Annotated in this window: 96 protein-coding genes and 1 riboswitch (1 of these 97 only partly in view); of the genes, 49 read left to right on the forward strand and 47 right to left on the reverse strand. The window is 70.7% G+C overall.

Going from position 1 to position 115,343, the window contains the following annotated elements:
• Positions 1-72 precede the first annotated feature (72 nt).
• On the reverse strand, positions 73-645 hold the full coding sequence (locus tag ACIRL2_RS06815) for a cob(I)yrinic acid a,c-diamide adenosyltransferase (protein WP_395865974.1): 573 nt from the start codon (positions 643-645) through the stop codon (positions 73-75).
• 113 nt (positions 646-758) lie between these two features.
• Between ACIRL2_RS06815 and murA the strand changes: the two genes are divergently transcribed.
• The 4 genes from murA to ACIRL2_RS06835 all read left to right on the forward strand — a co-directional run bounded on the left by murA (position 759) and on the right by ACIRL2_RS06835 (position 5,945).
• A complete protein-coding gene (murA, locus tag ACIRL2_RS06820) occupies positions 759-2,039 on the forward strand; it encodes a UDP-N-acetylglucosamine 1-carboxyvinyltransferase (protein WP_395865972.1) in 1,281 nt (426 codons plus the stop codon).
• Between the two features lie 112 nt (positions 2,040-2,151).
• Entirely contained in the window at positions 2,152-3,000 is an 849-nt protein-coding gene (locus ACIRL2_RS06825; protein WP_395865970.1) for a 3-hydroxyacyl-CoA dehydrogenase family protein, read from the forward strand.
• A 303-nt stretch (positions 3,001-3,303) separates the two neighbouring features.
• On the forward strand, positions 3,304-3,609 hold the full coding sequence (locus ACIRL2_RS06830) for an STAS domain-containing protein (RefSeq protein ID WP_395865968.1): 306 nt from the start codon (positions 3,304-3,306) through the stop codon (positions 3,607-3,609).
• 350 nt (positions 3,610-3,959) lie between these two features.
• Positions 3,960-5,945: a protein meaA gene (locus ACIRL2_RS06835; RefSeq protein ID WP_402230616.1), complete on the forward strand. Its 1,986-nt coding sequence runs from the start codon at positions 3,960-3,962 to the stop codon at positions 5,943-5,945.
• A gap of 336 nt (positions 5,946-6,281) precedes the next feature.
• Here ACIRL2_RS06835 and ACIRL2_RS06840 read toward each other — a convergent pair whose 3' ends face one another.
• Positions 6,282-9,245 (reverse strand): LamG-like jellyroll fold domain-containing protein, encoded by a 2,964-nt coding sequence (locus ACIRL2_RS06840; RefSeq protein ID WP_402230618.1) that lies wholly within the window; start codon positions 9,243-9,245, stop codon positions 6,282-6,284.
• A 617-nt stretch (positions 9,246-9,862) separates the two neighbouring features.
• Here ACIRL2_RS06840 and ACIRL2_RS06845 point away from each other — a divergent pair.
• Positions 9,863-12,223, forward strand: a complete 2,361-nt coding sequence (locus ACIRL2_RS06845; protein WP_402230621.1) for a hypothetical protein — start codon at positions 9,863-9,865, stop codon at positions 12,221-12,223.
• A gap of 66 nt (positions 12,224-12,289) precedes the next feature.
• Here ACIRL2_RS06845 and ACIRL2_RS06850 read toward each other — a convergent pair whose 3' ends face one another.
• Positions 12,290-13,297, reverse strand: coding sequence for an LLM class flavin-dependent oxidoreductase (locus tag ACIRL2_RS06850; RefSeq protein ID WP_395865963.1), 1,008 nt, complete (start codon positions 13,295-13,297; stop codon positions 12,290-12,292).
• 376 nt (positions 13,298-13,673) lie between these two features.
• Here ACIRL2_RS06850 and ACIRL2_RS06855 point away from each other — a divergent pair, with 376 nt between their 5' ends.
• Positions 13,674-15,449, forward strand: coding sequence for a 3-hydroxyacyl-CoA dehydrogenase family protein (locus tag ACIRL2_RS06855; protein WP_402230624.1), 1,776 nt, complete (start codon positions 13,674-13,676; stop codon positions 15,447-15,449).
• 118 nt (positions 15,450-15,567) lie between these two features.
• Positions 15,568-15,867: a hypothetical protein gene (locus ACIRL2_RS06860; protein WP_395865960.1), complete on the forward strand. Its 300-nt coding sequence runs from the start codon at positions 15,568-15,570 to the stop codon at positions 15,865-15,867.
• Here the strand turns inward: ACIRL2_RS06860 and ACIRL2_RS06865 are convergent.
• From ACIRL2_RS06865 to ACIRL2_RS06875, 3 genes are all read right to left on the reverse strand, one after another.
• Complete coding sequence (locus ACIRL2_RS06865; RefSeq protein WP_395865958.1) at positions 15,851-16,303, reverse strand: hypothetical protein; 453 nt, start codon at positions 16,301-16,303, stop codon at positions 15,851-15,853. The genes ACIRL2_RS06860 and ACIRL2_RS06865 overlap by 17 nt on opposite strands.
• A 176-nt stretch (positions 16,304-16,479) precedes the next feature.
• On the reverse strand, positions 16,480-18,021 hold the full coding sequence (locus tag ACIRL2_RS06870) for a long-chain-fatty-acid--CoA ligase (protein WP_395865956.1): 1,542 nt from the start codon (positions 18,019-18,021) through the stop codon (positions 16,480-16,482).
• Positions 18,022-18,260: 239 nt separating this feature from the next.
• Positions 18,261-18,653, reverse strand: a complete 393-nt coding sequence (locus ACIRL2_RS06875) for an SCO5389 family protein (RefSeq protein WP_395865954.1) — start codon at positions 18,651-18,653, stop codon at positions 18,261-18,263.
• 395 nt (positions 18,654-19,048) lie between these two features.
• On the opposite strand from ACIRL2_RS06875, the gene nucS reads away from it, so the two are divergent.
• Positions 19,049-19,708, forward strand: a complete 660-nt coding sequence (gene nucS, locus ACIRL2_RS06880) for an endonuclease NucS (RefSeq protein ID WP_395865952.1) — start codon at positions 19,049-19,051, stop codon at positions 19,706-19,708.
• Positions 19,709-19,862: 154 nt separating this feature from the next.
• On the opposite strand, the gene ACIRL2_RS06885 is transcribed toward nucS, so the two are convergent.
• The 12 genes from ACIRL2_RS06885 to mce form a co-directional block, all read right to left on the reverse strand.
• Entirely contained in the window at positions 19,863-20,048 is a 186-nt protein-coding gene (locus tag ACIRL2_RS06885) for a hypothetical protein (protein ID WP_402230629.1), read from the reverse strand.
• 447 nt (positions 20,049-20,495) lie between these two features.
• Positions 20,496-21,089: a GTP-binding protein gene (locus ACIRL2_RS06890; RefSeq protein WP_395866498.1), complete on the reverse strand. Its 594-nt coding sequence runs from the start codon at positions 21,087-21,089 to the stop codon at positions 20,496-20,498.
• A 40-nt stretch (positions 21,090-21,129) separates the two neighbouring features.
• Positions 21,130-21,534, reverse strand: a complete 405-nt coding sequence (locus ACIRL2_RS06895) for a DUF742 domain-containing protein (RefSeq protein WP_395865948.1) — start codon at positions 21,532-21,534, stop codon at positions 21,130-21,132.
• Positions 21,524-21,979, reverse strand: coding sequence for a roadblock/LC7 domain-containing protein (locus tag ACIRL2_RS06900; protein ID WP_395865946.1), 456 nt, complete (start codon positions 21,977-21,979; stop codon positions 21,524-21,526). Before ACIRL2_RS06900 ends, ACIRL2_RS06895 begins: the two co-directional genes overlap by 11 nt.
• Positions 21,976-23,958, reverse strand: coding sequence for an ATP-binding protein (locus ACIRL2_RS06905; protein ID WP_402230632.1), 1,983 nt, complete (start codon positions 23,956-23,958; stop codon positions 21,976-21,978). The genes ACIRL2_RS06900 and ACIRL2_RS06905 overlap by 4 nt, the downstream gene beginning before the upstream one ends.
• A 218-nt stretch (positions 23,959-24,176) precedes the next feature.
• Positions 24,177-25,121: an ABC transporter permease gene (locus ACIRL2_RS06910; protein WP_395865942.1), complete on the reverse strand. Its 945-nt coding sequence runs from the start codon at positions 25,119-25,121 to the stop codon at positions 24,177-24,179.
• A 3-nt stretch (positions 25,122-25,124) separates the two neighbouring features.
• On the reverse strand, positions 25,125-26,240 hold the full coding sequence (locus tag ACIRL2_RS06915; protein ID WP_395865940.1) for an ABC transporter ATP-binding protein: 1,116 nt from the start codon (positions 26,238-26,240) through the stop codon (positions 25,125-25,127).
• Between the two features lie 160 nt (positions 26,241-26,400).
• On the reverse strand, positions 26,401-27,891 hold the full coding sequence (locus ACIRL2_RS06920; RefSeq protein ID WP_402230635.1) for an AI-2E family transporter: 1,491 nt from the start codon (positions 27,889-27,891) through the stop codon (positions 26,401-26,403).
• A gap of 165 nt (positions 27,892-28,056) precedes the next feature.
• Positions 28,057-28,998, reverse strand: a complete 942-nt coding sequence (locus tag ACIRL2_RS06925; protein ID WP_020555437.1) for a cellulose-binding protein — start codon at positions 28,996-28,998, stop codon at positions 28,057-28,059.
• A 109-nt stretch (positions 28,999-29,107) separates the two neighbouring features.
• Positions 29,108-33,715: a hypothetical protein gene (locus ACIRL2_RS06930; protein WP_402230638.1), complete on the reverse strand. Its 4,608-nt coding sequence runs from the start codon at positions 33,713-33,715 to the stop codon at positions 29,108-29,110.
• Positions 33,716-33,872: 157 nt separating this feature from the next.
• Positions 33,873-35,210: a crotonyl-CoA carboxylase/reductase gene (ccrA, locus tag ACIRL2_RS06935; RefSeq protein ID WP_402230641.1), complete on the reverse strand. Its 1,338-nt coding sequence runs from the start codon at positions 35,208-35,210 to the stop codon at positions 33,873-33,875.
• Between the two features lie 252 nt (positions 35,211-35,462).
• Complete coding sequence (gene mce / locus ACIRL2_RS06940) at positions 35,463-35,903, reverse strand: methylmalonyl-CoA epimerase (RefSeq protein ID WP_395873469.1); 441 nt, start codon at positions 35,901-35,903, stop codon at positions 35,463-35,465.
• Between the two features lie 261 nt (positions 35,904-36,164).
• Between mce and ACIRL2_RS06945 the strand changes: the two genes are divergently transcribed.
• Positions 36,165-37,352 (forward strand): acetyl-CoA C-acetyltransferase, encoded by a 1,188-nt coding sequence (locus ACIRL2_RS06945; RefSeq protein WP_395873458.1) that lies wholly within the window; start codon positions 36,165-36,167, stop codon positions 37,350-37,352.
• 188 nt (positions 37,353-37,540) lie between these two features.
• On the forward strand, positions 37,541-38,491 hold the full coding sequence (gene meaB / locus ACIRL2_RS06950; RefSeq protein ID WP_402230643.1) for a methylmalonyl Co-A mutase-associated GTPase MeaB: 951 nt from the start codon (positions 37,541-37,543) through the stop codon (positions 38,489-38,491).
• A 174-nt stretch (positions 38,492-38,665) separates the two neighbouring features.
• Here the strand turns inward: meaB and ACIRL2_RS06955 are convergent, their stop codons facing one another.
• Complete coding sequence (locus ACIRL2_RS06955) at positions 38,666-39,166, reverse strand: MarR family winged helix-turn-helix transcriptional regulator (RefSeq protein ID WP_395873456.1); 501 nt, start codon at positions 39,164-39,166, stop codon at positions 38,666-38,668.
• A gap of 172 nt (positions 39,167-39,338) precedes the next feature.
• On the opposite strand from ACIRL2_RS06955, the gene ACIRL2_RS06960 reads away from it, so the two are divergent.
• The 4 genes from ACIRL2_RS06960 to ACIRL2_RS06975 all read left to right on the forward strand — a co-directional run bounded on the left by ACIRL2_RS06960 (position 39,339) and on the right by ACIRL2_RS06975 (position 42,630).
• Positions 39,339-39,920, forward strand: a complete 582-nt coding sequence (locus tag ACIRL2_RS06960; protein ID WP_402230646.1) for a MarR family winged helix-turn-helix transcriptional regulator — start codon at positions 39,339-39,341, stop codon at positions 39,918-39,920.
• A 124-nt stretch (positions 39,921-40,044) separates the two neighbouring features.
• Positions 40,045-40,365: a DUF3817 domain-containing protein gene (locus ACIRL2_RS06965; RefSeq protein ID WP_395873454.1), complete on the forward strand. Its 321-nt coding sequence runs from the start codon at positions 40,045-40,047 to the stop codon at positions 40,363-40,365.
• An 86-nt stretch (positions 40,366-40,451) separates the two neighbouring features.
• Complete coding sequence (locus ACIRL2_RS06970) at positions 40,452-40,769, forward strand: DUF3817 domain-containing protein (RefSeq protein ID WP_395873453.1); 318 nt, start codon at positions 40,452-40,454, stop codon at positions 40,767-40,769.
• A 136-nt stretch (positions 40,770-40,905) separates the two neighbouring features.
• Complete coding sequence (locus ACIRL2_RS06975; RefSeq protein ID WP_402230649.1) at positions 40,906-42,630, forward strand: methylmalonyl-CoA mutase; 1,725 nt, start codon at positions 40,906-40,908, stop codon at positions 42,628-42,630.
• Positions 42,631-42,908: 278 nt separating this feature from the next.
• On the opposite strand, the gene ACIRL2_RS06980 is transcribed toward ACIRL2_RS06975, so the two are convergent.
• Positions 42,909-43,550 carry a TetR/AcrR family transcriptional regulator gene (locus tag ACIRL2_RS06980; RefSeq protein ID WP_402230652.1) on the reverse strand — a complete coding sequence of 214 codons (642 nt, stop codon included), beginning with the start codon at positions 43,548-43,550 and terminating at the stop codon, positions 42,909-42,911.
• Positions 43,551-43,842: 292 nt separating this feature from the next.
• On the opposite strand from ACIRL2_RS06980, the gene ACIRL2_RS06985 reads away from it, so the two are divergent.
• The 3 genes from ACIRL2_RS06985 to ACIRL2_RS06995 all read left to right on the forward strand — a co-directional run bounded on the left by ACIRL2_RS06985 (position 43,843) and on the right by ACIRL2_RS06995 (position 47,691).
• Entirely contained in the window at positions 43,843-44,796 is a 954-nt protein-coding gene (locus ACIRL2_RS06985) for a tetratricopeptide repeat protein (protein ID WP_402230654.1), read from the forward strand.
• A gap of 457 nt (positions 44,797-45,253) precedes the next feature.
• Entirely contained in the window at positions 45,254-45,889 is a 636-nt protein-coding gene (locus tag ACIRL2_RS06990; protein ID WP_395873450.1) for a DUF6230 family protein, read from the forward strand.
• Between the two features lie 77 nt (positions 45,890-45,966).
• On the forward strand, positions 45,967-47,691 hold the full coding sequence (locus ACIRL2_RS06995) for a DUF6114 domain-containing protein (protein ID WP_402230656.1): 1,725 nt from the start codon (positions 45,967-45,969) through the stop codon (positions 47,689-47,691).
• A 64-nt stretch (positions 47,692-47,755) separates the two neighbouring features.
• On the opposite strand, the gene glgB is transcribed toward ACIRL2_RS06995, so the two are convergent.
• From glgB to ACIRL2_RS07015, 4 genes are read right to left on the reverse strand one after another with little or no spacing between them, the layout of a single operon-like run.
• Complete coding sequence (gene glgB, locus ACIRL2_RS07000) at positions 47,756-50,035, reverse strand: 1,4-alpha-glucan branching protein GlgB (protein WP_395873448.1); 2,280 nt, start codon at positions 50,033-50,035, stop codon at positions 47,756-47,758.
• A 48-nt stretch (positions 50,036-50,083) separates the two neighbouring features.
• On the reverse strand, positions 50,084-51,535 hold the full coding sequence (locus tag ACIRL2_RS07005; RefSeq protein WP_395873447.1) for a maltokinase N-terminal cap-like domain-containing protein: 1,452 nt from the start codon (positions 51,533-51,535) through the stop codon (positions 50,084-50,086).
• Positions 51,532-53,226 carry a maltose alpha-D-glucosyltransferase gene (gene treS, locus ACIRL2_RS07010; protein ID WP_355532028.1) on the reverse strand — a complete coding sequence of 565 codons (1,695 nt, stop codon included), beginning with the start codon at positions 53,224-53,226 and terminating at the stop codon, positions 51,532-51,534. The genes ACIRL2_RS07005 and treS overlap by 4 nt, the downstream gene beginning before the upstream one ends.
• Positions 53,223-55,520: a maltotransferase domain-containing protein gene (locus ACIRL2_RS07015; RefSeq protein ID WP_402230660.1), complete on the reverse strand. Its 2,298-nt coding sequence runs from the start codon at positions 55,518-55,520 to the stop codon at positions 53,223-53,225. The genes treS and ACIRL2_RS07015 overlap by 4 nt, the downstream gene beginning before the upstream one ends.
• 419 nt (positions 55,521-55,939) lie before the next feature.
• On the opposite strand from ACIRL2_RS07015, the gene glgP reads away from it, so the two are divergent.
• Positions 55,940-58,552 carry an alpha-glucan family phosphorylase gene (gene glgP, locus ACIRL2_RS07020; RefSeq protein ID WP_395873445.1) on the forward strand — a complete coding sequence of 871 codons (2,613 nt, stop codon included), beginning with the start codon at positions 55,940-55,942 and terminating at the stop codon, positions 58,550-58,552.
• Between the two features lie 84 nt (positions 58,553-58,636).
• Here the strand turns inward: glgP and ACIRL2_RS07025 are convergent, their stop codons facing one another.
• Positions 58,637-60,949, reverse strand: a complete 2,313-nt coding sequence (locus ACIRL2_RS07025; RefSeq protein WP_395873444.1) for an MMPL family transporter — start codon at positions 60,947-60,949, stop codon at positions 58,637-58,639.
• 262 nt (positions 60,950-61,211) lie between these two features.
• Here ACIRL2_RS07025 and ACIRL2_RS07030 point away from each other — a divergent pair, with 262 nt between their 5' ends.
• Positions 61,212-62,501: a sensor histidine kinase gene (locus ACIRL2_RS07030; RefSeq protein WP_402230664.1), complete on the forward strand. Its 1,290-nt coding sequence runs from the start codon at positions 61,212-61,214 to the stop codon at positions 62,499-62,501.
• Entirely contained in the window at positions 62,458-63,138 is a 681-nt protein-coding gene (locus tag ACIRL2_RS07035; RefSeq protein WP_402230666.1) for a response regulator, read from the forward strand. Before ACIRL2_RS07030 ends, ACIRL2_RS07035 begins: the two co-directional genes overlap by 44 nt.
• A gap of 79 nt (positions 63,139-63,217) precedes the next feature.
• Here the strand turns inward: ACIRL2_RS07035 and ACIRL2_RS07040 are convergent, their stop codons facing one another.
• The 3 genes from ACIRL2_RS07040 to ACIRL2_RS07050 all read right to left on the reverse strand — a co-directional run bounded on the left by ACIRL2_RS07040 (position 63,218) and on the right by ACIRL2_RS07050 (position 66,068).
• A complete protein-coding gene (locus ACIRL2_RS07040; protein WP_402230667.1) occupies positions 63,218-63,991 on the reverse strand; it encodes an enoyl-CoA hydratase/isomerase family protein in 774 nt (257 codons plus the stop codon).
• Between the two features lie 153 nt (positions 63,992-64,144).
• On the reverse strand, positions 64,145-65,362 hold the full coding sequence (locus tag ACIRL2_RS07045) for an Ig-like domain-containing protein (RefSeq protein WP_395873440.1): 1,218 nt from the start codon (positions 65,360-65,362) through the stop codon (positions 64,145-64,147).
• 253 nt (positions 65,363-65,615) lie between these two features.
• Positions 65,616-66,068 carry an NAD(P)H-binding protein gene (locus tag ACIRL2_RS07050; RefSeq protein WP_395873439.1) on the reverse strand — a complete coding sequence of 151 codons (453 nt, stop codon included), beginning with the start codon at positions 66,066-66,068 and terminating at the stop codon, positions 65,616-65,618.
• A 446-nt stretch (positions 66,069-66,514) separates the two neighbouring features.
• Between ACIRL2_RS07050 and ACIRL2_RS07055 the strand changes: the two genes are divergently transcribed.
• From ACIRL2_RS07055 to ACIRL2_RS07065, 3 genes are all read left to right on the forward strand, one after another.
• Positions 66,515-66,862, forward strand: coding sequence for a hypothetical protein (locus tag ACIRL2_RS07055; RefSeq protein ID WP_395873438.1), 348 nt, complete (start codon positions 66,515-66,517; stop codon positions 66,860-66,862).
• A gap of 144 nt (positions 66,863-67,006) precedes the next feature.
• Positions 67,007-69,253 carry a glycogen debranching protein GlgX gene (gene glgX / locus ACIRL2_RS07060; RefSeq protein WP_402230670.1) on the forward strand — a complete coding sequence of 749 codons (2,247 nt, stop codon included), beginning with the start codon at positions 67,007-67,009 and terminating at the stop codon, positions 69,251-69,253.
• A 144-nt stretch (positions 69,254-69,397) separates the two neighbouring features.
• Positions 69,398-70,177, forward strand: coding sequence for a tyrosine-protein phosphatase (locus ACIRL2_RS07065; RefSeq protein WP_395873436.1), 780 nt, complete (start codon positions 69,398-69,400; stop codon positions 70,175-70,177).
• Positions 70,178-70,255: 78 nt separating this feature from the next.
• Here ACIRL2_RS07065 and ACIRL2_RS07070 read toward each other — a convergent pair whose 3' ends face one another.
• From ACIRL2_RS07070 to gcvT, 6 genes are all read right to left on the reverse strand, one after another.
• A complete protein-coding gene (locus ACIRL2_RS07070; RefSeq protein WP_402230673.1) occupies positions 70,256-71,209 on the reverse strand; it encodes a hypothetical protein in 954 nt (317 codons plus the stop codon).
• 300 nt (positions 71,210-71,509) lie between these two features.
• Positions 71,510-72,121 (reverse strand): hypothetical protein, encoded by a 612-nt coding sequence (locus tag ACIRL2_RS07075; RefSeq protein ID WP_402230675.1) that lies wholly within the window; start codon positions 72,119-72,121, stop codon positions 71,510-71,512.
• A 281-nt stretch (positions 72,122-72,402) separates the two neighbouring features.
• Positions 72,403-72,816 (reverse strand): hypothetical protein, encoded by a 414-nt coding sequence (locus tag ACIRL2_RS07080; RefSeq protein ID WP_402230677.1) that lies wholly within the window; start codon positions 72,814-72,816, stop codon positions 72,403-72,405.
• Between the two features lie 240 nt (positions 72,817-73,056).
• Entirely contained in the window at positions 73,057-74,361 is a 1,305-nt protein-coding gene (gene glyA, locus ACIRL2_RS07085; protein WP_402230679.1) for a serine hydroxymethyltransferase, read from the reverse strand.
• On the reverse strand, positions 74,358-74,732 hold the full coding sequence (gene gcvH, locus ACIRL2_RS07090) for a glycine cleavage system protein GcvH (RefSeq protein ID WP_395873430.1): 375 nt from the start codon (positions 74,730-74,732) through the stop codon (positions 74,358-74,360). Before gcvH ends, glyA begins: the two co-directional genes overlap by 4 nt.
• Before the next feature lie 84 nt (positions 74,733-74,816).
• Entirely contained in the window at positions 74,817-75,917 is a 1,101-nt protein-coding gene (gcvT, locus tag ACIRL2_RS07095) for a glycine cleavage system aminomethyltransferase GcvT (protein WP_402230683.1), read from the reverse strand.
• A gap of 292 nt (positions 75,918-76,209) precedes the next feature.
• Positions 76,210-76,303, reverse strand: a riboswitch (glycine riboswitch).
• 147 nt (positions 76,304-76,450) lie between these two features.
• Between gcvT and ACIRL2_RS07100 the strand changes: the two genes are divergently transcribed.
• The 13 genes from ACIRL2_RS07100 (at position 76,451) to ACIRL2_RS07160 (ending at position 90,802) form a co-directional block, all read left to right on the forward strand.
• Positions 76,451-77,209 (forward strand): AAA family ATPase, encoded by a 759-nt coding sequence (locus ACIRL2_RS07100; protein WP_402230686.1) that lies wholly within the window; start codon positions 76,451-76,453, stop codon positions 77,207-77,209.
• 29 nt (positions 77,210-77,238) lie between these two features.
• Positions 77,239-77,955, forward strand: a complete 717-nt coding sequence (locus ACIRL2_RS07105; protein ID WP_395873427.1) for an enhanced serine sensitivity protein SseB — start codon at positions 77,239-77,241, stop codon at positions 77,953-77,955.
• Positions 77,956-78,026: 71 nt separating this feature from the next.
• Positions 78,027-78,755, forward strand: coding sequence for an enhanced serine sensitivity protein SseB C-terminal domain-containing protein (locus ACIRL2_RS07110; RefSeq protein ID WP_402230689.1), 729 nt, complete (start codon positions 78,027-78,029; stop codon positions 78,753-78,755).
• 308 nt (positions 78,756-79,063) lie between these two features.
• Positions 79,064-80,059 (forward strand): ABC transporter permease, encoded by a 996-nt coding sequence (locus ACIRL2_RS07115; RefSeq protein ID WP_395873425.1) that lies wholly within the window; start codon positions 79,064-79,066, stop codon positions 80,057-80,059.
• A gap of 37 nt (positions 80,060-80,096) precedes the next feature.
• Positions 80,097-81,863, forward strand: coding sequence for an ABC transporter substrate-binding protein (locus ACIRL2_RS07120; protein WP_395873424.1), 1,767 nt, complete (start codon positions 80,097-80,099; stop codon positions 81,861-81,863).
• A gap of 102 nt (positions 81,864-81,965) precedes the next feature.
• Positions 81,966-82,973, forward strand: coding sequence for an ABC transporter permease (locus ACIRL2_RS07125; protein ID WP_395873423.1), 1,008 nt, complete (start codon positions 81,966-81,968; stop codon positions 82,971-82,973).
• Positions 82,973-84,073 (forward strand): ABC transporter ATP-binding protein, encoded by a 1,101-nt coding sequence (locus ACIRL2_RS07130; RefSeq protein WP_402230694.1) that lies wholly within the window; start codon positions 82,973-82,975, stop codon positions 84,071-84,073. The genes ACIRL2_RS07125 and ACIRL2_RS07130 overlap by 1 nt, the downstream gene beginning before the upstream one ends.
• A gap of 44 nt (positions 84,074-84,117) precedes the next feature.
• On the forward strand, positions 84,118-85,497 hold the full coding sequence (locus tag ACIRL2_RS07135) for an ABC transporter ATP-binding protein (protein WP_402230696.1): 1,380 nt from the start codon (positions 84,118-84,120) through the stop codon (positions 85,495-85,497).
• Positions 85,498-85,533: 36 nt separating this feature from the next.
• A complete protein-coding gene (locus ACIRL2_RS07140) occupies positions 85,534-86,208 on the forward strand; it encodes a trimeric intracellular cation channel family protein (protein WP_395873420.1) in 675 nt (224 codons plus the stop codon).
• Between the two features lie 231 nt (positions 86,209-86,439).
• On the forward strand, positions 86,440-86,682 hold the full coding sequence (locus ACIRL2_RS07145; RefSeq protein WP_395873419.1) for a hypothetical protein: 243 nt from the start codon (positions 86,440-86,442) through the stop codon (positions 86,680-86,682).
• Between the two features lie 13 nt (positions 86,683-86,695).
• Entirely contained in the window at positions 86,696-87,883 is a 1,188-nt protein-coding gene (locus ACIRL2_RS07150; RefSeq protein ID WP_395873418.1) for a cysteine desulfurase family protein, read from the forward strand.
• Between the two features lie 208 nt (positions 87,884-88,091).
• Positions 88,092-89,204, forward strand: coding sequence for a tRNA 2-thiouridine(34) synthase MnmA (gene mnmA, locus ACIRL2_RS07155; RefSeq protein ID WP_395873417.1), 1,113 nt, complete (start codon positions 88,092-88,094; stop codon positions 89,202-89,204).
• A gap of 797 nt (positions 89,205-90,001) precedes the next feature.
• Positions 90,002-90,802 (forward strand): DUF6585 family protein, encoded by an 801-nt coding sequence (locus tag ACIRL2_RS07160; RefSeq protein ID WP_402230700.1) that lies wholly within the window; start codon positions 90,002-90,004, stop codon positions 90,800-90,802.
• 60 nt (positions 90,803-90,862) lie between these two features.
• On the opposite strand, the gene ACIRL2_RS07165 is transcribed toward ACIRL2_RS07160, so the two are convergent.
• Together ACIRL2_RS07165 and ACIRL2_RS07170 are read right to left on the reverse strand one after the other, a co-directional pair.
• Positions 90,863-92,053, reverse strand: coding sequence for an amidohydrolase family protein (locus tag ACIRL2_RS07165; RefSeq protein ID WP_402230703.1), 1,191 nt, complete (start codon positions 92,051-92,053; stop codon positions 90,863-90,865).
• 218 nt (positions 92,054-92,271) lie between these two features.
• The gene (locus ACIRL2_RS07170) at positions 92,272-92,496 is read right to left on the reverse strand and encodes a hypothetical protein (RefSeq protein WP_402230706.1); all 225 of its coding nucleotides are present in this window, start codon (positions 92,494-92,496) and stop codon (positions 92,272-92,274) included.
• A gap of 128 nt (positions 92,497-92,624) precedes the next feature.
• On the opposite strand from ACIRL2_RS07170, the gene ACIRL2_RS07175 reads away from it, so the two are divergent.
• The 4 genes from ACIRL2_RS07175 (at position 92,625) to ACIRL2_RS07190 (ending at position 94,910) form a co-directional block, all read left to right on the forward strand.
• A complete protein-coding gene (locus tag ACIRL2_RS07175) occupies positions 92,625-93,440 on the forward strand; it encodes a Scr1 family TA system antitoxin-like transcriptional regulator (protein WP_402230708.1) in 816 nt (271 codons plus the stop codon).
• 4 nt (positions 93,441-93,444) lie between these two features.
• Positions 93,445-93,639: a DUF397 domain-containing protein gene (locus ACIRL2_RS07180; RefSeq protein WP_402230711.1), complete on the forward strand. Its 195-nt coding sequence runs from the start codon at positions 93,445-93,447 to the stop codon at positions 93,637-93,639.
• A gap of 72 nt (positions 93,640-93,711) precedes the next feature.
• Positions 93,712-93,900 (forward strand): DUF397 domain-containing protein, encoded by a 189-nt coding sequence (locus tag ACIRL2_RS07185; protein ID WP_402230713.1) that lies wholly within the window; start codon positions 93,712-93,714, stop codon positions 93,898-93,900.
• A 587-nt stretch (positions 93,901-94,487) separates the two neighbouring features.
• Complete coding sequence (locus ACIRL2_RS07190; protein ID WP_402230716.1) at positions 94,488-94,910, forward strand: VOC family protein; 423 nt, start codon at positions 94,488-94,490, stop codon at positions 94,908-94,910.
• A gap of 95 nt (positions 94,911-95,005) precedes the next feature.
• Here the strand turns inward: ACIRL2_RS07190 and ACIRL2_RS07195 are convergent, their stop codons facing one another.
• The 8 genes from ACIRL2_RS07195 to ACIRL2_RS07230 form a co-directional block, all read right to left on the reverse strand.
• Positions 95,006-95,716, reverse strand: a complete 711-nt coding sequence (locus ACIRL2_RS07195; RefSeq protein WP_402230718.1) for a hypothetical protein — start codon at positions 95,714-95,716, stop codon at positions 95,006-95,008.
• Positions 95,713-96,246, reverse strand: coding sequence for a SigE family RNA polymerase sigma factor (locus ACIRL2_RS07200; RefSeq protein WP_395873409.1), 534 nt, complete (start codon positions 96,244-96,246; stop codon positions 95,713-95,715). Before ACIRL2_RS07200 ends, ACIRL2_RS07195 begins: the two co-directional genes overlap by 4 nt.
• Before the next feature lie 141 nt (positions 96,247-96,387).
• Positions 96,388-96,999, reverse strand: coding sequence for a hypothetical protein (locus ACIRL2_RS07205; protein ID WP_402230721.1), 612 nt, complete (start codon positions 96,997-96,999; stop codon positions 96,388-96,390).
• A 227-nt stretch (positions 97,000-97,226) separates the two neighbouring features.
• A complete protein-coding gene (locus ACIRL2_RS07210; RefSeq protein WP_402230723.1) occupies positions 97,227-99,335 on the reverse strand; it encodes a putative bifunctional diguanylate cyclase/phosphodiesterase in 2,109 nt (702 codons plus the stop codon).
• Between the two features lie 132 nt (positions 99,336-99,467).
• Positions 99,468-101,666, reverse strand: coding sequence for an NAD-dependent DNA ligase LigA (ligA, locus tag ACIRL2_RS07215; protein WP_402230726.1), 2,199 nt, complete (start codon positions 101,664-101,666; stop codon positions 99,468-99,470).
• Positions 101,667-101,748: 82 nt separating this feature from the next.
• Positions 101,749-102,753, reverse strand: coding sequence for a methionine synthase (locus ACIRL2_RS07220; RefSeq protein WP_402230861.1), 1,005 nt, complete (start codon positions 102,751-102,753; stop codon positions 101,749-101,751).
• A 70-nt stretch (positions 102,754-102,823) separates the two neighbouring features.
• Positions 102,824-104,380, reverse strand: a complete 1,557-nt coding sequence (locus tag ACIRL2_RS07225) for an MDR family MFS transporter (RefSeq protein WP_402230728.1) — start codon at positions 104,378-104,380, stop codon at positions 102,824-102,826.
• Positions 104,381-104,464: 84 nt separating this feature from the next.
• Positions 104,465-105,058, reverse strand: a complete 594-nt coding sequence (locus ACIRL2_RS07230) for an NADPH-dependent FMN reductase (protein WP_395873404.1) — start codon at positions 105,056-105,058, stop codon at positions 104,465-104,467.
• Between the two features lie 84 nt (positions 105,059-105,142).
• Between ACIRL2_RS07230 and ACIRL2_RS07235 the strand changes: the two genes are divergently transcribed.
• Genes ACIRL2_RS07235 through ACIRL2_RS07245 form a run of 3 tightly spaced genes read left to right on the forward strand, consistent with a single transcriptional unit; the run spans position 105,143 to position 106,632 of the window.
• Positions 105,143-106,012, forward strand: coding sequence for a TetR/AcrR family transcriptional regulator (locus tag ACIRL2_RS07235; protein WP_402230731.1), 870 nt, complete (start codon positions 105,143-105,145; stop codon positions 106,010-106,012).
• A gap of 53 nt (positions 106,013-106,065) precedes the next feature.
• A complete protein-coding gene (locus ACIRL2_RS07240) occupies positions 106,066-106,347 on the forward strand; it encodes a type II toxin-antitoxin system Phd/YefM family antitoxin (protein ID WP_395873402.1) in 282 nt (93 codons plus the stop codon).
• Between the two features lie 6 nt (positions 106,348-106,353).
• A complete protein-coding gene (locus tag ACIRL2_RS07245) occupies positions 106,354-106,632 on the forward strand; it encodes a type II toxin-antitoxin system RelE/ParE family toxin (RefSeq protein WP_402230734.1) in 279 nt (92 codons plus the stop codon).
• Positions 106,633-106,676: 44 nt separating this feature from the next.
• On the opposite strand, the gene ACIRL2_RS07250 is transcribed toward ACIRL2_RS07245, so the two are convergent.
• The 3 genes from ACIRL2_RS07250 to ACIRL2_RS07260 all read right to left on the reverse strand — a co-directional run bounded on the left by ACIRL2_RS07250 (position 106,677) and on the right by ACIRL2_RS07260 (position 109,696).
• Positions 106,677-107,546, reverse strand: coding sequence for a serine hydrolase (locus tag ACIRL2_RS07250; RefSeq protein WP_395873465.1), 870 nt, complete (start codon positions 107,544-107,546; stop codon positions 106,677-106,679).
• 68 nt (positions 107,547-107,614) lie between these two features.
• Positions 107,615-108,562 carry a LysR family transcriptional regulator gene (locus tag ACIRL2_RS07255; RefSeq protein ID WP_395873400.1) on the reverse strand — a complete coding sequence of 316 codons (948 nt, stop codon included), beginning with the start codon at positions 108,560-108,562 and terminating at the stop codon, positions 107,615-107,617.
• A 213-nt stretch (positions 108,563-108,775) separates the two neighbouring features.
• On the reverse strand, positions 108,776-109,696 hold the full coding sequence (locus tag ACIRL2_RS07260) for an alpha/beta fold hydrolase (protein ID WP_395873399.1): 921 nt from the start codon (positions 109,694-109,696) through the stop codon (positions 108,776-108,778).
• Between the two features lie 337 nt (positions 109,697-110,033).
• On the opposite strand from ACIRL2_RS07260, the gene gatC reads away from it, so the two are divergent.
• The 6 genes from gatC to ACIRL2_RS07290 all read left to right on the forward strand — a co-directional run.
• Positions 110,034-110,330 (forward strand): Asp-tRNA(Asn)/Glu-tRNA(Gln) amidotransferase subunit GatC, encoded by a 297-nt coding sequence (gene gatC / locus ACIRL2_RS07265; RefSeq protein WP_395873398.1) that lies wholly within the window; start codon positions 110,034-110,036, stop codon positions 110,328-110,330.
• Between the two features lie 5 nt (positions 110,331-110,335).
• On the forward strand, positions 110,336-111,829 hold the full coding sequence (gene gatA / locus ACIRL2_RS07270; RefSeq protein WP_395873397.1) for an Asp-tRNA(Asn)/Glu-tRNA(Gln) amidotransferase subunit GatA: 1,494 nt from the start codon (positions 110,336-110,338) through the stop codon (positions 111,827-111,829).
• A gap of 17 nt (positions 111,830-111,846) precedes the next feature.
• Positions 111,847-112,083, forward strand: coding sequence for a hypothetical protein (locus tag ACIRL2_RS07275; protein ID WP_395873396.1), 237 nt, complete (start codon positions 111,847-111,849; stop codon positions 112,081-112,083).
• A 14-nt stretch (positions 112,084-112,097) separates the two neighbouring features.
• Positions 112,098-113,582 (forward strand): Asp-tRNA(Asn)/Glu-tRNA(Gln) amidotransferase subunit GatB, encoded by a 1,485-nt coding sequence (gatB, locus tag ACIRL2_RS07280; protein ID WP_395873464.1) that lies wholly within the window; start codon positions 112,098-112,100, stop codon positions 113,580-113,582.
• A 315-nt stretch (positions 113,583-113,897) separates the two neighbouring features.
• Positions 113,898-114,200 carry a hypothetical protein gene (locus ACIRL2_RS07285; RefSeq protein ID WP_395873394.1) on the forward strand — a complete coding sequence of 101 codons (303 nt, stop codon included), beginning with the start codon at positions 113,898-113,900 and terminating at the stop codon, positions 114,198-114,200.
• A gap of 101 nt (positions 114,201-114,301) precedes the next feature.
• On the forward strand, positions 114,302-115,343 hold the 5' end (the start) of the coding sequence (locus tag ACIRL2_RS07290) for a helix-turn-helix transcriptional regulator (RefSeq protein ID WP_402230737.1). It continues 1,904 nt past the right edge of the window; only the first 1,042 of its 2,946 coding nucleotides appear in the window; it begins with the start codon at positions 114,302-114,304; the stop codon falls past the right edge of the window.

Below are 115,343 nucleotides of genomic sequence, written 5' to 3' on the forward strand. Positions count from 1 at the left end.
TCGCGTGCCGCGCCAAGATGCTGTGCCTGTTTCGGGGGCGACCCCCGGGCCCCACGCCGGGGTGTGTTCGCGTCAGCGGTTGGCGCCGGGCACCCACAACACGTCGCCCACCTCGCGGTTCGCGTGCCGCGCCAAGATGAACAGCAGGTCGGACAGGCGGTTGAGGTACTTCACCGTCAGCGGGTTCATCGAGTCGCCGTGTGCCTCCAGGGCGGCCCACGTGGTGCGCTCGGCGCGGCGGGCGACGGTACGGGCCTGGTGCAGCAGCGCGGCGCCGGGCGTGCCGCCGTTGAGGATGAAGCTGCGCAGCTTCTCCAGGTTCTCGTTGTACTCGTCGCAGGCCGTCTCCAGCGCGTCGATGTAGCTCTGCTCCACGCGCAGCGGCGGGTACTTCGGGTCCTCGACGACCGGGGTGGACAGATCGGCGCCCAGGTCGAACAGGTCGTTCTGGACGCGGGTCAGCAGCGCGACGACGTCCTCGTCCAGGTTGCCGAGGGACAGCGCGACGCCGATCACCGCGTTGGTCTCGTCCACGTCGGCGTACGCCGCGAGCCGAGGGTCGGTCTTGGACGTGCGCGACATGTCGCCCAGCGCGGTGGTGCCGTCGTCGCCGGTGCGGGTGTAGATCCGGGTGAGGTTGACCATGACCGAACCCTAGTGCCGGTCCGCCGCGGATCGTCCGAAGGGCTTCCTGGAGCGCGCTTCGTCCGTGCTTGGCGCGGTCCGTGGAGGGGTCCGGGAATCAGTACGATTCTCCGATGGACAGGTTCCGGGTGACAGGTGGTCAGCGACTCTTCGGCGAGGTGCGGATCACGGGCGCGAAGAACAGCGCGCTCAAATTGATGGCTGCCGCGTTGCTCGCGGAGGGCACCACGGTGCTCGAGGAGGCGCCCCGGATCCTCGACGTGGAGATCATGAGCGAGCTGCTCAGGCGGCTGGGCTGTGAGGTCGAGGGGGAGACCACCGGGACGGTGCGGATCGACGTACCGGCCGCGCCGCGCTTCGAGGCGGACTACGACCTGGTGCGCAGCATGCGCGCGTCGATCTGTGTGCTCGGGCCGCTGCTCGCGCGCTGCGGCGAGGTGCACGTGGCCTATCCGGGCGGGGACGCGATCGGCTCGCGCGGCCTGGACATGCACATCGAGGGGCTGGTCAAGCTCGGCGCGACCGTGGAGAACTCGCACGGCGTGCTGATCGCCAAGGCGCCGAACGGGTTGAAGGGCACCACGGTCTGGCTGGACTTCCCGAGCGTGGGCGCGACCGAGAACATCCTGATGGCCGCGGTGCTCGCACAGGGCCGGACGGTGATCGACAACGCGGCGCGTGAGCCGGAGATCGTGGACATCTGCGCGATGCTCACCGAGATGGGCGCGCGGATCGAGGGGGCGGGCTCCTCGACGATCGAGATCGAGGGTGTCGAGGGGCTCAAGCCGGTACGCCACCGCACCGTGCCGGACCGGATCGTGGCGTGCACGTTCGCGGTCGCCGCGGCGATGACGCTCGGCGACGTCACGGTGCGCAACGCGCACCCCGAGCACCTGGAGATCGCGCTCGACAAGCTGACCCTGGCCGGTGCCGAGGTGTCGCACGTACGGGACGGCTTCCGGGTGGTGATGGACCGGCGACCCAAGGCCGTGGATGTGGTCACGTTGCCTTATCCCGGGTTCGCGACCGACATGCAGCCGTTCTTCGCCGCGATGAACTCGATCGCGGAGGGCTCGGCGATGATCACCGAGAACCTCTTCGAGGCGCGGTTCGTCTTCCTGCAGGAACTGCTCCGGCTGGGCGCCTCGATTCGCACCGACGGGCACCACGCGATCGTGCGCGGGGTCGAACAGCTCTCCGGAGCACCGGTGTTGACTGCGGACATCCGGGCCGGGGCGGGTCTGGTGCTGGCCGGTCTGGTGGCCGACGGGGACACCACGGTGAGCGGGGTGCACCACATCGATCGCGGTTACACCGGACTGGAGGTGCAGCTCCAGTCGCTGGGCGCGAAGATCGTCCGGGAGCCGGAGCCGGAGAGTACCTCGCGTTTCTGACGGGCCGTCAGGTAGGGGTCCGTCGTCGGCGGCGACCGCTGCGGCTACGCTCCCGGGCGAAGGACGTTCGTGCGGACGTCGGCTCGGGATCGTGTACTGGAGAGGTAGCGCAGTGACCAACAAGATCGCCGTCATCGGGGCCGGGCTCATGGGGTCGGGCATCGCCCAGGTCGCCGCCCAGGCCGGCTACGACGTCGTGCTGCGCGATGTCACCGACGCCGCCGTGGAGCGTGGGCTGAGCGGGATCGCGGCCTCGTACGAGAAGTTCACCGCCAAGGGGCGGATGACCGCCGAGGACGCCTCGGCGGCGCTCGCCCGGATCACCACCACCACGGACCTCGACGCCGTCGCCGACGCGGACGTCGTGGTGGAGGCGGTGTTCGAGAAGGTCGAGGTCAAGCAGGACGTCTTCCGCGACCTGGACCGGATCTGCAAGCCCGGCGCGGTGCTCGCGAGCAACACGTCGGCGATCCCGATCACCGAGATCGCCGCCGTCACCGCTCGGCCGGAGTCGGTCGTGGGCATGCACTTCTTCTCCCCGGTGCCGTTGATGAGCCTGTGCGAGCTGGTCCGCGGGTTCAAGACCTCGGACGCGACGCTGGCCACCGCCCGCGAACTGGCCGAGGCGATGGGCAAGACCTGCATCGTGGTCAACCGCGACGTGGCCGGCTTCGTGACCACTCGGCTGATCACCGCGCTCACCGTCGAGGCGGTGAAGCTGTACGAGGCGGGCGTGGCCACCGCCGAGGACATCGACATCGCCTGCAAGCTCGGCTTCGGCCATGCGATGGGGCCGCTGGCCACCGCCGATCTCACCGGCGTGGACATCATGCGCAACGCGACGAGCAACATCTACGCCGAGAGCAAGGACGAGAAGTTCGCGCCGCCGGAGTTGCTCAACCGCATGGTCGCGGCGGGCGACCTGGGCCGCAAGACCGGCAAGGGTTTCTACGACTACTGAGTCGGTTCGGTGCCGCCGCCGATCCGGGTTGCCCCGCGGGCGCTCGGCGGGTGCTCGACGGCCGCTCCGGGGTTCGATTCCGGGACCTGGGCCGGGTTCGATTCCGGACTCGGTCCCGGCTCCGATCACCGGGGCCCGGGGCGGCCGTTGGCCCAAGGGCGGATGCGCAGTCGGCGCATCATCTGATGATTCGTCACCTGTATGAGTGAAGTCCGATGTGATGAGTGAGGATTATCGGGTTTTGGGTGTTCTTCTGGGAAGTCGAACCGTCATCGAACGGACGGACTCCCCCAGGAGGAGACGATGCGCGTTTGGGGCGACCCGCGCGAGTTGCACTTGGAAGGCGCGCTCGACGTGCGGGCCACCGCCGATGTCCGGTTGGCGCTGCACGAGGCGCTGGACAACGGTGAGGGCGACCTGATTCTCAACCTCACCCGAGTACCCGCCCTGGACACCACCGGCCTGGGCCTGATCGTGGGCGCGCATCGACGCGCGGGCCGGCGCGAGCGTCGGCTGGTTTTGACCGGCGTCAACCCGGATGTGCACCGGGTACTGGTGCTGACCCGATTGCACCGCATCCTCACGCTCCGCCAACCGGCAGCCGCCTGACCTGGGCGAATCGGTCGTCCGAGCCGACACAGTGTCAGGCCGGGCGGGCAACGGCTTGCGTGCTGTGGTCGAACACACCCTGTCCGGGACGGTTACCCGTCAGTACACTCCGTGGTAAGCAGGGCCGCACCAGGCGCGGTGACAGCGGACCAGCGGGATAGCCCAGGCCGGTAGTCGCCGAACCCCGGTCGGTCCGGAACCTCCGGAGGTATTCCGTGGCGAGCCAGACGCCCTCAGCTCAGCCCTCGCAGCCGGCCGCGCCCTCTTCGGCGGCCCCGCCCTCCCCTTCGGCCGAGCGAGCCGCTTCGGCCGAGCAGGCCGCACCGATCACGCGCGACCGTCCCTGGGTGATGCGCACGTACGCCGGCCACTCCTCGGCCACCGCGTCCAACGCGCTGTACCGGCGCAATCTCGCCAAGGGTCAGACCGGTCTGTCGGTGGCCTTCGACCTGCCGACCCAGACCGGCTACGACCCCGACCACGAACTCTCGCGCGGCGAGGTGGGCAAGGTCGGCGTACCGATCTCGCACATCGGCGACATGCGGCAACTCCTCGACGGGATCCCCGTCGAGGAGATGAACACCTCGATGACGATCAACGCGACCGCGCTGTGGATGCTCGCGCTCTACCAGGTCGTCGCCGAGGAGCAGGGCGCGGACATCGCCAAGCTCACCGGCACCACGCAGAACGACATCATCAAGGAGTACCTGTCGCGCGGGACCTACGTCTTCCCGCCCGGGCCCTCGCTGAAGCTGATCACCGACACCGTGGCGTATACGGTCTCGCACATTCCCAAGTGGAACCCGACCAACATCTGCAGCTACCACCTCCAGGAGGCGGGCGCGACCCCGGTGCAGGAGATCGCGTACGCGATGTGCACCGCGATCGCCGTGCTCGACGCGGTCCGCGACTCGGGCCAGGTGCCGGCGGACCGGATGGGCGACGTGGTCCAGCGGATCTCCTTCTTCGTCAACGCCGGCGTGCGGTTCGTCGAGGAGATGTGCAAGATGCGGGCGTTCGTCCAGCTCTGGGACGAGCTGACCCTGGAGCGCTACGGCGTACAGGACGCCAAGCAGCGCCGGTTCCGCTACGGCGTGCAGGTCAACTCGCTCGGCCTGACCGAGGCGCAGCCGGAGAACAACGTCCAGCGCATCGTGCTGGAGATGCTGGCCGTGACGCTGTCCAAGGACGCCCGCGCGAGGGCGGTGCAACTGCCGGCCTGGAACGAGGCGTTGGGTCTGCCGCGGCCGTGGGACCAGCAGTGGTCGTTGCGGATCCAGCAGGTCTTGGCGTACGAGTCGGACCTGCTCGAATACGGCGACATCTTCAACGGTTCGCATGTGATCGAGGCCAAGGTCGCCGACCTGGTGACGGGCGCCCGCGCGGAGATCGACCGGGTCCAGGCGATGGGCGGCGCGGTCGCGGCGATCGAGTCGGGCTACATGAAGTCGCAACTGGTCGGCTCGCACGCGGCTCGGCGGGCCCGGATCGAGGCGGGCGAGGAGGTGGTGGTCGGGGTCAACCGCTTCGAGACCACCGAGGAGAACCCGCTCACCGCGGACCTGGACGCGGCGATCATGAGCGCCGACCCGGACGCCGAGCGCTCGGCGATCGAGAAGGTCCAGGCGTGGCGCACGGCGCGGGACCCGGAGGCGGTGGACGCGGCGATGGCCCGGCTGCGCGAGGACGCGCGGTCGTGGAAGGCCGCGGCGGCGGTCAACCTGATGCCGGCCACTCTCGCGTGCGTCCGGGCGGGGGTGACCACGGGCGAGTGGTCGCAGGCGCTGCGCGAGGAGTTCGGCGAGTACCGGGCGCCGACCGGGGTGTCCGGCGTGGTCGGCGTGCAGGACGGCGCGGGGCTGGCCGAGGTGCGGGGCGCCGTGCGGCGGGCCGGGGAGGAACTGGGCGGCCGGTTGCGGCTGTTGGTCGGCAAGCCGGGGCTGGACGGGCACTCGAACGGGGCCGAGCAGATCGCGGTGCGGGCGCGCGATGTCGGGTTCGAGGTGGTCTACCAGGGGATTCGGCTGACTCCGGCGCAGATCGTCGCGGCGGCGGTGGAGGAGGACGTGCACTGTGTGGGGCTGTCCATCCTGTCCGGGTCGCACCTGGAGCTGATTCCGGACGTGCTCTCGCGTATGCGCTCCGCGGGGATCGGGGACGTGCCGGTGATCGTGGGCGGGATCATTCCTTCCGCCGACGCGGTCACGCTGCGCTCGCAGGGGGTGGCGGCGGTGTTCACGCCGAAGGACTTCGGGATCACGGACATCATGGGGCGGATCGTGGAGGTGATCCGCGAGGCGAATGGCCTTGCGACGGTGCCTTCGGGTTTGGTGTGAGGTTGTCCGGCCTGCGGCCGTGGCTTGTCCTCAAACGCCGGACGGGCTGGGATTGGTCCGGCTTCCGGGGGAGCGGCGGTTGGTGAGTGCCGGTGTCCTCAAACGCCGGACGGGCTGGAGTGGGGTTGGTCCGGCTTCCGGGGGAGCGGCGGTTGGTCAGTGCTCGGGTTTCGGGTGTCCTCAAACGCCGGACGGGCTGGATTGGGTGCCGGTCGGGCTGGAGTTTGTGCCGGCGGGCTGGGAGTGGTGCCGGGCGAGCTGGAGTTTGTCTCGGCGGGCGGGAGTTGGGGTGGGAGGGTGCCGGACGGGCCTGGGTGGCCCGTCCGGCGGGTGGAGTCAGGGGATGGGGCGGGCCATGTCGGCGGCTATCTCGGTGGGGGTGAGGGGGCGGTTGTAGATGCGGACGTCGTCGATGAGGCCGGTGAAGTATTCGCCCCAGACCGTGTTGCCGCCGATGCGGAGTGCGCCGCCGGCGTCGACGATCGGGCCGGTGTGCGCGGTGGACCGGACCTGGACACCGTTGACGTACAGGCGCAGCGTGGCGCCGTCGTAGGTGGCCGCGACGTGTGCCCAGGCGCCGGTGGCCAGGGGTGCGGTGCCGTCGGCGTAGGTGTCGTTGTTGGTGCCGGTGGTGTTGATGGACGTGTTGGGCGCGTTGGTGCCGTTCGCGTACAGCGCGTAGGACAGGCCGCCGCCGCGTTCCTTGAGCAGGATGGTGCGCCAGTTCGTGATCGCCGAGGGTTTGACCCAGGCCTCCAGGGTCATCCCCGTGGTGAGCGTGAGCCGGGCGCTGTGCGGCACCGTCACCATCGACGAAGTGCCGTTGAAGGAAAGCGCGTTGCCGGAATGGCCGGGGACCCAGGTGCCGCCCGTGACGGTGCCGTTGTTGCCCTGGCCGGTGTCGTCCGTGACGAGCGTGCCGCCGGCCGCGTTGAAGCCGTACTGGGCCATCAGCCCGGGCGTCGGCCCGTCGATCTCGCGATAGGTGGCGGTCAACGTGACCGGCGTCGCGGGCGCGGTGATGTTGTGTGCGGCGGCGCCGCCGTCCGACCAGGACACGAACTCGTAGTTCTTGCCGTTCAGGACCTGGGTCGAGGGTGCGGCGATGGAGGACGTGCCGCCGACGATCACCGTGCTGGTGAACGGCGCCGGGCGTTGCGAGGAGAACAGGCCCAGGGTCAGGCCCGGTGGGTTGGACGCGAGCGTGACGTTCACGGTCTTCGGGTCCAGCCGCACGCTGGTGGTCCCGGTCAGGCCGCCGGAATCGGTCGCGGTCAGCCGCAGTTCGAGCCAGGACGGGTACTCGTGGTCGACCGCAGTGAAGCTGCCCGAGGCGCCGCCCTGCCCGGTTATCTGGTGTTCGTGGCAGGTGCTGGGCGTCGTGCAGTGGTGCATGATGATCTGCCAGTTCAGACCGCTGCCGGGGATGGTGCCGTCCTGGGGGTCGGTCGCGTGTCCGCTGAACGCGATCGGGTCGCCCACCTTCCAGGTCAGTGACCCGGCCGGGGTGTCGATCACCGGGGTCGGCGGCGCGTTGCCCGCCGAGATGGTGATCGGTGCGGAGACGCTGGTCAGGCCGACCGGGTCGGTGACCCGCAGTCTGGCGGTGTACGTGCCGGACGCGGTGTAGGTGTACGAGGGGTTCGCCGCGGTCGAGTCGTCGAACGCTCCGTCGCCGTCCAGGTCCCACGCGTACGTGAGGGACTCGCCCGGGTCCGGGTCGGTCGACGCGGAGCCGGTGAACGCCACGGTCAGCGGGGTCGTGCCGGTGGTCGGGGTCGCCGAGGCGACCGCGTTCGGCGCGCTGCCGGTGTAGCGGACCCGGTGGATCGCGCCGTCCTCGAAGCCGACGTAGTACACGTCGCCCTCGGGGCCGGTGGTGAGCTGGACCGGGTTCGCGTTGGTCACGAACGCCTGGCGGGTGGCCGGGTCCGGGAGTCCGTCGGGGCCGGCCAGCATGCTCCACACGCAGCGCCGACTGTGGTCGGCGAAGAACATCGCGCCCCGGTACGCGGCCGGGTAACGCTGCCCCGAGTAGAAGGTCACGCCGGAGATCGCCGAGCCGCTGCCGGTCGGACAACCGTCACCCGGGGCCACCACGGCGCCGTGCTGGTAGGCGTAGTAGGGCGTCTTCACCGCCGCCGGACCCTCGGCGTAGAGGTTGGCGCACAGGTTCAGGCCGATCGACTCGTAGCCGCCCTGGCGGGACGAGCCCTCGTAGCAGGGCCAGCCGAAGTTGGCCACGGCGGCGCTCGACGGGGTGAGTCGGTCGATCTCCTCCCACGTGCTCCAACCGACGTCGCCCACCCACAGCTCGTTGGTGCCCGGCCGGAAGCCGAAGCGGAACGGGTTGCGCAGGCCGGCCGCCACCAGTCGGCGGGCGTTGGCGTCGGCGTTGCCCGCCAGCGGGTTGCCGGGCGCGCCGGCGCCGGTGGCCGGGTCGATCCGGATGATGCTGCCGTTGAGCGCGAACGGGTCGCCCGACGTACGGAAGTCCTGCGCGCGCAGGGCGCCGCCCTCGGCGGTGGGCGCGGCCAGCACGGTGCCCACCGGACTGGTGCCGTCGGCACACGGGTTCGCCGGAATCGGGTCCTTGCCCGGGATCGGGCCACTGGCCGTGGTCTGGCCGTAGTCCGCCCAGTCGAAGCTGGCACCGTCGCCGGCGGAGGCGTACAGGTAGCCGTCCGGGCCGAACCCCAGGCTGCCGGTGGCGTGTGACGGGAACTGCTGGCACCAGCCCTCGACCAGCACCTGTTCGGGGCCGGCCGTATTGCCCGTCGCGGTCAGTTTGGCGATCCGGCCGGTGACCAGGCAGCCCTTGGCCTGGGCGCCGGGCGGGTCCGGGCAGCCGTCGTCCAGGGCGCCGGCGGTGCCCCAGTAGGGCGCCGAGCCGCCGGGGCGCGCGTCGTGCGTGTACATCACGTACACCGACGGATCCGTCGGGAAGTTCGGGGCCAGGGCCAAGCCGAGCAGCCCTCGGTCCCAGAAGTTGTGCACCTTGGCCCGCAGGTCGGTGAACACCGTGGGCGTGGGGTCGGTGATCGAGTCGAACACCTTGACGACGCCGGTCTTCTCGGCGACGAAGACCCGACCGTCCTTGGCGAAGGCCACATCGACGGGTTGGGTCAGGCCGGTCAGTACCGCGTCGTCGGAGAACTTCGGCGGTACCGCCGCCGCCTGCGCGGACGCGGCGCGTGCGGTGGGCGCCGAGCCGAACAACTCGGGACCGGGTGGGCGGGACGGGGTGTCCGAGACACCCGCGGACGAGGCCGGCGACGCGCCGGCCGAGGGTATGGACAAGGCTAAGGAGGCGAGCAGTGCGACGGCGCACGCGAGCCGGGTCCCGTGCCGACTCACCCGCCGTCCCACGCGTCGCGTACGTATGGAACCGGACATGTGAGTCCCCCTGTTCCCCCTGTGCGCCGGACTGATGTGGCGCCCCTTGTGCACCATAGGGCGACTCCACGCGCATGCACCGACTTTTCGCCAAGCCCGCCGCGGTGGGCGCGCCTGGGCCGATCGGTGGGTGTGCGCCGGCGCCTCGGCGCGCTCGTACCGGCCGTTCGGCGGGCAACGGGGGGTCGGGACGCAGCCCGGCGCGATCGTCCCCGTGACCACTCGGGGGGCGCGCGCGTTGTTGTGAAGAGGGAGCGAAGGTCGGCCCGGACCCGGTCCACTCGACGGCGGGAGGTGGCAAGGTGGGACGCGGTACGGAGGGGACACGCGCAACCCATGCTCGGTCGCCCCGCCGCTCGACGCGTCGGTGCTCAACGATCTTGTCACGAACCCGGCACCGGGTATCGGTGTGCCGGCCGCGCCCGGCACACTGATCACCGGTTTCCGCCCCCCGGGGCCCGGACTTGTCCCCGGCCGCACCGGTGCGTCGAGAAACCACGACGGGGAGCACAGGGAGTGGCATGAACGGCGGCGGCAGGGAACGGCCGGAAGAAGACGGGGAAAAGCGCTTCGAGGACGACCCGCTCGAATTTCCCGCCGACGCCTCGGCACGCTCCGCGGCCGATTCGGGGAGCGGGTCGGCGAGCGGCTCCTGGGGCGACGACGCGTATCTGGACGAGTTGTTCGGGCCGCGCCCGGGTGCGGCCGAGGAGCGTGACGCCCGGGCGGCCGAGCCGCCCGGGCTCGCGTCCGGCTCGGCGCGCGCGTCCGGGTCCGCGCGGGCGTCCGCGCCGCGCATCGGTGGGGCCGAGCCGATCCGGCTCGACGACGACGACCGGTCGGGCCCGGTCCCGGGAGTGGACCGGGGCGGCGCCGACGAACCGGGGCCGGGCGCGCTGCAACTGATCGCGGGCGACCTGCTGTTGACCTTCGGCGGACCGGACGGCACCGACGCGAGTGCGATGCCCGCCGGAGCCCGGCCGCCACTGACCTCCAGGCTGCCCGGCTCGGTGCCCGCGAACGACCTGCCGCCGCTGGGCCGCGACGTGGAGATCGCCGAGCTCACCGGCCTGTTGCAGCGCGGGACGTCGGTGCGGATCGGCGGGTCCTCGTCGAGCGGTCGCACCACCGTGCTGCGGCACCTGGCCGCGCTCGACCCGGCGGAGGCGCCGGACGGGGTGGTCCTGCTCGACGGGCGCCGCCGCGGTCTGGACGACCTGCTGCAGCAGTTGCACGACGCGTGCTTCACCGGACCGGCGTACCGGCCGACCCGGCGGCAACTGGGCATCATCCTGGCCGGTGTGGCCGCGCTCGTGGTCGTGGACGACCTGGAGCTGGGCCAGGAGGACGTGCACGAGCTGCTGCGGATCGCCCCGGAATGCGCTTTCCTGGTGGCCGGTCCGGAGGTGGCGGATCCGATCGTGCGCCGGGACTCGCCGCTGCACGAGATCACCCTGGGCGGACTCCCGCAGGAGGCGTGCTTCGACCTGCTGCGGCGGATCGCCGGGCGTGAACTCGACGACGAGGAACTGGCCTGGGCCTCCGCGCTGTGGTTCCAGGTGGGCGGCCACCCGGGTCGGTTCGTGCAGGCCGGCGCGCTGCTGGGGCGGCGTGAGCGCGGGCGGTCCGGCTACGGGCTGCTCGACGACGGTACGGCGGACAGCTCGGGCGAGTTGCCCTCGCCCGGCGAGCCGAGGCAGTTCGTACCGCGCCTGGTGCCGCTGGTGTCCGCGTCGGCGCAACAGGTGCTGCGGCTGGCCTCCGCCTTGGACGGGGAACTGCCGGACCCGGTACACCTGCCGGCCCTGACCGGCGCGGTGGACGCGGTGGGCGCGGCCGACGAGCTGGTCGCGGCCGGGCTCGCGGTGCGCGAGTTCGGCCGGTATCGGCTCACCGGCGGCACCGCCGAGGCGATCGCCACGATCGTGCGCGGGCCGTCCTCGTGGGCGGTCGCGGCGATACAACACTTCACCTGGTGGGTCTCGCACCCCTCGGTCACTCCCGTGGAGATCGCGCGCGAGGCGGACACGATCCTGGCCTGCCTGCGTGAGTCGGAGCGGCTGGGCAAGGCCGGATCGGCGCGCGCGCTGGCCCGGTCCGCGGCGCCCGCGTTCGGCGCCTCGGCACGCTGGGACACGTGGGGCGAGGTGCTCGACCTGGGCCTGGCCTCGGCGCGCGAGGCGGGCGCCTCGGCGGCGTCCGACCACGCGTGGTTCCGGCACGAGCTGGCCGTCCTGGCGCTGTGCACCGGCGACACCCGGGGCGCGCGCGAGGAGGCGGTCGCGGCCACCCGGATGCGCGACGTCGGCTCGGACAAGCGCGGACTCGCGGCGGACCGCCGGGTGCTGGCGCTGGCGGGCGGCGACCGGGTCGCGGTCGCGGCGGCGGGCGGGGACGGGTCGGGCGGCGCGGCACGCGGCGGGATCGGTCGTCGCGGCGTGCTGATGACGGCGGGAGCGGCGGCGGTCCTGGTGCTGACCCTGGCCGCCGTGGTCGCGATGGGCTCGGATTCGCCGGACAAGATCGACCACCGCAATCCGGTCGGCTCGACCGGCTCGGCGGCCTTCGACCCGAACACGCCCAACCGGGGTCCGGAGGCGGATCCCAAGGCCGACCGGGACAAGCCGGCGTCCCCGACCGGCAGCCGCAAGCCGGGCTCCGGCAGCGCGACCTCGACGATCACCACGACGACCCGCGAGTCACCGCCCGCGACCACCGCCCCGGCGAGCACGGCGCGCTCGTCCAGCCCGGCCAACTCGGCGTCCCAGGGCAACAGTTCGCCCCCGACCACGACGTCGGCACCCCCACCGGCCTCGACCGCGCCACCCCAGCCGAGCACATCCGCCCCGGCCCAGCCCCCGGCGGCCGGCGACGGCATGTGAGGTCGACGAACGCGGCCTCGGCGCCGGATCCCGGGGCCGGGCGCCCGGCGTCCGGCCCCGGCGGCATCACCGCAGCGCCGGCAGTACTTCCTTCCCCAGGCGCTTCACGTTCTCCAATGTCGTCGATGCCGCGCCCCCGCCCTCGGTGAAGAGCAGGAAACGGGTGATGCCCGTGCGTTCCGCGGTGTGGGAGAGGCGGCGGACGCAGTCGGTCGGGGAGCCGACCGGGTGGATGCGGCACAGGAAGTCGGTGTATTCCGCCGGGTCGCGCATGCGGCGTTGCCGGTCGTCCACCGTCACGTGCGCCGACAGGCCCCGGCGCAGCCACCTCGGCATCGCGCCACGCAGGGTCTCGGTGGCCTCGCGGCGGGTGTCCGCGACGTAGGCGACGCTCGCGGCGGCGTGCTCGACCGCCTTGGGGTCGCGGCCGCACGCGGACGCGGCGCATTCGTAGGTGCGGACCATCGTGGCCTTCTCCTCGTCGTCGGCGTGCATGCCCAGGAGCATCGGCAGGCCGTGGCGGGCGGCGAGCGAGGCGCTCGCGGGCGAGGTGCAGGCGACGATCACCGGAGGGTGCGGGTAGGTGCGCGGACGCGGTACCACCGGCACCTTGCGGAACGCGAAATGTTCGCCCTCCGCGCCCACCCTCGGGTGGGTGAGCCAGCGCATCAGCAGGTCCAGCGACTCCGGGAAGGCATCGTCGTACCGGCGCAGGCCGGTGCCGAAGACCTCCAGGTCCACCCACGGGCCGCCGCGCCCGACTCCGAGGGTGAAGCGCCCCCCGGAGAGTTGGTCCAGCAGGGCGGCCTGCTCACCGAGAGCGACCGGGTGCTGGTCGGAAAGCACACTGATCGCCGTACCCACCCCGATTCGATGGGTACGCCCCAGTAGCATGGAGGCGAACGTGACCGCCGACGGGCACAACCCGTACGGCACGAAATGGTGTTCGGCGATCCACGCCTCGTCGAACCCGGCCTCCTCCGCGGCGATTCCCGCGTCCATGGCAGCGGTGAGCACGCCACCGTGATCGCCCGCGTCGAACTGTGCCGCCAGCAGGAAGATGCCCAACTTCATCGCGTCCTCCTTGTCGTGACCCCGTCGGCCCGGGCCGGGCGGGACCGGCGGTGGGCGGAGCGGGAGGTGGGGACAGGGCGCCCACAGACAAGACAACGCTCGAAGGCCTTCGGAGGTAATCCTTCACCTGTGATGGTTTTTCACCCGACCGGGCGGTTATCGGACCGGCGGCGCCATCGTGCGGTCGGCGACGGGGACGCTTGATCACCCATCCGAACACATATTCGGGACGGATCGAGGCGAACGGCACATCCCACCGGTCTGTGCCTGTCCGACAGGGGCTGCCATACTCCTGAAACCCCGCGGTACTACTTCGCAGTAACCAAGGCGTACTCCCGGTAGGGAGACGCCATTTCAGCAGCGAGGAGCACAGCAGATGACCCGTGACATCAGCACGGTCGGCGTGGTCGGCCTGGGCACCATGGGTGCCGGCATCGTCGAGGTCCTGGCCCGGGCGGGACTCACCGTCGTGGCCGTGGACGTCTCCGACGAGGCCATCGCGCGTGGCCGGGCCCGGATCGCCGAGTCGACCGCCCGCGCCGCGGCGCGCGGGAAGCTGACCGAGGACCAGCAGCGAGACATCTTCGATCGCATCACCCTCGGCACCGACCTGAACTCGGTCGCCGCGGCGGATCTCGTCCTGGAGGCGATACCCGAGCAGCTCGAGCAGAAGCAGGAGCTTTTCGCCCGGCTCGACAAGATCTGCGGCCCGGACACCATCCTGGCCACCAACACCTCCTCGCTGTCGGTCACCGAGCTCTCGGTGTCCACCACACGTTCCTCGCGCGTCGTGGGGCTGCACTTCTTCAACCCCGCGCCGGTGATGAAGCTGGTCGAGGTCGTCCGCACGGTGGTCACCGAACCCGAGGTGCTCGCCGACGTGGTCGCGCTCGCCGAGCGGCTGGGCAAGTCGCCGGTGGTCGCCGGCGACCGGGCCGGCTTCATCGCCAACGGGCTGCTGTTCGCGTACCTCAACCACGCGGCGTCGATGTACGAGCAGAAGTACGCCACGCGTGAGGACATCGACGCGGCGATGCGCTTCGGCTGCGGTCTGCCGATGGGCCCGCTCGCGGTGCTCGACCTGGTCGGGATCGACACCGCGTACGAGATCCTGGAGCAGATGTATCGCCAGTCGCGCGATCGCCTGCACGCGCCCGCGCCGATCCTCAAGCAGATGCGTACCGCGGGCCTGCTCGGGCGCAAGAGCGGTCGCGGCTTCTACACCTACGAGCAGGCGGGCTCGCCGGTCGTGGTGGCCGAGGCCGGCGAGACCGGCGCGGTCGCCGGCACGCCGCGCGACGTGCGCGCGGTGGGCGTGGTGGGCACCGGGACGATGGCCACGGGCATCGTCGAGGTGTTCGCCAAGTCCGGCTACGACGTGGTCTACGTCGCGCGCAGCGAGGAGAAGGTCGAGCGCGTGCGCACGGCGCTGATCCGCTCGCTGGACAAGCAGATCCAGCGCGGCCGGTTGACCGAGGAGGCCAAGGCCGACGCGCTGGCCCGGGTGACCGGCTCGACCCGGCTCGACGACCTCGCCTTCGCGGACCTGGTCGTGGAGGCGGTGGTCGAGGAACTGTCGGTCAAGCAGGCCCTGTTCGAGAACTTCGACGAGATCTGCAAGCCCGGCGCGATCCTGGCGACCACCACCTCCTCGCTGCCGGTGATCGACTGCGCGGTGGCCACCTCGCGCCCCGGCGACGTGGTCGGCATGCACTTCTTCAACCCCGCGCCGGTGATGAAGCTGGTCGAGGTGGTGCGTACGGTCGCCACCACGGACGACGTGGTGGCCACCATCCACGAGGTCTGTCGCCGCACGAGGAAGCACGCGGTGGACTGCGGCGACCGGGCCGGCTTCATCGTCAACGCGCTGCTGTTCCCGTACCTGAACGACGCGGTGCGCATGCTCCAGGCCAACTACGCCGCGGCCGAGGACATCGACACCGCGATCAAGCTGGGCGCGGGCTACCCGATGGGTCCGTTCGAACTGCTCGACGTGGTCGGGCTGGACGTCTCGCTGGCCATCCAGAAGGTGCTGTTCGCCGAGTTCCGCGAGCCCGGCTGGTCGCCGGTGCCGCTGCTGGAGCACCTGGTGACCGCGGGCTACCTCGGCCGCAAGACCGGACGCGGCTTCCGGGACTACGCGAAGCGGTAGCGCGGGCCGGAGCGCTGCGGGCCGGAGCGATGCGGCCGGACCGGTCGCGGTCGGACGGGAGTAAGTAGTACGAGAGGGGTACGGGTGCACGCGGCGCGTGCACCCGTACCCTTTTTGTGTGCCGCGTCGTAACAAGCCCACCAGCCGCTCCCGGTCCGTCGACCGGGACGAACCCCGCGACCCCAGCCTCGGCTTCGAGGAGCGCGAGTCGGGGATGGACGGGGATTGGCTGGTGCGACCGATCAGCGGTCAGGCCGCGACCAAGACCTACCGTTGCCCCGGATGCGACCACGAGATCGCGCCGGGCGTGCCGCACCTGGTCGCGTGGTCCGCGGACGGCCGGGTCGAGGAGCGCCGGCACTGGCATCGCCCGTGCTGGAACAGCCGCGGGCACCGGCGGATCACCCGGCGACGGTAGAGGCCCCGTCCCGACCCGTGGCCATCCGTCGACCGGTCGGGCGCCGGGGGCGGGTCGCCAGCGTCGCCGCGAGCAGCAGCGCCAGGGCCGGCAGGGTCACCGCGAGCACGATCGGGAAGATCAGCGCGACCGCCGAGCTCGCCACATGCAGACCGGCCGCGCCGATCAGGCCGACCCGGGAGGTCGATCCGGTGTGCAGCCGATCCCGCAGGTTGTTCACCGCCCAGACCGACCAGATCACGATCACCAGGCCGAGCAGCACGAAGAAGGCGGCCCCGAGGGCGCCGGCCGCGGTCCCCTTGCTCGCGTACCGGTCCGACAGCGCGTTCATGACCACGATCGGCGCGACCACGCCACAGCCGACGACCGCGGCCACCGCCTCGATGGTCAATGTCACGACCGCCGCGTACGTCACGATCCCCCGGGTCACCGTCATAAGCCGCGATCGTGCCCGCTGGGCGCGGGTTTGTCGAGAGTCCGTTCGAGTCCGGTGGGGGCGCCGGCCGGGCGTGAGGCGTCGCCCCGGCGCCGGTCCCGGGCGCCGGGGCGGTGGGTCCGCTCAGCCGCGTCGCCCGATGCGCAGCGAGACGTAGCGGTCGAGCATGGTCGGGTTCACGCCTGGGTCGTCCTCTCTCGCAGCACGGACTTGCGCACCTTGCCGGCCGCGGTCAACGGCAACGCGTCGACGAACTCGACGCTCCTGGGCGCCTTGTAGCCGGCGATCAACGTCTTGACGTGGGCGCGGACCTGCTCGGCGGTCAGCTCGCGATCCGGGTGCAGGACCACGACGGCGTGCACCCGCTCGCCCCACGTGGGATCGGGCAGACCGATCACCGCGCAGGCGGCGATGTCGGGGTGCGCGTTGACCGCGTTCTCCACCTCGGCGCTGTACACGTTCTCCGCGCCGGTGACGATCATGTCCTTGAGCCGGTCGACCACGGTGACGTAGCCGTCGGTGTCCATGAACCCCAGGTCGCCGGTGTGCATCCAGCCGTCGCGCAGCGCCTGTGCGCTCTCGTCGGGCCGGTTCCAGTAGCCGAGCATCACGTGGTCCCCGCGCGAGACGATCTCGCCGACGTCGCCGCGCGCCGCCTCGCGCCCGTCGGAGCCCAGGATCCGTACCTCGGCGTGGTGGCACGGCCGACCCGCCGAGCGCAGCCGCGTCGGGTCCGCGTCCAAGTGGTCCTGTGGCATCAACAGCGTTGCCAGCGGCGAGAGTTCGGTCTGGCCGTAGGCCTGGACCAGGGCGGTGCCGGGCAGCGCCTTGAGTACTCGCTCCAGCAGCGCGGCGGTGATCGGCGACGCACCGTAGGTGAGCAGCCGCAGCGAGGACACGTCGTACTCGGCGAACCTGGGGTGTTCCAGCACCATTTGCAGCATCGTCGGGGCCAGGAAGACCTCGGTGATCCGCTCCCGCCGGATGGTCGCGGCGACCTGCTCGGGCTCGAAGAACGGCAGTACCACCTGGGGGATCCCGACGATCGAGGTCATCAGCGACACCCCGAACCCGGCGATGTGGAACAGCGGCGCGGCGTGCAGCACGCGCGCGTCCGGCACGATCCGGAAGGCGGCGGTGGCGACCAGGCCGCCCATCGCGGACGCGAGCAGGTTGTCGTGGGAGAGCATCACGCCCTTGGGGAATCCGGTGGTCCCGCCGGTGTAGAAGACCCCGGCGAGGTCGTCGCCGCCGCGGTTCGCGTCCGGGATCGGCTCGGCCGCCGCCAGCAACTCCTCGTAGTCGTGCGTCCCGGGCCCGGTCGGCGCGATGCCCATGTGCACGACCTCGCGCACGCTCGACGAGGCGGCGCGCAGCGCGGGCACGAGCGGGGCGAACGTGTCGTCGACGAACAGTACGCAGGTCTGCGAGTCGTCCAGGGAGAAGGCGATCTCGGCCGCGCTCCAGCGGATGTTCACCGGGTTCAGCACGCCGCCGGCCCACGGGATCGCGCTCAGACACTCGAGGTAGCGGGACGAGTTCAGGGCCAGGATCGCGACCCGGTCGTCGGCACCGACGCCCAGATCGCGCAGCGCGCCGGCGACTTTGGCGACGCGCTCGCGCAGTTCGTGGAACGTGGTGCCCGCGCAGCCGTCGATCACGGCCGTGCGCTCCGGGGTCTGCTGGGCCCAACGGTGCAATGGCTGGGTGATGCCCATGGGCTGCTCCTCGCGTGGGAGGGGAGGGAGGGGTGCGCGGGTGCGGGCGGTGCGGCGTGACGTGCGTGTGGGCGACATGGCGCGACGGTGCGGTGCGCGCGGGGCGCGGGTGAGCGGCTGCGCGGGTATCCGCGGGCCGGATCGGGGGTCCGGGGCGCGCGTGCGCGGGGAGCCGGGTATGCGGAGGCGCGGGCACGCCGTCAGGCCCGCCCGCGCCGCCGAAGGGTTCCGAAGCGGTGTCAGCAGTCGCGCAGCGTCGGCGACTGGTTGAGCAGTTGGCCCCGGATCGAGGTGAACTTGGCGTACCGGTCCGCGTCCAGGCCCTCGACCGGGAAGACCGCGACCCGGTGGCAGTTCTGGAACGCGAGCTTGACCCCGAAATGCCGTTCCATCGAGCCGCGAATCGCGTCCGAGGCCAGCGCGCGAAGCAGTTGCCCGCGCTCGGTCTCGGTGGCGGGCGGCACCTGGTTGTCCGCGAACGGACCGCCATCCACTTGGAGTTGCGTCGCCAACGAGGAAACGAGATGCCAGGCGTAGGGCAGCGAGGTGCGCACGCAGTCGACGAACTCGGCCTCGTCCACGTCACCGCGTTCGGCCTGTTCCAACAACTTCGGAGGCACATCGAGCGACATCGGTGCTCCTTCCGGCCGGGACGTACGCAAGTTCGCCCGGCGGTACGGGTCGTGTCCGGTACGTAGCAGGTGGCGCCCATGCTCCGATCACGACACGCCCCGAACGCCCATCCGCGCGGCCCGCACCGTCTCCTGACTCACCGTAGGACATCGGGCACACGTTGCTCCATAGCGAACGGTCGGTGAACACGACCAGGAACGCGCGACCGCCCGTCCGTACTCCGGCCCGGTCCGGGGCCGTACCCAGCGGTCGTACGGACGGATCCGCGTGCCGAAGGCGGCCTCCGGTCCCGGCCGGACGGCCCCGGGGCGCCGCCATGACGTGCGTCACACGGGTCGAGGCGCCGATGAGGGGATGGCCGAGTCAGGGGTCGCGAAGGCGGTAGCGTCGGGGCATGCGTCTCGTCATCGCCCATTGCTCCGTGGACTACGTCGGGCGACTCACCGCCCACCTGCCGTCCGCCCCCAGGCTCATCCTCGTCAAGCGGGACGGGAGCGTGTCCATCCACGCCGACGACCGCGCGTACAAGCCGCTGAACTGGATGAGTCCGCCGTGCACCCTCAAGGAGGGCGACGGCGTGTGGACGGTGATCAACAAGGCCGGCGAGAAGCTGATCATCACGATCGAGGAAGTACTGCACGACACGTCGCACGAGCTGGGCGTGGACCCCGGCCTGGTCAAGGACGGCGTCGAGGCCCACCTCCAGGAGTTGCTGGCCGATCGACTGGACGCGCTGGGCGCCGGCTGGACCCTGATCCGCCGCGAGTACCCCACCCCGATCGGCCCGGTCGACATCCTGTGCCGAGACGCGGACGGCACCACCGTCGCGGTCGAGATCAAGCGCCGAGGCGAGATCGACGGCGTCGAACAACTCACCCGCTACCTCGAACTGCTCAACCGCGACACCCTGATCGCCCCGGTCAAGGGCGTCTTCGCCGCCCAGGAGATCAAGCCCCAGGCCCGTGTGCTCGCGGTCGACCGGGGCATCACCTGCGTCACCTTGGACTACAACGCCCTACGCGGCACCGAGGACGACAAACTGAAGCTGTTCTGACCGGTTCGGCGCCGGGACCGACCCTCGGGACCCGGGGACCGGTCCCGGCGCCGAACTTCCGCCAGGCGTGGAGCCGCCCGGGGTGGCTCGACCCGTGTGTCGGAGCCTGCCCGGCGCCGATTGCGGACGAGCGGTGGTGGTGGGGCTTCCCCGGTCATGGGCGTGGTGCTCGCTGCCGGCGCAGATCCCGTCGGGTGCCCGGTTGTTCGCGGGCTTCGGAGAGGGCGGTGCGCAGGACCGCCGCCCGGTTCACGCCCGGGCGGAGCAGGGTGCGGGCGAGAAGCTCGGCGAGGACTCCCGGGGTGAGGAGCTCGGAGGGCTTGCGGATTCCGGAGTACACGTCGAGAGGGGGCGGGAGCCTTCCGGACGGGCGGCCATGGAGCGCATGAGGGTTTCTTCGAGGGAAGTCACGGCGGTGGAGCGGGCCAGGGTGTAGGTCCAGTGGTAGGTCTAGCGGCATTCGTGGTCTCGGTGACGCTGCCAGGACGCGGTCGCGGCGCGTTGGGCGAAGATGCCGACGAGGGGCCGGTCCGGTTTGCCGCGTGGGCGGCGGGCGCCGGTCTCGATCGCCTCGTCCGGCACCCGGTGGAAGTGGAAGACCACCTCCGGGTGGGAGAACTCGTCCGGGCCGGCGAGCGCCTCCGGGCCCGAACCGCCCGGCGTCCAGGCGGATCACCGAGGACACGTTCCCCCGGTGGTCGTCCACGAGTTCCACGCGGGCCGGACACGTGCCCGATCGCACGCAGGGTGAGGTCGCCGTCCACGGGTTCCGAGGTGTCGTCCGTCCCTACGGGGTGAGGTCCAGCGCGTGCACGACCAATTCGGCCAGGGCGTCCACCGCGCTCTCCCGCACCCGCGCGTCGCATTCGGTCATCGGCGTGCGCGGGCTGATCGACAGCGCGTCGCGCAGGTCCTCCTCCGGATAGCGCGGCGCGTCGTCGAAGAGGTTGACCGCGACCACGAACGGAATGCCCGATCGCTCGAAGTAGTCCACCGCCGGGAAGCTGTCCTCCAGCCGCCGGGTGTCCACCAGGACGATCGCGCCCACCGCGCCGCGCACCAGGTCGTCCCACATGAACCAGAACCGGTTCTGCCCCGGGGTGCCGAACAGGTAGAGCACCAGGTCGCTTTCCAGGGTGATCCGGCCGAAGTCCATCGCGACCGTGGTGGTGCGCTTCTCCGGCAGGCCGGACAGGTCGTCGACGTCCTCGCTGAGCACCGTCATGACCGATTCGGTGGTCAGCGGCGGGATCTCCGAGACGGCCGCGACCAGGGTGGTCTTGCCGACCCCGAAGCCGCCCGCGACGACGATCTTCGTCGAGGTGATCGGCGGTCCCTCGCCGATCCGTCGACCACCGGCGCCGGCCGCGGGCAGCGGGATGGCCGGAACCTCGTCGCCGAGCCCGCCGGTCCCACCCAGATCAAATTTTGCGTAGTCCACCGAGCACCCTCTCCAGCAGCGCGCGATCGGGGCGGCCGGCCTCGTGCTCGGCCTGGTACACGCTGATTCGGCCCTGCGAGGCCAGGTCGCTGATCAGGACCCGGACCACGCCGAGCGGCATGTGCAGGATCGCGGCCACCTCGGCCACCGAGCGCACCCCTCGGCACAGGTGCACGATCCTGGCGACCTCGGGCATGTCGCCCGTGCCGTCCTGCGGACAGTCCAGGGTGGTGACCAGCGTCTCCACCAGCAGTACGTGGCCGTAACGGGTACGGCCTCGGGTCAGCGTGTAGGGGCGTACCCGCGAGGTGCGACCGCCCGGTTCGGGTCTGGTCGGATATCCCCGCTCGGTGTCGTAGTCGGAAAAACCGCCGTCAGGAGCCAACGCGACCACCTCCACGGTCCTGGTGCATCTGTGCGCGCAGGGCCGGCGTCAGGACGTGGCCGGCGCGCCGTACGAACGAGGTCATCTGATAGGCGATCACGCCGAGGTCGGCGGACCCGCCCGCGTGTACGCCCAGACAGGATCCGTCGCTGATCGACATCGCCACGACGTAGCCCTCGGCCATCGTGACGATCTCCTGGCGGACCGCGCCCATGTCGAGCACGCGCGAGGTGCCCTCGGCCAGGGCCACCAGGCCGCTGACGATCGCGCCGAGTTGTTCCTCGGCGTCCTCCGCCGCGGCGGCCGCGTCCGGGCCGCGCGCGCTGGCCAGCATCAGGCCGTCGGAGGAGACCAGGACGACCTCGCGGACCCCCGGGACATCCCCGGCGAGGCCGGCCACCAGCCAGTCGACATCGCGTGCCGTGGTGCCATTCGACCCGGTCACCGGTCTCCACCTCCTGTCTCCTCCCGCGCGTCCGGCGGGAAGGTGGGTTCTTCGTCGGACGACCCGACCGGATCGGTCGTGTCGCCCTCCCGGCGGGCCGCCTCCAGACCTTCCTGAAAGCCCGTCAGTTGCCTGCGCAGTTCGGCGGCGGAGAGCGTACCGGTGTCCCGGGACGCCTCCGCGGGGGGCACGATGCGCATCGCACCGCTGTTGTCGCCCGCCACGAGGCGCTTGGGCAGCCCGCGCCGGGTCCGGCCGACCGAGGAGACGGCGGGCCCCGTTCCGTCCCCGCTCGCGGCCGCCTGCGGCTTCGCGGGCGCGGCCGACCGCGCCCGCGGCTCGGCGGCCGCGGTACGGCGGGCGGGCGGCGCGACCCGCGGCACGTCCCGGGCATTCGCGGCGGCGGAAGCGGTCGAGGCAGCCGATGTGGTCGAAGCGGGCGACGTGGTCGAACCGTTCGAAGCCGCGGAGGGGTTCGAGGCATCCGAGCCGTGCGAGCCGTCGGAGGAGTTCGAAGCGGCCTTCGGGGTCGTCCCGGGCGGCGGGGCCTCGGCGCCGTCCTCGCCCATCAGCGCCTCGACCGCGGGGAACAGCGCACCCGGCGCGACCAGTTTGGCCGCCGCCTCGTCCGGTGCCGGCTCGGGGTTGGCCGCCGGCGTGCGCTTGGGCAGCCCCTTCGGCGTCCGGGCCGGCGGCGCGGCGTCCTCGCGCGGCACCACCGGACCGCGCGACGCGGGCGTGACCCGGGTCGCCGCGGCGGGCTCGATCGCGACGGCGGGCGCGGGGTTCGCACCGACCGGTCGGGCCGACGGCAGCGCCAGTCGGGCCGCGCCCGGCGGGATCGCCCGCGCGCCGGGAGCCACGCCCGGGATGGCCATCCGGTCCCGCTCGCGCTCCTGCTCCCGGTCGCGCTCGGCGGAGAACTCGGCGGGGGAGGGGCCCTGACCGTGGAAGGCCGCGGCGGGGATCACCACGACCGCGCTCAGGCCACCCTGCGGGCGCGGGCGCAGTTGCACCCTGATCCCGTGTCGGCGGGCCAGCCGGCCGACGACGAACACGCCCAGGCCGCCGCCACTGGCGGCCTCCTCCTCGGCGCTGTCCCGCTCGATCTGCGAGTTCAACTCGGTGAGCCGGTCCGCCGGTACGCCGATCCCGTTGTCGTCCACCGACAACACGACCTCGCCGTTCTCCAGCGTCCAACCGCCGATCTCCACCCGGGACTCGGGCGCCGAGTACGCGGCGGCGTTCTCCAGGAGTTCGGCGAGCAGGTGGCCGACGTCGTCGGCGGTGCGCCCGAGTACGTCGGCGCGCGGTACGTGGCCGACGTCGATCCGCTCGTAGCGCTCGATCTCGGAGACGCCGGCGCGGACCACGTCGAGCAGCGGGATCGGTGGGCGCCGGCCGCGCCGTTCGTCCGCGTCCGCGAGCACGAGCAGGTTCTCGCTGTTGCGGCGCATCCGGGTGGCGAGGTGGTCGAGCCGGAACAGGTCCTGGAGCCGCTGGGGTTCGTCCTCGCCGTGTTCGAGCTTCTCGATCAGGTCCAACTGCCGCTCGACCAGGGTCAGCGTGCGCATCGACAGGTTCACGAACACGTCGTGCACCCGGCCGCGCATCAGGGTCTCCTCGTCGGCGAGCGCCGCGCGGCCGCGCAACAGCTCGTCGTGTTCGGCTTCCAGCCGGGCGCGTTCGGCCTCCAGCCGGGCGCTCTCCGCGGCTTGACGCACGGTCAGCTCACGGAGTCGGGCGATCCGCCGCTCGGAGACCCGATGGCGCAACCACGCGGCGATCGAGGACAGGGCGACGGCGGTGGTGAGCAGCGTGCCCGCGAGCACCGACTCCCACACCGTCTCGGAGTTGCCCAGCAGGACGACGGCGGTGGCGATCCCCGCCAACGCGAAGACGGCCGCCGCGGAACCGAGCCCGGCCGCCAGTCCGCCCCCCGAGCGCCGGCTCTGGTGAACGGGAGCGGGGACGCGCACAGATGCCGCGTCCGCTGCGTTGGGTGTTCCTGGATCCCCCTGCCCATACATGGGACGTGAGCATATCGTCGGACTATCTCCGGATGTATCTTCCGTGGTTGCGCGAGTCGCCCCGAAAACGGCCGAAAGGCCCCGCCCGACGACTGTCGAGCGAGACCTTTTCGGTATGCGGACCAACATTTTTGACGAATGGTCAGGCAAACGCCGGACCGGACGGGTCACACGTCGCGCGAACGCATCCGTACCCCGCCCGCGATCAGCGCCAGCGCCGCGTACGCCGCGATCAGCAACAGCGAGGGCCACGGACCCGGACCGCCGTCGTCGCCACCACCGCCGATCAGCTTGCCCAGGGCGAACATCGGCGAGTACTCCATGACCTTCTCGCCGACCGACTGCGGCAGGAACGGGCCGATGATCATCGGCAGCAGGATGGCGCCCATCAGCGCGGTGATCGCGCCCGCCGAGTGCCGCAGCAGCACGCCCAGGCCCAGCCCGAACAGACCGATCACGGCCAGGTAGAGCGAACCGCCGACGACACTGCGGAACAGGTCCACCTCGGCGGTGGAGTCACCGATCCGCGAGGTGAGCATCGCCTTGCCGAGCACGGCGGTCAGGCCCATCGTGACCACGCCGACCACGAACATCAGGCCGGCGAAGACCACACCCTTGGCCACCAGCACCTGGAGCCGGCGCGGGTACGCGGTCAGCGTGGTGCGGATCATGCCCGTCGTGTACTCGGCGGAGATGGTCAGCACACCCAGCGTCGCGGCGGCGAGCTGCGCGACGATCACGCCGATCAGCGCGATGCTCACGTAGTCGTCGTCGGCATCCGGGCTGACCGTGCCGGCGAGCAGCACACCCAGGCCGAGGATGAGCAGCACCATCACGACCAGCGTCCACATGGTCGAGCGGACCGTGCGGATCTTGGTCCACTCGGACAGCAGCACCCGGCCGAAGCCCGCGTTGCCGCCGCCGACCTGCCCGCCGACCTGCAACTGCTGGACCGGCGGGTACGGCGCCTGCTGACCGGGCGGCGGGAACTGCTGTTGCGCCTGTTGCCCCGGCGGCGGGAACTGCTGGGTCTGCTGCGGCGCGGCCATCTGCGCCTGCGGCATCACGTGCGGTTGGCCCTGCGGCATGGGGGGCGGAGTGTTCTGCGCCATCGCTCAGCCCTCGCTTCCGTTGGACTGCGGCTTGGACAGGGACGGGGCACCGGCGGGCGGCGCCCCGGCGGGGGCTCCCCACGGTGCGCCGGGCGCACCCTGCTGCTGTGGATAACCGGCCGGGCCGGCGAACTGCGGAGCACCCTGCTGTGGATAACCGGGCGGCGGTGCCATCCCGGGCGGACCCCATCCGGGCGGCGGACCGCCCGGCAGCCCGGCGCGGTACTCCACGCTGTGCTGGGTCATTCGCATGTAGACCTCTTCGAGCGAGTCGAAGCGCGGCGACAACTCGTGCAGCGCGATGCCGTGCTCGGCGGCGAGGTCACCGATCACCGTCGGGGGCAGCTCGTGCACGCGGAACGAACCGGGCACCGCCTGGTCGGGAGTGATCGTCGCCCCCTTGCCCTGGAGCAGCGGCTTGAGCCGGTCCACCTGCGGCGAGCGCACCACGGTGAAGGACTGCGAGTTGGTCTCGATGAAGTCGCGCATCGAGGTGTCGGCGATCATCCGCCCCTGACCGATCACGATCAGGTGGTCGGCGGTCACCTCCATCTCGCTCATCAGGTGGCTGGAGACGAACACGGTGCGGCCCTCGGAAGCGAGCTGCTTCATCAGGTTCCGGATCCACAGGATGCCCTCGGGGTCGAGCCCGTTGACCGGCTCGTCGAACATCAGGATGCCGGGGTCGCCCAGCAGCGCCGAGGCGATGCCCAGCCGCTGGCCCATGCCGAGCGAGAAGCCGCCCGCGCGCTTCCTGGCGACCTGCGTCAGGCCGACCATCCCCAGCACCTCGTCCACCCGGCGATTGGGGATGCCGTTGCTCTGCGCGAGGCACAGCAGGTGGTTGTACGCGGTACGGCCGCCGTGCATCGCCTTGGCGTCCAGCAGCGCGCCCATCTCCCGCAGCGGGGCTTGGACGTGGTCGTACGGGCGGCCGTTGACCGTGACGTTGCCGCCGGTCGGCGCGTCCAGCCCGAGGATCATCCGCATGGTGGTCGATTTGCCGGCACCGTTGGGGCCGAGGAAGCCGGTCACCGAGCCCGGACGCACCTGGAAGGAAAGCTGATCCACCGCCAGCTTGTTTCCGTAGCGTTTGGTGAGCCCTCTCGCTTCGATCATCTGTTGCCGCACTCCCAGGATGGTTTCGGTGCATGAGTCTGTGAAGGGTTCGAGCTTAGGCCGAATCGCCGCCGAGCACGGCCGCCGCGCGTCGGGCCCGTGCTGGGTCACGAGTTCGAGGGAAGTCCCGCAGCATCATCCTCGAGGACGATTGACAGGCTCACGCCTGATCCTGTCGAGGTGTGACCACTTCGCGAAGTATGAGCAGTACGGCGGCCGCGATCGGAATCGCGAGCAATGCCCCGGTCACCCCGAGCAGCGCGCCCCCGACCAGCGCCGCTATCACCGTGATCGCCGGCGGTACGTTCACCGCGCGGTTCATCACCCGCGGATAGATCAGGTAGTTCTCGAACTGTTGATAGGCCAGGAAGAAGATCACGCAGGTGAGCGCCTTGCCGGGGGAGTCGAAGAAGACCACGAGCGACACCACCGCGGCGCCGATGGTGGCGCCGATCATCGGGATCAGGTCGGTGAACGCGATCACCAGGGCCAGCGGCAGCGCGTAGTCGTTGCCCAGGATCATCAGGAAGATGAACGAGGACAGACCCGCGCAACTGGCCACGATCAGCGCGCCGTTCACATATCCGCCGATGCCCGACAGGATCTCGTCGCCGAGCAGCCGCACCCGCGGTCGGCGCGACTTCGGGAACAGGTTGTACAGGTGCTCCTTGATGCTGGGCAGCGCGCCCAGGAAGTACAGCGTCAACACGATCACGGTGAGCGTGTCGAACACCGAGGTCAGCACCATCTTGCCGAAGCCCCAGAGCCCACCCGCCACGTTCTCCGCGGTCTTGGCGTTGGCCGCCCAGTCCTTGGCCCGGGTGACGATGTCGTACTTCTCGTCGAGCTTGCGGAATCTCTCGTTGTTGCGCAGCTCGGTGAGGCTGTCGGGGATCGAGTTGATCAGATTCGAGGTCTGCTCGACCAGGGGCTGGGCGATCGCGGTGACGAAGCCCGCGGCCACGATCACGAAGCCGAGCGCCACCGCGCACACCGCCCAGCGCCGGGGCAGGCCGCGACGCTCCAGCCGTTCGACGAACGGGTTCAGGCCCGCGGCGAGGAAGAACGAGATCAGGATGATGATCAGGACGTGCTGGATGCCCATCACGGCCTGGGCCAGGAACCACGCGGTGATCAGCCCGAGTCCGCCGATGAAGCCGATATAGAACGGCGACGACCGATGCAGCGGCCGGCCCGGATCGCCGAATCGCGAGCCGATCCCGGTCCACGGCTCGACCGTGGGCGAGTCCGAGTCCGAGCCCGAGTCCGAGGCGGGTGTCGAGGCCGATGTCGAAGCGGACGCCGGGGCCTTGGCGTCGGCCGGGACCGGTACGGAGGTCCCGGTGTCGTCGCCGGCCGGGGCCGCCGGGCCCGAGCCCGACGCGCCGGCCGCCGAGCCGGGCTGCGCCGACGCGACCTGGGCGGGCACCCGCGCGGGCGCCGGTTCGTCGGTCGAAGTCGTCGGCGCGGTCCCGGGCTTGCCCGGATCGGCAGGAGCCGCCGCGTCCGCACCGGCCGCGGGCGGTGCGTCGGGAGCGGCCCCGTCCACCCCCGCGCCCGGATCCGGGGCGGTACCGCCGGCGGGCGCCCCCGATCTGCGCCGCGGCCAGATGTTGCCCAGTCGACCCATGCCCCGTTGCTCCTCGTCCACCCGTTCGGATCCGCCGACTCGGCGCGGCGCGCGCGATCGGCGCGCGCCCCGAGATCGCGTCATGAAAATGCGGCCGGGCGGCGGGCGGGTCCTCGTGGAACCCGTCCGCCGCCCGGCCGCCGAAACCGGCCCCTACGGCCCGTACCGATGCCCCCCGAGAGAGGGTCAGCGGCTCTGCTGTGCCGGTACACCCGGCATCTTGTCGTCGTCGTCATCGATGCTCACACCCGCGGCGGCGACGGCCGCGCCGGTGAGGGTCGCCAGCATCTCGCGCACGTTGGTGAGCTGCGCGTTGATGCTGTCCCGACGGTGGGTCAGCGCGGCCAGCTCGCGCTCGGACTCCGAGCGGATCCGGTCGGCCTTGGCACGCGCGTCGGCGACGATGTCGTCGGCCTGGCGCTGCGCCGTCTCGATCGTCTGACGCGAACGACGCTCGGCGTCGGTGCGCAGCTTCTCCGCCTCCAGGCGCAGTTGCTCGGCCCGGTGCTCGACCTCGGACAGGCGCTTCTCGGCCTTGGCCTGACGGGCCGCCAGGTCGCGCTCGGACTGCTCGCGGCGCTTGGCCAGGTTGGTCTCGAAGTCCGCGGCGGCCTGGGCGGCCTTGGCCCGGGTCTCCTCGAAGAGGGCCTCGGCCTCCTCGCGCTTGGCCGACGCGTCCTTGGCCGCCTCGCCACGAAGCTGCGCGGCGTCGCTCTTGGCCTTGTCGAGGATCCGCGAACCCTCGTCCTCGGCCTTGGCCTTGCGCTCCTTGCCGTACTGCTCGGCGTCGGAACGCACCTGCTGCGCGGCGGCCTCGGCCAACTCGCGGTGCTGATCGGCGGCGCGGCGGGCTTCCTCGCGCAGGTCCTTGGCCTCTTCCTCGGCGAGGCGGAGGATCTTCTCCACCCGGGCGCCGAGACCGGCGTAGGAGGGTTCGGCGTCGGCGAGTTGAGCCTGCGCGTTCTGGCTTTCGAGGTGCAGTTCCTCGATCCGCTTCTCCAGCGCCGAGATCCTCGCGAGCGCGCTGTCACGGTCCGACACGAGCTTCGTGATGCGGTCGTCAACCTGCGAACGCTCGTACCCACGGCGGACGATGTCGAAGCCGTGCGGAGAGTTAGTGTCGCTCATGGGGTTCCTGTCGTATGACGGGTGCGGTGAATGAGGTGACGGGTGGAATCCTGGCACGAATCGGGCGGAGCATCGACCTGACCGGGGGATAAGAACCGGCCGGCATCGCTCAATCGGATGACGACGAACCGGCACCCTTCGCCGCGGGGCCCTTGCCCGACGAGGAGTTGCCCTTGCCGGAGGCGAGGCCCGCGGGAGCGGCGAGCGCGTCCAACACGCCCTGCACGCGCGACATCTCGGCGGTGATGTCCTTGCGCCTGCGGTTCAACTCGTCGAGTTTGCGCTGTCCGTCGGCGCGATGACGGTCGGCGTCCTTGCGCGCCTCGGTGCGCAGTCGCTCCGCCTCCTTCCGCGCCTCGTCGAGAACCTTCTCGGCATCCGCGGCGGTCTTGCGACGGACCGCCTGCGCCTCCCGCTGGGCGGCGGCCACCTGTTCGGCCACCTTCGCCCGCAGGTCGTCCGCGCCCTTCTGGGCGTCGGCGAGACGCTGTTCCGCTTCCGAGAGCAACGCCTCGGCCTTCTTCACCGCGGCAATCCGTACCCTATCCGCCTCGGAACCGGCCTTGTCACGAATCCGCTCGGCTTCCTCCGCCGCGACCACCTTCATCTTCTCGGCGTCCACGCGGGCCTCGCTCACCTGTTCCTCCGCTGCGGCGACCAGGTCGTCGACCCGCTTGCCGGCCTGCTTCAGGCCCTCCGCGGCCTGCCGGCGGGCACGTTCGACGACCTGCTCGGCCTCCTTGTCGGAACGCTCGCGGGTGGCGGTGGTGTCCCGGCGGGTCTCGCTGATCATCGCGTCCGAGTCCCCGCGCGCCTTCTCTATCACCGCGGTCGCCTCGGCGCGCAGGCGTTCGTCCTCGGCCTCGGCCTCGGCGATCAGGCGGTTCGCCGCCTCGTTCGCCTCGTTGACGCGCTGCTCGGCCTTGCGCTCGGCCGCGCCGACGATCTCGGTGGCCCGGCCCTTGGCCCGGATCAGCAGATCCTCGGCCTCGTTGGCGGCCCGGTCCAGCTCCGCGCGGGCCTGCTCGCGCAGCGCGGTCGCGGCCTCCTCGGCCTCGCGCAGCTCCTTGTTCGCCGCTTCCCGTCCGGCCGTTCGGGTCTTCTCGGCCTCCCGGTCGGAGTCGGACTTCATCCGCTCGGCGTGCTTGCGCGCCGCGGTGACCGTGGCATCCGCCTCCGCGCGGGCGCGCACCAGCGTGGTCTCGGCGTCGTCGCGGGCCTTGGTCAGATCGCGTTCGGCGAGCGCGGTGAGCCGGTCCGACTCCTCGCGGGCGGCGTCCTCGATACCCACCACGGCGGCGCGTACCGCCTCCGCCTCGGCCTGGGCCTCGGCCACCGCGCGCGCGGCGTCCTCCTTGGCCAGCCGGGCCTGCGTGGTCGCACTCTCCAGCAGATCGGTGCCGCGCGCCTCGGCCTTCTCCAGCAACTCGCGCGCCCGCGCCTTGGTGCGATCGCGCAGCTCGGCCGCCTCGTCGCGGGCCTCCTCCAGCGCCTGCGCGCCCTGGGTGCGCAGCCGGGCCGCCTCGGCCTCGGCCTCCTCGCGCATCCGGGCGGAGTCGGTGTCGGCCTGCTCCAGCTGGGTCAGCGCCGCGGTCTCCGCCTCGCCGCGCATGCGCTCGGACTCCGCCGTCGCCTCCGCCAGCGCGGCGGCCGCCTCCTCGCGCAGCGTGCCCGCGTCCCGGTTCGCCGAGGCCAGCGTCGCGGTCGCCTCGGTGTGCAGGCGCTGCGCCTCGGTACGCGCGGCGTCCAGTGCCTCGGCGGCCTCGGTGCGCAGTGTGCGGGCCGCGGTCTCGGCCTCGGTGCGCAGCTGTTCCGCATCGCGTTCGGCCCGCTCCAGCAGCGCCCGGGCGGCGGCCTGCGCCTCGGACCGGGCCCGGTCCGCGTCGGTCTCGCCCTGCGCCCGGGTCGCGTCCGCGTCGGACCTGGCCGCGGCCAGCGCGGCGGTCGCCTCCTGGCGCAGCGTGCGGGCCTCGCTGTCGGCCTGCTCGAGGATGCCGAGCGCGGTCTCCTCGCCCTCGGCGCGCACCCGCGCGGCGTCCGATTCGGCCTTCTCCAGCGCGGCGCGCACGGTGGCGGCGGTCTCGGCACGCAGCGTGTGCGCGGCCTCCTCCGCCTCGGTGCGCATGCGCTCGGCCTCGGCGTGCGCCTGCTCCAGCACGGAGCGCGCGGTCTCGGTGGTCTCCTCGCGCAGCGTTCGGGCGGCCGTCTCGGCCTCCGTGCGCATGCGCTCGGCCTCCGCGTCGGCCTGCTCCAGCACGGAGCGCGCGGTATTGGTGGTCTTCTCGCGCAGCGCCTGCGCGGCGGTCTCGGCCTCGGTGCGCATCCGGGTCGCGTCCGCGTCCGCGTCGGCCAGCAGCGTGCGGGCCTGCTCGGTGCTCTCCTCGCGCAGCGTGCGGGCCGCGTTCTCCGCCGCCTCGCGGACCGCCAGCGCGGTGGCCTCGGTCTCCTCGCGCAGCGTGCGCGACTCGGTCTCCGCCTCCTCGCGCATCGAGGCCGCGTCCCGGCGGGCGGCCGAGCGCATGCCGTCCGCCTCCTCGCGGGAGTCGGTGAGGACCTTCTCGGCCTCCTCGCGGGCCTTGCCGATCAGTTCGTCGGCCTTGACCGCGGCCGACTGGGTACGCGCGCCGGCCTCGGCGCGGGCCTGCTCCATGGTGGCCTGGGCGTCCGCCCGGGCGCGGTCCAGCGCGGCCTCCGCATCCGTGGCGGACTGCTCGGCGCGGGCCCGCAGTTCCTCGGTGCGGGTGCGCAGCTCGGCGGTCTGGCGCTCGGCCTCGGCGCGCATCGCCTCGGCGCGCGCCACCGCCTGATCGCGCAGTTCGGTCGCGGCCTGCTCGGCCGAGCGGATCAGCTCCTCGGCCGCGCGGGCCGCGTCGGCGCCGGCCTTCTGGGCCTCGGCGCGGGCCTTGGCCACCAGTTCCTCGGCCTCGGCGTGCGCGCGACCGGCGTTCTCCGCCGCCTCGGTGCGCACCCGCTCGGCCTCGGCGCGGGCCGCCTCGACCCGTTCCGCCGCCTGCGCGCTCGACTCCTCGCGCAGTTGCTCGGCGGCTGCCGCGGCCTCGGCGCGCAGGTTTTGCGCCTCGTCCTGGGCGCGCTGCAACTCCTCGACGGCCTCGGCCTGTTGGCGCTGAGTCAGCTCGCGCAGACGGTGCGTGTCGGCGACCGCCTTCTCGCGCAGCTTTCCGGTGTCGGCGCGGGCCGCCTCCAGCAGTTCCTCGGCGCTCTCGGCGGCCTTGGCACGCAACTGCTCCGCGTACTCGCGGGCCTCGTTCGCGAGTCGATCGCTCGACTCGCGGGTGCGCGTCTCCACCGCCTCGGCATCGGCCTGCGCGCGGGCGCGCAACTCGTCCGCCTCGGTACGGGCCTCGCTTTGTACCCGCTCCGCCTCGGACCGGGACTTGGCCATCAGGTCGTCCGCGGCACGGGCGGCGGTCTCCAGGCGCTCGGCGGCGCCGGCCTCGGCATTGGTGAGCAACTGCTGCGCCTCGCCGCGCAGTCGGTCCACCTCCTGCCGGCGGCGTTCGATCTCCGCGCGCGCCCCGGCCTCCAACTCGTCGACCCGGGCCAGGGTTTCCTCGCGGGCGGTGTCCAACTCGGCGCGGGTGTCCGTGCGCAGCGCCTCGGCCTCGGCGCGTGCCTCGTCGCGCAGCCGGTCTGCCTCGGCGAGTGCCTCGGCACGCAGCCGCTCGGCGGCGGCACGGGCCTCGGCGGTGAGCTTGTCCGCCTCGGCACGGGCCTTGCCCACATACGCCTCGGCCTCGCCGGCGGCCTTGCCGAGCTTCTCGCTCGCCTCGGCCTCGGCGCTCTGGAGCAGGCGCTGCGCCTCGGCCTGGCGGCGGTCCGCCTCGCCGGCCGCCTCGGCGCGCAGGCGCTCGATCTCCAACTGGGCGGATTCGAGCAGCTTCGCGGTGTTCTCGGAGGCGCCCTGGGCCCGGGCGCCGGCCTCGCCGGTGACCCGCTCGGCCTCGGAGCGCGCCTCGCCGATGATCCGGGCGGCCTCGACCCGGGCGTCGCCGACCAGGCTCTCCGCGCGGGTTCGGGTCTCGGTGCGCAACTGCTCGGACTGGTCCACGGCCGCGCTCGCCCGGGCCTTGGCCTCGGCGATCACCCGGTCCGCGTCGCCCTGCGCGCGGGAGAGCAGCGATTCGACTTCGGCGCGGGTGCTCTCACTGGTGCCGGCGGCCTGCTCGCGCGCGGCGGCGGCGATCCGCTCGGCCTCGGCGCGGGCGTTGTCCACGAGTTGGCGCGAGCGCTCCTCGGCCTGCGCGCGCAACTGCTCGGCCCATGCGACGTTCTCGTTGACCCGGGTCTCGGTGGCCTGGCGGGCCTGGGTCAGTTCCTCGTCCAGGCGCCGGCGGCGCTCCATCACCTCGGCCTGCCAGTCGGCCTCCAGCCGGGCGGAGCGCGCGGCGGCCTCCTGGAGCAGGCGCTGCGTGGTCGCGCGCGACTCCTGCAATTCGCGCTCGGCGTCCGCGCGGACCTGGTCGGCCTGCAACTGGGCGTTGCGCAGCATCTGCTCGGCCTGGCCGCCGATGCTGTCGAATCGGGGCGTGGCGAGTTGGCGGCGAAGGTCATGCAGCTTCGCGCGGAGAACCTCGACCTGATAGCCGAGGTCCTCCGCGTGTGCGACGGTGTCGTCGCGCTCCTTCTTCAGCCGCTTGATCTCGTCGTCGAGTACTTCGAGGTGCTCGTCGACTTGGTAGCGGTCGTAGCCCCGCACTGTGGGGTCCCACTCCATCCCCTGGCCGCGTACGTTTCAGTACTGCATATCGGCCGTTTCCGACCGGTTGGTGACGACACGACCCCGTATGTACATCCGGAACCGCCCGTACCGCATTGACTACCAGGGAGAATGGTCTCAGATCCAGGGACCGCCGTCAGACGTTACGAAAGCGGTTGATGGCGTCGATATGCCGCGATCGCATCTCGGCGTCCCGAACCCCCAGGCCCTCCTCCGGTGCGAGACACAGTACGCCCACCTTGCCCTGGTGCAGGTTCCGGTGGACGTCCCGGGCCGCCTGGCCGGTCTCTTCCAGAGCGTAGGTGCGCGACAACGTCGGGTGAATCTTACCCTTGGCCACCAGACGGTTCGCCTCCCACGCCTCCCGATAGTTGGCGAAGTGCGAGCCGACGATGCGCTTCAGGCTCATCCACAGATAACGGTTGTCGTACTCGTGCATGTAACCCGACGTCGACGCGCAGGTCACGATGGTGCCGCCCTTGCGGGTGACGTACACGGACGCGCCGAAGGTCTCCCGGCCCGGGTGCTCGAAGACGATGTCCACGTCCTCGCCGCCGGTGAGTTCGCGGATGCGCTTGCCGAGCCGGTTCCACTCGCGCGGGTCCTGGGTGCGCTCGTCCTTCCAGAACCGGAAGTCCTCGGCCCGGCGGTCGATCACCAGCTCTGCGCCCATGTCCCGGCACAGTTGCGCCTTGTCCTCGGAGGACACCACGCAGATCGGCGTCGCGCCGCCGGCCAGGGCGAACTGGGTCGCGTACGAGCCCAGGCCGCCGGAGGCGCCCCAGATCAGCACGTTGTCGCCCTGCTTCATGCCCGCGCCGTTGCGCGAGACGAGCTGGCGGTACGCCGTCGAGTTGACCAGGCCCGGCGAGGCGGCCTCTTCCCACGACAGGTGTGCCGGCTTGGGCATCAACTGGTTGCTCTTGACCAGCGCGATGTGCGCGAGACCGCCGAAGTTGGTCTCGAAGCCCCAGATGCGCTGCTCGGGGTCGAGCATGGTGTCCGCGTGCCCGTCCGCGCTCTCCAGCTCGACCGACAGGCAGTGCGCGACCACCTCGTCGCCGGGCTTCCAGGCGTTCACGCCCGCGCCGGTGCGCAGCACGACACCCGCGAGGTCGGAGCCGACCACGTGGTAGGGCAGGTCGTGCCGCTTGGTCAGGTCCGAGTTGCGGCCGTACTTCTCCAGGAAGCGGAAGGTGGAGACCGGCTCGAAGAGCGAGGTCCACACGGTGTTGTAGTTGATCGCACTGGCCATCACGGCGACGAGGGCTTCGCCGGGGCCGAGTTCGGGCAGCGGCACGTCTTCGACGTGCAGCGACTGACGCGGATCCTTGTCCCGCGATTCCATGCCCTCGAACATCGTCTCCTCGTCCTTGTGGACGGTGACGGCGCGGTACGAGTCGGGAAGCGGGAGCGCTGCGTACGCCTCCTTGGGGGTGTCCCCCGCGAGGATGGCGTCGAGGATCTCCTTCATCGTCGGCCTCCATGGGTCGGCGGTTGAAGCATGAGACAACATGAGGGATTGCTGAACTTCGCTGAACTTACCCGCTGGTAACGTTAGGCGGTCGGCACAAAGCCGACAAGAGGCGGAGTCGCAGGAACTCCGCCACTCGTTTGACGATGTGTCGGTTCACGAAGGGTCGCAGTGGTCGGGCGGGTGCCCGGGAAGGCGGCGGGGCCGGGCGCGATGGCGCGGGCCGGGCGCTCGGTGCGGTGACGTGGGCGGTCAGTGCTCCGCGGCGGGGTTCGCGGCCGAGGTCACCAGCTCGGTGAGCACACCGTGACAGTCCTTGGGGTGCAGGAAGGTGATGCGCGAACCCATGGAACCACGGCGCGGCTCGTCGTACAGCACCCGGACGCCCTTGTCCTTGATCGCGGCCGCGTCGGCGTCCACGTCGGCGGTGCCGAAGGCGATGTGGTGCACGCCCTCGCCGTTCTTGGCGAGCCACTTCGCGACGGTGGAGTCCTCGCGGATGGGCTCCAGGAGCTGGAGATAGGACGCGCCGCCGTCCGAGGTCTCGTTGATCTTGAGCATCGCCTCGCGAACGCCCTGCTCCTCGTTGACCTCGGTGTGGAACACCTCGAAGCCGTAGGTCGCCCGATAGAACGCCACCGTCTCGTCGAGGTTGTGGCAGGCGATGCCGATGTGGTCGATACGTGTGAGCACCATGGCCTCCAAAGGCCTCTGGGAAGTAACCGGGTTACCTGCGGGTAGATACCCGGTCCGTCGAAACGAGACTATGGGTGAGAGCACACCCGGTATGGGTGGCCCGAGATGGTGGGTTCCGTCACATCGGAGCCCCCTGCCGTGGTCGCGGCCCTTGCGGGTAGGTTCCGGAACAACCTCACGTCCGTCGCGGGGATGCCGCACGTCGCCCGGGCCGCCTGGCGATGGCACCCCGACCATCAAGTTGTGGAGGCCACCCTCATGGCCGGTTCTGTCATCGTCGCGGGGGCCCGCACCCCCATGGGCCGTCTGCTCGGATCCCTCAAGGGCTTCTCCGGCACCGACCTCGGCGCCATCGCGATCAAGTCCGCGCTCGAGCGCGCGGGCGTCACCGGGGACCAGGTCCAGTACGTGATCATGGGTCAGGTGCTCCAGGCCGGCGCGGGGCAGATGCCCGCCCGGCAGGCATCGGTGAAGGCCGGCATCCCGATGAACGTGCCCTCGCTCACGATCAACAAGGTCTGTCTCTCCGGCCTGGACGCGATCGCGCTGGCCGACCAGCTGATTCGCGCCGGCGAGTTCGACATCGTGGTCGCGGGCGGCATGGAGTCGATGACCAACGCCCCGCACCTGCTGCCGAAATCCCGTGAGGGCTTCAAGTACGGCGCGATCGAGATGCTCGACGCGATGGCCTACGACGGCCTGACCGACGCGTTCGAGAACATCCCGATGGGCGAGTCGACCGAGCACCACAACGGCAAGCTCGACATCTCCCGCCAGGAGCAGGACGAGGTGGCCGCGCTGTCGCACCAGCGGGCCGCCGCCGCCGCGAAGAACGGGGTCTTCGACGCCGAGATCGTGCCGGTGCAGATCCCGCAGCGACGCGGCGAGCCGGTCGTGTTCGCCACCGACGAGGGGGTCCGCCCGGACACCACCGCGGAGTCGCTGGGCAAGCTGCGGCCGGCGTTCACCAAGGACGGCACCATCACCGCGGGGTCGGCCTCGCAGATCTCCGACGGCGCCGCCGCCGTCGTGGTGATGAGCAAGGCCAAGGCCCAGGAGTTGGGTCTGGAGTGGCTGGCCGAGATCGGCGCGCACGGCAACGTCGCGGGCCCGGACAACTCGCTGCAGTCGCAGCCCTCGAACGCGATCAAGCACGCGCTGGGCAAGCAGGGCCTGACCGTCGACGACCTGGACCTGATCGAGATCAACGAGGCGTTCGCCGCGGTGGCCGTGCAGTCGATGCGCGACCTCGGGGTGGGCACCGACAAGGTCAACGTCAACGGCGGCGCGATCGCGCTGGGCCACCCGATCGGGATGTCCGGCGCCCGCGTGGTGCTGCACCTGGCGCTGGAGCTCAAGCGACGCGGCGGCGGCACCGGCGCGGCGGCGCTGTGCGGCGGTGGCGGCCAGGGCGACGCGCTGATCCTGACGGTCCCGGGCAACTGAGCCCAGCGGTCGCCGTGCCGGGCGCGGGCGGGGGCCGAGGCGACGCGGGCGACCGGGCGGTTCACGACGCCCCACCCACCTGAAACGATCTCGGAGTCGCGTGGCCCGCACCCCGGTGTGCGGCCGCGCCGACTCCGGGGTCGTTTCGGCATATCCGAGCAGGGAAGCGGTGGCGCATGAGGTCGGGGATGGATGTCGCGACGTTGGTGGCCCAGGCCCGAGAGGGTCGGCCCCGGGCGGTCGCCCGGTTGATCTCGCTGGTCGAGGACGCGTCGCCGAAGCTGCGCGAGGTGATGGCCGCGTTGGCGCCGTTGGCCGGCAACGCGTACGTGATCGGGCTGACCGGATCGCCCGGCGTGGGCAAGTCGACGTCCACCACCGCGCTGGTGAGTGCCTACCGCAGGTTGGGCCGGCGGGTCGGGGTGCTCGCGGTGGACCCGTCCTCGCCGTTCTCCGGCGGCGCGCTGCTGGGCGACCGGGTGCGGATGCAGGACCACGCGACCGACCCCGGGGTGTACATCCGCTCGATGGCCTCGCGCGGGCATCTGGGCGGGCTGTCCTGGTCCACCCCGCAGGCACTGCGCGTGTTGGACGCGGCGGGCTGTGACGTGGTGATCGTGGAGACCGTCGGCGTGGGCCAGTCGGAGGTGGAGATCGCCTCGATGGCGGACAGCACGGTGGTGCTGCTCGCGCCCGGGATGGGGGACGGGATCCAGGCGGCCAAGGCCGGGATCCTGGAGATCGGCGACCTGTATGTGGTCAACAAGGCGGACCGGGACGGCGCGGCGACCACGGCGCGCGAACTCGGGCACATGTTGTCGCTGGGCGAGGCGCGCGGGCCGGGGGACTGGCGTCCGCCGATCGTCAAGACGGTGGCCTCGCGCGGCGAGGGCGTGGACGAGGTGGTCGAGGCGCTGGAGAAGCACCGCGCCTGGATGGAGGCCGGTGGCGAGCTGACCCGGCGCCGACGGCGCCGGGTGGCGGACGAGGTCGAGGCGATCGCGGTCACCGCGCTGCGGTCGCGGATCGGCGATCTGCGGGACGGCCTTCGGCTCGACGCGCTCGCGGCGCGAGTGCTCTCCGGGGATCTGGATCCGTACGCGGCCGCGGACGAGTTGATCGCGGGGCTGGGGGCCTGAGGCGCTGTGGGCCGACCTCGGCTTGTCGTCCTCGAACGCCGGACGGGCTGATGGGTCGGCCCCGAGCGTGGGGTCGGCCGGGCTCGGAGCGTCGTCCTCGAACGCCGGACGGGCCGGATGTGGTGCCGTTTTCGGTGCGGGCTCGGCTTGGGTGTTCGGCGGGCCGGGGGTGGTTCAGGGTTGCTTCGGGGATGGACAGGCCGTGGCGCGGGCGGCCGGGCGGAGCTTTTCGGCCACCGCGCCGAACGCCTCGCCGACGATCCGCTTCTGATCGGCGGTCATCACGTCCATCAGGTGCTCGCGGACGCTCTCCACATGGGTGGGTGCCGCGGCCTCGAGCACGCGCCAACCCTGGTCGGTGAGGACCGCGAAGGCGCCGCGCCGGTCGGTCGGACAGTTGCGGCGCGCGACCAGGCCGGCGTTCTCCATCCGGGTCATCTGGTGCGAGAGCCGGCTCTTCGATTGCTGGGTCGCCTCGGCGAGATCGCTCAGCCGTACCTCCCGGTCCGGGTGCTCGGAGAGCCGGACCAGGATCTGGTAGTCGTGCAGGGACAACCCGTGCTCGCGCTGGAGCTCGCGCTCCAGCCGCGGCGGCAGCATGTTGATCACGGCGATGATCTGGCGCCACACGCACTGGTCTTCATCGCTCAGCCACCTGGGCTCGGCTTCGGTCATGTAACGAGAATACCGAAGATAGTTGAAACTTGAATGACCTGTTGGTTGTGCGCGGGTCCCCGGCGCGCCGCGCGGGCGGGTGTGCGAGCCGCGCCCGCGTATACACGCGGGGGTATGCGCAAGACGTGAGACAGCCACGTGACCGATGGGTAACCTCCACTACGCTCGGCCCGTGCCGAAGCCACTGAATCTCCCCTTCGATCCGATCACGCGTGCCGACGAGCACTGGCGAGAGCGCTGGGGGGAGTGCCCGCCGATGGTCGCGATCACCTCGATCATGCGCGCCCAGCAGATCCTGCTCGCGGGCGCCGACGCGGTGCTCAAGCCGTACGGGCTGACCTTCGCCCGCTACGAGGCGCTGGTACTGCTCACCTTCAGCCGGACCGGCTCGCTGCCGCTGTCCCGGATCGGCGAGCGGCTGATGGTCCATCCCACGAGTGTGACCAACACGATCGACCGCCTGGAGCAGGCCGAGTTGGTCGCCCGCCGGCCCAACCCGCGCGACGGGCGGGGGGTGCTCGCGGTGATCACCGACAAGGGCCGCGACGTCACCGAGCGGGCCACCCGGGACCTGACCGCGCGCGAGTTCGGGCTCGGCGCGTACACCCCCGAACAGTGCGCCCAGCTCTTCGACCTGCTGCGGGTGCTGCGGGTGGACGCGGGCGACTTCCGTGTCGAGGAGACGCCGGCCGGGAGTGAGGCGGCATCGGCGCAGGCGCCGGCCGGTTCGGTGCGCGACACGGCGGGCGCGTAGCGGGCACATATCGGTGGGGAGGGGGCGGATTCGGGGACCCCGGTGCCGGCGACGTAAGCTGCATGCGCCATTGTGAAAAGCGGTCGACGAGGTCGTCGATGCCGCCGTTACCGAAGGTGCCGCCGTGAAGCCTGTCGTATTGACCCGTTACCGGGTGATGGCCTGGATCACCGGGTGCATGCTCCTGGTCCTGTGCCTGTGCATGGTCCTGAAGTACGGGTTCGACACGGGCGAGAAGGCGACGCTGTACGTCAGCCAGGCCCACGGCTTGTTGTTCATGGTCTACCTCGTCGTCACCTTCGACCTCAGCAGCAAGATGAAGTGGAAGTTCGAGCGCATGCTGCTGATGATGGTCGCCGGCACGATCCCGCTCGCGTCGTTCTACGCCGAGCGCAAGGCCGTCGAGGCGGTCCGCGAGCGCGAGCCCGCCGCCGCCACCGCCTGAGCCGTTCGCCCCGTCCGAGGCCGGCCCGGCATGTGTCGGTCGGCTCGGGTCAGCCCGTTTCGAACCCGCTTCCCCCGAGGATCCCCATGCTTTCCACCGCTGTCGGCCGCTTCAAGGTGATCTCCATCGCCGAGGGCACGTCGTTCCTGCTCCTGCTCGTCTTCGGTTCGCTGCTGAGCCGGATCTCGGACATCAACCTGGTCATGCCGCTGGGCCTGCTGCACGCGGTCATGTTCATCCTGTACCTGCTGGCCATGATGGACGTGCGGACCAAACTGTCGTGGGACAACAAGACCACGCTGCTCGCGTTCATCGCGGCGATCCCGCCGTTCGGCCCGTTCGTCTTCGACCACAAGATGAAGCACAAGCTGGTCGAGCCGACCGCCGCGCCCGCCACCGCCTGAGCGGTCGCCGCCCCCGGGCCGCGTGCCCGGCTTCGAGTGCATCCCGAGCCCCCGACGTCCCGTCGGGGGTTTTGGCGTTTTCCGGGTCGTGGACATTTACTAGGACGTCCTAGTAATTTTCTCGTGCCGCGCGGGAATGGGTCCTACGACGACGGCAGCGGACAGGAGCCACGTGAACACCGAGGACATCGAAGCGGGTCGGCGGCGCTGGCAGGACCGGTACGACAAGGTCCGCAACGACGGGATGCGCCGCACCACGCTCTCCGAACTCGAGGTAGAGCCGGTCTACGGACCACCGGCCGATCAGCCCTACGAGGGCTTCGAACGGATCGGCTGGCCGGGCGAATTTCCCTACACCCGCGGTCTGTACGCGACCGGCTATCGCGGGCGGGCGTGGACCATCCGGCAGTTCGCCGGTTTCGGCAACGCCGAACAGACCAACGAGCGCTACCGGATGATCCTGGCGAACGGCGGCGGCGGGCTCTCCGTCGCGTTCGACATGCCGACCCTGATGGGCCGCGACAGCGACGACGAGCGTTCGCTCGGCGAGGTCGGGCACTGCGGTGTCGCGGTGGACTCGGCGGCCGACATGGACGTGCTCTTCCGCGACATCCCGCTCGGCGACGTGACCACGTCGATGACCATCTCGGGCCCGGCGGTGCCGGCGTTCTGCATGTACCTGGTGGCGGCCGAGCGTCAGGGTGTGGACATCGGCACGCTCAACGGCACGCTGCAGACCGACATCTTCAAGGAGTACATCGCGCAGAAGGAGTGGCTGTTCGCTCCCGAGCCGCACCTGCGGCTGATCGGCGACCTGATGGAGTACTGCGCCGCCGAGATCCCGGCGTACAAGCCGCTCTCGGTGTCCGGCTACCACATCCGCGAGGCCGGGGCGACGGCCGCGCAGGAACTCGCGTACACGCTGGCCAACGGCTTCGGCTACGTCGAGCTGGGGTTGTCGCGCGGCATGGACGTGGACGTGTTCGCGCCGGGCCTGTCGTTCTTCTTCGACGCGCACGTGGACTTCTTCGAGGAGATCGCCAAGTTCCGCGCGGCGCGCCGGATCTGGGCGCGGTGGATGCGCGACGTGTACGGCGCCAAGACCGCCAAGGCGCAATGGCTGCGCTTCCACACCCAGACGGCCGGCGTCTCGCTGACCGCGCAGCAGCCGTACAACAACGTGGTGCGCACCGCGGTCGAGGCGCTCGCGGCGGTGCTCGGCGGCACCAACTCGCTGCACACCAACGCGCTGGACGAGACGCTCGCGCTGCCCAGCGAGCAGGCCGCGGAGATCGCGCTGCGCACCCAGCAGGTGCTGATGGAGGAGACCGGGGTCGCGGCGGTGGCCGACCCGCTCGGCGGGTCGTGGTACGTCGAGGCGCTCACGGATCGGCTGGAGGCGGAGGCGGAGGCGACGTTCGCGCGGATCCGCGAGCTGGGCGAGACGTCGCCGCACCCGATCGGGCCGATGACATCGGGCATCCTGCGCGGCATCGAGGACGGGTGGTTCACCGGGGAGATCGCCGAATCCGCGTTCCGCTACCAGCGGGCGGTGGAGAAGGGTGACAAGCGGGTGGTCGGGGTCAACTGCCACGAGGGCTCGGTGACGGGTGACCTGGAGATCATGCGGGTCAGCCACGAGGTGGAGCGGGATCAGGTCTCGGCGCTGGGGGTGCGGCGGGGCGCGCGGGATCAGGCGGCGGTGGACGCGGCTCTGGGGGAGATGCGGGTTGCCGCGCGGGGGTCGGTGAACCTGGTGCCGCCGATGTTGGCGGCGGCTCGGGTGGAGGCGACGCTCGGGGAGATCTGTGATGTTCTTCGGGAGGAGTGGGGGACGTACACGGAGCCGGCGCGGTTCTGATTTTGGGTGGGCTCGCCTTCGGCCTCGCATTGGCCTCAAGCGCCGGCCGGGCTGCTTGGCCTCATGCGCCGGCCGGGCTGGATGAGTTCGGCTCACGTGGGGCGTCGGGGTCGCTGGGGTGGCCTCATGCGCCGGCCGGGCTGGATTGAGTTCGGCTTACGTGGGGCGTCGGGGTCGCTGGGGTGGCCTCATGCGCCGGCCGGGCTGGATTGAGTTCGGCTTACGTGGGGCGTCGGGGTGGCTGGGGTGGCCTCGAGCGCCGGTCGGGCTGATCGGCTTCAAACGCCGGCTGGGCTGATCGGCTCGGGGCTGGTGGGTAGGAGGCCGGTGACCACGAAGGTGGTGAAGCGTTGGACCCAGGCGTCGGAGGCGGGTTCCGCGCTTACCAGGACGTGTTGGACCACCGTGCCGGCGATGACGTCGAAGATCAGGTCCACGTCTATGTCGCCCGGGGCGGAGATCTCGCCTCGGGCCTTGGCTCGGGCTCGGCCCTCGACGACGAGGCGCTTTTGCGGGTCGACGACCTCTTCGCGGATGCGCCGCCGCAGGGCCGGGTCGCTGGTGGAGTCGGCGACCAGGCCCATCAGGGCGGTGCGCATCTCCGGGCGGCCCAGGAGCGCGGCGAAGCGGCGGACCACGTCCTCGATGTCCGCGCGCAGGTCCGGACCCTGGTCCGGCAGGTCGAGGGTGTCGAGCATCTCGGCGACCGCGGCGATGGCCAGATCGTGCTTGGAGTGCCAGCGGCGGTACAGCGTGGTTTTGGCCACGCCCGCGCGCGCGGCGACGTCGCCCATGGTCAGGCCCGCCCATCCGCCGTCGGCCAGCAGCGCTCGCGCCGCGTCCAGGATCGCGTCGTCCGCGGTGGCGCTGCGTGGGCGTCCCTTGCGCTGTAGGGGCACTCCCGCCGATTCGTCGTACACGGGCGGTCATGTTACCGGCTGGTACCGTGCGGGGCGGTGGCGCAACTCACATCCGCCATTCGCGATGCCACGGTCGCATTCCCCCCGGCGCTCCCCTTACGCTACGAGCCGTAGCGAATCGCGGTGCCTGGATGGGGATTCGAGCACACGATCGCGACTGACGACCTGTCAAGGGTCGTCGTCCGTCCCGGGGCCCGCATCCTGCGGGGACCGGGACGCGACGAGGCTTCGAACGTGCGCCGGTGGGTCGCCCCGTGCATCGTTCGGCTTGCTCTCGGGGGAAGATGTCTACATGCAGCCACGGAACATGTCCATGCGCGGAGTAGTCGACCTCGGCGCGGTCAAGGCCGCCGCCGACAACGCCGCCAAGCGTGCGGCCGCGCCGGCCGGGAAGCCCGCCGCCGCGTCCGGTGCCCAACGGGTCGTCATCGACGTCACCGAGGCCACCTTCGAGACCGATGTGCTCGCGCTCTCCCAACAGGCCCCCGTCGTGATCGACTTCTGGGCCGAGTGGTGCCAGCCGTGCAAACAGCTGAGCCCGCTGCTGGAGCGCCTGGCCGAGGAGTACGCCGGCCGCTTCGTGCTCGCCAAGATCGATGTGGACGCGAACCCGCGTCTGGCCCAGGAGTTCGGCATCCAGGGCATTCCCGCCGTGATGGCGGTCGTCGGTGGTCAGCTCGCGCCGCTGTTCCAGGGCGTGGTGCCCGAGGCGCAGGCGCGGCAGGTGCTGGACCAGCTCGTCCAGCTCGGCGAGGAGCGGTTCGGCCTGACCGGTGTCGCGGTCGACGGTGAGCCCGCCGCGGCCCCCGCCGACGACGAGGAGGAGCCCGCCGGGGATCCGCTGCTCGCGGCGGCGGACGAGGCGCTGGAGCTCGGTGATCTGGACGGCGCGGCACAGGCGTTCCGCAACGTGCTCTCCGACCACCCCGCCCACGCCGAGGCCAAGCTCGGCCTGATCAACACCGAACTCCTGCGGCGTACCCAGGAGGTGGACCCGGAGAAGGCTCGCGCGGACGCCGCCGAGCATCCGGACGACGTCGCGGCGCAGACGCTCGCGGCCGACCTGGACATCCTGGACGGCCGGGCGGACGAGGCCTTCGCGCGGCTCGTGGAGACCGTGCGGCGGACCTCGGGCGAGGAGCGCAACACCGCGCGACTGCACCTGCTCGACCTGTTCGAGATCGTCGGCGCGGACGACCCGAGGGTGCCCAAGGCCCGGATGGCCCTTGCGGGCGTGCTCTTCTGATCCTGCGTCAGGCGCTCGCTTTGTCGATGAAGCCCCGGTCGTTCTCGTGGTCGAGAGCGATCGGGGCTTCGTCTTTACCCATCTTTGACTCGGGGCAATTTCCCTAGCCCTGCGTGGCATTTGGTGATCTCCGCGTGATCCGCTAACGGACCTTTGCCACGAAATCGGATCACTCGACGTCGGTGTCGATACCGCGCTGTGATCCGGTGGCGGGTGTCGTTCGAAGGTCCGCGTTACTCACCGGTAACGAACCTCTTGTGTGCCGACCCGGTCGTGAAAGATGATCGGGCCGCTCGATCCGTGTCCCATTCGCCCCGGCAGCCGGTCGGTGGCTCGGACGCGGACCTCCCCATCCAGGCCGTGCCGGTCCGTCCCAGGACAGGCAGGCCCTCCCTCCATGCCCCGCCACGTGCGGCCCTGGTCCGCATGAGGAGGGGACTCTGTCCCGAGGAGGACCATGGACAAGAAGGTTCAGGCGGGTAGCGGCAAGACCCGCTGGAAGCGATTCGGCATCGTGCTCGTCCCGGTCGCGGCGATGACCGTCGGTATGTTCGCGGGCGTCGCGAACGGTGCCATTCCGGTCGACATCGCGGTGTCCGGGGGAAGTTTCAAGGTCAGCGCCGCGGAGCTGCAGGCGAACGAGTTCTCCCAGTACGGCAATTTCGTCAAGAGCCCGGGTGGTCAGAAGCCGGTGGCCGTGGCCGCGATCGGCGACGCCAGGATCACCAAGCTGTGTCAGTCGGTCGAGGTCCCCGGCATCGGTGTGGTCCTGCGCATCGAGGCGGGTGGCGACGGTTCGCCGGCGACCGCGAAGAACATGACGCTCGCGATGGACGCGCTCGACGGTGATGCCGAGTTCGAGAACATCGACATCGGTGTCGACGCTTCCCGGATGGCCAAGGGCACCCCGGAATCGCCGTGGGCCAAGGGGCCGGCGGCGATCGGCAACGGCGCGCCGGGCATGTTCGGCCAGCAGGCGACCAAGGCCACGTTCACCAACGTCAAGCAGTCGGCCTGGCTGGTCACGGCGACCAACTTCAAGCTCAACGGCCTGCACCTGAAGGTCGGCGGCAAGGACAAGGTCTGCTTCTGATGTGCCGTCGGCCGCGAGCGGGTCTCCCTGCTCGCGGCCGGTCCGCCATACCGGAGCAACACCTCAGGGAGTGATTCGTGACCGCAGCACAGCCGCAGCCCAACGCGCTCGTGCGCCGGTGGCGGGCGTTCGGGAGGTGGCGGCGCGTTCGGCCGTTCTGGGCCGGGCTGTTCACCATGCTGGCCGCCGGGCCCATCCTGTGGGCGCCGTACGCGTCGCTCAAGGCCGGCGACGTGACCGTCCAGCTCAAGCAACACAGCGGTATCTCGGCGCTGTTCATCGGCGTGATCCTGATCATGCTCGGCATCGCCACCTGGCTCAATCCGAAGGTACGGATCTACCTCGGCGTCTTCACCATCATCGTGTCGCTGGTGTCCTTCATCGTGGCCACCTTCGGTGGCTTCGGGCTGGGCATGTTGTTCGGTCTGATCGGCGGGATGCTCGCGGTGTCGTGGGCGTACGCCGAACCGCCGAGCGACGCGGAGGAGGCCGAGTCCCCGGCCGACGACGACCGGGACGGCGACGACGACGGACGGCCCGGGCCGGACGGGGACGACCACGGCGACACCCTCGTCGAGGACGGCTTCCTGGCCCAGGCGCTCCACGGGAAGGCCCCTGATGCCTCGGGGGAAGCACCCACCGGGTCGGTGACGACCGACCGGCCCGGTGAACCCTCCAGGGCGATGACCTCGCCCCGCGTCGCGCTGACCGCGATCGTCACCGCGATGGTCGGTGTGGTGGGCGTGGTGGGCATTGCCCACGCGTCCCCCAGCGATCCGCTGCCGGACAACCCGTACGCGGACGGGCCGTGCGTACCCGCGAGTGCCACGGCCTCCACGAGTGCGTCGGGTTCGGCGTCGGCATCGCCGGCCGAGTCGAGCGCGGCGCCGAGTGCCGGCAAGTCGTCGACCTCGGTGCCCGCCGGCAAGGCGGCTCGGCCGACGGCGGCGCAGGGTCCGGCGGGCGAAGCCACGCCCGTCATGCCGACGCCGGCGCAGAGCACGGCGGCGCCGACGAGCAAGGCGCCGGAACTGAAACTGCCGGAGCTGAAACTGCCGGAACTCGAGCTGCCCGAGCTGAACCTGCCCGGGTTGCCCGGACTCGGACTGCCCGGAATCAAGCTGCCGTCCGCGGCGTCGTCTGCTCCGGCTGCTCCGGCTGTCCCGGCGGCCCCGGTCGCGCCGGTCGGCTCGGCGTCGACCACACCGACGGCCTCCGCGAAGCCGTCGGTCAAGTCCTCGGCGAAGCCCTCGACGACGTCGGCCAAGCCGTCGGCCACGTCGTCCTCGGCCGTGCCCAAGGACGGCAAGTCGCCCTTCCCGTGCCCGGTGCAGGGCCCCGTGAACGCCAAGAGCGGCGGCGGACTCCCACCGGTAGCGGTGGATCCGCTGGTCCTGAAGTCCAGCCTGCTGGCCATGGCCGGGCTGAACTACGAGGGCGTGGTCAAGGTGAAGACGCACACCGGGACGGAGGAGAACGCGCTCAAGTTCACCGTGTCCAAGGGCATCGACATCTGGAACATGTCGATGACGGTGAAGGAGGAGGGCGGCAAGGACATCGTCATCTCGTCCGACGAGGGCAGCAAGTCCTGGATGGACGCGGACATCCCGACGACGATGTACGTGAAGTACCTCAAGGGCAACATCTTCGGGATCGTCCCGATCACGTTCACGCCCGAGAGTCCGCCGCCGATCAACATCCCGATCGTGTTCTTCACGAACGTGGAGAGCTCGATGTACGCCCAGTTGGGCGGCAGGCTGCACATCCCCGGCTACGGCATCAACAAGGCCGGGATCAAGTAGTCCGCCGGCCGGCGCGCCACGCGACGCGCCCCGGGACCCACGCGGTTCCGGGGCGCGTCGAGTGCTATTCGGGCACGAACCACACCGTGGCCAGCGGGGGCAGCGTCATCGTCGCCGAGGCCGGGCGGCCGTGCCACTCCGACTCCTCGGCCGTGATCTCGCCCTGGTTCCCGACGTTGGCGCCGCCGTAGCCGCCGGCGTCGGTGTTGAGCACCTCGCGCCAGCGGCCCGCGTGCGGCAGACCCACCCGGAAGTCCTCGCGGACCACCGGGGAGAAGTTGCACACGCAGACCAACTGCTCACCGGCCGCGCCGATCCGGATGAAGGACAGCACGTTGGACGCCGCGTCGCCGCCGTCGATCCAGGAGAAGCCCTCCGGCCGGGTGTCCTGGGTCCACAGCGCGGACCTGCCCCGGTACACCGTGTTCAGGTCGCGGACCAGCCGCTGGATGCCCTGGTGTTCGGCGTGGTCGAGCAGCCACCAGTCCAGACCCCGCGCCTCGGACCACTCCGCGCCGTGGCCGAACTCCGAGCCCATGAACAACAACTGCTTGCCCGGATGGGCCCACATGAAGGCGAGATAGGCGCGCACGTTGGCCATCTGCTGCCAGCGGTCGCCCGGCATCTTGTCCACCAGCGAGCGCTTGCCGTGCACCACCTCGTCGTGACTGATCGGCAGGATGTAGTTCTCGCTCCAGGCGTACATCAGCGAGAAGGTGATCTCGTTGTGGTGGTGTTGGCGGTGGATCGGCTCCTTCTGGATGTACTCCAGCGAGTCGTGCATCCACCCCATGTTCCACTTGAAGCCGAAGCCGAGCCCGCCGCCGTCGGTGGGGCGGGTCACCCCGTCCCACGCGGTGGACTCCTCGGCGATGGTCAACACCCCCGGCACCCGCCGGTACAGCGTCGCGTTCATCTCCTGGAGGAAGGCGACCGCGTCCAGGTTCTCCCGGCCGCCGTGCTGGTTCGGCGCCCACTGACCGTGCTCGCGCGAGTAGTCCAGGTAGAGCATCGAGGCGACCGCGTCCACCCGCAGGCCGTCGATGTGGAACTCCTCGCACCAGTAGACCGCGTTGGCGACCAGGAAGTTGCGCACCTCGTGCCGGCCGTAGTCGAAGACCAGCGTGCCCCAGTCCGGATGTTCGCCCCGGCGCGGATCCGGGTGCTCGTACAGCGGTGTGCCGTCGAACCGCGCCAGCGCCCACGCGTCCTTGGGGAAGTGCGCCGGCACCCAGTCCACCAGCACGCCGATGCCCGCGCGGTGCAGCGCGTCGACGAGGTGGCGGAACTCGTCGGGGCTGCCGAAGCGCGACGTGGGCGCGTAGTACGAGGACACCTGGTAGCCCCACGACGGCCCGTACGGGTGTTCGGCCACCGGCAGTAGCTCGACGTGGGTGAAGCCCATCTCGGTGACGTAGGCGGGCAACTGCTCGGCGAGTTCGAGGTAGCTCAGGCCCGGCCGCCACGAGCCCAGGTGGATCTCGTACACGCTCATCGCCGAGGTGTGGTGGGTGACCTCGGCGCGCTTTTCCAACCACTCCTTGTCCGCCCAGGAGTAGGTCGAGGTGTGCACGACCGACGCGGTGGAGGGCGGCAGTTCGGTGGCGAAGGCCAGCGGGTCGGCCTTCTGCCGGGACACCCCGTCGCGGCCGAGGATCTCGTACTTGTACTTGGTGCCGTCGCCGACGTCGGGAACGAACAGCTCCCAGACCCCGGACGAGCCGAGCGAACGCATCGGGTGCGCGATGCCGTCCCAGTAGTTGAAGTCGCCGACCACCCGCACACCGCGCGCGTTCGGCGCCCAGACCGCGAAGGAGGTGCCGGCGACGGGTCCGTTCGCGGTCTCGAAGGAGCGCACGTGCGCGCCGAGCACCTCCCACAGCCGCTCGTGCCGACCCTCGGAGATCAGGTGCAGGTCGAACTCGCCCAGGGTGGGCAGGAACCGGTACGGGTCGTCGGTGTGCAGCTCGGTGCCCTCGTAGCGGACCTCCAGCCGGTAGTCGGGCACCGTCGAGCCGGGCAACAGACCGGTGAACAGGCCCTCGGCCTCGTGGGTCAGCTCGACCCGGTGCTCGCCGGTGACCACGATCACCTCACGGGCCCACGGCCGCAGCACCCGCACCACCACGCCGTCGACGCCGGGTACGTCCGGGTGCGGGCCGAGCAGCCCGTGCGGATCGTGATGACCGCCTTCCACGAGCCGGCGCAACTCGTCGGCGGCCAGCGGCGGTACCACCGGGGTGCCGGCCGGGCGGGTGCGGCTGCGCGTGCTCCGACGCGGAGCGGGACGGCCGGCGACCCCGCCGCCCTCGGATGACGCGGTGCTGTGCGGACGGGCCGTCACGGATGGGACCTCCTGAGACGTGGGTGCTGAAACGGAATCGACAGGTCGTCAGTGCGGCTGCGGTGCGCGTTCGGCCAGCCGCCGGATCGCCGACATCGGCACCGGCAGCCACGAGGGTCGGTTGCCCGACTCGTACATGACCTCGTACACGGCCTTGTCGGTCTCGAAGGCCCGCAACAACACGGGCTCGGAGTGCGGGTCGAACGAACCCGCGTCGGCGTACCCCGCACAGAAGGCTTCCCGGTTGCGGGTCGCCCATTCCTCCGCGCGGCGCACCAGGTGCGGTGCGGGCGCCCCGCGACCCCAGAACCCGCCACCGCCGGCGAGCAGGTGCCGGGCCGCGTAGTCGAACGAGCGCAACATCGCCGCGATGTCGCGCAGCGGCGAGTGCAGCGAGCGTCGTTCGCTCAGCGGCCGGGCGGGCTCGCCCTCGAAGTCGAGCAGCACCCACCGGGTGGCGGTGCGCATCACCTGACCGAGGTGGAAGTCGCCGTGGATGCGCTGCAACGGGACCGGATGCCCGTCCCGACCCAGCGTCTCCAGGTCCTGATACGCCTCGCGCAGCCGGTCGGTGAACGGCGCCAACTCCGGCACCGCCTCGGCCGCCGCGTGCAATCGGCGCTCCATGTCCTGCGCGATCGCGGCCAACTCCGCCTCGCCCGCCACCGAGGTGGGCAGCGAGCGGGCCAGGTCGGCGTGCACCTCGGCGGTGGCCGCGCCGAGTCGGAAGGACTCGCCGGCGAAGTCGCCGCCGGTCTCGTGCGCGTGCGGACCGGCGCCGCGCACCTCCTGGCCGGCGTACAGGTCGCGGACCGAGGTCTTGGCCAACTCCCAGCCGTCGGTGCCGGTGCGCAGGTATTCCTGGAGCAGGCCGAGCGTGGTCGGTTCGGCGTCGGTGTCCGGGAACGGCATGTCGAACCAGGCGATCGGCGCCGGGATCCGCCGCGAGCCCGCGCCCGCCAGCGCGAGCGAGACCTCCAGGTCCGGATTGACGCCGGGCACCACGCGCCGGAACAGCTTGAGGATCACGTCGTCGCCGAAGATGATCGACGTGTTCGACTGCTCGGCGCCGATCACCAGGCCGACGTGTTCGGGGTCGGGGGCCTGCGCGCCGGGCCGGTGGAAGGCCAGGGAGCCGACGGTGTCCGCGGCGACGAACCGTTCCGGCAACCACCGGGTCAGCTCGGCGTCGTGTACCGCGTCGTAGAGGCTGCTGCCGTTGGGCAACCGGCCGATGGCCGCGTGCGCCAGCCGGTCCGGCAGGGTGCCCCGAACCCCGAGCAGGAGTTGGTAGTGCTCGGGCGTGGCACCGTGCTCGACCCGCAGCAGCACGTGGTGCAGCGCGGGATCGCCGGAGACCACTTCGAGACTGTGGACCACGCCGACCCCACGAAGAGGTCGGCCCTTGCCGGCGAACCATCTCTGCTGCGGCAGCCAGTCGCGCAGCACGGCGATCACGGCGGAGGCAGTCGGATCGTGGGGTCGGGTGGAATCCGTCACAGCGTCATTTCTCCACGGGTGAGGCGGAACCAATAGAAACCGTGCCCCGCGAGGGTGAGCAGATACGGCAGCTCGCCGATCGCGGGGAACGTCACCCCCCCGAGCAACTCGACCGGTTCGTACGTCTCGAACTGCCGCAGGTCCAGCTCGGTGGGCTGGGCGAAGCGCGAGAAGTTGTGAACACACAGCACGATGTCGTCCTCGTATTCGCGAAGGAACGCCAGCACGCTGGGATTGGACGAGGTCAGCTCGTTGTACACACCGAGCCCGAAGGCCGGGTTCTGCTTGCGCACCTCGATCATCCGGCGGGTCCAGTGCAGCAGCGAGGAGGCGTTGGACATCTGCGCCTCGACGTTGGTGACCTGGTAGCCGTAGACCGGGTCCATGATGTTCGGCAGGTACAGCCGACCCGGATCGCACGTGGAGAAGCCCGCGTTGCGGTCCGGCGTCCACTGCATCGGCGTGCGCACACCGTCGCGGTCGCCGAGCCAGATGTTGTCCCCCATGCCGATCTCGTCGCCGTAGTACAGGACGGGCGAGCCCGGCAGCGACAGCAGCAGCGCCGTGAACAGCTCGATCTGGTTGCGGTCGTTGTCCAGCAACGGCGCGAGCCGACGGCGGATGCCCACGTTGGCCCGCATCCGCGGGTCCTTCGCGTACTCCTTGTACATGTAGTCGCGTTCTTCGTCCGTGACCATCTCGAGGGTGAGCTCGTCGTGGTTGCGCAGGAAGATGCCCCACTGGCAGTTGTCCGGGATGGACGGGGTCCCGGCCAGAATCTCCGAGACCGGGTAACGCGATTCGCGGCGGACCGCCATGAAGATGCGCGGCATCACCGGGAAGTGGAACGCCATGTGGCACTCGTCGCCGTCGCCGAAGTAGTCCACCACGTCCTCGGGCCACTGGTTGGCCTCGGCCAGGAGCACGGTGTCCGGGTACTTGTCGTCGATCTCCTTGCGCACCCGCTTGAGGAACTCGTGGGTCGCGGGCAGGTTCTCGCAGTTGGTGCCCTCCTGCGCGAACAGGTACGGCACCGCGTCCAGTCGGAACCCGTCGATGCCCAGGTCCAGCCAGAACCGCAGCCCGGCCAGCATCTCCTCCTGCACGCGCGGGTTCTCGTAGTTGAGGTCCGGCTGGTGGCTGAAGAAGCGGTGGAAGAAGTACTGCTTGCGCACCGGGTCGTAGGTCCAGTTGGAGGACTCGGTGTCGACGAAGATGATCCGGGCGTCGCCGTACGCCTTGTCGTCGTCGGCCCACATGTAGTAGTCGCCGTACGGCCCGTCCGGGTTGTTCCGCGACTCCTGGAACCACATGTGTTGATCGCTCGTGTGGTTCATCACGAAGTCGATCACCACCCGCATGCCGCGCTTGTGCGCCGAGTCGACGAACTCGACGAAGTCGGCGAGGTCGCCGAACTCGGGCAGCACCGCGGTGTAGTCGGCCACGTCGTAGCCGCCGTCGCGCAGCGGCGACGCGAAGAACGGCGGCAACCACAGGCAGTCGACGCCGAGCCACTGGAGATAGTCCAGCTTCTGGGTCAGGCCCTTCAGGTCGCCCACCCCGTCCCCGTTGCTGTCCTGGAAGGACCGCACGAGGACCTCGTAGAAGACGGCTCGCTTGAACCACAGGGGATCGCGATCCCGCGACGGGGTGTCGTCGAAGGTGTCGCGGACGGGTTCGTTGACGATCACGGGCTGTTCCTCCGGACCGAGAAGAGATGCGCGGGCTCGTGCGCCGGATCCAGCCGCACGTAGTTGTGCCGACCCCAGCGATAGCCGGCTCCGGTGAACTCGTCCTGCACCGCGAAGGTGTCCTGCCAGTCCGACCCGAGGGCGGGCAGGTCCAGGGCGACGGTGGCCTCGTGCGTGTGGTGCGGATCCAGGTTCACCACCACCAGGACCAGGTCGTCGACATCACCCACACGGGTGCGCTTGGAGAAGGCCATGACCGCATCGTCGTCCACGTGATGGAAGGTCAGGTTTCGCAGACGTTGCAGACTCGGGTGGCGTCGGCGCATCCGGTTCAGCGTGGTGATGTACGGCGCCAGCGAGCGTCCCTCGCGCTCGGCCCCGGCCCAGTCGCGCGGGCGGAACTGGTACTTCTCCGAGTCGTGGTACTCCTCGCTGCCCGCCTTGACCGCGCGGTGCTCGAACAGCTCGAAGCCCGAGTAGACGCCCCACGTCGGGGAAAGCGTGGCGGCGAGCAGGGCCCGGATCTTGAACGCGGCGGGCCCGCCGTACTGCAGGTAGGCGTGCAGGATGTCCGGGGTGTTCACGAAGAAGTTCGGCCGCATGTAGGAGGACGCCTCGCCGGTGGTCAACTCGGTGAGGTACTCCTGAAGTTCGTCCTTGCCGTTGCGCCAGGTGAAGTACGTGTACGACTGCTGGAAGCCGACCTTGGCCAGCGTGCGCATCATCGCCGGTCGGGTGAACGCCTCGGCCAGGAAGATCACGTCCGGGTCGGTCGCGTTGATCGTGGCGATCACCTCCTCCCAGAACATCACCGGCTTGGTGTGCGGGTTGTCCACCCGGAAGATCCGCACGCCGTGCGCCATCCAGTGCCGCAACACCCGCAACGTCTCGGCGACCAGACCCTCGAAGTCGGCGTCGAAGTCGATCGGGTAGATGTCCTGGTACTTCTTCGGCGGGTTCTCCGCGTAGGCGATGGTGCCGTCGGCCCGGTGCCGGAACCACTCCGGGTGCTTCTCGACCCACGGGTGGTCGGGGGAGACCTGGAGCGCGAAGTCGAGCGCCACCTCCATCCGCAACTCGCGGGCCCGGGCCACGAACGCGTCGAAGTCCTCGATCGTGCCCAGGTCGGGGTGGATCGCGTCGTGCCCGCCCTCGGGCGAGCCGATCGCCCACGGCGACCCGGGATCGTGCTCGCCGGCCTCGAGCGAGTTGTTGGGCCCCTTGCGGAACGCCCGGCCGATCGGGTGAATCGGTGGCAGGTAGACCACGTCGAAGCCCATCGCGGCGATCTGCGGCAGGCGTTCCATCGCGGTCCGGAAGGTGCCGCCGCGCGGCGGGTGATTGCCGGCGGGGTCCACCACCGCGCCCTCGGAACGCGGGAAGAACTCGTACCAGGACCCGTACAACGCGCGCTCGCGCTCGACCCGCAGCGGATGGCGCGCCGAGCTGGTGAGCAACTCCCGCAGCGGATACCTGGCCAGCACTTCGTCCAGCACGCTCGACCGTGCCGCGGCGAGTCGTTCGGTGGGGCTGCGCGTCTCGTCCCGGACCGCGTCCACCGCGGCCAGCACGACCGCCCGCAGGCCGTCCTTCTTGGGCACGCCGGCGGCGGCCCGCTCCAGCAACTGCGCGCCCTCCTCCAGCACCAGGTCGACCTCCAGGCCGGCCGGGACCTTGATGCCGGCCGCGTGCCGCCAGGAGGCGATCGGGTCGCCCCACGCCTCGACGGCGTAGGACCACAGGCCCTCGGTGGTCGGCGTGACGCTCGCGTGCACCCGGTCGGTCCCGGGCGCGCCCGGAAGCATCGGGGTGAGCGCGCCGGCCCGGCCGCGCGGGTCACGCAGCACCACGCCCGCGGCCACCGCGTCGTGGCCCTCGCGAAAGACCGTGGCGGCCACGGGGAACGTCTCGCCCGGGATCGCCCGGGCCGGCCGGGTGCCGCCGTCGACGGCGGGCTCGACGTCCAGGATCGGGATGCGCCCGATCCGCGGCGTCACCGGTTTGGCCGATCTCCCGGCGCGCGCGGGTGACTTGGCCGCGGCGGGCGGCGCGTCGGGTTGCGCGGCAAGGGGCCGCGCCGGCTCGGGCCGCACGGTGCTCGCCTTCGTCGCGCTCGCCTCGGGTGCCGGCTTCGTCGTCGCACCGGGCGCCGGCCCGGTGGCCGACGTCGGTTCGGGCCGCGCGGCCCTCGACTTCCCGGCGGTCGTCTTCCGTGCCGCGGCCTTGTCGGCCGCGACCTGCCCCGCCCGGGGTGCGCGGGCGCCCCCGGGGTCCTTCTCAGCCGAACTGGTCATGCCGAACTCCTGTACCCACGGACGGGCATCCCGTGCGCGTCGCGCGCGATACACCCGTACGGAAACCCACTCGATACCCCGATTGCCGGACCCGGGAGTGGCGGAAAACCGACCCGGCGGCGACCGGTGGGATCGCTCGGGTCCACCTCTCACCGCTGCGCGGCGGCCATTGCTCGTGACGCGACCACCAGGCGGGGACCGGGTGGGGCCCGGCCCGCGATCGTGGACGGTGGATGTCTGGTGTGTCCGCGATACGGCGGGACGGAAGGACCCGGCTGTTCAACGATCGTCAAGTCGCTCGGGGCACGGTCCATATGGTGTAAAAACGCCCCCAGACCCATCCGCAAGATCTTGCCGGCTTTGCAAGCGCACTGCATCCACTGTCGCAAGTTCTGCCGCCTTCCGGCTAGGGTCGCAGCGTGAGAGCAATCCGCAGATTCACCGTGCGTACGGTTCTGCCCGCTCCGCTGGAGCCACTGGGTGAACTGGCGATGAACCTCCGCTGGTCCTGGCACGCGGAGACCCGCGACCTGTTCGAGTCGATCGATCCGGACACCTGGGCCTCGGTCGGCCGAGACCCCGTCCGCCTGCTCGGCACCGTGCCGAACGACAAACTCGGCGCCCTCGCCGACGACCGCCGCTTCCTCGCCCGACTGCGGGTGGCGGCCGAAGACCTGCACGAATACCTGACCGGACCTCGTTGGTACCAAACCCTGTCGGAGGCTGCTCCCGGCCCCGACGCGCCACCGGCGGCGATCGCGTACTTCTCGCCGGAGTACGGCATCACCGCGGCACTTCCGCAGTACAGCGGCGGTTTGGGCATCCTCGCGGGCGACCATCTGAAGGCCGCGAGCGACCTGGGTGTCCCGATCGTCGGAGTCGGCCTGATGTACCGCCACGGGTACTTCCGGCAGTCGTTGTCCCGGGACGGGTGGCAACAGGAGCGCTACCCCCTCCTGGACCCCAACGAGTTGCCACTGACGCTCCTTCGGGGTGCCGACGGTGCACCCACACGAGTGGTCATCGGACTCCCGACGGGTGAGTTGCACGCGCGGATCTGGAAGGCCCAGGTCGGTCGGGTGCCACTGCTGCTGTTGGACTCGGACATCGAGGAGAACGAGCCCGCCGAACGCGAGGTGACCGACCGGCTGTACGGCGGCACGAGCGAACACCGCTTGCATCAGGAGATGCTGCTCGGCATCGGCGGGGTACGGGCTTTGCGGGCATTTTGCGAGATCACCGGTCATCCGGCGCCCGAGGTCTTCCACACCAACGAGGGCCACGCCGGCTTCCTGGGCATCGAGCGCATCCGCGAGTTCACCCAGACCGAGGGGCTGGACTTCGACGCGGCCCTCGAAGCCGCCCGCGCGGGCACGGTGTTCACCACGCACACCCCCGTGCCGGCCGGGATCGACCGGTTCGGGCGCGATCAGATCCAGCGGCATTTCGGCGGCGACCTCGCTTGTCCGGGGGTTCCGGTGGACCGGGTCCTCGCGCTCGGCGCGGAGACCTACCCGGACGGCGATCCGGGCGTGTTCAACATGGCCGTGATGGGCCTGCGGCTCGCCCAACGGGCCAATGGCGTGAGCAAGCTGCACGGACGGGTCAGCCGGGGCATGTTCGACGGCCTGTGGCCAGGCTTCGACACCACCGAGGTACCGATTACCTCGATCACGAACGGCGTACACGCGCCCACGTGGGTGGACGCCGATGTGCTGGACCTGGCCGGCCGCGAGGCGGGCGTCGAACTCACCGAGGACCCCTCGGCGTGGGCGGCCATCGATCGGCTCTCGGCCGGCTCCTTGTGGGAGCTGCGCCGGGGGCTGCGCGCGAAGCTGGTCGCCGAGGCGCGGCTGCGGCTGCGCGCGTCCTGGAAGCAACGCGGCGCGGGCGACGCGGAATTGGGCTGGATCGAGGGCGTGCTCGATCCGGACGTGTTGACCATCGGGTTCGCCCGCCGGGTGCCCTCCTACAAGCGGCTCACCCTGATGCTGCGGGATCCGGCCAGGTTGCGCGGGATGTTGCTGCACCCGGAACGGCCGGTGCAGATCGTCATCGCGGGCAAGTCGCACCCGGCCGACGAGGGCGGCAAACGACTGATCCAGGAACTGGTGAGGTTCGCCGACCGCGAGGACGTGCGACACCGGATCGTCTTCCTGCCGGACTACGACATCGCGATGGCCCAGCACCTGTACCCCGGGTGCGACGTGTGGCTGAACAACCCGCTGCGCCCGCTGGAGGCGTGTGGCACCTCGGGGATGAAGGCCGCGCTGAACGGCTGCCTGAACCTGTCCATCCTGGACGGGTGGTGGGACGAGTGGTACGACGGTTCGAACGGTTGGGCGATTCCGACCGCCGACGGGATCACCGACGTGGACCGCCGGGACGACCTCGAGGCCGGGGCCCTGTACGACCTGATCGAGAACTCGGTCGCGGCCAGGTTCTACGACCGGGGGCCCGAGGGCCTGCCCACCCGGTGGCTGGAAATGGTCCGGCACACGCTGGCCACGCTCGGCCCGAAGGTGCTCGCGGACCGGATGGTCAAGGACTACGTCGACGTGCTGTACGCGCCGGCGGCGTTGTCCGGTCGGGCGATCACCGGCGCGGCCGCGCGCGAGTTGGCGGAGTGGAAGGCGCACGTGCGGAGGTCCTGGGCGGGCGTCCGGGTCGATCACGTGGAGTCGGGCGGGATAGGGGACGCCCCCGAGGTCGGCAACACGCTGAACCTGCGGGTCTTCGTCTCCCTGGGCGAACTCGCGCCCGCCGACGTCGAGGTCCAGGTCGTGCACGGCCGGGTCGACGACGCGGACCGGATCGTGGAGAGCACGGTGGCGCCGCTCAAGGCGGGGCACCGGGACGAGCACGGTCGCCGGTTCTACGAGGGCTCGTTGGCCCTGGATCGGACCGGTCCGTTCGGCTACACCGTCCGGGTGATGCCGACCCATCCGCTGCTCGCGGGTCCGGCCGAACTGGGCCTGATCGCGGCGCCGCCGGAGAGTGAGGGCTTCGCGGAGGGCATCGCGCTGCGCTGACCGCACTCGCTCGACCGTTCGGGCCCCGCCGTCCTTGTCGACGGCGGGGCCCGAACGTGCTTTCTCCGCGGCGGTATCGCTCGGTCAGCCGTGCGGCTGGTCCGGGCGGTACGGCGGGTAGGGCTGCTGGTGTTGTCCCTGGTACGGGTGTCCCTGGTAGGGCTGTCCCTGGTGGGGCTGAGCCTGGTACGGCTGCCCGCCCTGGTACGGCGCGGGCCCGTAGCCGCCGGCCATCTGCGGCTCGGTCACGAGCGTGCGGTCCGAGTCCGGGTGGCCGTACGCGTCCTGCGCGCCGGTGCCGCCGCCGTGCCCTTTGGCCTTGCCGCTCCGGCGCGGCCACCACAGGCCCCGACCCAGGATCGCGGCGATCGCGGGCACCAGCACGATCGAGAGCAGCATCGAGGAGAGCAGGATGCCCACCGCGGTGGCGAAGCCGATCTCCGCGGTCGCGGGGCTGGCCGCCAGGCTGGCGAAGGATCCGGCCAGTACGAGACCGGCCGTGGCGATCGCGGGCGCGGTGTGCTCGACCGCCATGGCCACCGCCTTGCGGGCCGGGACCGGCTTGTCCATCTCCTCCCGCAGCCGGTCGCTCATCAGGATGTTGTAGTCGGTGCCCAGCGCGACCACGAACAGGAACAGCACCAGCGGCAGCGTGAAGGACACGCCGGGTCGGTCGAGCATGTGCTGGAAGACCAGCGTTCCGGCGCCGAGCGTGGCCACGAAGCCGAGGCCGACCGCGAGCATCAGCACGAGCGGCGCGAGCAGCGAGCGCAGCAGCAGGAACAGGATCAGCGCGATCAGGATCGCGGCGACCGGGAAGACCAGCTTGAGGTCCTTGTCCACCGCGTCCGAGACGTCGGCGAAGATGGCCGCCGTTCCGGTGATGTGCGCCTCGGCGCCGTCCGGAGTGTGCTTCGAGATGGTGCCCCGGACCGGGCCGGTGATCAACTCCCGCGCCTTCTGGGTGTCGGCCTTCGCGGCCAGGAACACATCGATCCGAGCGGCCGAACCGTCCGGGTTGAGCACCGGCTTGGCGACCTGGCCCACGCCCTCGACCTTGCCCAGCGCACCGGTCAGCCCGGTGAGCGAACGTTCGTCGAGCTTGCCGCCGGCCTTGGTCTGCACGTAGACCGTGTGCGGGTCCGACACGCCCGCCGGAAGCGAGCGGGAGATCTCGTCGGCGGTCCTGGTCGCGTTGGTGGTGGGCTGACCCTCCTGGTCGTAGCTCATCTTGACGCCCACCGCACCGGCGCCGAGCACGCCGAGCAGGACCAGGCTGCCGGCCAGGTAGCGCACCGGACGCGCGCTGACCTTCTCGCCCAGACGGGCGGCGAAGCCCGCCGGACGCTCCTTCTTCCACGCCCGGGCCGGCCAGAACATCCCGCGACCGCACACCGCGAGCAGCGCGGGCATCAGGGTCAGGCTGCCCAGCAGGCACACCAGGACCGAGACCGCGATGGCCGGGCCGAGCACCTTGAACTGACCGAAGCTCGCGATGCCCAGGGTCGCGAACGCGGCCACGATGGTCAGTGCCGCGCAGGTGATCGCGTTGCCCACCTTGCCGGCGGTGATCGCGGCGGCCTCGCGCTTGTCCTGATCGGGGTTGGCGCGCAGTTGCTCGCGGAAGCGGAACATCAGGAAGAGGAAGTAGTCGATGCCGATGCCCAGGAGCACGACGGTGATCAGGGACGGCACGGACGGGTCGAGCTTGATGTCCAGGAGCTTCGCGCTGCCGGCCACCGCGCCGGTCGCCACACCGCCGATGAACGTCACCGCGAGCAGCGGCAATATCGCGGCCAGGACACTGCGGAAGACCAATACGTTGAGCAGGACGATAAGGCCCATCGTCAAAATTCCGACGAGCGCCTGGGTGTCCTCTTCCTCGTCCAGGTTGTCGACCGTGTTCGCGATACCACCGGTGAATCCGACCCGGAATCCGGCGGCCTCGTAATCGGTCTTCGCCAGATCACGGGCGTCCCGGTAGACGTCCTGGAGACCGACGTCGTTCATATTGCCGTCCAGCGACAACGAGACCAGTTGGAACGTCCCGTCCGGGGCGACCACACCCACGGCGTAGCTCGGCGTCTGCGAGAAGTCCTTGGCGAACTGCTCGGGCTTCGCCTCGATCGGCTTCTTGGCCAGCGCGGCCGTGGTGTCGGCGATCTTCTTCTGGTCCTGCGGGCCGATCTTGGCACCGTCGGCACGGGCGACCAGCACGGTCACCGCGTTCGGGTCGGGCTTCTCGTCGAATTTCTTCTCGGCGATCTGAATGGCCGCCGCGGAGTCGTATTTCTTCGGCAGGAAGTCACCGGTCGAGGAATCGGTGACGCTGTTCATCAACGGTGTTCCGACGGCGGTCAAGGCGAGACCGAAAACCGCCCAGACGATGATGGTCATCCATCGATGACGTGTGGCGAACGCGGTTGTTCTACGGATCATTTTCCTTCTCCGCCGTCGGATCGAAACGCGGGAGCTCGATGCGGGAACTCCGGATTGGCTCAATGTCATCACGCGTACTCCCCTTCGGACATCGACCGGCGGAAGGGGAATGGACCGGGACCTCGGTCCGGGAGTACCGCACAACCAGGACTCGGGTCCGGGGGTGCGGATCGTCTGCGATGAGGTTCAGGAACAGGGTCGAAGAGGATGGAATGGGTGCATGAACCTCGTCGTCGCGCCGGGCGCTTCGGCGCCGGCGAGCAAGCCGGACCCGGAGGCGCCCGATCCCGGGCCGCCGAAGGGCCTGCTGCGGCTGGTCCGGCGCCGGGTCCGGGCCTTCCCGTGGACCCGGAACGACCTGCTGATCGCGCTCGCGTGTGTGGGGGCCGACGTCGCCGCGTACCTCACGACCGGCCACCGCGCCGGCCCGCACATGTCGGTGCTCGCGGTGCTGCTGCTCGCGGCCGGCGGTGTGCTGATGATCGTGCGACGTCGGCATCCGGTGCCGGTACTGGCCGCGGTGATCGCGGTGCAACCGGTGCCGGTGTGGGCCGCCGATCCGGCGACGCACAACTTCGGCCTGGCCCCCGCGGTCGGGCTGTACACGGTGGCCCGGTTCTGTTCGTACCGAGTCGCCGGTATCGCCGGCGCCGCGGTGCTCGCGACTCAGGTGACGCGCGACGTCCTGATCGGCTGGTCGGTGCCGTTCGCGATGCTCCCCAACCTGATGACGATCTGCCTGCTGATCGCGGTCGGCGTCGGGGTGCGCAGCTGGCAGGACCAGGTGGCGCTGAACCGACGGCTGTTGGCGGATCGCGCGGTGGCCGACGAGCGCCGGCGGATCGCGCGCGAGCTGCACGACATCGTCGCGCACCACATCACCACGATGTACCTGATGTCCGGCGGCGCGCGCTCCACCCTCGATCGCGACCCGGAGACCGCCAAGGCCGCGCTGGTGACACTGGAGTCGTCCGGCCGTACCGCGATGCGCGAGATGCGCCAACTGCTCGGTGTGCTGCGCGGCGCCGACGTCGTCGAGGAGGCGCCCTCGGCGCCGCAGCCGGGGATCGCGGAGATCGACCGGCTGATCACCGACTCGTGCGCGGCGGGTTTGCCCACCGAGTACGAGGTGCTCGGCGCGCCGCGGTCGCTGCCGCCGGCCACCGGGCTCACGCTGTACCGGGTCGTGCAGGAGGCGCTCACGAACGCGCGCAAACACGCGGGGAACGCGCGCGCCTTCGTCCGGTTGGAGTACCGACCGGATCGGGTCCTGGTGGAGATCTGCGACGACGGCGACGGCGGTGGGTCGGCGATGGTGGGCGGTGGGTACGGTCTCCTGGGTATGCGCGAGCGCGTCGCGGTGCACGGCGGGACGCTGGTGGCGGGCAGGCGCCCGGAAGGCGGCTACCGTGTGACGGCGCTGGTGCCGCTGCCGCCGGCGGAGCCTGGAGAGGACTGGAACCGAGATGAGCCTGGACGCACCCCCGATCACCGTGCTGCTGGCGGATGATCAGCCGCTCGTGCGTCGGGGTCTGGCCCTGATTCTGCGCTCGGACCCCGGCATCGAGGTGATCGGCGAGGTCGGCGACGGCGCGCAGGCCGTCGAGGCCGCACATCGGCTGCACCCGGACGTGATCCTGATGGACATCCGGATGCCCGTGCTCGACGGCGTCAAGGCCACCGCGCGGCTGTCCGAGGAACTGCCCGAGTGCCGGGTGCTCGCGCTGAGCACGTTCGACATGGACGAATACGTGGTCGGCGCGTTGCGCGCGGGCGCGATCGGCTTCCTGCCCAAGGACGTGTCGCCCGAGGATCTGATCGCGGCGGTCTACACCGTGCACCTGGGCGAGGCCGCGGTCGCGCCACGACTGCTCACCCGGCTGATCGAGTCCTTCGTCAAGGCCCCGTCGGCCCCGCAGCCCTCGTCGACCGCCCTGCGCGACCTGACCCCGCGCGAGGTGGAGGTGCTGCGGCTGATCGCGGCCGGCCTGGACAACGCCGAGATCGCCGCGTCGATGAGCATCGGCGTCCAGACGGTCAAGAACCACGCCACGGGCCTGTTCGCCAAACTCGGCGTCCGCGACCGTGCCCAGGCCGTCGTCTTCGCCTACGAATCCGGCGTGGTCCAGGCGGGCCGGACGCCGTAGCGCCGAGCCCGGGGGCCGGTGGCGCCGGGGGGCGGCGGCACCGGCTCCGCGGGTGCGGTCGGTTCGAGTCGCGCGGTGGTCAGCGGCCGGTGAACTCGGGCTTTTCCTTGGCGATGAAGGCGCGCATGCCGGTGTCGCGGTCCTCGGTGGCGAACAGCGCGGTGAACTGCAGTCGTTCCAGTTCCAGGCCGGTGTCCAGGTCGACGTCGAGGCCGCGGTCGATCGCCTCCTTCGCCGCGCGCAGCGCGTAGGCCGGGCCGTTGGCGAATCGGGCCGCCCACTTCACCGCCTCGGCGTACACGTCCTCGGCCGGGACCACCCGGTCCACCAGGCCGATCGCGAGCGCCTCGTCGGCGGCGACGAAGCGGCCGGTGAAGATCAGGTCCTTGGCCTTGGCGGGGCCGATCAGCCGGGGCAGCCGCTGGGTGCCGCCCGCGCCCGGGATGATGCCGAGGGTGATCTCCGGCTGGCCCAGCTTCGCGGTGTCGGCGCATACCCGGACGTCCGCGCACAGCGCGAGTTCGCAACCGCCGCCGAGCGCGAAGCCGGTGATCGCGGCGACCACCGGCTTGGGGATCTCGGCGACCGCGGTGAACGAGGATTGAAGCGCGGCGCCCCGGTCGGCCATGTCGACGTAGGACATGTCGGCCATCTCCTTGATGTCCGCGCCCGCCGCGAACACCTTCTCACCGCCGTACAGCACGACCGCGCGCACGTCGGCCCGCTCGCCCGCCTCCTGCGCCGCCGCCCGCAACTCCTCCTGGAGTTGCCGGTTCAGCGCGTTCATCGGCGGCCGGCTCAGCCGGATCGTGCCGACGCCGTCGGCCACTTCCAGGTTCACGAATTCGCCCATGACGCTCTCCTTCGGTCAGCCCTGATGGGTTCGACCCGACCTTAGGCGCCGGCACCGGGCGAGGCCGCGAGCGGGGCCGCCACCGCGTGGGTCGCGGCCCCGGGTCAAGCGCGTCGAGTCGGCGCTCGGGCGTCGTGGTCGTCGGAGCGGTCGTCAGTGCGTCGGCGTCGTGGTCGTCGGTGCGCCGCTGCCCGGAGTCGCGCCCGCGACCCACTTGTCCCACGGCACGTTCCAGTCGCCGAAGCCGTTGTCCGGGTCCACCACGCGCTCGTCGGAGCCGGAGATGTCCACCACGTCGCCCGGGATCACCCGGTCGTACAGCCACTTGGCGTTCTCCTTCGTCATCGAGACGCAGCCGTGGCTGGTGTTCTCGCTGCCGAAGACGCTCGGGTCGGCCCAGTAGTTGCCGTGCACGAAGGTGCCCGACGTGGTGATCCGCATCGCGAACGGCACGTCGTCGATGTCGTACTCGCTGCCCAGACCCACGGTCTGCGAGTTCATCCGGGTCTTCTCGAATTTCTCGGTGATCGCCATCTTCCCGTTCCACGTGCTGTACTTCGGCGACTTGCCGGCCGTGATCGGGATGGTCTTGATCAACTGATCGTTCTCGTACACCTTCATCGTGTGGGCCTTCACGTCCACCATCGCGATCCGCTTGGTGGCGGCCACCTTGAAGCTGTAGCTCTTGAACTGGTTGGCGATCGCGCCGTTTCCGACGTCGACCCCGCGCAGGTTCAGGTTGACCTTCACGTTCGTGCCGGGCGCCCAGTAGTCCCTGGGCCGATAGTCCACCCGGGTGTCGTCGAACCAGTGCCAGGCGCCCTCGACCTTGGGCTCGACGTCGACGGACAGCGCCTTCTCCACGGCGGCCCTGTTCCGGACCGGGTAGTCGAAGGTCAGCGACACCGGGAAGCCGACGCCGACGGTGGCGCCGTCCTCGGGGCTGAACCTCGCGGTGACCTTCTTGTCGGCGGACACCGTGCTGAACGTCGCGCGCGCGGTGGTGGGTGTGTTGTCGGCGTTGGTGGCGGTCGCGTCGACCGTGTACTTGCCGCCGAGGGTGAAGGCGACCTTGGGCTTCCAGGTCTTGCCGTCCGGGTCGAGCGTGCCGTCGACCGGCTCGTTCCGCGCGTTGACGACCTTGACCTGGCCGAGCCTGCCCCCGTTGACCGCGATCGTGATCGGGGCCTGCGGGTCGATCGCGGTCGCGCCGTCGGCCGGGGTCAGCGTGATCGCCGCCGGATCGGCGCCCTTCTTCTGGTCGCCCTTGGCGGTCGCGGTGTTCCCGCCGTCGGTCTTCCTGCCGCCGTCACCGCCGTCGTCGGAGCAGCCCGACACGAGCAGGAGCACGCCGAGTATCAGTGCGGGCACCACGCGCCATCGGGCCCCGGACCGCCTCGACGAGAGCGGCTTCGATCCTGCTGACATGTACGGGTAGTCCCTTCATCCGGGGCCGAGCCGCGGCCCGGCCGGAGCCGAGAGCCACATCCCACAACCCATTCGACGAATCGAACATCCACCGCGGTTCCGAATTCCCGGTCATGAACGGGCAAATGCGGTGATCAAGGCCATCCTCCCGGACGATCGGCGTCGCTCTCGCGTCGCCCGCCCGCGCCGACGTCCCTCACCGGGCCCGACGATCGGCCTCGACCAACTCGCGGACCAGCGCCGGATCCGGGTATCCGGGCCCCTCGGCGTCGCCGGCGGGCAACCGACGGATGATCAATTCGTACCCCCGTACGAGGGAACGGGTCGGAGGTTGGGGCAGGACCGTGACGATCCGCTGGAGATCCGTACCCTCGGCGGCCTCCAGCAACCACTCCCACGTGTCACCCGGCGAGCCGGCTCCGTCCGCGCCGCGATCCAGGTGCAGCACGGTGTGCGCGCCCTCCAGCACGGCGCCCAGTCGCAGCGGGTCGGACAGGTCGCCGACCGAGACGCGCAGGCCGGCCGCGCGCAGCGCGCCGACCGCGCCCGGATCCCGGACGGTGACCCGCACCTCGGCCCCCGAGGCGGCGAGTTCGAACGCGACGGCGCGACCGAGGGGCTGGTCGGCTCCGGTGACGACGACAGGCATGCCGGCAACCTAACTCAAACCCGGTATTCGTGAAGCTCGCGTGAAGACGGGAGTGCGCGCCCCCCGATGGGGCCCCACGCGACGACTTGAGGCGCTCTTCCGCGCTCGGCCGGTAGGGAACTGCGGTGCGGTCACTCACCGTTCATCGACAAAGCCATGAAATTCGGCCAGAATGGCCGAAATTCTACGCCGAATCGGTGGAAATCCTGTTGAGATCGCAACCCTCCGTACCGGCGCTCGTTGGGGTTTCGGGGCTCCCATGTCACTCTCCCGAGCGAAGCCGGGCCGGATGACTGGATTTGTTGTCACTGTTTGCGACAGCTTGGTCACACGAAGTCGTCTCCGGGGTCGGATCGTTCGCCCTCCGCGACGGCCCGTGCACCACCTGATGCCGTACCTGATGACGCCCGGGCCCCGCCCGGATCCGCGATACACGGAGGATCCCCATGAACCGCAAGCTCGGCACCCTCGCCGTAGCTCCCCTCGCCGCCGGCCTGCTCTTCCTGGGCGCGGGTGCCGCCGCCGCGGACGGCGGCAACGGCACCGTCGGCGACAACGGCTCGAACGCGTCGACCACGACCTCCACCACCACCAACAGTGGCAGCGGGAACGTGCTCGGCGGTGTCGACGGCAACTACAACGCCACGCAGCAGAGCGCGACCGGCGCGGGTGCCTCGAACCAGAACAACACCGCGGGCGTGAACGGCAACTCGGGCGTCGTGGTGATCGACCAGGACAACGCCAACATCGCCGAGACCTCGACCGCGATCCACCACTGGCACCCCTGGTTCTGAGCAGACCCGATCGGCCGCCCCGACCCGGCCGATCGTTGCCCGCCGCGGCGGCATCCCTCGGGGGATGCCGCCGCGGCGGCTTACACGCATGGGTGCGTGGGCGTGTAGGCGTGGGGGCACGGCGGGAACATCCTGGGGAGCGGGATGGGGAGGCGGGCCGTGACGCTCGAGTGGGAATCGACGGACCCCGGGGTCGACGCGCGTGGCGCGCTCGGCGGTTTCGCCACGGCCAACGGCCACGTGCCGCCGCCCTGGCCGGGCCGCCGGTTGCCGCTGGGCGCGCGCTTCGACGGTGCGGGCACCAACTTCGCGCTGTGGGCGGGCGACGCCGACGCGGTCGAGCTGTGCCTGTTCGAGGACGGCCCGGACGGGACGGCGCGCGAGACCCGGTTGCCGCTGCGCGAGCAGACCTTCCGGGTGTGGCACGGCTACGTGCCCGGCGTGCGGCCGGGCCAGCGCTACGGCTACCGCGTACACGGACGCTGGGAGCCCGGCCGCGGCGCCCGGTGGAATCCGGCCAAGTTGCTCCTGGACCCGTACGCGCGGGCCGTGGACGGCGACTTCGTGCTGCACGACGCGGTGTTCGGGCACGTGCGCGGCCGGGACGACACGGTGCGCGACGATCGCGACTCGGCCGCGTACGTACCCAAGTCGGTGGTCGTCGCGGACGACGCCGACTGGTCGCAGGATCGCCGGCCGAAGATTCCGTGGGCCGAGAGTGTCATCTACGAACTGCACGTCAAGGGCTTCACCGCGCGCCACCCGCGCGTCCCGGACCACCTGCGCGGCACCTACGCGGGCCTGGCCCATCCGGCCGCGATCGACCACCTGGTCCGGCTCGGGGTGACCGCAGTCGAGCTGTTGCCGGTGCACCAGTTCGTGTCCGAGGAACACCTGTTGCGCGGTGGGCGGACCAACCACTGGGGCTACAACACGGTGGGCTTCTTCGCGCCGCACGCCGGCTACAGTTCGGCGGGCGGGCGCGGTGGCCAGGTGCACGAGTTCCGGGACATGGTGCACGCGCTGCACGCGGCCGGGCTCGAGGTGATCCTGGACGTGGTCTACAACCACACCGGCGAGGGCGGCCCGGCCGGACCCACACTGTGCTTTCGCGGCATCGACAACGCCGGCTACTACCGGATGGCCGACGACGGCCGGCACTACACCGACTACACCGGGTGCGGGAACACGCTCAACGTGGTCCAGCCGCACGTGCTCCAGCTGATCACCGACTCGCTGCGCTACTGGGTGACCGAGATGGGCGTGGACGGCTTCCGCTTCGACCTGGCCGCGGCCCTCGCCCGCTCGCTGCACGACGTGGACCGGCTGTCCTCGTTCCTGACCGTGATTTCCCAGGACCCGGTGTTGTCCCGGGTGAAGTTGATCGCCGAGCCGTGGGACCTGGGCGCGGGCGGCTACCAGGTGGGCGCGTTCCCGCCGCTGTGGACCGAGTGGAACGACCAGTATCGGGACGCGGTCCGAGACTTCTGGCGAGGTGCCCGCCCGGACGTGCGTGGACTGGCGTACCGGCTGTCCGGCTCGTCCGACCTGTACCAGCGCGACGGCCGCAACCCGTACGCCTCGATCAACTTCGTCACCGCGCACGACGGCTTCACGATGCGCGACCTGGTCACCTACGAGCGCAAGCGCAACGAGGCGAACGGCGAGGACAACCGCGACGGCACCGACAACAACCGGTCCTGGAACCACGGCTACGAGGGCGAGACGTCGGACTCGAACGTGGTGTCGCTGCGCAAGCGGCAGATCCGCAATCTGATGACCACCCTGCTGCTGTCCACCGGCGTCCCGATGATCACCTCGGGCGACGAGATGGGCCGCACCCAGGCGGGCAACAACAACGCCTACTGCCAGGACAACGAGATGTCCTGGCTGGACTGGTCGGCGCTGGACTCGCCGGAGTGGCGTCCGCTGCTCGACCTGACCGCCCGGCTGATCCGCCTGCGGCGCGCGCATCCGGTGTTGTGTCGGCGGGCCTTCTACTCGGGCCGCCCGGTCGCGCCGGACGGGCTGCGCGATCTCGCCTGGTTCACTCCCGGCGGGCGGGAGATGACCCGCAAGGACTGGTTCGCGCCGACCGCGACGCTGGGCATGTACCTGTCCGGCCTGGACATCGACCGCCGGGGACCGCGCGGCGAACGCATCGTGGACGACAGCTTCCTGTTCATCCTGCACGCGTCCTCGCAGCCGATGCGGTTCACGCTGCCGGACGAGCCGTGGGCGCACAGCTACGAGGTGGTCCTGGACACGGCGCTGGAGGGCGACCCGATGGCGCGGTACAGCGAGCCGGTCGCGGGTGGCAGCGGACTGCGACTGGCGGGGCGGTCGGCCATGTTGTTGCGGGTCGAGCACGCGGTGTGGGCACCCACGTAGCGGGGCGCGAGCGCGGGCGCGGCCGGGGGCGCGGGTCCCGGGTGAACCCGCCGTACGCTCACGTAGGGTGGTGGTACTCACTCGGCAGCCGCCCGTTCGGTATCTGCTCGCCCGGCATCTCCTCGAAGCGAAGGACCGCGCACCATGACGTCCCCGACGCCGATCCTGGTCACCGCCCCGAACTTCCGTGACGCGGGTGGGCATGCCACCGCGGACGGCCGCAAGGTGCGCACGGGGCTCGTGTACCGCTCCGACGGCCTCGGCGAGGTGGACACCGCGGACGCCGCGACGCTGCTGCGGCTGGGCATCGGCCTGGTGATCGACCTGCGTTCGGACACCGAGCGCGACCGCGAGCCGGACCGGGTGCCGCAGGGCGCGGAGCTGTTGATCGCGGACGTGATGGGGCGGCAGAACGACGAGCTGTTCGGCGAGGTGTTCGCCGACCCGGATCGCGCGGGCGAACTGCTCGGCGGCACCGCCGGGCGCGAGCTGATGTGCGAGGTGTACCGACGGTTCGTGACCACCGAGGGCGCCCGGGCCGCCTACCGCGAGGTGTTCGCGCGGATGGCGGCCGTCGACGTGCCGACGGTGTTCCACTGCTCGCAGGGCAAGGACCGCACCGGGTGGACCTCGGCGGTGCTGCTCACCCTGCTCGGAGTGCCCCGGGCGACCGTGTTCGAGGACTACCTGGCCAGCACCGAGCACCTCAAGGACAAGAACGGCGAGATCCTGCGGCACATCGCCGAGCGCGGCTTCGACCCCGCGCATCTCAAGCCGGTCTTCGATGTGCACGAGGACTATCTGAACACGGCGTTCTCTACGGCGGAGGAGCTGTACGGGTCGGTCGAGGGCTATGTGCGGGACGGCCTGGGGGTGACCGACGCGCAGGTCGCGCGGTTGCGTGAGCGGTTGTCGACGGACTGAGGTCTTCGACGGACCGGGCATCCGCCGGCGCGTCCGGGGGTGGGCCGGATCGGTCGCCACCCCCGGCGACGGGTGGGGTCAGCCGCGCGGCGGGCCCCACGGGGGCGGCGGGGGCTGGTGGTATCCGGGCTGCTGCCGCCAGGCCGGGTGTTGTTGCGAGTGGGGCCCCTGTGGCGGGGTGGGCGGGAACGGCCCCTGTTGGAAGAGGCCCTGCGGCTGCGGAGTTTGCTGCCACGGGTTGGCCTGGCTCGGGAACGGCGGCATCGGCGGCATGATCGGATCGGGCCTGCGGGTGGGGTGCGGTCCGCCGCGGAAGGTGACGCCGTAGCGGCTGCGAACCCGGCGGATCTCCCACAACGACATGACGGTGATGGTGACCGGGCCACCCAGCGTGCCGACCAGCCGCACGCCGACCGGCAGCGCGCCCTTGCCGCCGTCGTCGCCGAGGTCGATCAGCGCGCCACACCACGACAGCCAGGGCGCGATCACCGCGGGCAGCAGCGGGTGCCCGTCCACGGCGCGGAACAGGTGTTGCGGGATCGCGCGCACGGCGAGGATCCAAAAGCGCAGCACCCACAGCGACACGGCCAGGCCGAGCGCCGTGATGAAGAAAGAGGCCACGCTGGCGCCGGCGTTGACCCCCTTGGACCCGTACGCCAGCGCGGTCAGGCCGCCGAGCGTGGCCACCGAGACGAGCACGAACAGCGCGAGCGAACGCAGCGGCAACATCAGGCTCTTGCGCGTCTCGGTGCGTACGTCCGCGCGGGTCAGGGCGACGATGATGGCCACCGCGATCGGGCACGCGATGATCGCGACGAACACGGACGCGACGAAGCTGGTCATCAGGCCCTGGGCGGCGTCCTCGCCGCCGCCGTAGGTGGCCGCGATCCACACCAGCACGCCCAGGCCGAGCCAGGACCGGATCACGCGCACCCGCTCCAGGGTCACGTCGCGCCCGATCAGCCGGTAGTCGGGCACGAAGTAGCGCTCGGCGACCCGCTTGGGCAGCGGAATCCAACCGAAGGCGAACATCGGCTTCCGGTCTACTCCGGGGGATCCGGGCGGGTGGAAGGACTGCGTCACAAGTGCGCCTTTCTGGACGACGCGCCCCCGTACAGGCGCCGACACGCCCCGATGGTAGGGGGTGTCGGCATCGCCCAGAGCCTGCACCACGACCCGCAACGCGTCCACGATCGGCCGGCTTTCCCTCGCCGAACCACCCGCCGGCGCCATGATCAGGCCGAACGCCAGGCCCTCGCCGAGGAGTTGCCCACCGATCCCGCCGCACCGGGGATGACGCCCGAATGTGGGCGCCTCAGGCTCGTTATTTCCTCATTTCCTCGACCAGTCCTTTTGTGGGAGTTCGGCGCGGCCCTGGGGGGTTTCGGGGTTGGCGCGCAGGAGGATGGCGGTGGGGGTGACGTTCTTGGGGAGGTCGAACCAGAGGTCCTCGACCAGGGTGTCGGAGGCGCCGAGGGTGAACTCGCGGAGTTGGCGCTTGATCTCCATCGATTCCAGGTCCATGGCCAGTTGGGTGCCGTCGGGCAGGACCAGGCGCTGCTCCAGGTTGGCGATCTGCACCGTGGCCAGCGAGTTGTTGGCGATGGAGACCTTGACCCGGCACAACCGGCCCTGGGCGAAGTGTTCGGCGTGGGTGCCGGTGATCCACTCGATGCCGCAGGTGAGCCCCTGAGCGGTGAGCGTGGCCGGACCGCTGAGCACGGCCGGCGCCTTGACCGGTATCTCCCCCTCGCGCATCGTCATCTTCAGCGGCTTGTCCTGCTCCGGCCAGTACAACGCCGCCACGCCCGCGGCTGCCGCCGCGCCGAGCATCAGCCCGAGTACGAACCCGATCGAGATCCACTGCCGGATCCGCCGCCGCACCCAGAGGTGCCCGACCACCTCGCCGCGTAACTCCCCGACCTTGCGTCCCACCACACCCATCCGTCGCCCCCATCACCAGACCGGAGCCCGCATCGTATGGGCGTGCTCGGGGGTGTGACGAGGGTGGTGGTGGGTCGGGTGTGATCGATCAGGGTCGCGGCGGGGCGGGTGGTGCGGGGGCGGGTGGGGTGGTGAACCGGAGCCCGCATCGTGTGGGGGTGTGCTCGGGGGCCTGACGCGCGAGTGGGGTGGGGGTGGGGGGGCGGGTTTTTCGGTCGGGGCGGTGGGTTGGAGCCCGCGTCGTGGCGCCGTGTTCGGGGGCCGGCGAGGGTGGTGGTGGGTCAGGTGTGATCGATCAGGGTCGCGGCGGCGCGGGCGATGGCGGAGTCGAGTGGGGCGAGCGGGGTGGGGATCGGGTTCTCGGTCGGGGCGATGTACCAGACCAGCGGGCCGCTCTCGCCGCGCGCGGGCGGGAAGGTGACCCAGGCGCCCAGGCCGTGTCGGCTCGGGCCGCGCTGGTCGCGCAGGCGCGTGCGGGCCGGGGAGGTGACCGGGACCAGGAAGCCCATCTTGGCGCAGCGCCGGTCGTGGATCACCGGGCCGACCCGAACTCCCGCCGCGCGCAACTGCTTCACCGCCTCGCGCCCCAGCCGCGCGTCGACCTCGATCACGTCGAAGGTCTGGCCGGCGGCGACCAGGCGTGGAGCGTACGGGTTGCCGGTCGGGTCGGACGAGTGGTTCGGCGAGTCGTTCATGGGACTGCACCTTCATCGGGTCGTGGCGGACCCCCGCGGCTCCATCCCAACGCGCCGAACCCGATCACGCGGGCCACACTCACGAGTTGATGCGGTTCCGTCACCTGTTCGGCCCACCCGCGGCCGAAACCGCGCAACCGGACGCGGGAAGCGGTTGGGTGAACGGCCGCGGGGCCGGCAGGGGATCGCCCTGCCGGCCCCGCGGCCGTGCTCGTGAACCTGACGCCGTGAGGTCGTGGGTCAGAGGTTCGGGTACAGCGGGTGCTTCTTCGCCAGGGCCGTGACGCGCGTGGCCAGGGCCGCCCTGCGGGCGTCGTCGAAGCCGGGGAGGAGGGCCTCGGCGATGATGTCGGAGACCTCCTCGAAGTCCGCCTTGTCGAAGCCGCGGGTGGCCAGCGCCGGCGTGCCGATCCGCAGACCGGAGGTGACCATCGCCGGGCGCGGGTCGAACGGGACCGCGTTGCGGTTGACCGTGATGCCGATCTCGTGCAGTCGGTCCTCGCCCTGCTGACCGTTGAGCTCCGAGTCGCGCAGGTCGACCAGGACCAGGTGCACGTCGGTGCCGCCGGTGAGCACGGTGATGCCCGCGTCGGTGACGTCCTTGCGGGTGAGCCGGTCGGCGAGGATGGCCGAGCCCTCCAGGGTGCGCCGCTGGCGGTCCTTGAAGTCGTCGGAGGCGGCGACCTTGAAGGCCACCGCCTTGGCCGCGATCACGTGCTCCAGGGGGCCGCCCTGCTGGCCCGGGAAGACCGCAGAGTTGATCTTCTTGGCGTACTCCGCCTTGGACAGGATGACGCCGCCGCGCGGGCCGCCCAAGGTCTTGTGCGTCGTGGTGGTGACCACGTCCGCGTAGGGCACGGGGCTGGGGTGCAGACCCGCGGCGACCAGGCCCGCGAAGTGCGCCATGTCCACCATGAGGTAGGCACCGACCTCGTCGGCGATCCGGCGGAACTCGGCGAAGTCGAGCTGCCGCGGGTAGGCCGACCAGCCCGCGATGATCATCTTCGGCCGGTGCTCCTTGGCCAGGCGCTCGACCTCCTCCATGTCGACCCGGTGGGCCTTCTCGTCGACGTGGTAGGCGACCACGTTGTAGAGCTTGCCGGAGAAGTTGATCCGCATGCCGTGGGTGAGGTGGCCGCCGTGGGCCAGGTCCAGGCCCAGGATCGTGTCGCCGGGGGTGAGCAGCGCGAACATCGCGGCGGCGTTCGCGGACGCGCCCGAGTGCGGCTGCACGTTGGCGGCCTCGGCGCCGAAGAGCTCCTTGACCCGGTCGATGGCGAGCTGCTCGACGACGTCGACGTGCTCGCAGCCGCCGTAGTAGCGCCGGCCGGGGTAGCCCTCGGCGTACTTGTTGGTCAGGACGGAACCCTGCGCCTCCAGCACCGCCACGGGGGCGAAGTTCTCGGAGGCGATCATCTCCAGGGTGTTCTGCTGGCGGTGCAGCTCGTCGGTGACGGCGGCGGCGACCTGCGGGTCCACCTCGCTCAGCGGACGGTCCAGGATCGTCACGGTTGTCAGCTCCTCGATCGGGTCGATCTCGATCATTCGCCGCAGAACGCGGCGTATTCGTCGGCCGACAGCAGGCCCTCGGCCTCGCCGTCGATGCGCACCTTGAACAACCAGCCCGTCCCGAAGGGGTCGGAGTTCACGAGGGCGGGGTCCTCGGCGACCGCGTCGTTGATCTCGACGACCTCGCCGGAGACCGGCGCGTACATGTCGCTGACCGACTTCGTGGACTCCAACTCGCCACACGGCTCACCGGCGACGACCGCTTGGCCGACCTCGGGAAGCTGGACGAACACCACGTCGCCGAGCGCGTCGGCCGCGTGCTGGGTGATGCCGACGAGGGCGGGGGAGGCCGCCTCGTCGAGCCACTCGTGTTCCTTGCTGTAGCGCAGGTGCTGGGGTGCGTGCACGGGTCCATTCTCCATTCGAATGCGGAGGGTCTGTCCCTCAGGTGTTTTTGTGATGGTTTGTTCCGGTCGGCGGGTCGGCCGACCTCAGCCCCGCTTGTAGAACGGCAGTGCGACCACCTCGACCGGCTCGGCCTTGCCGCGGATGTCCACGGCCAGGCGTGTGCCCGGTTCGGCCCGGTCCGTGCTCACGTACGCCATCGCGATCGGCACGCCGAGCGTGGGCGAGGGTGCGCCGGAGGTGACCTCGCCAACCTTCTCGCCGGTCTCCGCGTCCACCACCGGGTAGCCCGCACGCGGGACCCGCTTGCCCGGCGAGGTGAGACCGACCAGCGTGCGGCGCACGTCCTCCTGCGCGGCGGCCAGCGCGTCGCGCCCGACGAAGTCCTCGGGCTTGTCCAGCCGGACCACCCGGCCCAGGTTGGCCTCGTACGGGGTGGTGTCCCGGGTCAACTCGTGGCCGTACAGCGGCATGCCCGCCTCCAGGCGCAGCGTGTCGCGGCAGGACAGGCCGGCCGGCACCAGGCCGTGCGGCTTGCCGGCGGTCAGCAGGGCCTCCCACAGCGCGACCGCGTCGCCGGGCGCGGCGAACAGCTCGAAGCCGTCCTCGCCGGTGTAGCCGGTGCGCGCGAGCAGTACGGGCACGCCGGCGACCTCGGTGCGCAGGATCGCGTAGTACTTGAGCGCGGGCAGGTCGGCGTCGGTGAGCGAGCCGACGATCGCGGTCGACGTGGGGCCCTGCACGGCGAGCAGCGTGTACTCCTCGGACGCGTCGCGCACGGTGGCGTCGAACTTCTCCGAGCGGTACGCCAGGCTGCCCGCGACCACGTCGGCGTTGGACGCGTTGGCCACCACCACGAAGTGCTCGTCGCCCAGCCGGTAGACGATCAGGTCGTCGACGATGCCGCCCTCTTCGGTGCAGATCATCGTGTACCGGGCGCGGTCGATCCCGATCTTCGACACGAAACCGACCAGGGCGTGGTCGAGCGCGCGGGCGGCGTCCGGGCCGGTGACCTCGATCTCGCCCATGTGGGTGAGGTCGAACAGACCGGCCGTGGTGCGCACCGCGGTGTGCTCGTCGCGCTCGCTCCCGTACCGGAGCGGCATCCGCCAACCGGCGAAGTCGGTCATCGTGGCCCCGAGCGCGTCGTGCACGGCGTCGAGCGGGGTCCGGCGGTCGGTGGTCATGCGAAGGCTCCTTCGAGGGGGCGCCGGCGGGAACACGCCAAGGGCGCGGGCCGGTCGCGGGCATGGCGAACGGCCGCGCGCTCGGCCGGCGCGGAAGGTGACGGGTACTGCGGCGAATACGACAACAAAGGGGGCTCCCTGCCACGGCTTTCAGCCCTTTTCGACCAGAGTCGGTCGAAAAGTGGGGTGCCCTCCCCTTCTGTCATCGGAACCTGAGAGCTTCATCGCGTCGAACTCGCGATTTGCACCGTGGGTGAACCACACCTGCGGTGTGGTTGCTTTCCAGAAGTGCCTGACCCATGCGGTATCGGTGCCTGAGAGATTCCGGGGAGGAGTTGCTCCTTCGGCGCCCCGCTCGTGGGCGAGGACTCTTCCGCGTGGGGTCGACGGCCGTTATGAGGTTGTGCCCGGCATGCTAGCGCGTGACGTCAATCCCCCGCCGGGACCGGGACCTCGCCGGGACCGGGCCCCGCGGAGTCCGAGGGATCACCGGGACGCGCGCGCACCCATGGGTGCGACACCATGCGCAGGGCATGACGGTTGTGACAAGGGGAGGACTCGTGGAGACGGACTCGGCGGGGGCGCATACCGGCGCCGCGACGGGCGGCGTGTTGACCCCCCGGTCCGTGCACGACCTCCGGGAGGAGCGTGATCGGGCGGGGGAGGGGATCGGCGACCGGATCGTGGACGTCCTGGCCTATCCGGCATCGTGCGTGCTCGTGGTCACCGGCCTGCCGGGAGCCGGCAAGAGCACGCTGCTCGCGCGCGTGGTCACGCCCGGGGCCGGGGTCGCCGTCCTGGACGCCGATCTGGTCCGGGCCCGCTGGGCGGTACGGGCGGGGCGGATCCCCTACCGGATCTACCGGCCGCTGGTGCGGCTCTCCCACTACGGCGAGGTGGCCCGGGCACTGCGCGGCCCCGGTGCGGTGGTCGTGCACGACAGCGGCCGCAACCCGATCCTGCGCCGGGTGCTGGTGCTCGCGGCCCGTCGGCGCGGCAGCTCCGCGCACGCGCTGCTCCTGGACGTGACCGCCCGACAGGCGCTTTCCGGCCAGCGCGAACGCGGGCGCGGGGTGTCCACACCGGTGTTCGCCCGGCACCACCGCGAATGGCGCGAGTTGCTCGGCCGGCTGTCGCCGTGGCTGGACGCGGGACCCACCCTGGCTTCGGCTCCGGGCGGCTTCACCTCGTGCGTGCTGCTCGACCGATCGGCCGCCGGGCACCTGGGCCGGATCGTTTTCGCAGACCCCGTACCGGGACAGTCCCGGCGACGGCAATCGGGCGAGAAGTAAACTGCGGCGGACACCAGAGGAGCACCACCATGCCGTTCCCGGCCAATCCCGTGGAGAGCGCGCTCGTCGCGGCGATGCGCGATCCGTCCCGGGCCGAGGCCCTCTTCGAGGCTTTGGCCGAGGCGGACGTATGGGTGCCGCTGCCCGAGGGCGGCAACCCGGCCGACAGCGAACTGACCCTGCCCACCACCGAGATCGACGGCCGGCCGTACGTCCCGGTGTTCTCCTCGGAGGAGGAGTTCCGGCGGATCGCCGGACCGATGGCGTGCACCGTCGCGCCGATGCGCGAGTTCGCCCGCGGCATGCCGCCGCACGTGGGCATCGCGGTCAACCCCGGCGGCGAGGTGGGCATCCCGATCCCGCCGCCCGGCGTGCTGGAGCTGGCCCGACCGCCCGGCTCGGGCCCGCGCGGCGCGCGCGTGCGGCTGTACGAGCCGGAGCAGGAGCCGATGGACTTCCTGATCGCGGCCGCCGCCGAGTTCACCCACGTACCGGTCGTGCTCAGTGCCCGCCGCGGCCTGGGCGTGATCGAGAACGACCCGCCGTGCCTGTTCATCGGCGTCGAGTTGGACCGCTGGCAGGAGGAGGACCGACTGGCCGCGGTCGGCGCCCTGGAGCGCGCGCTCGGCCGGGCCCCGTGTCCCTGGCCGGTGAACGTGGTGCTCCTGGACGTGGCACAGGATCCTGTGGGGGACTGGATGCTGGAGCGGACCCAGCCGTTCTACCTGCGCGTCGACCAGCGCTGAGCCCGCGTCGGACAGCGCGACATCGGCACATCGGTGCATCGGTACATCGGTTCGGATTCGGGGAGGACGTCGTGAACCAGGTCGAGCAGGCCTTGAGCCAGGTGGCACCCGGGCGTTACGACGCCTACGAGCGGTTGCTCGAAGCGCTCACCGGCGCCCACGTGTGGATGTTGTTGTGGCAGGGGCAACCGGGCAGTCCGGACGCGCAGTACGGGAACATGGACGTGGCCGGGTGGCGCTACGCCCCGGCGTTCACGTCCGAGGAACAGCTGCGTCTCAGTGGCTGGGACCGCTCGTTCGAGGTCTGTCCGGTCACCGAGATCGCGTCCTCGCTGTACACCGACCGCTGGGGCCTGTGGCTGAATCCGCACGCCCAGGGCGGCGGCGTCGGCGTGCCCTATCTCGACCTGCGGCGCATCGTCGGCGGCCCGGACCGGTTGATGGCCGGACCGCTGGAGGTCGGCGAACCCACGTTGTGGGACCCGGCGTTCTACGCGCTGCTCGGCGGCCAACTGTTCCAGACCCAGGTCGTGCGCGCCGCCCACCGGGCCTGGGTGCGACCCGCGGTCGGACCCGAACGCCTCGTGATCGGGCTGCGCCTGACGGACAATCAGCCCGCCACGATGCAGCGGATGCGGGACGCGATGGCCCGCGCCTCGGCCGCGGCGCCGGCCGGACTCACTTTGTCCTCGGTCGCGTTGGACGACCCGTTCGATCCGGTGGCCGCGTGGATGCGCGACCACACGCGCCCCTTCATCGGCATCGACATGCTCGACGAGGCCGCCCGCGACACGCGGTGATCGACGATCGGCACACAGTGGCGATCGCGGGCAACAGGCACTGATGCCCCCAAAAAACTGACGTCACGTCATCAACCGCTGCCTTGTTGTGATTTCGTGACCGATCTACGCGGATCAACCAGTGAATCGTGTCGACGTAATCACGGTTCAGTAAAGGTATTCCGCGACCCCTGTTGGTGACCCGCGTCACGGAGGAGTCTCACCCGGACGACAGATCCCGAAGATCATCGGGATCGCAATGCCGGGTACGGCGACGGGATCGGCGATCCCGAGCCGCCGTCGCATCCGTGAGCGGGGAGGGTCGATCCATGACGGCACCGATCGAGACCACCGGTGTGGCCCGAGAGGCGCACCCCGAAGCGATCGCCGAATCCTCCGGCGTACGCATCGAGGGTCGTTCCCTGGGTCAGATCGCGTGGGCCCGATTCCGTCGCGACAAGGTCGCGATGGCCGGTGGCGTGGTGATCGTCTTCATGGTACTCGTAGCGATCTTCGCACCCTTGATCACCTCGGTCATCGGCGGGGACCCCACCGAGTACCACGACGACCTGCTCGACCCGGTGCTGAACATCCCCAACGGCAGCTTCGGCGGCGCCAGTTGGGACCACCCCCTGGGACTGGAACCGGTCAACGGCCGGGACATCTTCTCGCGCATCGTCTACGGCGCCCGGATCTCGATGCTGGTGGCCTTCCTGGCCACGCTCCTGTCCGTGGTGATCGGCGTCGTACTGGGCACCGCCGCGGGCTACTTCGGCGGCTGGGTCGACGCGCTGATCAGCCGCGCCATGGACGTCTTCCTGGCCTTCCCGCTGCTCCTGTTCGCGATCGCGATCGGCAGCAGCCTCCAGGGCGAGGCGTTCGGCCTCAAGGGCGACACACTCCGGGTCACCGTCCTGATCTTCGTGATCGGGTTCTTCAGCTGGCCCTACATCGCCCGCATCGTGCGCGGCCAGACGTTGTCGCTGCGCGAACGCGAGTTCGTCGAGGCGGCGCGCAGCCTCGGGGCCACCGACCGGCACATCATCTTCAAGGAACTGATGCCGAACCTGGTCGGCCCGATCCTGGTGTACGCCACGCTGCTCATTCCCACGAACATCCTGTTCGAGGCCGCCCTTTCTTTCCTCGGGGTCGGCGTACAGGAACCCACCGCCTCGTGGGGCGGCATGCTCGCGCGCGCCGTCCCGCGGTACGAGGACGCCCCGATGTTCATGGTCGTCCCCGGAGTCACGATCTTCATCACCGTGCTCGCGTTCAACCTGCTCGGCGACGGGCTTCGAGACGCCCTGGACCCACGCAGCCGCTGAATATCCGGCAAGTCCCCACGAGGAGGCACGACCAGCGATGAAACACCCGGTAACTCGCAGGCGCAGGGCCCAGGCGCTGATCGGCATCGTTGCGGTCACCGCGTTGGCCGCAACCGCGTGTGGCGGTGGTGGCGGCGGCTCGAAGAAGAAGTACTCGCCGAGCAACAAGGCCATCACCGAGGTCGTCAACCAGTCGACCAAGAAGGGCGGCACGCTCAAGCTGGTCAGCTCGGACAAGTTCGACTCGCTCGACCCGGGCGACATGTACTACGCCTCGGCCTGGAACTTCTCCCGGCTGATGGCCCGTCCGCTGCTGACCTTCAGGCCCGCCCCGGGCAACGCGAGCTACGAGTTCGCGCCGGACCTGGCCACCGAGGTGGGCAAGACCGACGACGGCGGCAAGACCTGGACGTACCACCTGCGCAAGGGCGTCAAGTACGAGGACGGCACCGAGGTCAAGGCCGCGGACGTCAAGTACGCGGTGGAGCGGACCTTCGACAAGGAGATCCTGCCCAACGGCCCGGCGTACTTCACCCAGTACCTGGACCCGGACGGCACCTACAAGGGCCCGTACAAGGACTCCGCGGACAAGCAGGGTCTGAGCGCGATCGAGACGCCGGACGACTACACCATCATCTTCAAGATGAAGGAGCCGTTCGCGGACTTCAACTACCTCGCCGCGCTCCCGCAGACCGCGCCGGTGCCGCGCGCCAAGGACACCGGCAAGGAGTACGTCAAGCACCCCCTCGCGTCCGGCGCGTACATGGTCGACGGCCAGTACGAGCCCGGCAAGGCGGTCAACCTGGTCCGCAACCCGAACTGGGACCCGAGCACCGACCCGCTGCGCAAGGCGCTGCCGGACCGGATCGAGCTCCTGGAGAAGCAGGACGCGAACGACGTCGACAACCGCCTGTTCGCCAACACGGCGCAACTGGACGTGGTCGGCACCGGTGTCCAGGCCGCCGCGCAGAACAAGATCCTCACCGACCAGAAGCTGGCCCAGAACTCGGACGACGCGGTATCCGGCGCGCTCGCCTACCTGGCGATCAGCTCGAAGACCCCGCCGTTCGACAACGTGCACTGCCGGCGCGCCGTGCAGTACGCGGTGAACAAGTCGCAGATGCAGCGCGCGGTCGGCGGTGAGGTCGGCGCGGACATCGCGACCAACCTGATGCCGCCGACGCTGGCCGGCTCCAAGGTCGCCGACATGTACCCCAACGGCGCCAAGCACACCGGTGACGTGGCCAAGGCCAAGGACGAGCTCAAGCAGTGCGGCAAGCCGGACGGCTTCAGCACCGTGCTCACCGCGCGCAGCAACCGGCCCAAGGAGGTCGCGGGCGCCACGTCGGTGCAGAACGCGCTCGCCAAGGTCGGCATCAAGATCGAGATCCGCCAGTACCCCTCGGGTGACTACTTCACCCAGTTCGCCGGTGTGCCCAAGTGGGTGGCGGACAACAAGGTCGGCATCATGTTCATGCAGTGGGGTCCCGACTTCCCCACCCAGTTCGGCTTCTTCCAGCAGATCGTGGACGGCCGGGCGATCAAGCCCGCCGGTGGCACGAACCTGTCCGAGCTGAACGACCCGGCGGTCAACGGTCTGATCGACCAGGCCACGCGGACGATCGACCCGAACGCGAGCGCGGCCATCTGGCAGCAACTGGACCAGAAGGTCATGGAGTCGGCGGTGATGGTCCCGTTCGCCTGGACCAAGTCGCTGCTCTACCGCCCGCCGAACGTGACCAACCTGGTCGTCACCCCCGCGTACTCCGGGATGTACGACTACCTCAACATCGGTATCCAGTAAGCCTGCGACGAGGTCAGTAGCCCGAAGGAGAGGTGAAGGCCCGTCAGTTCCGGTGCGGGGAGTGGTGATCCCGCTCCCCGCACCGGACCGGGTCGCCGGCTCATGATTTTCTATCTGCTCAGGCGGCTGGCGGGAGCGGTGGTGCTCCTGTTGATCGTCACCATGGCGGTCTTCGCCATCTTCTTCCTGATACCGCGTCTGGGAGGCGCCACAAGCGACCAACTCGCCGCGCGGTATGTCGGCAAGTCGCCCAGCCCGGAAGCGATTTCGCAGGTCAAGCACAGCCTCGGGCTGGATAAGTCGGTGCCCGAGCAATACGGCAGGTTCGTCAAGGGCATGATCGCCGGCAAGGACTACGACACCGGTGTCCGCAAGGTGCACTGCGCGCCGCCGTGCCTGGGCTTCTCCTTCCGCAACAACCTCGAGGTGTGGCCACGCCTACAGGACCGGATCCCGGTCACCCTGTCGCTGGCCGCCGGCGCCGCGGTGATCTGGTTGGTCGTCGGCGTGTCCATCGGCGTGGTCTCGGCGCTCAAACGCGGAACCCTGTGGGACCGCTTCTCGATGGGCTTCGCGCTCGCGGGCGTGTCGCTGCCACCGTTCTTCACCGGCCTGGTGGCCCTGGCGTTGTTCAGTTATCAATGGCCCATCTTCAAGGGCGTGCACTACGTGCCGTTCTTCGACAATCCGGGAAGCTGGGCCTGGAACCTGGTCCTGCCCTGGCTGACCCTGGCGTTCCTGTACGCGGCCCTGTACGCCCGGCTCACCCGGGCCGGCATGCTCGAAACGATGAGCGAGGACTACATCCGCACCGCGAGAGCCAAGGGCCTGCGGGAGCGGGACGTCATCGTCAAACACGGGCTGCGCGCGGCGCTCACGCCGATCCTGACCATCTTCGGCATGGACGTCGGTCTGCTGCTCGGTGGTGCGATCCTGACCGAACAGGTCTATTCGCTGGACGGCATCGGCAAGTTCGCCGTCGAGGCGATCACGCAACAGGATCTGCCCGAAGTGCTCGGCGTGACGATGATCGCCGCCATCTTCGTGATCCTGGCCAATCTCGTCGTGGACCTGCTCTACGCGGTCGTCGATCCCCGGGTGAGGACCTGATGCCCCGTCTGCTACCGCGCCGCAAGCGGGACTCCGCGGCCGAAACCGTCAAGCTCGCCCCGGCCGGACCACCGCCGGCCCCCGAGAACTTTCTCGAAGTGCGCGGCCTGACCGTGCACTTCCCCACCGACGACGGCCTGGTACGCAGCGTCGACGGCGTCGACTTCGCGCTCCAGCGCGGGCGCACGCTGGGCATCGTCGGCGAATCCGGCTCCGGCAAGAGCGTCACGTCGCTGGCGATCATGGGCCTGCACGGCAACACCAGTGCCCGGATCGGCGGCGAGATCTGGCTGGACGGGCAGGAGTTGGTGCGCTCCACCGCCGAGCAGGTGCGACTGATGCGCGGTCGCCGGATGGCGATGATCTTCCAGGATCCGATGTCCTCGATGCACCCGTACTACACGGTGGGCCACCAGATCATCGAGGCATACCAGGTGCACAACGAGGTGACCGGCAAGCAGGCCCGCGCGCACGCGGTGGAACTGCTGGGCCGGGTGGGCATCCCGCGTCCGGACCGGCGGGTGGACGACTATCCGCACCAGTTCTCCGGAGGCATGCGCCAGCGCGCGATGATCGCGATGGCGCTGAGCTGCGACCCGGAGCTGTTGATCGCGGACGAGCCGACCACCGCGCTGGACGTCACCGTGCAGGCCCAGATCCTGGACCTGATCCGGGACCTGCAGCGGGAGTTCGACTCCGCCGTGGTGATGATCACGCACGACCTGGGCGTGGTCGCCGAACTCGCCGACGACGTGTTGGTGATGTACGCCGGTCGGGCGGTCGAGCACGGACCCTCGCGGACCCTGTTCGAGCAGCCTCGACACCCGTACACCTGGGGCCTGTTGGGTTCGCTGACCCGGCTCGACCGGGAGCGTCAGGCACGGCTGATGCCGATCAAGGGCAGCCCGCCGAGCCTGATCTCGCTGCCCTCGGGCTGTGCGTTCCGCACCCGCTGCCCGTACGCGGACCACAACGACGGGCGGGAGAAGACCGAGGTCCCGCAGCTCGTGGAGATCGAGCCGGGCCACCGCACCGCGTGTCACCTGGACCTCGGGGAGCGCGAGCGGATCTGGACCGAGGACATCAGGCCGCGCCTGTGAGCGGGACGGCGAACGCGAAACCGGATGGGCACGTGGCCGGCCACATGGGTGGGACAGGGAACGGGAACGCTGAAGTGACCGAGGGCGCCCGAGCGGGAGACGACGTGAAAGCTGCGCAGGCCGTCGAGGCGGGAGCCGCGTCCCCGGACGCGCGGGAGCGGGATGTGCTGGTGCGCGTGCGCGGGCTGCGCAAGCACTTCCCGATCCGATCCGGGATGACCCGACGCCGGGCCGGCACGGTCAAGGCGGTGGACGGGCTCGACTTCGACATCCGCGAGGGCGAGACCCTCGGCCTGGTCGGCGAGTCGGGCTGCGGGAAGTCGACCACCGGGCGGATGGTGATGCGGCTGCTCGAACCCTCCGAGGGCACCATCGAGTTCGGCGGACGCGACCTCACCGGCCTCTCCCGCGGGCAACTGCGCCCGCTGCGACGCGACTTCCAGATGATCTTCCAGGATCCGCAGTCCTCGCTGAACCCCCGGCACACCGTCGGCACCATCGTCGGACTGCCGTTCCGGTTGCAGAAGGTCACCCCCGAGGGTGGGATCAAGAAGGCCGTGCAGGAGTTGTTGGAGCTGGTCGGGCTCAGCCCCGAGCACTACAACCGCTATCCGCACGAGTTCTCCGGCGGCCAGCGGCAACGCATCGGCATCGCCCGCGCGCTGGCGCTGCGGCCCAAGCTGGTGGTCGCCGACGAACCGGTCTCCGCGCTGGACGTGTCGATCCAGGCGCAGGTGGTCAACCTGCTGGACGACCTGCAGAACGAGTTCGGCCTGACCTATCTGATCATCGCGCACGACCTGTCGGTGGTGCGACACACCAGCGACCGGGTCGCGGTGATGTACCTCGGCAAGATCGTCGAGATCGCCGACCGCGAGGACCTGTACAGCTCGCCCAAGCACCCGTACACGGTCGCGCTGATGTCGGCCGTACCGGTTCCGGACCCGGCCCGGCGGGAGACCCGCGAGCGCATTCTGCTCAAGGGCGACGTGCCCAGCCCGATGGACCCGCCGCCGGCTTGCCGGTTCCACACCCGGTGCTGGAAGGTGCGGGACATCTGCAAGACCCGGGAGCCACCGTTGGCCGAGGTGGCCGGGCGGCACCAGGTGGCCTGCCACTTCCCGGAGAACACGCCGACGGGGGAGGGTGCGGGCGAGGCGGTGGAGCTGGTGAAGCCGGCGGCGACCGAGCCCGTGGTGTCGGTGCCTGCGGCGCGCGAGCCGGTGGAGGCCGCCTCTTCGGAGGCCGCTCCGGAGGGGGAGGGCGCGGCGCCCGAGGCGGCGGAGGCGGCTTCTTCGGAGGCTGGGGCGGAGGCGGGTTCGGAGGCGGGTCCGGGCGAGGGTTCCGACGCGGCTCCGAAGGCGGCTTCCGAGGCGGCGGATGAGCCCGACGGGAAGGACACACCGCCCACACCGGCCCCATGAGTATCGGCTCGTCCCGGGCGGTGTAGAACATCCGGTATGTCGCCCGAGGTGCCGCCAGAGATCTTCCATCACACGCTCCAACAGGTCCTGGACCTGATCGGCATCTTCGTGTTCGCGGCGGCCGGCGCGCTGATGGCCGTTCGGAAGAATTTCGATGTCATCGGGATCGTCCTGCTCGCCGAGGTGACCGCCCTCGGCGGCGGGGTGATCCGGGACGTGATCATCGGCGCGGTGCCCCCGGCGGCGTTCACGGATCTGGGGTACTTCTCCACGCCGCTGCTCGCCGCCGGACTGGTCTTCTTCCTGCATCCGCAGGTCGAGCGGATCATGTCCGCGATCGACGTGCTGGACGCGGCCGGGCTCGGCCTGTTCTGCGTCACCGGCACCGCGAAGGCGTACGCGTACGGTCTGAATCCGATCCCGGCGGCGGCGCTCGGAGTGACCACCGCCGTCGGCGGCGGCGCGATGCGCGACGTACTGGCCCGTGAAGTACCCACGCTGCTGCGCTGGGACAAGGAGATCTACACCTTCCCGGCGCTGCTCGGCGCGGGGATCACCGCCGCGCTGATCGAGTTCGACCTGTTCGGGCCGGTCACCGCCACGGCGGCGGTGACCTTCGCGTTCCTGCTCCGGGTACTCGCGCTCCGGCGCGGCTGGCGGGCGCCGCGCGCGTGGCGCCGGAACTCGGGCACCAGCGCCGACGAGAGTTGATCCCACGGCGGTCCGCGCGGCGGGGTCCGCCCGGTTGTGGCCGCCGAGCCGCGTAACGCCGGGCTGTGCTTGCCGGGCCGCGTAAGCCGGGCTGCGTAATGCCGGGCTGTCCCGCCGGGCTGCCTACACCCGGTCGTGTCCCCGTCTCCGGGACCGGGACGGCTTCGCCGACCGGGGCCCGGCGGCTCGGTAGGCAGGCAGGCGGAAAGCCACCACTCATAAGAGTGGACCGTGCCCAACCGGCCCCGGCACGCGTTGCACCAGGATGTGTGGGAGATCCAGCAGCCGTTGACCTACGACCACCGGCCGAGACAACCAGACCCGAAGGAGGGGAGCCGGCGTCGGCGACTCGTCGCGTACCTGCGCGCCGCGCGGCCGACCTGGCGCCTGTGGCTCGGCCGATTCCTGCCCGGAGGGCCGCGCTACGGACGGGTGTACGGCCGCCCGCGCCGGCGCCCACGCGTACCCGACTAAGCTGCGCAGTGCGATGGCCTACTTCGATCACGCGGCGACCACCCCGATGCGCCTTTCGGCAATCCGGGCGATGACCGTACAGCTTGCCCACCTCGGGAATCCGTCCTCGTTGCACGCGTCCGGGCGGCGCGCGCGCCGCACGGTGGAGGAATCCCGCGAGTCGCTGGCCCATGCGCTGGGCGCGCGACCGAGCGAGATCGTCTTCACGGCGGGCGGCACCGAGGCCGACAACCTCGCGATCAAGGGGATCTACTGGTCCCGGATCGCGGCGGACCCGGCGCGGCGGCGGATACTGGTGAGCCCGGTGGAGCACCACGCCGTGCTCGACCCGGTGCTGTGGCTGGAGTCGGCCGGGGGTGCGGTGGTCGAGTGGCTGGACGTGGACGGCGACGGGCGGGTGCAGCCGGAGACGCTGCGGGCGGCCATAGAGCGCGATCCCGCGTCGGTGGCCCTGGTGTCGGTGATGTGGGCCAACAACGAGGTCGGCACGGTCGAGCCGATCGCCGAGCTGGTCGAGATCGCGCACGAGTTCGGCATCCCGTTCCACTCGGACGCGGTCCAGGCGGTCGGCCAGATCCCGGTCGACTTCGCGAAGACCGGGCTGGACGCGATGACGGTCACCGGACACAAGCTCGGCGGCCCGGGCAACTGCGGCGCGCTCGTGCTCGGGCGCGGCATCACCCCGGTACCGGTACTGCACGGCGGCGGCCAGGAGCGCGATGTGCGCTCGGGCACGCTGGACACCGCGTCGATCGCCGCGCTCGCGGTGGCGGCCGAGGAGTCGGTGCGCGAACAGGCCCAATACGCACGGCGGGTGGGTGCGCTGCGGGACGAACTGGTGCGCCGGATCGTCGCGGCCGTGCCGGACGCGCAGCTCAACGGCGATCGGCGACTGGACCCGGCGCATCGGTTGCCCGGCAACGCGCACTTCTCCTTCCCGGGCTGCGAGGGCGACTCGCTGTTGCTGCTGCTCGACGCGCGCGGGATCGAGTGCTCGACCGGTTCGGCCTGTTCGGCGGGCGTCGCGCAGCCGAGCCACGTGCTGCTCGCGATGGGCGCGGACAGCGCCCGGGCGCGCGGATCGCTGCGCTTCAGCCTGGGGCACACCACCACCGAGGCCGAGGTCGCGGAGCTGGCCGAGGCGATCCTGCCGGTGGTCACCCGAGCCCGCTCTGCGGGGTCGGTGACGTCGCGGCGTTAAGGCCGCGAGTGGGTCGGGGGTCGGGTCAGGGTCGGGTCAGGGGTCGGGTCGGGTCGGGGTCGGCTCGGGTTCGGGGTGTCATCGGGTTGGCTTCGGGCTGGGGTTCGGGTTCGGGTTGGCTTCGGGCTCGGGTTCGGGTTCGGCGGGGGTTCGGCTTCGGGTAATCCCCTCGGGGGTCGGCGGAGTGACCACGTACTCTTGAGGCGCTATGTCTGATCACACGCTTCCCCCTGCCAACGGCCGCCGCCTTCGGGTGCTCGCCGCCATGTCCGGCGGGGTCGACTCCGCCGTTGCCGCCGCGCGAGCGGTCGAGGCCGGACACGACGTGGTCGGTGTCCACCTCGCGCTCTCGGCGAAACCCGCGACGCTGCGCGAGGGCGCCCGAGGCTGTTGCACGATCGAGGACTCGCGGGACGCGCGGCGGGCCGCGGACGTGATCGGCATCCCGTTCTATGTGTGGGACATGGCCGAGCGCTTCCGCGAGGACGTCATGGACGACTTCGTGGCCGAGTACAAGGCGGGCCGTACGCCCAACCCGTGCCTGCGCTGCAACGAGAAGATCAAGTTCGCGGCGCTGCTGGACAAGGCGCTCGGGCTCGGCTTCGACGCGGTCTGCACCGGGCACTACGCGCAGATCGTCGAGCACCCGGACGGCTCGCGCGAGCTGCACCGCTCGGTGGACATGGGCAAGGACCAGTCGTACGTGCTGGGTGTGCTGGACACCGAGCAGCTCGCCCACGCGATGTTCCCGCTCGGTGGCGACACGAAGGGCGACGTACGTCTGGAGGCCGAGCGGCGGGACCTCGCGGTCGCGCAGAAGCCCGACAGCCACGACATCTGCTTCATCGCCGACGGCGACACGCAGGGCTTCCTGGCCAAGCACCTGGGCACCGAGCGCGGCGACATCGTGGACGCGAGCGGCACCAAGCTCGGTGAGCACGACGGCGCGTACGGATACACCATCGGCCAGCGCAAGGGCCTGCGGATCGGGCACCCGGCGGCGGACGGCAAGCCGCGGTATGTGCTGGACATCTCACCGGTGAACAACACCGTCACGGTCGGCCCGATCGAGGCGCTGGACGTGGACCGCCTGGTGGGCATCCGCCCGAGGTGGTGCGGTCCGGTCCCGGTCGGCGAGGTGGCCTGCACGGCCCAGGTGCGAGCGCACGGCGAGGAGACGCCGGCGATCGCGGAAGCGGTCGGCGACGAGATCCGCGTGCGGCTGGCCGAGCCGATCCGCGGCATCGCCCCGGGCCAGGCCGTGGTGCTGTACGACGGCACGCGGGTGATCGGGTCGGCGACGATCGACGGGACGGCTTAGAGGCTGGGTCGCGGGGGTGGCGGGGTGGGGGTGGGTCGCGGGGGGTGCGGGGCGGGGTGGCCGGAGTCGTGTCCCGCGGCGTTGCTGCTTGTTGGGCGACTTCGTCGCCGGCTCGCGAGGGACCACTTTTTTCTCTCCCCCGCTTCGCTCCTCCGAGAAAAAAGCGGCCCCTCGCTCGGGGCTTCGTGTCCCTCCGCTTCGCTCCGGGCCACGAAGCCCAAACTTGCGGCTCCGCCGCTCTCCGCGCTTCGCGCGTCGATCACGAGGTCTCGCCGGGGTCGTGGGCGCTGACGCGCCGGGGCGCGACCTGGTTCGGCGACTCAGGGAAGGCCCGATTCGTTCCCGCAGCCGATCCACCAAGCTGCGGGCAGCCACACCGGGGGCCGCGGGGCGCGACCGGGTTCGGCGACCCAGGGAGCGCCCGACTGGTTCTCGCAGCCGGTGCACCAAGCTGCGGGCAGCCACACCGGGGGCCGCGGGGCCGGAGCAGGCTTTCTCGGTGCCTGTGAAACCCCAACCTTCGCACCGGAGGCAACGGGTGGAGCGGGTGGGTACACATCCCGAGCCGCCTCAATCGCAACCGCCACGCCATGCGTCGAAGCCGGCCCCCGGGCCGGGGGTCGCACCTGGGCCGATCCCGCCGCGCTCCGAACTGGCCCAGGGCGTCGGGCTGTCCCCGTCAGCGACGCGTCGGTTCGCTCTTCCTGGGCGAGTTCCGCTGCCCCTAGGGTGGCACTTCGCTGTCTGGCCTTGGGGGGCTCGTGTCGGATCGTGGTCCCACCCCTGTTCCGCCCGCCATGCGCGGAGTCGCGCTGGACTTCGAACTCGGACCGCGCCGGGGGCTGGTGTGGACCGAACCAAAGCGCTTCCCGTGGATCGTGGTCCTGCTGCCGGCGCTGGTCGGGCTGGTGGTGCTCTGGCTGGGCATCTCGTTCGCCGTGGAGGATCAGCGAACCGAAGGCGCCTGGTACTACTCGCTGCCGCTGCTCATTCTGGGCGCCGCCATATTCGGTGCGGCCGGGTACTTCCTTTTCCTCGCACTCACCAGACGGCAGGCGCCGGTCTGGGTGGGCCACTACGAGCACGGCATCGTCCGGGAGGTCGCCGGGCGGGTGCCGGAGCCGTACACCTGGGACGAGATCGACGGCATCCGGCGGCGCAGCGCGAAAGTGACGACCGGGATCACCAGCGCCACCATCCACGAACTCTGGGTGTCTCCGCGTGAGGGCGACGAGATCGAAGTGAACGACGTGTACAAGGGCGCCGCCCGGTTCGCCGACGAGTTGGACAAGGCATTCACGCGGGTACGGCTGCCGCAGGACAGGGACCGGCTCAAGGCGGGCGAACGGGTCGACTTCTTCGGGGCCCATCTCGATCCCGCCGGCGTCGGGTGTCTCGATCAGCGGCTCGACTGGCGCGAGGTCGACCGGGTCACGGTGAAACAGGGTTGGCTGGAGATCCATCGGCGCGGCGACCGGAAGCCGTGGGCCACGCTCCCTGCGGAGGCGGTCCTGAATCTGTCGGTCTTCGTGGCCCTGGCGACGAGGATGCGCCAGGAGGCATCCGGGAATCGGTCGCGGTCAGGCGATCCGGTCTGATCCGGCGAAGGTCGGCGCTCCGGCGGCGGTTCCCGATCATCGAGTCGAAAGCGGAACGGCCTAGGCGAGGTTCGCCCAGGTGCCGCCGACCATGACCGCCGTGACGGCGGTGAGCGCGTCGATGCGGTCGAGGGGGTCGCCGTCGCACAGCAGGAGGTCGGCGTCGTGGCCGGCGCGGAGTCGGCCCTTGCGTTCGCCGAGACCGACCGCGTCGGCGGCGACGGAGGTGGCCGAGGCGAGGGCCTCGGCTGCCGAGACGCCGCCGACGACCAGATCGGCGATCGCCTGCGGCAGGCTCCCGTGCGGCTTGGCGGCGGTGATCCCCGAGTCGGCTCCGGAGACGATGCGGACCCCGGCCCGGTGTGCGCGGGCCACGTGGGCGAGTCGGACCTCGCGGGTCGCTCCGATGCGCTCCAGCAACTCCCGCACCGCCGGCGGCGGGAGCGCGTCCGGATCGGTACCGAGCGTGGGACACACGGCGATCCGCCGCGCCGCGAGTCGGTGCAGCAGGTCGTCGGAGATCTCCACACCCCGATCGGTCAGGCACGTGCAGTGCTCGATGCCGTCGGCGTGCGCGGCGAGGGCCTGTTCGACGGCGGGCAGGTTGTGTGCGTGCACGGTCACCGGCAGCCCGGCGGCGTGTGCCTCGTCCACGACCAGACGCAGTTCCGGCAAGGTGAATTGGCAGTGCATCACGTCGGTACCCGGGGTCATCGTGCCGCCACTGCCCATGACCTTGACCACGTCCACACCGCGCTCGGCCCGCTCCCGAACGGCCGCGCGCAGTTGATCGAGCCCGACGACCTCGCTGCCGAAGCGCCAACAGTGCCCCTTGGCACTGGTGATCGGCGGCCCGGCGGCCAGGATGCTCGGCGTGGGCAGACCGTCCGCCGCCCGATCGCGCCGGTGCAGCACCGACCAGTCGCGGTCGCCCAGATCGCGCACCACGGTCACCCCGACGGCCAGTTCGCGCCGTAGCGAGTCGGTGATCACGGCGTCGAGTTCCTCGGGGGAGTAGTCCGGCAGCCGGTCGAGCGCGCCGTCGCGACTGTCCCCGCCTAGGTGGCTGTGCAGGTCGAACAGGCCGGGGAGCACGGTCGCCGCGGGGTGTTCGACCAGGAGCCAGCCGTCCGGGATCGGGGATGCGCCGGACTCCAGCCCGAGGATGCGACCGTCCTTCACGAAGACGGACACCGGTCCGGGAAGCGCTCGTTCGCCGTCGAAGGCGCGTGCGGCTCGGATCACCAACATGTCGTTCCCGTCCCTTCGGGTCGGTCCCTGGACAGCACCCTAGTCGCGAAATACCCGGAAAGCCCGGACCATCGACGGCGAATGGGGGCCGGGCCCGCCGTCAGCGGCCCGACCCCCTGCCGCGCACCGGGCGCCCGTCGGCAACCGGCCTGCGCGGTGACCGCCGCACCGGTCCCATGGCCGGTCGGCGGGTCGTGCGCTCTGCGGCGACGGGTCGTTCACCGCATCGGGCAGTCCGGCGAGCACGTACACGGCGGATTCGTACTCGGCCACGGGTCACGCGAGGAACGCTTGTGGAGTTGGGGCGGTACGACGACCCGCGTCCCGTCCGGCCCCACCCAGTACACGGCGATCACGATGCCGCTGCCGGGCGGTTCCGGGAACGGATCGCCCTCGGTGGAGGCGAGTTGTGATGCGGCGGACGCCCGGCGGGGGTGGCTCATGTCGACGTGCCCTTCCTTGGCATACGAGCTCAATGCAGCTGTTTGTACGCCAAGCGTGACAGTGGGCATTTACGATCGGCAGGGGCAGGAGATTGACTTCGTTCGTTTTCAACGTCCCCGGGAGCAATGTGTCCGCTGCCACCGAATTGGACCCCTCGGCGTCCGTACTAGCGTTCTATGCGACCGAGTTCCGGCGTGAGCGTGAGCGCATCAAGATGACTCAGCGCGAGATGGCGAAACGGGCCTGGATGGCTCCGTCGTTGCTGAACAAGATTGAGTCGGCGAAGCGACTGCCGACGGAGGAACTCTCGAAGCTGGCCGATGAACTCTTCGGTACGGGCGACCGGTTTCAGCGGCTGTGGCCGTTGACGATTCGGTATGCGTTCCCGAGCTGGTTCAGGCCGTTCGCCGAATTCGAGGAGGCCGCAGCGATCATTCGGTCGTTCGAGGTGCAGGTCGTGCCCGGATTGCTGCAGACGGAGCGATATGCGCGGGCGATCCTGGCACCTGGACGCCCGGACTCGAAGGAACTGGAAGAGGAGGTCAGCGCCCGGCTGCACCGCCAGCGCATCTTCGAACGTAAGGAGCTTCCAGACTTCCGCGCGGTGCTGGACGAGAACGTACTGCGTCGTGTTTGGGGAGGCCGTGACGTGATGCGGGAACAGCTCGAAAGGCTGATTGAGCTTGCCCGGCACCCTCGCTTCGTGATTCAAGTGATTCCCTACGAGTCGGGAGGTCACGCCGGGGCCGCCGGGCCGTTCGCATCATTGACGCTGGATGAGGGACGAGACGTGGTCTACGTGGACGGATTCCTGCGAGGGCAGATCCTCGCTGAACCGGCGCACGTAAAGACAGCTCACCGCACTCATGACCTGCTGGCCGCCGAAGCCCTGTCGACCACACGATCAATTGATCTGATTGCTTCCGTGCTGAAGGACCTGTGATCCCATGACCACAGACGCACCCTTGTCCAAGCATTGGCGCAAGAGCACCTACAGCAGCGACAACGGCGGCGACTGTGTCGAGGTCGCCGACGGCTTCGCGGCCGTCCCCGTCCGCGACAGCAAGGCGCCCGCCCTCGGTCACCTCATCATCGCGCCCGCCTCTTGGACGGCTCTGCTGGTTTCTCTGTACCCGGCGTGACGAATCACCGCGCTTTGCCGCCTACTTCGAGGCGGCGAAGCCCGGATCGCCCGCGAAAGGAACCGTGAGCCTATGTCCGGCAGCACGCCCAACTGTTGGCGCAAGAGCAGCTACAGCAGCAACAACGGCGGCGACTGCGTCGAGGTTGCCGATGGCGTCGCGGCCGTTCCCGTCCGCGACAGCAAGGCGCCCGCCCTCGGTCACCTCACCATCGCGCCCGCCTCGTGGTCGGCCCTGCTGGACCGTGTACGCAAGTCCTGACGAATCAACGCAACCGGCGAGCCCCAGGCCCGGGGCGTCTTCAGGCGTGGCCGGCCTGGGGGGTTCGGTTGCGTTGTCGCGTTCGGCGCGCTGCTGTGGTTGCGGCCCCGAGCAGCGGTCAGTCGGCGGATCCGGCTTCCCGGATACTCCAGGACAACGGTGACCAGAGGGTCGAACGCACGGACGTCGTCCGGCCCCGTAGGGGACGTGCGTCGCGTCGCGGAGCGGCGACTCGACCGTGGCTGCGGAGCGGACAGGCAACCCGGCGCGGAGCGCCGGGCAACCAGCCGGCCTCCGGGCAACCAGCCGGCCTCCGGGCAACCAGCCGGCCTCCGGGCAACCAGCCGGCCTCCGGGCACGGCCGGCCCGCGCCGCGTTCGGGCGGAGTGACCCGCCGTGCGGTCGTCACTACTCGGCCACCCCACCCGCGATCCTGCGTCTCTCGGTCGGTCTCGTCACCACCGCTTGGCGCCGGTGCCGCGAATTTGTCGAGCCGAGTTGCTCGCGAAATTCCCGAGCCGAGTTGCTCGCTTTGGTGTTCGGTAGGGGTGTTCGGTCCGGTTCCTTCTCCAGCCTTGGGAGATCGCGTGGGTTCCACCATCCGGCACATCACCTTCGATTGCGCTCCGCCGCACGAGCCCTATGAACTCGCGCGGTTCTGGGGGCAGGTGCTCGATCTTCCGGTGGACGCGGACGACTCACCCGGTGACGACGAGGTCGGCCTGGACACGCCCGCCGGACAGATGACGCTGCTGTTCGTGCGGGTGCCCGAGGCGAAGACGCTGAAGAACCGGGTGCACCTCGACCTGGAGCCCGGGCGTTCGCGCGAGGAGGAGGTCGAGCGGGTGCTCGCGCTCGGCGGCGTGATCGTCGACGACCGGCGCAAGCCGAACGGCCGGGGCTGGGTGGTCTTCGAGGACCCGGCCGGCAACGAGTTCTGCATCGAGGCGAGCGAGGCGGATCGCGTCGCGGTGCTGGAACGAGAGCGGGCGGCGGCCGAAGCGCAGTGAGGCGGCCCCCGATGCTCCTTCGGGTCGACCCCCGCCGACCACCGGCCTGACGAACCACCCGGCTGCGTCGCCCGTTTCCGGGCGACGCAGCCCCGTCACAGGTTGACGGTCGGGTCGGTCAAGGACGTGTGGGTGAGGAATGTACCGTCGGCGGTGTAGACGTCGGCACCGTCGGGCGTTTCGCGTGTGCTCGTCGGGAAGCGGGTCTCGGCCGTGGGTACTTCGAGGTAGTACGCGAACCAACCAGGCTTTCCGTCGAGGGTGAGGGTTTGGGCTTCGAGGGTCCGACCGTTCACGGTGACGAACACTCGGCCCACCGGGGCAGCGCCGCGATAGGCACCGGTGTACAGAGTCGAGTCGGGGCCTTGGAAGACCCGCAGATCGACGTCACCGGGGTGTGACCTCGGATCCAGGACCGCCTCTCCGTACTGGCTGCCGGTGAGCGCGGCGTTCGACACGAAGTGGTAGCCATCCGCGGTGAGCCACATGCTGTGCCGGAAGCCGGTGTCGACGCGCTGGTCGGCGGCCAGCACGAATGGCTGCACGGTGGGTGGCGGGAGCGGTCGGCGGGTCTGCTCCGGCGCGACGGCCGACCGGTGTGCGGACGGCGAGGAGCCAAGCACGCCGCCCAGGCCCAGGCCCAGCACGCCGAGCGCGGCCACCGTCGCGGCCAGGCCGGCGGCCCGACGCCGGGTGCGCAGCGCTCGGCCGCGGCGCATCGTCGCCTCGATCGGTGCGACGACCACCGGGGCCCGGGCGGCGGATTCGCCGAGCATCGCGCGCAGTACGTCGTGGTCCTCGTTCACCGGGCTTCTTCCTTCGTCAGCGCGTCCGTGTTCCGGAGACCGTGCAACGCGCCGTCCTGGCGCAGCTTCGCCAGTCCCCGGGAGACCTGGCTTTTTGCGGTGCCCAGTCCGACCCCGAGAGCCGCGGCGACCTCCGCCTGCGACATGTCCTCGAAATAGCTCAGCACCACCGCGGCGCGTTGTCGGGCGGGCAGGCGGGCGAGAGCCGTCAGCAATACGTCGCGGTCGGCGAGCCGGCCGGTTCGGTCCGAGGCGGCAACGTCCGGTACCCGGGCGGTGATCCACTCCCGGACGCGGTGTCGCCGATGCCGATCGGTGTGCACGTTGACCATGATCTGCCGGACGTAGCCGTCCATGTTCTCGGTGCGCCGGACACGCTCCCACTTCGCGTAGACCCTGGCCAACGTGCTCTGGGCGAGGTCCTCCGCATCGTGGTGATGGCCGCCGGTGAGGAGAAACGCGGTGCGCAGCAGGTGCGACCAGCGGCTGGTCATGAAGTCCCGGAACTCCGCGTCCTTCGTGGTGTTCAAGCGATTCCCTCAACTGGATGGCCCGGCCGCGCCGGAGATCGGACGGCGTGCCGGTATGCGAGGCGAGCGCTCGCCTCGCACCACCGGCACGTCATCGCGCGAACCCCCGCGCGTTCGGTCGAGGGGTCCGGTCGAGCGTCTCTACAGACTCGCGAGCACGGTGCCGTCCGCCGCGTAGACCTTGACGGGAGCGGTGAACGGGGGGTCCCACTTCGACTGCGGGAGGGGCACCACGGGGCCGTCGACATAGAACGCGGACCAGCCCGGGGAGCCCGCGAGGGTCAGCAGCTTCGCCTCCAGCGTCCGGCCCGCCACCTCCACGGTCACGCGGGCGACCACGCCGTTGCCTCGGTATGCACCGGTGTACAGGTTGGATCCCCGACCCTCGTACGCGCGGATGTCGACGGTGCCGACCGGGAAGTCCCTGAAGAGGACGGCCTTGCCGAACTGTGCGCCATGCTGGGCCGCGTTCTGGACGAAGTGATAGCCCTCCGTGGTGAGCCACGTGGAGTTGCCGCCGCCGACGTCGATCCGCTCCTCGGGCTCGACCACGCGCGCCGACGAGGACGCGAGGGGCGCGGCGGGCGCGGCGGGCGCGGCGGGCGCGGCGGCGACTCGGTTCGGCTGCGGATCGGCCGGGGTGTCGTCGCCGGACGCGAACGCCACGCCGCCCAAGGCGACCACGGCCGCCGCGCCGAGAGCGGCGACGAGCATGCGGGTGCGGCTTCGCCGCGTGGTCGAGGTCATCGTCATCAGAAGGCTCCGATTGTCGTGCCGAGCAGGTGACTTGGGCCGGATCGTCGACCCGGCCACCCCTCCTGACGGGACGATCCCGGAAATCGTTGCTCGGCCGAGGACGGATCTTTTCGCGCCCCCGGTCGTGGCGCCGCACCGCCGCACCGATGCATCGCCGCGCCGCCGCACCGACGCGCGCCATCCCTAGGACCGGCGAGGCCGGACCTCAGCCCGCGCCGAAGGACTCAGCTCACATCCGCCCGGCGGTGGTGGTGGATCTCGGTCGGCACCGCGGGCGTGGCGTGCGCGCCCGCGCCGTGGCGCAGCAGCCAGGCGGTGGCCTCGTCGCTCGGCAGCGCCTTGGACATCAGCCAGCCCTGGGCCGCGTCGCAGCCCAGTTCGCGCAGACGCTGGTAGGTGGCCTCGTCTTCGACGCCCTCGGCGACCACGCGCAAACCCAGCGAGTGGGCGAGTTGCACGATCGAGCAGACGATCGCGGCGTCCTCCTCGTTCATGGTCAGGCGGGCCACGAACGACCGGTCGATCTTGATCTCGCTCACCGGGATGTGCCGCAGGTGCACGAGCGAGGAGTAGCCGGTGCCGAAGTCGTCCAGAGACAGCCGCACACCCAACCGGCGCAGCGCGTCCAGCGATTCGGCGGCCCGCTGCGGTTCCTCCAGGAGCACCCGTTCGGTGATCTCCAACTGCAACGCGCCCGCCGCGACCCCGTGTTCGTGCAACCCGGCCGCCACCGAGTCGGCGAACGAGGGCACATGGATGTCGCGCGCGGAGATGTTCACCGCGACCGGGACGTCGATGCCCTCCGCGTGCCAACGCGCCACCTGGTCCAGCGCGACGTCCACCACGTAGCGGGTGAGTCGGGGCATCAGCCCGGTCTGTTCGGCCAGTAGTACGAACTCCTCGGGCGAGACCTGACCCCGGGTCGGATGCCGCCAGCGCACCAGCGCCTCGCAGCCGTCCACCCGACCGTCGGCCAGCCGAATCTTCGGCTGGTAATGCAACTCGACCTCGTGGTTGTCCAGGGCCCGCCGCAGGTCACCGAGCAGCAGCAGCTTGTCCCGGGTGTTCACGTCGCGCGAGTCGTCGTACAGCTCCACGCCGCTGCGCGAGCGCTTGGCCAAGTACATCGCCACGTCGGCGAATTGCAGCAGTCCCAGCACGTCGGAGGCGTGATCCGGGAAGATCGCGACGCCGACGCTGGCCTCGACGTCCAGCGTCAACTCGTCCAGGTCGAACGGCTCGCCGAGGCGATCGACGATGCGATGGGCGAGCCCGAGGACCACCTCCTGCGCGGTCTGCCGATCCGCGCCCATGTCCAATCCCGGGAGGAGCAGGGCGAATTCGTCGCCGCCGAGGCGGGCCACCGTGTCCCCGGGGCGGACCAGCGTTTCCAGGCGCGCGCCGACCTGCTGCAACAGCCGGTCGCCGGCGACGTGTCCGAGCGTGTCGTTGACCTCGTGGAAGCGGTGCAGGTCGAGCAGGAGCAGGGCGACCCGGCCACCTCGGCCGCCGGCCCGGCCCAGCGCCTCCTCGCCGCGCTCCAGCAACAACCGCCGGTTCGGCAGGCCGGTGAGCGCGTCGTGCCGCGACTCCTGCTCACGGTCGAAACGCACCATCGTGCTGCGGTAGAGGGTGTGCAGCGGGACCACGAACAGCGGTAGCAGCCAGGGCTGTTCCGCGGCCACGACGGCGATCAGCGGGGACAGGCCGATCAGCGCTCCGTGCGAGACCACCCGTTGCCGCAACTCGGCGCGCACGAGCGTGAACACACTCGTCCCGCGCCAACTCGCCCGGGCCAGCCACCCGGACGTCTGCGACACGGCCGCCATCGCGAGTCCGGCCAGCGCGACCACGGGAAAGTCCACCACGCTCAGCCCGCGTGCCTCGTCCGGACCGGGTTCGATGCCGAACAGCCCGAGCACCACGTCGGCGGCGATGAAGGAGAGTACGTAGTGGCCCATGGTGTAGCCCACCCGCCACCACGAATCGCCTCTGAGCAGGCCGGAGACCAGGACCGGAACGGCCTGCCACAGCGCGGCGACCTGCCACCCGTGCACGAGCAGCAGGCCGAACGTGATGGCGATCGACGGCATGGCGCCGGGGATGTACAACCCCCGGCGCGTGAGCGCCGTGTACACGCCGTCGATCGACACCAACGCGAGCATGATCCACACGCCGGGTGTCAGCGGGACCGGACAGTGACCGTCTGCCAGGGCGATCGTGGGTGGTACGACGAGTGCGAACACGCCGACCAGTGCGACCAACCCGGTGTGGATGAAGAACGCGCGTGGTCGCGCCAGTCGCGACAGGTCCGTCCTGCCGATCCGACCCATGCGCCTGCTCCCTGCGGCCTCGTCGGGCGGCATCCCGGGCGCCGGGACGGGTACGCCTGTGGGGCACCGAGCCCGCCGGGTGGGCAAGCTCCCGCCCAGGGTAGGTCGTTCCGGCATCGCTAGGGAGGGTTATCAGCCGGCACGCTCGGCCACCCACGCACGGGCCGCTTCGGGCCCGTCGGCCAAGAGCACCGCGAAGCCCTCGTCGTCGAGGATCGGCAGCCCCAGTTGCACGGCCTTGTCGTATTTGGAGCCGGGATTGTCGCCGACAACCACGAAGTCGGTCTTCTTCGAGACCGAACCCGTCACCTTGGCGCCGAGCTGCTCCAGGGCCTCCTTGGAGCTGTCCCGGGTGAATCCGACAAGCGTTCCGGTGACGACCGTCACAATTCCGTCAAGCGGGCCGGGAGCCTTCTCCTCGTCCGAACCCTCCTCGGCGAGCCGTACGCCGGCGGCGCGCCACTTCTCGATGATCTCGCGGTGCCACTCCTCGGCGAACCACTCGGTGACCGCCTTGGCGATGATCGGGCCGACACCGTCGACCGCCGCGATCTCCTCCTCGGAGGCCGCCGCGAGCCGATCGAGGTCGTGGAAGCCGCTGGTGATGGCCCGGGCGGTGGTGTCGCTGACGTGTCGGATGGACAGTGCCGTCAGGATGCGCCACAGCGGCTGGGTCTTGGCCTTCTCCAGACCCTCGAGCAGCGTGGCGACGGTCTGCTTGGGTTCGCCCTTCTGGTTGGCGAAGAAGGTCACGACCTTCGGCTCGCCGGTCTTCTCGTCGATCTTGGGCATGCCGGTCCGTTGTTCGCGGACGACCACCTTGATCGGCAACAACTGCTCCACCGTCAGCGAGAACAGATCGCCCTCGTTCACCACGGGCGGTACGGCCGGCTCCAACGGTTGGGTCAGCGCGGTCGCCGCGACGTAGCCCATGCCGTCGATGTCGAGCGCCTTGCGGCCGGCGAGATAGAACAGGCGCTCACGCAACTGCGCCGGGCACGAACGAGCGTTCGGGCAACGTACGTCGATGTCGCCCTCCTTCATCGCTCGCAACGCGGTGCCGCACTCCGGACATTCGGTCGGCATCACGAACTCGCGGGCGTCCGCGGGGCGCAGGTCGGCGACCGGGCCGAGGATCTCCGGGATCACGTCACCCGCCTTGCGCAGCACCACGGTGTCGCCGATCCAGACGCCCTTGGCCTTGACCACGTTCTGGTTGTGCAGCGTCGCGTACGCCACCACCGATCCCGCCACCGCCACCGGCTCCATCACCGCGTACGGCGTCACCCGGCCCGTGCGGCCGACGCCCACCTCGATGTCGAGCAGCTTGGTGTTGACCTCCTGGGGCGGGTACTTGAACGCGATCGCCCACCGGGGAGCCTTCGACGTCGCGCCGAGCCGGCCCTGGATCGGGATCTCGTCGACCTTGATCACGATGCCGTCGATCTCGTGCTCGACCGAGTTGCGGTGCTCGCCGAAGTAGCGGACGAACTCCTTCACTTCCTCGATCGTGTCGACCACCTTGTTGTGCTGCGCGGTCGGCAGCCCCCACGCGTGCAGGCGCTCGTACGCGTGCGACTGACAGTCGATGTCGAAGCCCCGACGGGCGCCGATGCCGTGCACGATCATGTGCAGCGGGCGGGACGCGGTCACCCGGGGGTCCTTCTGCCGCAACGATCCGGCAGCGGCGTTGCGCGGGTTGGCGAACGGCTTCTCGCCGGCCTCGACCAGGCGCGCGTTCAGCTCGTCGAACTTCTCGATCGGGAAGAACACCTCGCCCCGGATCTCGACCAACTCGGGTACGTCGTGGCCGCCGTCGTCGCGCAACCTCGTCGGGATCTCGGCGATCGTGCGGATGTTCGGTGTGACGTCCTCACCGGTGCGGCCGTCGCCGCGCGTCAGCGCGCGCACCAGCCGACCGTTCTCATACAGGAGGTTGATCGCCAACCCGTCGATCTTCAGCTCGCACAGATAGTGGAACGACCCCGTCCCCAACTCGCGGGTGAGCCGGTCGTCCCACTCGTCGAGCTCGTCCTCGTTCATCGCGTTGTCGAGGCTGAGCAGGCGTTCCAGGTGGTCCACCGAGGTGAAGTCGGTCGAGTACGTGCCGCCCACCTTCTGGGTCGGCGAATCCGGCGTGCGCAGCGCCGGATACTCCTCCTCGATCGCCTCCAGCTCCCGCATCAGCGCGTCGAACTCGCCGTCGCTGACCACCGGCGCGTCCTTCACGTAGTAGCGGAAGCGGTGCTCCTCCAGCTCACGGGCGAGGGTCGCGGCGCGTTCGCGCACCTCGGCCGGGATCTCGTCCACTCCGGTCGTCGCACCAGCCACGTCGTCGCCCTCCAGCGCCACCAGTTCGAATGAGGTTCGCGGCGTCCCGCGGGCGGTCGCCGAGGCGCGCCGCCGCGTTTCGCTACATGGCGCCTTCGGGGTCGTCCCGAAGCACCCGGCCGGCAGCCACGCTGTGGGACAGAGCGGCCCGGGCGTACGCCGGAGAGGCACCGGCGAGGCCACACGTGGGGGTCACCACGACGGCTTCGGCCAGGGACTCCGGCGGGAAACCGAGCCTGTTCCACAACGTTCCGACAGACCTGACGGTACCGGGCGGGTCGGACAGTGGACGCGCTCCCACACCGGGCTTGACCTCGGACGCGTCGCTCTCCGGAGGCAGACTCGGCACCACGCCGGCGAAGAGCCGGAAGCCGGCCTCGACCGCCTCGCCGATCGATTCGTCCTGGGACCGCCGAAGCAGCGAGACGTCGAGCGAGACGCCCGCCGCGCCGGCCTGGCGCAGCAGCGTGATCGGCGTGCCGGGCGCGCAGCAGTGCACGATCGTCGGCACACCCGCGCCCGCGATCACGTCCCGCAGGGTGTCGCGGACCACCGCCTTGTCCACGGCGCGCAGCCGGCCGAAGCCGCTCGCGGTCGGCACGTCGCCGGCGATCACGCCGGGCAGCGCGGGCTCGTCCAGTTGCAGCACCAGGTCGGCGCCGGGGATCCGCCGGGCCACCTCCGACACGTGCAGCCGGATGCCCTCGGTGAGTGACACGGCCAGGTCCCGGCACGCCCCCGGATCGGCCAACGCCTTGTCGCCGTAGGTCAGTTCGATCGTGGCGGCGAGCGTCCACGGGCCCGCGACCTGGAGCTTGAGCGGACCGGTCCAGCCCTGGGTGAACTCCTCCAGGGCGTCCAAGTCCTGGCCCAGGTACGAGCGGGCCCGGCGGTGGTCGCGCCCGGGGCGGTCCACGAAGCGCCACCCGGAGGGCTGTACGTCGGTGTAGAGGTCGACGAGCATCCCGGCCGAGCGGCCGGTCAGGTCGGCGCCCGGACCGCGAGCGGGCAGCTCGGGCAGGTGCGGCAGGTCGGTCAGCAGACCGAGCACCATCTTGACGGTCTCGCGGATGTCCTCGCCGGGCATGGAACCGACCCCGGTGGCGCTGCCGGGTGGCCGGGGAGAAGTACGTTCTGGGGTGTCCACGCCCGGAAGCTTAGTTCGAGGCGGCTCGTGTGCCGCCGGCCGGCGCGGCGGTGTCCGGTGTGGTGTCCGGCGCGCCGGGTCGGGCCGGTGCGTCGGCGGCCGAGCGCAGCGGGACCTCGCGGACGAACCAGGACAAGGCGAACGCGAGCGCGGACAGGATCGCCAGTCCGATCGCCACGCCGTGCAGACCGCCGGTGACCGCCGTGTGGAAGGCGTCCCGCGTGGCGGCGGGCAACTCGCGCAACGCGGCGGGGGTCGGGTCGCCTCCGCCGGCGTGCTCCGGTCCCAGGCCGGCCTCGAAGCGGTGCGCGTACACCGCGCCGAGCAGCGCGACGCCGAGCGAGCCGCCGATCGTCCGGGCGAGCGTCGCGGTACCGCTCGCCGCGCCCAGGTCGCGCGGGTCGGCGCTGTTCATGGTGATCAGGATCGTGCTCTGCATCACGAAGCCCACGCCCACCCCGATCACCAGGGTCAGCGCCGAGGCCACGGCCGTGTTTGTGTGCACGCCCAGACCGAGCAGTACGAGCGCGCCGACGGTCATCACCGCACCGCCCAGGATCGGGTACACCCGGTAGCGACCGGTGCGGCTGATCAGTCGGCCGCTGGTGATCTGTACGCCGAGCATGCCGAACATCAGCGGCAGGAGCAGCAGCCCGCCCGCCGTGGGCGAGGCGCCTCGGACGAACTGCATGTACTGCGGGAGGTAGTTGCTCGCGGCCATCATCACCGCCCCGACCAGGAAGCCGAGCACCTGTGCGACGGCGAAGTTGCGATCGGCGAACAGCCGGGGCGGGATGATCGGTTCGGCCGCGCGGCGCTCGACCGGGACGAAGGCGGCCAGCGTGACGACGGTGAGCGCGGCCAGGCCGAGGATCTGCGGCGAGGTCCACGCGTACGTGGTGCCCGCCCAGCCGGCCAGCAGGGTCAGCGCGACGATCCCGATGGTCAGCAGCGCGGCGCCGGCGTAGTCGATCCGGGCCTTGATCCGCACGGTGTCGAGCCGGATGCCGAAGCCGACGATGGCGAGCGCGAGCACTCCGATCGGCACGTTGACGTAGAACGCCCAGCGCCAATCCAGGTGATCGGTGAGGAAGCCGCCCAGCAGCGGCCCGCCGATCAGCGCGATCGGCATGATCGCGCCGAACAGCGCCTGCACCCGGCCGCTGTCGCGCGGCGGTACGAGCACGCCGATCAGCGCGAACGCGCCGACCATCAGTCCGCCCGCGCCCAGTCCCTGGACGGCGCGGAAGGCGATCAACTCGTTCATGTCCCGGGCCATCCCGGAGAGCATCGAGCCGACCAGGAACACGCCGATCGAGGCCGTGAACACGCCCTTGCGACCGTAGAGGTCGCCGAGCTTGCCCCAGATCGGTGTGGTCGCGGCGGCGGCGAGCAGGTAGGCGGTCACCACCCAGGACAGCCGGTCCAAGCCGCCGAGGTCGCCGACGATGGTGGGCAGCGCGGTGCCCACGATGGTGCCGTCGAGCATGCCCAGGAACATGCCGAGGACCAGGCCGACGACGCCGAACGGGATTTTGCCGGGTGGGGTCTCGGATTCGTGTGACATGGCGCTTCCCTCGTGGCGGGTGGTCGGGTTCGAAGGCGTCGTCGGGTTCGGGGAGGGTCGTCGGGCTCGAAGGCCGTGGAGGAGTCAGGCCGCGTACGGGCGGACGGCCTTGGCGTCGCGCAGGGTGTGCGCCCACCACACGAGTTGGTCGAGCATGGTCTTCGCGGCGGCGTCCGAGGCCGGGTCGACGGCCTTGCCGTCGGCGTCGAACTTGTCCCAGTGGCCGTGGAAGCTGACCGTGTCCCGCACGGTGACCGCGTGCAGCTCGGCCAGCACGACCCGAAGCTGCTCGACCGCGCGCAGGCCGCCGGAGACCCCGCCGTAGGACACGAAGCCGACCGGCTTGGCGTGCCACTCCCGGTTGTGCCAGTCGATCGCGTTCTTCAGCGCGGCCGGGAAGCTGTGGTTGTACTCCGGCGTGACGATCACGAACGCGTCGGCGGCGGCCAGCCGGGGCGAAACCTCGGCGAGCAACTCGGCGGTGCCGGGTGCCGGCGGTTGCCCGAAGGCCGGGAACACGGTGGGCAGCGGGGTCTCGATCAGGTCGACGACGTCCACGGTCAGATCGTCGCGACCGGCGGCGTGGGCGCGGGTCCACTCGGCCACGATGGGCGCGAAACGGCCGTCCCGGGTGCTGCCGACGATGACCGCGAGGCGCAGGGGGGTGGTGGCGGGCATGCCGGCTCCTCGATGTTCTGTGTACAACGTATCTGTTGAAATACAACGTACACATGAGAGTGTACGACGTCCACTCTTGATACGTTGTACGCACAGCGGCAGTGCATCCGCGGCATCCGCCGTATCGCCGCGTCCACGCACTTCGGGAGGACCGCGCTCATGGCCGGGCAGAAGAAGAAGGCGGCACCGGCCGAAGCGGGGCCGGAGGCAGGGTCGGACACGGCGTCGGACGCGGGCGGCGAACCCCGGGTCTCGCTGTGGGAACGGCTGGAGAACCCGAGTCCCGCGCCGCGCACCGTGCTCACCCCGGCGCGGATCGCCGAGGTCGCGGTCGGGATCGCCGACGCCGAGGGCATCGACGCGGTGACGATGCGGCGACTGGCGACCGAACTGGGCGTCGCGCCGATGGCGGCCTATCGGTACGTGTCGGGCAAGGACGACCTGTTGGAGCTGATGGTCGACCGGGTCTACGGCGAACTGCCCGCGCCCGAGACCGGCGCGGGCTGGCGGGCGACGCTGCGGACGCTCGCGACGAACACCCGCGACATCGTCCTGCGGCATCCGTGGCTGGTGCTGTTGCCGTCGGCGCGCGCGGCGATCTCGCTCACCCCGAACCGGCTGGCGGTGGTCGAGTGGGGGATGGCCGCACTGGCCGAACTCGACCTTCCGCCGGACGAGTTGATGGTCGCGGTGGACACGGTCGGTGCGTTCGTTCAGGGCCGCACCGCTTCCGAGGTGGCCACCCGGCGGCTGATGGAGGTGCGGGGCGCCGCCGACGGCCACGCACTGCGAACGCAGCTCGCCCCGGAGATGACCTACCTGATGAACACGGGCCGCTACCCCACCTTCCACGCGTACCTCGGGGCCGCCCGGCGCAAGGACGATCCGCGCTGGCAATTCGAAACCGCCCTCGACTGCATCCTCGACGGCCTCGCCACCCGCCTGGGCATCTGACCTCGCGAGACGGGTTCGTCATGTACTGCATGTACATCTGATACATTCGTGACATGAGTGAGCCCGTGATTGCCTCCATGGCCGAGGTCCGCAGCCACCTCGCGGACGTCCTCGATCGCGCTCGGCGGGACGAGACGCCGACGATCATCACGCGACGGGGGAGGGAGGAGGCCATCGTGATCGATATCCACGAGTACCAACGCCTGCGGCAGCTCGCGGACCGAGTCGAGGACTCCTGGCTCAACACGCTGGCGGACGAGTCGGAATCCGAGGGCGTCGAAGGGTCGGTTTCCCTCGAGGAGATGGCCGCCCTGCTCCGGGCCCAACAGGGCTGATTCCGCATGGGTTACGTCACGCGGTTCACCCCGCATGCCCAGCGGGATCTGCTCAAGATTCCCCGTCCCGACGCCGTGCGGATCCTCCGTCGCCTGACGGAACTGCAGAGGGCGATGGACGAGGGGGACACCGCGGCCTTCGACATCAAAGCCCTACAGGGGCACAGTTCGCGATGGCGTCTCCGCGTCGGGGACTACCGGGTCGTGTACACCGTCGAACATGGCCAACTGATCGTATGGGTAATGGTCGTCGGCAATCGCTGCGACGTCTACCGCGGCCGGTAGGGCGGCCCGAAGCCGCGTCACGGCCCGTGGTGGCGACAACCGGCTCAGGCGACCTCGCGAGGCGCCAGCCGGAGTGCGTCCACCGCCATCCTGGCGGCCGTTCCGATCACCGCGTCGGCGGCCGGGAGTGCCGCGGACGTGTCGGCGGACCGGGTGCAGATCGCGATCGCGTACCGGCCGCCGTCCGGATACTCGACCACCCCCGCCTCGTGCCGCAGCGTGGGCAACGTCCCGGTCTTCCCGGACACCCGCACGTCGTCGAACGGGAAGCCGGACGCCATCCGATGCGACCACGCCTGAAGGCCGAGCACCCGTCGCAGCCCCACCCCGTATTCGCCGGTACACGCCTCGTCCCGCCAGATCGCGCCCAGCAACCGGGTCAGGTCACGCGGCGTACCCCGGTTGGACCGGCTCGGGTCCAGCGCCCGCAGCCGGGCCACCACGGTCGGGTCGACCAGCGCGGCCGGGCCGCCCGGCCCCGCGTCCGCCCGCAGACCGGCGTACATCTCGCGCAGGGGCTCGATCGCCACCGTGCGGGTCAGGCCCAGTTCGAGCATCGTCGCGTTGACCGTGTCCAGGCCCAGGGTGTCCCACAACGCGTCGGCCGCCGCGTTGTCGCTCACCGCGACCGCGAGCGACGCGAGGTCGCGCAGCGACATGGTGACCGGGTCCAGCATCGCGGCCACGCCGGTCCCGCCCGGACTGCGCGCCGCGCCCGCGGGCAGCTCGATCCGCTCGGTCAGCTCGACCCGACCGGCCGCCGCCTCCCGGAACAGCGTGGTGACCAGACACAGCTTGTGCAGGCTCGCCGTGCTGTACAGCGTGTCCGCGCCCAGATCGACTTCGGCGCCGGTGTCGATGTCGACCGCGTGCAGCACACCGCTCACCCCCGCGTCGGCGAACGCGTCGGCGATCCGAGCCCGCGCGGCACGCCGTCGGCCGCCGTGCGAGCCGTGCGAGCCAGGCGCGGATCCGGGCCGGGTCACAGCGGGAACTCCGAGGCCGGACGCGGAAAGAGCGGCCGCCCGGGATGATCGGCCAGGACACCGGCATGCCGCCGCAGCGCCGCGTGCGCGGTCTCGGCGAACGCGCGTACGGCCGGCCCGTCGGTGCCCCGCGGCCACGCCGTCGAGGTCCGCCACGCGAGCGGCCCGCCCGCCAACGGGCGCCACACCGTGCCCGGCTCGGGCGCGGTCTGCGGGACCAGCGCCACCGCCGCGCCGGACAACACCAGGGCCCGGGCGAAGTCGCCGCCGGGCACGTCGTGCACGACCGCCGGCGTACACCCGTGTCGGGCACACGCGGTCAGCGTCTCGTCGTACAGCGCCGGGGCGAACTCTCGCGGGAACAGCACCAACTCACACCCCGTCAGGTCGGCGAGCGCGACCTCGGTCGGGGTCGCGAGCGGATCGTCGGCGGCCAACAGCACGCCGAGCGGTTGACGCAGCATCGGGCCCACCTCCAGGTCGGCCACCGCGCACGGATGCCGGACCACGCCGACGTCCAGGGTGCCGGCCGCCAACTCACGCAACTGCCGGGTGGTGGTCAGCTCGCGCAACTCCAAAGCGCCGCCCGGCGAACGCTCTCGGAAGCCGGTCAGGATCGCCGCAACCGCCGCACCACCGAGATCGGGCGGGACCGCCGCGCGGATCGCACCGGTGGTCCCACCGCGCAGCCCGGCCACCGCGGCACCGAGCCGGTCGGCGGCGCCGAGCAGCTCGCCCGCCTCGGCCAGCACGACCCGGCCCGCCGGGGTCAGCACGACGCCTCGGCTGTTCCGGTCGAACAGGCGCACGCCGAGTTCGCGCTCCAGCCGCTGGATCCGCTGGGACAACGACGGCTGAGCCATGCGCAGGCGCTCGGCGGCCCGGCCGACATGTCCTTCCTCCGCGACGGTCCGGAAGTACCGGAGATGTCGGAGCAGGTCCATGGCCGGCGATGATAGCCGTCCGACTATCGCTCCCGGCCCGATCACGATCCCGGAGCGGGCGGGCGACTCGCGCCCGAGGGCGGTACCGACCCGACCGGTGGGCGGCGCCGATCCGACGCCGAGCCGCTTCGGCCGACACAACGCGGGGCCCGCTCGGATCCGTCCCGAACGAGCCCTGCGTCGTGCGACCGGGCCCCGCGTCCTGCGCCGACGTCAGGTTCCGAAGGCCAACCCCACACTTCGACCTATCTCGCGCCGCTGGAGGTAGAAACAGGCCTTGTGCGGCTCCGCGCCGTGTTCGCCCGTGTATCCACCACGCAGCACCGGCCCGCCCTCCGCGGGAACCGGGAACATCCGTGACAGGGTGGGATCGGCCGCCACGAGGTCGTCGCGGTCGGCCAGGTTCACCCAGTTCTCCACGAACGCCGGCGGCTGCGCGGGCTGCGGTCGCACCCACGAGTCGACGACGGTGTCCGGGCCCAGCGGCGACCCGAGCGTGATCAACAGCGGCAGTGGTCTGCGCAGCCGGTGCGCGAGTTCGTAGGCGACCACCGCACCGAGCGAGTGCCCGATCACCACCTTGGTGTCGAAGCCGATCTCGGCGCCGACCCGATCCAGCACCCGATTGCGGGTCTGATCATCCGTCAGGTAGCGGGTGAGCTGGGTCAGCGCCTTGTTCACGAAGCCGCCGGCCGAGCCCGGGCCGTCGGCGGCGAACCAGCGCAGCCCGGCCAGTCCGCAAGTGGGGGAGAGCACGACGGTGCGCCCCGTCTCCCCCGGCCCGCCCTCCAGGCGGGCGATCTCCCGTGCCGCACGCTGTCGTTCCGGCGGGACCGAGCCGCGAACCGCGGCGCGATCCAGCCATTCGCGACCTATGCGCGCGGTCACCTCGTGCTGGATGTCCTCGTCGATCATCTCGCCCTGCGACGGGTGCCGGCGGAGCAGGTCACCATAGAACGCCATCCGCGCGTCGATTCCGCGACGGGTGTGGCGGTACTTCCACAGCCGGTCCGCGACCTCGGGAAACCCCGCTGCCTTCACTCCCCGGGCCAGACGTGGGACCCACTCCTCCTCGAGTGTGTGGGCCGACCTGTATTCCTGCGCGATCCCGTGTACCAGCACGATGGCGGCCATCGTGTCCCCTCCCAAGCCCCGAGTCCTTGACGAGCGCGCTCTCGGACGCCGGGCCCAAGAGTTGTGCGAAGGGCCGATCGACGCGGGGGGACGCAGACCGGAGAGTGGCTTCGCAAGGTTCTCTTACCCAGTCGGTAACGGAAGTTGGCATTTGAGTGAAGTTACTTCCGGGTTGTTCGACGAGATGTGCCATCCGGCCGGAATTATTCGCACCCGGGGTACCGCCGGCTCGGGGCCGGCGGGCGGGTCGCGAGGCGCCGGCGGGCCGCGCCGATGTCGGCCATCGGGCCAATAGACTGGCCTGCATCACACCCGTCAAACCGAAGGAACCCGCTGCATGCCTGGCATCACGCGCGAGGAGGTCGCCCACCTCGCCCGGCTGTCGCGGCTGGAGCTCGGGGCCGAGGAGCTTGATCACCTCGCCGCGCAGCTCGACGACATCATCGGCGCGGTCGCCCGCGTCGCCGAGGTCGCAGCCGACGACATCCCGCCGACCTCGCACCCGCTGCCGCTGACCAACGTCATGCGGCCGGACGTCATCCGCCCCGGGCTCACCGCCGAGGAGGCGCTGTCCGGTGCGCCGGCCGCCGAAGAGCAGCGTTTCCGGGTGCCCCGCATCCTGGGAGAGGAGTGACGGCCATGACCGAGACCATTCGCTGGACCGCGGCCGAGACCGCCTCCGCCATCGCCGACGGCAAGGTCACCGCCGTCGAGGTCGCCCAGGCCCACCTGGACCGCATCGAGGCCGTCGACGCCAAGGTGCACGCGTTCCTGCACGTGGACGCGGACGGCGCGCTCGCCGCCGCCAAGGCCGTCGACGACGCCCGCGCGCGCGGCGACAAGCTCGGCCCGCTGGCCGGTGTGCCGCTCGCGCTCAAGGACGTGTTCACCACCAAGGGCGTGCCGACCACCTGCGGGTCGAAGATGCTCGAGGGCTGGAAGCCGCCGTACGACGCGACGTTGACCCGCCGGCTCAAGGACGCGGGCGTGGTCATCCTCGGCAAGACCAACATGGACGAGTTCGCGATGGGCTCCTCCACCGAGAACTCCGCGTACGGCCCGACCGGCAACCCGTGGGATCCGACCCGGGTCCCGGGCGGCTCCGGCGGTGGCTCGGCCGCCGCCATCGCGTCCTTCCAGGCGCCGCTGGCGATCGGCACGGACACCGGCGGCTCGATCCGCCAGCCCGCCGCGCTCACCGGCACGGTCGGCGTCAAGCCCACCTACGGCGGCGTCTCCCGCTACGGCCTGGTGGCCTTCTCGTCCTCGCTCGACCAGGGCGGCCCGTGCGCGCGCACGGTGCTCGACGCCGCGCTGCTGCACGAGGCGATCGCCGGGCACGACCCGCTCGACTCGACCTCGATCGACGCGCCGGTGCCGAACGTGGTCGAGGCCGCGCGCAGCGGCAGCGTCCGCGGCCTGCGGATCGGCGTGGTCAAGGAGTTCGGCGGCGAGGGCTATCAGGCGGGCGTGCTGGCGCGCTTCGCCGACGCGGTCGAGCTGCTGCGCGAACTCGGCGCGGAGATCGTCGAGATCTCCTGCCCGAACTTCACCTACGCGATGCCCGCGTACTACCTGATCGCGCCCTCCGAGGCGTCGTCCAACCTGGCCCGCTTCGACGCGATGCGCTACGGGCTGCGGGTCGGCGACGACGGCGAACACTCGGCCGAGGAGGTCATGTCGCTGACCCGCGAGGCCGGCTTCGGCGCCGAGGTCAAGCGCCGGATCATGCTCGGTACGTACGCGCTGTCGTCCGGTTACTACGACGCCTACTACGGCCAGGCACAAAAGGTCCGCACGCTCATCACGCGTGACTTCGAGGCCGCGTTCGGGCAGGTGGACGTGCTGATCTCGCCGACCACGCCGACCACCGCGTTCCCGATCGGCGAGCGTGCGGACGACCCGATGGCGATGTACCTCGCGGACCTGTGCACCATTCCGTCCAACCTCGCGGGCAACGCCGCGATGTCGCTGCCGTGCGGCCTCGCGGACGAGGACGGCCTGCCGGTCGGCCTCCAGATCATCGCGCCGGCCATGGCCGACGATCGGCTGTACCGGGTGGGCGCCGCCGTGGAGGCCGCCTACCTGTCCCGCTGGGGTGCCCCGCTGCTCGACCGCGCACCCGCGCTCTGACTTTCCGAGGAGTCGATATGGCCAAGAAGAAGAAAGCCCCCAAGAGCAACGTCGCCAAGGTCTTCAGCGTCGGCATGCAGCTCTTCGGCGCGATCGGCGTGCTCAAGCAGATCAAGGAGGCCCGCGGCAAGAACGACAAGCTGGAGCTGGCCGACGCGGTGATCAGCGCCGCCGCCGTGGTCACCGGCTTCGCGCTGCTGATCCGCGCGATGCGCGAGGTCGAGGAAGAGCTGACGGAGGCCGACGCCCTGTGAGTACCACCAGCCTGATGTCCTACGAGGACGCGCTGGAGACCTACGACCCGGTGATGGGCCTGGAGGTCCACGTCGAGCTGGGCACCGCGACCAAGATGTTCTGCGGCTGCTCGACCGAGTTCGGCGCGGAGCCCAACAGCCAGGTCTGTCCGACCTGTCTGGGCATGCCCGGCGCGCTGCCCGTGGTCAACGCGGTCGCGGTCGAGTCGGCGATCCGGATCGGCCTCGCGCTCAACTGCAACATCGCCGAGTGGTGCCGCTTCGCCCGGAAGAACTACTTCTATCCGGACATGCCGAAGAACTTCCAGACCTCGCAGTACGACGAGCCGATCGCGTTCGACGGGTACCTCGACGTCCAGGTCGAGGGCAAGACCTGGCGGGTGGAGATCGAGCGCGCGCACATGGAGGAGGACACCGGCAAGTCGCTGCACATGGGCGGCGCGACCGGTCGCATCCACGGCGCGGACTACTCGCTGCTCGACTACAACCGGTGCGGCATCCCGCTGATCGAGATCGTCACCAAGCCGATCGAGGGCGCGGGCGAACTGGCCCCGCTGGTGGCCAAGGCGTACGTGGCCGAGCTGCGCGAGCTGATCCGCGCGCTCGGGGTGTCCGAGGCCCGGATGGAACTCGGCCAGATGCGCTGCGACGCGAACCTGTCGCTGCGCCCGAAGGGCCGGGAGAAGTTCGGCACCCGCAGCGAGACCAAGAACGTCAACTCGCTGCGTTCGGTCGAGCGGGCCATCCGGTTCGAGATCCAGCGGCACGCCACGGTGCTCACCGACGGCGGCACCATCGTGCAGGAGACCCGGCACTTCCACGAGGACGACGGCAGCACCACCGCCGGTCGGATCAAGGAAGAGGCCGAGGACTACCGGTACTTCCCGGAGCCCGACCTGGTGCCGGTGGCGCCCTCGCGCGAGTGGGTCGAGGAACTGCGCTGCACGCTGCCCGAGCTGCCGTCGCTGCGCCGCGCCCGGCTCCAGGCCGAGTGGGGCGTCAACGACTTCGAGATGCAGTCGATGGTCAACGCGGGTGTCCTGGACGTGATCCTGGCCACGATCGACGCCGGGGCCGACTCGGACGCGGCGCGCAAGTGGTGGCTGGGCGAGCTGTCCCGGCGGGCCAACGAGCGCGGCGTCGAGGTGGCCACGCTGCCGATCACGGCGGCCCAGGTCGCGCGGGTGGCCGCGCTGGTCAAGGGCGGCGAGCTGAACGACAAGCTGGCCCGCCAGGTGATCGACGGCGTGCTGGCCGGCGAGGGCGAGCCGGACGCGGTGGTCGAGGCGCGCGGGCTCAAGGTCGTCTCCGACGACTCGGCGCTCGGCGCGGCCGTGGACGAGGCGATCGCGGCCAACGCGGGCATCGCCGACAAGATCCGCGGGGGCAAGGTGCAGGCGGTCGGGGCCCTGGTCGGCGCGGTCATGAAGACCACGCGCGGGCAGGCCGACGCGGCTCGGGTACGGGAGCTGATCCTGGAGCGCCTGGGCGTGTCCTGACCCGTCGTGTTCGGCGGTTCGGCGGTTCGGCGGGTTCGGCGGGTTCGTTGTGTTCGACGTGTTCGCCGTTCGCCGTTCGCCGTTCTCCGTTTGTGTGTTCGTGGTTCGTCGAGGAGGGCCTTCGGTCGCGTTGCGATCGGGGGCCCTTCGGCGTGTGTGTCGTCGGGCGTGGGGGCGTGCCGGGGTGTCCGTAGGTACCGGGCGATGTTCGGCCGGGGTTCTCCCTAGGTCTGTTCGACCCCCTTATCGGGTTCTTCTCGGACGCCTTAGATCGGCCGTGGACGAGGTGAGCGACTCGGATGCGGCATCCGACCGATGCCCGAAGGCCCCCTGGGACGCGAGGCTCGTACCACGAGCCGGAGCGACCGGTTCGGTGACCAGGAGGTCGACACCATGTTGGAGTACGAACTGTTCCAGGCCCGTGAGCGCGAGCTGCGGGCGACCGCCGACCACGACCGGATGGTCCGTGAGGCGCTGAAGGCGGGTCGGCGTGCGGCCAAGGCCGCGCGGGTGGCCCGGCGCGAAGAGCGGCGAAGCGGCCAAGGTGCCGGCGGTCTCAGTTCCGATCGCGGCGTATTCGGGTGGAGCATCGGAAGCCTCCACCTGCACGCCCGGTGAGTACGTGACGCCGGACACGCCCACTGAAACCCCTTGGTTGACCTGCGCAAACGGGTTTCGCCGGGCGAGAAATCCCCGGCTGCGCACCGGCGGGACATGACATGCTCGGCACTGTGGCGAGTACTTCTGTTTCTCCCGTGTTCGTAGGCCGGTCAGTGGAAATGGCGCGGTTCCTCACGGCTTTGCGCGAAGCCGACGAGGGCACGCCGGGCGTCGTGCTCGTCGGGGGCGAGGCCGGCGTCGGCAAGACGCGCCTGCTCCAGGAGTTCCTGGAGCGTGCGGAGGCGCAGGGCGCGGTGACCACCGTCGGTGGTTGTCTGGAGTTGGGCGCGGAGAGTCTGCCGTTCGCGCCCATCTCCGCCGCGCTGCGCACGCTCTCCCGCCGGATCGGCCCCGAGTTGGCCGAGGCCGTGGCCGGCCGCGAGCGCGATCTCGCGTGGCTGCTGCCCGACCTCGCGCCGGGCACGATCGCGCGCGACGGCGAGTTCGACCGGGTCCGGCGGTTCGAGCTGATGCTCGGTCTGCTGGAGCGGCTCGGCGGCGACCGCACCCTCGTGATCGCGATCGAGGACCTGCACTGGGCCGACTCGTCCACGCGCGAACTGCTCGGCTTCCTGTTCCGGCTGCTGCGTACCGGCCGGATCCTGATCGTCGGGACGTATCGGGCCGACGCGGTCGGGCGGCGGCATCCGCTGCGGTCCTTCCTGGCCGAGTTGGACCGGGTGCACAACGTGGCCCGAATAGACCTGGCCCGGCTCACCCGCGCCCAGGTCGGCGACCAGTTGCGCGGCATCCTGCGCGAGGATCCGCCGCGCCGCCTGATTCGTCAGATCTTTCAGAAGTCCGAGGGGAACGCGTTCTTCGTCGAGGAACTCGCCTGTTCCATTCGGGATGGGCAACTCACGGGTATTTCGGATACTTTGCGGGATTTGTTGCTGATTCGGATCGAGGAGCTGTCCGAGGACACCCAGAAGGTGATCCGACTGGCGGCGATCGGCGGGGTCACCGTCGGCCACCGGCTGCTCACCGAGGTGTCCTGGCTCGACCCGGACCGCTTGGAGGAGGCACTGCGCACGGCGGTGTCGGCACACGTACTGGTACCCATCGGGGACGAGTTCCAGTTCCGGCACGCGCTGGTGCGCA

The organism is Embleya sp. NPDC127516 (assembly GCF_044765325.1).
Lineage (GTDB): Bacteria > Actinomycetota > Actinomycetes > Streptomycetales > Streptomycetaceae > Embleya.

Excerpts from the sequence above, each read along its gene's own strand:
- ACIRL2_RS06945 (WP_395873458.1), top strand. The coding sequence starts at position 36,165 with ATGGCCGGTTCTGTCATCGTCGCGGGGGCCCGCACCCCCATGGGCCGT.
- glyA (WP_402230679.1), bottom strand. The coding sequence starts at position 74,361 with ATGATCGAGATCGACCCGATCGAGGAGCTGACAACCGTGACGATCCTG.
- ACIRL2_RS07210 (WP_402230723.1), bottom strand. The coding sequence starts at position 99,335 with ATGGGTCGGATCGGCAGGACGGACCTGTCGCGACTGGCGCGACCACGC.
- ACIRL2_RS07055 (WP_395873438.1), top strand. The coding sequence starts at position 66,515 with ATGAACCGCAAGCTCGGCACCCTCGCCGTAGCTCCCCTCGCCGCCGGC.
- ACIRL2_RS06845 (WP_402230621.1), top strand. The coding sequence starts at position 9,863 with ATGAACGGCGGCGGCAGGGAACGGCCGGAAGAAGACGGGGAAAAGCGC.
- ccrA (WP_402230641.1), bottom strand. The coding sequence starts at position 35,210 with ATGAAGGAGATCCTCGACGCCATCCTCGCGGGGGACACCCCCAAGGAG.
- ACIRL2_RS06855 (WP_402230624.1), top strand. The coding sequence starts at position 13,674 with ATGACCCGTGACATCAGCACGGTCGGCGTGGTCGGCCTGGGCACCATG.
- ACIRL2_RS06990 (WP_395873450.1), top strand. The coding sequence starts at position 45,254 with ATGGACAAGAAGGTTCAGGCGGGTAGCGGCAAGACCCGCTGGAAGCGA.
- meaB (WP_402230643.1), top strand. The coding sequence starts at position 37,541 with ATGGATGTCGCGACGTTGGTGGCCCAGGCCCGAGAGGGTCGGCCCCGG.
- ACIRL2_RS07140 (WP_395873420.1), top strand. The coding sequence starts at position 85,534 with ATGTCGCCCGAGGTGCCGCCAGAGATCTTCCATCACACGCTCCAACAG.
- ACIRL2_RS07165 (WP_402230703.1), bottom strand. The coding sequence starts at position 92,053 with ATGTTGGTGATCCGAGCCGCACGCGCCTTCGACGGCGAACGAGCGCTT.
- ACIRL2_RS06915 (WP_395865940.1), bottom strand. The coding sequence starts at position 26,240 with ATGATCGAAGCGAGAGGGCTCACCAAACGCTACGGAAACAAGCTGGCG.
- ACIRL2_RS06970 (WP_395873453.1), top strand. The coding sequence starts at position 40,452 with ATGCTTTCCACCGCTGTCGGCCGCTTCAAGGTGATCTCCATCGCCGAG.
- ACIRL2_RS06865 (WP_395865958.1), bottom strand. The coding sequence starts at position 16,303 with ATGACGGTGACCCGGGGGATCGTGACGTACGCGGCGGTCGTGACATTG.
- gatB (WP_395873464.1), top strand. The coding sequence starts at position 112,098 with ATGTCCTACGAGGACGCGCTGGAGACCTACGACCCGGTGATGGGCCTG.
- ACIRL2_RS07150 (WP_395873418.1), top strand. The coding sequence starts at position 86,696 with ATGGCCTACTTCGATCACGCGGCGACCACCCCGATGCGCCTTTCGGCA.
- ACIRL2_RS07245 (WP_402230734.1), top strand. The coding sequence starts at position 106,354 with ATGGGTTACGTCACGCGGTTCACCCCGCATGCCCAGCGGGATCTGCTC.
- ACIRL2_RS06850 (WP_395865963.1), bottom strand. The coding sequence starts at position 13,297 with ATGAAGTTGGGCATCTTCCTGCTGGCGGCACAGTTCGACGCGGGCGAT.
- ACIRL2_RS07185 (WP_402230713.1), top strand. The coding sequence starts at position 93,712 with ATGTCCGGCAGCACGCCCAACTGTTGGCGCAAGAGCAGCTACAGCAGC.
- gatA (WP_395873397.1), top strand. The coding sequence starts at position 110,336 with ATGACCGAGACCATTCGCTGGACCGCGGCCGAGACCGCCTCCGCCATC.
- ACIRL2_RS06910 (WP_395865942.1), bottom strand. The coding sequence starts at position 25,121 with ATGGCGCAGAACACTCCGCCCCCCATGCCGCAGGGCCAACCGCACGTG.
- ACIRL2_RS07105 (WP_395873427.1), top strand. The coding sequence starts at position 77,239 with ATGCCGTTCCCGGCCAATCCCGTGGAGAGCGCGCTCGTCGCGGCGATG.
- ACIRL2_RS06955 (WP_395873456.1), bottom strand. The coding sequence starts at position 39,166 with ATGACCGAAGCCGAGCCCAGGTGGCTGAGCGATGAAGACCAGTGCGTG.
- nucS (WP_395865952.1), top strand. The coding sequence starts at position 19,049 with ATGCGTCTCGTCATCGCCCATTGCTCCGTGGACTACGTCGGGCGACTC.
- ACIRL2_RS07025 (WP_395873444.1), bottom strand. The coding sequence starts at position 60,949 with ATGACCATCATCGTCTGGGCGGTTTTCGGTCTCGCCTTGACCGCCGTC.
- ACIRL2_RS06835 (WP_402230616.1), top strand. The coding sequence starts at position 3,960 with ATGCGCACGTACGCCGGCCACTCCTCGGCCACCGCGTCCAACGCGCTG.
- ACIRL2_RS07040 (WP_402230667.1), bottom strand. The coding sequence starts at position 63,991 with ATGGGCGAATTCGTGAACCTGGAAGTGGCCGACGGCGTCGGCACGATC.
- ACIRL2_RS07135 (WP_402230696.1), top strand. The coding sequence starts at position 84,118 with ATGGGTGGGACAGGGAACGGGAACGCTGAAGTGACCGAGGGCGCCCGA.
- ACIRL2_RS07015 (WP_402230660.1), bottom strand. The coding sequence starts at position 55,520 with ATGACCAGTTCGGCTGAGAAGGACCCCGGGGGCGCCCGCGCACCCCGG.
- ACIRL2_RS06870 (WP_395865956.1), bottom strand. The coding sequence starts at position 18,021 with ATGGGCATCACCCAGCCATTGCACCGTTGGGCCCAGCAGACCCCGGAG.
- ACIRL2_RS06985 (WP_402230654.1), top strand. The coding sequence starts at position 43,843 with ATGCAGCCACGGAACATGTCCATGCGCGGAGTAGTCGACCTCGGCGCG.
- murA (WP_395865972.1), top strand. The coding sequence starts at position 759 with ATGGACAGGTTCCGGGTGACAGGTGGTCAGCGACTCTTCGGCGAGGTG.
- ACIRL2_RS07205 (WP_402230721.1), bottom strand. The coding sequence starts at position 96,999 with ATGACGATGACCTCGACCACGCGGCGAAGCCGCACCCGCATGCTCGTC.
- ACIRL2_RS07160 (WP_402230700.1), top strand. The coding sequence starts at position 90,002 with ATGCGCGGAGTCGCGCTGGACTTCGAACTCGGACCGCGCCGGGGGCTG.
- ACIRL2_RS07080 (WP_402230677.1), bottom strand. The coding sequence starts at position 72,816 with ATGAACGACTCGCCGAACCACTCGTCCGACCCGACCGGCAACCCGTAC.
- ACIRL2_RS07030 (WP_402230664.1), top strand. The coding sequence starts at position 61,212 with ATGAACCTCGTCGTCGCGCCGGGCGCTTCGGCGCCGGCGAGCAAGCCG.
- ACIRL2_RS07050 (WP_395873439.1), bottom strand. The coding sequence starts at position 66,068 with ATGCCTGTCGTCGTCACCGGAGCCGACCAGCCCCTCGGTCGCGCCGTC.
- ACIRL2_RS06830 (WP_395865968.1), top strand. The coding sequence starts at position 3,304 with ATGCGCGTTTGGGGCGACCCGCGCGAGTTGCACTTGGAAGGCGCGCTC.
- ACIRL2_RS07255 (WP_395873400.1), bottom strand. The coding sequence starts at position 108,562 with ATGGACCTGCTCCGACATCTCCGGTACTTCCGGACCGTCGCGGAGGAA.
- ACIRL2_RS07130 (WP_402230694.1), top strand. The coding sequence starts at position 82,973 with ATGCCCCGTCTGCTACCGCGCCGCAAGCGGGACTCCGCGGCCGAAACC.
- gcvT (WP_402230683.1), bottom strand. The coding sequence starts at position 75,917 with ATGACCACCGACCGCCGGACCCCGCTCGACGCCGTGCACGACGCGCTC.
- glgX (WP_402230670.1), top strand. The coding sequence starts at position 67,007 with ATGGGGAGGCGGGCCGTGACGCTCGAGTGGGAATCGACGGACCCCGGG.
- ACIRL2_RS07075 (WP_402230675.1), bottom strand. The coding sequence starts at position 72,121 with ATGGGTGTGGTGGGACGCAAGGTCGGGGAGTTACGCGGCGAGGTGGTC.
- ACIRL2_RS07120 (WP_395873424.1), top strand. The coding sequence starts at position 80,097 with ATGAAACACCCGGTAACTCGCAGGCGCAGGGCCCAGGCGCTGATCGGC.
- gatC (WP_395873398.1), top strand. The coding sequence starts at position 110,034 with ATGCCTGGCATCACGCGCGAGGAGGTCGCCCACCTCGCCCGGCTGTCG.
- ACIRL2_RS07115 (WP_395873425.1), top strand. The coding sequence starts at position 79,064 with ATGACGGCACCGATCGAGACCACCGGTGTGGCCCGAGAGGCGCACCCC.
- ACIRL2_RS06975 (WP_402230649.1), top strand. The coding sequence starts at position 40,906 with ATGGGTCCTACGACGACGGCAGCGGACAGGAGCCACGTGAACACCGAG.
- ACIRL2_RS07100 (WP_402230686.1), top strand. The coding sequence starts at position 76,451 with ATGACGGTTGTGACAAGGGGAGGACTCGTGGAGACGGACTCGGCGGGG.
- ACIRL2_RS07230 (WP_395873404.1), bottom strand. The coding sequence starts at position 105,058 with ATGCCCGCCACCACCCCCCTGCGCCTCGCGGTCATCGTCGGCAGCACC.
- ACIRL2_RS07170 (WP_402230706.1), bottom strand. The coding sequence starts at position 92,496 with ATGAGCCACCCCCGCCGGGCGTCCGCCGCATCACAACTCGCCTCCACC.
- ACIRL2_RS07180 (WP_402230711.1), top strand. The coding sequence starts at position 93,445 with ATGACCACAGACGCACCCTTGTCCAAGCATTGGCGCAAGAGCACCTAC.
- ACIRL2_RS06815 (WP_395865974.1), bottom strand. The coding sequence starts at position 645 with ATGGTCAACCTCACCCGGATCTACACCCGCACCGGCGACGACGGCACC.
- ACIRL2_RS07220 (WP_402230861.1), bottom strand. The coding sequence starts at position 102,753 with ATGCCCGGCGAGGACATCCGCGAGACCGTCAAGATGGTGCTCGGTCTG.
- ACIRL2_RS07240 (WP_395873402.1), top strand. The coding sequence starts at position 106,066 with ATGAGTGAGCCCGTGATTGCCTCCATGGCCGAGGTCCGCAGCCACCTC.
- ACIRL2_RS07285 (WP_395873394.1), top strand. The coding sequence starts at position 113,898 with ATGCCCGAAGGCCCCCTGGGACGCGAGGCTCGTACCACGAGCCGGAGC.
- ACIRL2_RS06925 (WP_020555437.1), bottom strand. The coding sequence starts at position 28,998 with ATGAGCGACACTAACTCTCCGCACGGCTTCGACATCGTCCGCCGTGGG.
- ACIRL2_RS07035 (WP_402230666.1), top strand. The coding sequence starts at position 62,458 with ATGAGCCTGGACGCACCCCCGATCACCGTGCTGCTGGCGGATGATCAG.
- ACIRL2_RS07125 (WP_395873423.1), top strand. The coding sequence starts at position 81,966 with ATGATTTTCTATCTGCTCAGGCGGCTGGCGGGAGCGGTGGTGCTCCTG.
- mnmA (WP_395873417.1), top strand. The coding sequence starts at position 88,092 with ATGTCTGATCACACGCTTCCCCCTGCCAACGGCCGCCGCCTTCGGGTG.
- ACIRL2_RS07275 (WP_395873396.1), top strand. The coding sequence starts at position 111,847 with ATGGCCAAGAAGAAGAAAGCCCCCAAGAGCAACGTCGCCAAGGTCTTC.
- ACIRL2_RS06875 (WP_395865954.1), bottom strand. The coding sequence starts at position 18,653 with ATGTCGCTCGATGTGCCTCCGAAGTTGTTGGAACAGGCCGAACGCGGT.
- ACIRL2_RS07070 (WP_402230673.1), bottom strand. The coding sequence starts at position 71,209 with ATGTTCGCCTTCGGTTGGATTCCGCTGCCCAAGCGGGTCGCCGAGCGC.
- ACIRL2_RS07260 (WP_395873399.1), bottom strand. The coding sequence starts at position 109,696 with ATGGCCGCCATCGTGCTGGTACACGGGATCGCGCAGGAATACAGGTCG.
- ACIRL2_RS07225 (WP_402230728.1), bottom strand. The coding sequence starts at position 104,380 with ATGTCACACGAATCCGAGACCCCACCCGGCAAAATCCCGTTCGGCGTC.
- ACIRL2_RS07065 (WP_395873436.1), top strand. The coding sequence starts at position 69,398 with ATGACGTCCCCGACGCCGATCCTGGTCACCGCCCCGAACTTCCGTGAC.